We start from the raw sequence: 115343 nt of genomic DNA, 5'->3' as shown, positions 1-115343 counted from the left end.
GCTTGAACGCGGAGTAACGACCCGCGGAGGTGACGGTCAGAGCCAGGTCCATGTCGTAGGTTGCGGCGAGGTTCGCCTCGGTAATGGTGGACAGGATCGGGCCGGCAGCAACCACGCCACCGTCACGGACCAGCAGAGCGTGGGTGAAGCCCGCCGGGATTTCCTCGAGGTGGTGGGTGATGAGCACGGTAGCCGGTGCGTAGGGGTCAGCGGCAAGTGCGGTCAGACGCTCGACCAGGTCCTCACGGCCGGAGATGTCCATACCTGCGCCGGGCTCGTCCAGCAGCAGCATTTCGGGGTCGGTCATGAGGGCGCGGGCAATCAGTGCACGCTTGCGCTCGCCGTCGGAGAGGGAGCCGAAGGTGCGGTCAGCGAGGGTATCGACACCCCATTCAGCCAGTAGCTCGGTTGCACGCTCGTCGTCCATGACGTCGTATTCTTCCTTCCAGCGGCCGGACACAGCGTACGCTGCGGTCACGACAACGTCGGAAACCTTCTCGTTGGCGGGAATCTGGGTAGCCGAAGCACCGGAGGACAGACCAATGCGCGGGCGCAGGTCGAATACGTCAACAGCGCCGAGGGTCTCGTCAAGGATTTCAACCTCGCCGCTGGTCGGGTGCAGGCGGGCTGCCGCAATCGAAAGCAGAGTGGACTTACCGGCGCCGTTGGGGCCCAGAACGACCCAGCGTTCACCTTCGTTCACAGTCCACGAAACGTTGTTAAGGATGGGGCGGCCGCCGCGAATCACGGAGACATTCTGAAGGTTGAGTACGGTGCTCATGGTTCTTCTTCCAGTGAGTTAGATGGATGGGATGCGCCCCCACCCCGCAACCCGTGCCGGGTTATCGGAGTGGTTGGCGCATAGTGCGCGGGTACCCCACATTGGGTTCCTCGCGCGAAGCCTTAGGGCTATAGGTGCCGCCGCGTCAGGGGCGGCGCGCCTCATCAAATGTACCTTGTCAGAGGGGCGGGCGCATCCGCGACGGCACCTATAGCAGCTGAAGTTATTAGTCGATGAAGCCGCGTGCGCCGCCAACCAGCTCAACGTGGCCGGTTTCAACGTCTGCGGTGACCATCTTCGCGATTTCCTGCGCGAACTCGTTGACGGTGTAGAGCTTGCCGGCGGTCTCGCGGCGCTGCTCAATGGCGCCGGGGTGCAGGCGGTTCAGCAGGGTTGCGGTGACGGTGCCTTCAATCATGTCAGCGGACACGACGACCAGGGAGATACCCTTCTCGGAAAGTGCGGGGATCTCGGCGATCAGTGCGTCTTCGCCTGCGCGCTTGGACTCTGCGACGGGCTTGTACTCGTCCATGGTCTCAACCTCGCGGATGAAGTGCGCCTGGTGGCTGGTCACGAACACGATGCGTGCGCCTTCGGGCATCTTCTCTGCAGCCAGGCGTGCCAGGTTCAGCTGTGCGTCACGGTTCAGGCGCATTGCGTAGTCTTCGCCCATGCCGGATTCCATGCCGCCCGAAGCGTTCAGAATCAGGTAGTCCAGGGAGCCGAAGGTCTCCACGGCGGTGTTGACGAGGTTCTGCAGGTCCTCATTGTTGGTCACGTCAGCCTGTACTGCGATTGCCTTGCCGCCAGCCTCTTCAATAGCCTTGACGATCTTGTTCGCGCGCGGTGCCTTGGAGCGGTAGTTCACCACGATGTTCGCGCCCTCAGCGGCGAGAATCTGTGCGGTGTCTGCGCCAACGCCGCGGGAGGAGCCGGTAATGATGATGGTCTTGCCGGTCAGCTGTGCCATAGTTTTATGTCCTTAAAGTCTAGAAAGGGTGCGCCCACGCTCAGGCGCTTCGTGCAGTCCGTACGGGTGGGGTTAGTGACCCATACCCAGGCCGCCATCAACGGGGATGACAGCGCCAGAAATGTAGCTAGCCTCATCGGATGCGAGCCAGCGAATCACGCGAGCGACCTCTTCTGCCTCCGCGAAACGACCAGCCGGGATGGACGCGAGGTAGTTCTTCTTGGTCTCTTCGGGCAGAACCTCGGTCATTGCGGTGTTAATGAAGCCCGGTGCCACCACGTTAGCGGTGATGTTGCGGCCGCCCAGCTCACGGGTGATGGAGCGCGCCATACCGACCAGTGCAGCCTTAGATGCGGAGTAGTTGACCTGGCCGGGGGAACCGTACAGACCCACCACGGAGGAAACCAGGATGATGCGGCCGCGCTTGAGCTTCAGCATGCCCTTGATGGCGCGCTGAACCACGCGGAAAGAACCGGTGAGGTTGGTGTCGACCACGTCGGTGAAGTCGGATTCCTTCATGCGCATCAGCAGCATGTCGCGGGTGATACCTGCGTTGGCGACCAGCACCTCCACGGGGCCGAACTCTGCTTCAATTTCCTTGAATGCTTCGTTAATGCTGTCGGCATCGCGTACATCTGCCTTGACGGCGAAAAATTCTTCGGGGGCTTCACCGCTACGGTAGGTGATGCAGACATTGTGTCCTGCTGCCTGGAATTCCTTGGCAATTTCGTAGCCGATGCCTCGGTTGCCGCCGGTGACCAGCACGGTCTTGGGAGTGTTCTCGCTCATGAGCTTCCTTGATGAGTCGACCCCTCGCGATCGGAGCCGATGCAGCGGCTACGCGGTTGGGGTGTGGACGGATGGACAGACAAACCCTATTTTACCGCGTTTTAGCGCAAAGGTGCCGCAGGCTACACTCCGCTCTTGAACACTGAACACCCGCTCCCCTTCTTTTACATGCCTCATCGGGCGCGTACACTAGCTGAAGCGGAACAGCCCGCACCCCTTTTCTGCCCGGTCTCGCGGGCACGGAATAACACCGCACGTCGAGGCGCAATAGTAAGGATAAGAAGACATGGATCTGCTCGGTTCACTTTCTCAGGATGCACAGCCTGAGTACGCCAAGTGCTCCCGCAAGGGCTGCCCGCAGACGGCAGAATTTCAGCTGCTCTGGAACAACCCGAAGGTGCACACCCCCGAGCGCCGCAAGATTTGGTTGGCGTGCTCCGAGCACGTGGGCTGGCTGGAGAATTACCTGCGCGAGCGCGAATTCTGGAAGCAGACTCTTCCGTTTGAGAGGTAGTGCCGATTGAGAAGTGATGCCGCTTGAGGGGATAACCCCACCTATCGAAAGTAATTTCGATATATGCTATATTTGTTCTAATTAGTTCGAGTGAACATCCCGGAACCCAGGCAACCACACTCGCAGGGCAATCACATTCAAGGAGGCACCTCCCCATGATGGGCTATTCGCACACCGTCAGCGCCGCAGCTGGCTGGCTAGTGCTCGTCGAGACGGGAGTGGTGCAGGTTCCCGATACCCCCACCCTCATCGTGACCACCCTGGCGTGCGCCGGTGCGGGCATGCTCCCGGATATTGACCACCACAACGGCAGTATCGCCAACTCCATCCCACCCCTTTCACGCTGGGTAGCACGTATTGTCGGGGCGGTCAGCGGCGGACACCGCAAGGGAACGCACTCCATTTTGGGTCTGATAGCTTTCTGGGCGGTTGCCTATTTCAGTGCCAACCTGAGCTACAACGGAATCCCCTGGGCTTCACTGCTTCTTGCCGCATTCTCGGGCGGTCTAGCCTTGCGCGTGCTCGGCGCACCGGGTGGATGGATCGGTGCCGTCGCCCTCGGGTACGCCGCCTATACAACCGATTCGCTGGCGCTGCTCCCCTGGGCTATTTCAGTTGGCGCCACCATTCACCTGATTGGCGACCTGCTGACAACCCGCGGCCTGCTGCCCCTCTACCCCATTGTCATCAAGCCCCTGGTGGCATCCCCCCTATGGAAAAAGAGCGGCTACATGGCGCTGCCACTCCTGGGTGATGCCGGCAGCGTACGCGAGAAGGCACTCGTTCTAGCACTGACCGGGTACATCGCCTGGTACGCGGCAGCCATGATGGGCTTTACCGAATACCCCCTACAAATGTTCGGACTGGGTATTCACGCCGCATAACTAAATTCTCACTGAGGACAGCAAAGCGCCCCGTCACTTCCCTATGGAAGCGGCGGGGCGCTTTTCTAATCCTTATCCCGACCTATCGGGGTGAGAGATTAAGCGTCCTGGATGGGCCAGAAGACGTCAACCTCAACGTTCTCCTCACCGGAGGTGGGGTACTTCTCGAACTCAGTGTTGTGCATTGGCAGTTCTCCTTCGTGAGCGGGCGGGAATCTCTTCTCCCCCGCGCTAGCTCACCATCGGTAGTGAGCCCTAATGTTTCGCGTTTGCGTCCTCGCAGTGGCGGGAACAGTTACAAGTCTACGCCCCATGTATGTTGTGTTTCTACCATTTTTCCCACAATGTATGTAGAGACACATGAAAAATTCAAAAAGCCCACACAGACCCCCCGAAATATCGCCTGAGAGCTTTTCTTTCCCTCAGAAAAACCCACAAGGCAACATTATTTCCCGTCAAATACGCCGCAAGTTTCATGTGTCAGAACCCACAAATCACATGCACGGGAACGCAATTACACCACATATGATCAGAAAACAATACAACCCCACGGGTCAGGTCACATTTTTCCGCACTATTCGCGAGAAAAATACCGACAATATCTCCGCAACACATTTTCAGAACACAAAAAACACGCCCTGGACAATACACCCCGGCCAATACGCCACAAACAATACGCCCCGGACAATAAAACAACGCGCAATACACGTAAAGAGGCCCCGGCACCACACGGTACCGGAGCCTCCTCCATGCTTTGATGTCAGCGGATATTGCTTTAAGCCAGCGAAATCAGATCCTGGTAATCCTTCGACCATAGGTCCTCCACCGCATCCGGTAGAAGCAGCACACGCTCAGGATCCAGCGCCTCCACGGCACCCTCATCGTGAGAAACCATCACGATAGCGCCCTGGTACGCCTTCAACGCGTTCAGAATCTCCTCACGCGAGGCGGGGTCCAGGTTGTTGGTCGGCTCATCGAGCAGTAGCACATTCGCACTTGACGCCACCAGGGTCGCCAGGGACAGACGGGTCTTCTCACCGCCGGAAAGCACACCGGCAGGCTTATCCACGTCATCACCGGAGAACAGGAACGAACCCAGAATCGTGCGCACGCGGGTGTCATCCAGATCCGGCGCGGCAGACTTCATGTTCTCAAAGACAGTGCGGTCGCCATCAAGAATTTCGTGTTCCTGCGCAAAATAGCCCAGCTTCGCGCCGTGACCGTACACAACCTCACCCGTATCAGGCTCGGTGGAACCAGCCAGCATGCGCAGCAGAGTGGTCTTACCGGCACCGTTCAGGCCCAGCACCACCACTCGCGAACCGCGGTCAATCGCCAAATCAACGTCCGTGAAAATCTCCAGAGAGCCATAGGACTTCGACAGGCCCTGCGCAGAGAGCGGAGTCTTACCGCACGGCGCCGGATCCGGGAAGCGAATCGCCGCAACCTTATCGCTCTGACGCTCCTCCTCCAGGCCGCGCAGAAGCTTCTCAGCACGCTTAATCATCTGCTGAGCGGCAACAGCCTTCGTCGCCTTCGCGCGCATCTTATTCGCCTGCTCCATCAGAGCATTCGCCTTCTTCTGCGCATTCGCACGCTCACGCTTGCGGCGGTGCTCATCCTGCTCACGCTGAAGCAAGTAGTTCTTCCAGCCCATGTTGTACTGGTCAATCACGCAGCGGTTCGCGTCCAGGTAGAAGACGCGGTTGACGACCAGCTCCATCAGGTCAACATCGTGGCTAATGACCATCAGGCCGCCCGAGAAGTTCTTCAAGAAGTCACGCAGCCACATGATGGAGTCAGCATCCAGGTGGTTGGTCGGCTCGTCCAGCAGCATGGTGTCTGCATTGGAGAAGAGAATACGCGCCAGCTCCACGCGGCGACGCTGACCGCCCGACAGAGTGGACAGCGGTTGGGCGAGCACACGCTCCGGCAGGTCCAGGTTGGAGGTGATGACCGCCGCCTCCGACTCAGCCGCGTAGCCGCCGCCGGCAATGAACTCAGCCTCAAGACGGTCGTAGCGGCGCATACCCTTAGCGCGCACCGCCGGGTCCTCACTCGCCATATCGTCCTGCGCCTGACGCATCTTGCGCGCCACACCATCCAGGCCACGCGCCGAAAGGATGCGGTCACGCGCCAGCTGGCTCATGTCATCCACCTTCGGGTCCTGCGGAAGGTAGCCGATAGTGCCACTGCGGGTCACCGTGCCGTCAGCGGGCAGGGTCAGACCGGCAAGCACCTTAGTCATAGTGGTCTTACCAGCACCGTTGCGGCCCACCAGACCAATCTTGTCGCCCTTATCGATGCGGAAGGTGACCTCTTCCATGAGCAGGCGCGCGCCTGCACGCAATTCGAGGTTCTGTACAGCAATCATGGGTGCCTTTCCGGATGGCGGTCTGGTGTGTGGGTTGATAGTGCTCGGTAGGCGGGATTCGCTGGGTTAGAAGCGGCGAGCGCGCAGAGCACCTCATCAATTTTAGTGCAGGTGTGCCGAGTGCGCATGTGGGGCACCTTTTGTTTTTGTGGTGTGCGGTGTACTATACATACCGGACACCATTCATAGAACATTGTTCAAAACTGGGTTGTGACAAGCAGTCAACCACCGCCACCCTCAACTCTGTAGAAAAATCTGCAGAGCAATACGTATCAAAGGAGTACCACCCCAATGACCGATTCCGTGCGCGAATCAGCCCAGGAACCCCAGGCAACTCAGGCACCGCGCCGTAACGTAGCGGCAAAGACCTCCCTCGCCACCGATCTCTCCCTCATCGCAGTGTTCGCGGGCTTCATCGCCGCGCTCGCCATCATGCCCGCCGTCAGCTTGGGCGGCGTTGCGGTTCCCTTCACCTTCCAGACCCTCGGCATTTACATCACCGCACAGGTGCTCGGCGGCAAGCGTGCCACCGCCTCCGTGGCGCTGTACCTGCTGGTTGGTTTCGCTGGCCTGCCCATCTTCGCTAAGGGCGGCGCCGGTTTGGGTACGCTCGCCTCCCCGAGTGCCGGCTACCTGCTCGGCTTCCTGCCCTTCGCCGCTATTGCCGGTACCCTCGCATACCTGCTCACCCGCAACACCCGTTCGGTTGGCGCGACCTTCCTTATGGCTCTGGTCGCGAACTTCTGCGGTTTTGTGGTTCTGACCGCCTGCGGTATCGCCGGTATGATGGTGAACGCCCACATGACTTTTGACGCCGCGTTCAGCGCGGCAATGGTATTCGTTCCCTGGGATCTGGTGAAGTCCACAATCGCGGTTCTGGTTGGTTTGTCGGTACGCCGCGCCTTCCCGTCCCTGGCTTCTGCCCAGCGTTAAAAGCACACAATGTGCCACACGAGAGGATAGCTATGTTTTTTCGCCGCTCCACGCGCCAGCCTGCACCGCAGCAGGTGCAAGGCGAGCAGGCGGTGAGCGCCTCTACCAGCATGCCCGCCCTTGAGCTTGAATCGGTGAGTGTTTTCACCGAGCTGCCCGAAGGCGGGCATCGCCGTATCCTCAAGGATGTGAGCCTGCAGTTCACGGCGAAGCGCACCGCAGTGCTGGGTCTGAACGGTAGCGGCAAGTCCACCCTACTGGGGCTTTTCAATGGGCTCACCCACCCGGATGAAGGTATTGTGCGCGTGAACGGTGTCGACACTCTGGAGACACCGAGCCGCGGCTCGATGGGCGCTCGCGGTCATTCGCAGGGCGCTTTTGAGGGCGTGGGCATGCTCTTCGCCCAGCCGGAGGCGCAGCTGATTATGCCCACCGTTGCCGAAGATATTGACCTGAGTCTGCGCCGTGCCGCCACCGTTGAAGGTAGTGCCCTCAGCGGTGAGCAGCGCCTCGAACGAATTCGTGAACTGCTCCGCGAGCGCGGCCTCGAACATCTTGAAAACCAGAGCGTTTTCACCCTCTCAGGAGGCGAAAAGCAGCTGGTCGCTCTCACCAGCGTGCTGGCGGCGCGCCCGCAGATTCTTCTGCTCGATGAGCCGACCACCCTGCTGGATTTGCGCAATCGCGCGCGGCTACTCAAGCATTTGGAGTCGCTGGATCAGATGCTGGTGCTCAGCACGCACGACCTGGATTTGGCGGCGTCCTGCGATGAAGCCGTGATTATTCATGACGGGCATATGCTTGCTCAGGGGGATGCTGCGCAGCTGGTGCAGCAGTACCGCACGTGGTGTGCCGAGGGGTTCCCCAACGAGGGTGCGACCGAAGGTCTGGATTCGGCAGGAGGCGCGCATGGGCGCTAACACGCCGCGCGTGAATCCTCGCCCCGCCGGCCAGGGCTCGGATTTCATCCCCGGTACTCTGCTGGTGGGTTTCTACCAGCCGTTGAACACGCCGGTGCATCGGGCGCCGCTATGGTTCAAGGGCACGCTCTTCTTTGGGCTGTTTCTGCTGTTGGCGGTGACCGGCTGGCAGGTGGCGCTGGTGGCTTTGGTTGCCTCCACGTTCTGCGCGTTGTGGGCTGGTGTGCCCGCCTCCCAGCTGTGGCTGGTGGTTCGTACGCTGTCTCTGCTGCTACTGATTATGGTCGGCTATTACGTGTTTACGGGCCAGTACGCCTCCGGCGCGGATGCTATCGCGACTATGCTGACGGCTTTTTATGCGTCCCGCGCTCTGCTGGTGAGCACTCCCCTGCCGGTTCTGATTGATGGCTTTGTGAGGCTGTGTTCGCCGTTGCGTTTCGTGGGTCTTTCCCCAGAGCGTCTGGGTCTGCTGATTGCGTTGATGGTCCGGTCGATTCCGGCGCTCATGGACCGTTGGGGTGCGTTGCGCAGGGCGGCAGTGGCGCGTAACCTGCCCAAGCGCATGTATTGGCGGTTGCTGATTCCGTGGGTGGTGCAGGCGGTTGATTACGCGACGGCGACCGCTCGTGCTTTGCGGGCGCGACACGTGGACGAGCTGAAATAGCGCAGATACGCGAGAGGGGCGGAGTGAACCGTGTAGGTTCATCCCGCCCCTTCGTTTTAACTCGCCTAGCTAGGCTGGTTTAGGGCGTTTCAATGAGGAGCACCGCCGGGAGCTGCTCCCACCACAGGTACCAGTCGTGCTGACCGTAGAGCGCCTCCACGAGCTTGTCGAAGCCGCGGTAGACACGCACCGGCATCGCCGAGGAAACCATCGTGTGCTCGACCGCCAGGATTTCGGCGTCGCGGCGGGTTGTCACCGGCACCGGCGTGTAGAACTCGATAAAGTCTGAGGCGATAACAGCCGGGTAGGCGTCGTCGCGTTCAAACCAGTAGCGGGCAATGGACAGCATCGCCTCGGGGCTGGGACTGGAATCCCACCCGCCAAAGGGCAGGTAGGCGAACACCCCGGATGCGTCCCGCAGCGGCAGGTCCATGATGAGCAGTTCCGCGGCGCTGTCAATGTCGGTGGCCTTAACCTTCTCATTGATGATGCCGGCGGTCAGTTCGAAGGGGTACTCCGCTTTCAGGGGCGTGCCAATATCGTCTTCGCCGAGTTCGCCGTTCTCCATGAGGCGGCGGTAGGTCTGCAGGTAGGTGCTCTCGTTCAGGTGCCGGAACGCCTCGTGCGCGGCGACTTCTACACCGACTTGATCCAGGTAACGATGCTGGTCGGTGATGAGCTCGTGTGCGTACCGCTTGACGGTGTCGGCGGTGATGTCCTGCACTGGGGTTGAGGTACGCAGGGAGACGTTATTCTCAATGGTCCCGAGCAGGGTCGGGTCGAGGGCAACCACGATGGGGGTTGTTCCCCGGTTCTTGCCCTCGTAGAGGTGTTCGAGGTATCGCCGGTTAAGTTCGGCTCGTGGGGCGCCGTGGCGGATTCGCTCGTGTGGGTAGGGATACAAAGCGACGAAGCGCTCGTAGAGCTCTGCCATGGTGTTCTCCGATGTTTGGTTGCCCCCAGTTTATCGCGTATTTTCGCACAAAAATACGGGTTTTTGGATGTTTTATCAGGGCGCGGAGGGCGAGCATTTTTTTCGTTTGACGAGTGTGTATCGGTGTGTGCTAAACACGCTTAAACTGCCTTTGTGTTGGGCGGTTTGTGCACCTGTTTTCGCCAGAAAAAGTTAAGAAATTTTTCGCCACCATGTGAGATTTTGGGCGGGTTACGCCGGGCGGTACCAAAGGGTTCGGCGGACACTTTCGCGGAGGTGACGGGCGCCTCCAGCGAGGCTATCTTGAACCGCAGATACGAGGCAGAACGGGCACCAAACCCACCACTTCTTGGGGGAAAACACCCTGCATTCTTCTTCTGCGCGTCATATTTGACGTATTAAGGGTGTTTCGGGCGAGTTCCGCCACAGCCACCCCACAGCTGGCGTAGAGTGTTGGTACCAGCTACCACCCGTGCCGCGTTGGTGCGGAAAACGTCGCTGGGACCATCAACTCGCAGGAGTTCAAACCAACGGAGGTTCTCATGTCGAATAACTACTACAAAGAGATGGTTCGCCTGGCAGACAGCATCGCTGATAAGGCGCATGAGGGGCAGACTGACCGTAACGGCTGGCCCTATATCTCCCACCCTCGCCGTGTGGCTCTTGGGGTACGTAAGCTTGCGTGTGAGTTGGCTGCCGCCACTGACCCCGATGTGTCTTTGGAGGAGCTGAAGGCTGAAGCGCAGATCGTGGCGCTGCTGCATGACACGGTGGAGGATACCGGCGTTTCCCTCGCGTATCTGGCGCGTTATTTCTCGGCGCGTATTGTGGATGCGATTGATGCCTTGACCCGCCGCCCGGGTGAGTCGCGTGAGTCGTATCTGAGCCGGGTGCGTGTGAATGATTTGGCTCGTCTGGTGAAGCTTGCCGATATTGCGGATAATACTGACCCGCAGCGTTTGACGCTTCTGGAGGAGCCGACTCGTACCTGCCTCATGATCAAGTATGAGCACTCGCTGAAGCTGCTGCACCTGAACGATTAGGTTCAAGCTGACCATATAGAAGCCGCCCGGTATGGAATGTGTTCCATGCCGGGCGGCTTCTATGAATCATCTATTGAATTAGCTCAGGTGAGTGACTGCGTAGTCAGCCTCTTCCTCAGTGAAACCTTCAAAAGAAGAAGTCAGCTGAGAACGGATTGCTTCAGGAGACATGTTCATGGTCTTCTGGTAGCTCTTTGCCTTCTCCAGGGCGTTTGCGTTCCAGTCAGCCTTCATGTTGTCCACAGCGTACTGAGCAGCTTCAGGAGTGAACTTTTCAAATTCACTGGTGAGCTGGTTGTAGATACCCTGCTTGGACATGTGCATGGTGCGAGAATAAGACTCTGCCTTCTTCAAAGCAGACTTATATTCGCTGGGAACGCTGTTATCGTTCTGCTTTGAGTTGGACTCGCTCGTAGCCGCAGAGGAAGAATCACCGTTAGATTCCTGAGAAGCTTCAGCAACAGCAGAAGAATCAACAGCTGCAGAAGATGAAGAAGCGCTCGCACTCGTAGACTTGCTGGAGCCGCCGCCCATCATCGAAGCGCAACCGCCAAGAAGAACAAGAATAACGAGAGTGATAAACCACCAACGGAGGTAGAAAGGCTTCTTCTTAACGTAGACAGAACCGTCCGCGGCAATAATCTTTTGTGCCATGATTTCCTTTCGGCATCCTCAAGCAACCATTGCATAAGGAGCCTAAATATGATGTGAGTGTATGATTCACAAGGAAATATACTTGACCCCCCCCCATTGTCAAAGTGGCAAAAATTGGCGTTGCTCAGAACAAGCATTCACTGCTCGCATATCTGATATCGCATAAAAATACCCGCCCGGTGCCGAAGGCATACACCTTCCGCACCGGGCGGGTACTTTATTTGCGGTCAGGAGCTTAGATGTTGAAGCCCAGCGCGCGCATCATATCGCGGCCGTCCTCAGTAATACGCTCCGGGCCCCACGGCGGCATCCAAACCCAGTTCACACGCCAAGAATCAACCAGGTTCTCCAGGTTGCTCTGAACCTGCTCCTCAATAACCTCCTGCAGCGGGCATGCCGCGGTGGTCAGAGTCAGGTCCAGAATGAGGGTTCCATCCTCATCCCAGCGCAGACCGTAGAGCAGACCAAGGTCAACAATATTGACGCCGAGCTCCGGGTCAATGACCTCCTTGAGGGCTTCCTCAATTTCTTCCTGAGGAACACGAACCTGCACAGTCTCAGTCATAGTTCTATCTTTCTGTCAGAATCCGATAAGGAGAAGAAGCTTACTTCTTACCCACGTAAGAAACGTAGCCCTCTTCTTCCAGGCGGTCAGCCAGCTCGGGGCCGCCCTGGTCAACCATCTTGCCGTCCACGAACACGTGCACGAACTGCGGCTTGATGTAGCGCAGAATGCGGGTGTAGTGGGTAATTAGCATGACGCCCATGTCGTTCGCCTCGTGTGCACGGTTCACGCCCTCAGAAACGATCTTCAGTGCGTCAACGTCCAGACCGGAGTCGGTCTCGTCCAGGATGCCGAACTTGGGCTTGAGCAGCTCAAGCTGAAGAATCTCGTGGCGCTTCTTCTCACCACCGGAGAAGCCCTCATTCACGTTACGTGCGATGAAGTCGGGGTCAATCTCCAGGTTCTTCATGGCTTCCTTAACGTCCTTGGTCCAGGTACGCAGGGAGGGAGCCTTGCCGTCCACAGCGGTCTTTGCGGAGCGCAGGAAGTTCGACATGGTCACGCCGGGAATCTCAACCGGGTACTGCATTGCGAGGAAGAGGCCGGCGCGGGCACGCTCGTCAACGCTCATCTCGGTGATGTCCTGGCCGTCCAGCAGAATCTGGCCGGAATCAACCTGGTACTTGGGGTGGCCGGCGATGGTGGAAGCCAGGGTGGACTTACCGGAACCGTTGGGGCCCATGATGGCGTGAATCTCGCCCGAGTTGATGGTCAGGTTAACGCCCTTGAGGATGGGCTTGGTGGTTTCGTCATCGAGGATGACCGAGACGTGAAGGTCCTTGATTTCAAGAGTAGACATTGATTTCTCCTGGTAAAGCTTAGTTGTTGCTGAGGGCGAGCTCTGCCTCAAGGGCCTCGGTGAGCTGCTCTTCAAGTTCGGGAACACGAATCTGCTGAATGATCTCATTCAGGAAGCCGCGCACGACCAGACGGCGTGCCTCAGCCTCCGGGATACCGCGAGCCTGCAGGTACCACAGGTGCTGCTCATCGAGCTGGCCAGTGGTGGATGCGTGGCCGGCGCCCTCAATCAGGCCGGTCTCAATCTCCAGGTTCGGCACGGAGTCGGCGCGGGGGCCGACTTCCAGCAGCAGGTTACGGTTCAGCTCGTAGGTGTCGGTGCCTTCTGCATCCTTACCAATCAGAACGTCACCAACCCATACGGAGTGCGCACCCTTACCCTGCAGCGCGCCCTTGTAGGTCACGCGGGACTTGCAGTTGGGTACGGAGTGGTCCACGAACAGGCGGGACTCAATGTGCTGACCTGCGTCTACGAAGTACAGGCCGTACATTTCAGTCTCAGCGCCGGGAGCGGTGAACTTAGTGGAGGGGGTCACGCGCACCAGGTCGCCGCCGAGGGACACCACAACGTGCTTGAAGCGTGCGTTGCGGCCCAGCTTAGCGTAGTGTGCGGAGGCGTGGATTGCGTCGTCAGCCCACTGCTGCACGGAAACAACGTTCAGCTCAGCCTCGTCGTTCACCACGAACTCAACGTTCTGTGCCAGGACGGTGGAGCCGGTGTGGCGTAGAACCACGACAGCCTTCGAGAAGGGCTTAGCCTCAATCACGATGTGCTGCGCGGCTGCCTCGTTGCCGGTGCCGGTGATGTCGATTTCCACGTGCTCAGCCAGTTCAGCTTCGGCGGGGATGGTCACCACGGTTGCTTCGGTGAAGCTGGACCACGCGTTCGCTGCCACACGGTCCTCGGGGATACCTGCGGAGCCGATGCGTGCATCCTCACGGGAGACGGTCTCAACCTGAACCTGCTCGGGTGCAGTGATCTGCGGTGCCGGTGCGGTGCCGGTCAGCTTCTCCAGGTGCAGGCCACCCAGACGCTTCAGCGGGGTGAAGCGCCAGTCCTCTTCACGACCGGTCAGGGGCGCGAAGTCCTCCACGTTGTAGGAGGTCTTACGCTCTGCACGGGATGCTTCGAGTACCTTCTGGATGTTGTTCGGGTTGGAGCCCTGGTGGTGTGCCTCGGTGGCACGGTACAGGGTGTCATCGTGGGCGAACTCGGTGGCGAGCTTCTCGCCCTCCTGGTCCATGCCGGGGATGATCGGGGAGTGGTAACCCAGGGTTTCTTCGTTGGTCGGCATTAGCCCACAGATCCTTCCATCTGAAGTTCGATCAGGCGGTTCAGTTCGAGTGCGTACTCCATCGGCAGCTCGCGGGCGATAGGCTCAACGAAGCCGCGGACGATCATCGCCATTGCTTCTTCTTCGCTCAGGCCGCGCTGCATCAGGTAGAACAGCTGGTCCTCGGAGACGCGGGAAACGGTCGCCTCGTGACCCATGGTCACATCGTCCTCGCGGACATCCACGTAGGGGTAGGTGTCGGAGCGGGAGATGGTGTCCACCAGCAGTGCGTCACAGACCACGGAGGACTTGGAGTGCTTAGCACCCTCACGAACCTGAACCAGGCCACGGTACGCACTGCGGCCGCCGTTACGTGCCACGGACTTGGACACAATGGTCGAGGAGGTGTTCGGTGCAATGTGAACCATCTTCGAACCGGTGTCCTGGTGCTGACCCTCACCCGCGAATGCGATGGACAGGGTCTCACCCTTAGCGTGCTCGCCGACCATGTAAACAGCCGGGTACTTCTGGGTGACCTTCGAGCCGATGTTGCCGTCCACCCATTCCATGGTGGCGCCCTCGTGCGCAACCGCACGCTTGGTCACCAGGTTGTAGACGTTGTTCGACCAGTTCTGGATGGTGGTGTAGCGAACGCGTGCGTTCTTCTTCAGCACAATCTCAACCACTGCGGAGTGCAGGGAGTCGGACTTGTAGATGGGGGCGGTGCAGCCCTCAATGTAGTGAACGTAGGAGCCTTCGTCCGCGATGATCAGGGTGCGTTCGAACTGGCCCATGTTCTCGGTGTTAATGCGGAAGTACGCCTGCAGCGGGATCTCCACGTGGACTCCCGGGGGAACGTACACGAAGGAGCCACCGGACCATACGGCGGTGTTCAGCGCGGAGAACTTGTTGTCACCAATCGGGATGATGGAGCCGAAGTATTCCTTGAACAGTTCGGGGTATTCGCGCAGACCGGTGTCGGTGTCGACGAAGATCACGCCCTGCTGCTCCAGGTCCTCACGGATCTGGTGGTACACGACCTCAGACTCGTACTGTGCAGCCACACCCGCGACGAGGGAGTTACGCTCCGCCTCGGGAATGCCCAGGCGCTCGTAGGTGGTGCGGATGTCCTCGGGCAGTTCCTCCCAAGAGGTCGCCTGACCCTCGGTCGAACGCACGAAGTACTTGATGTTGTCGAAGTCAATTTCGGAAAGATCCGCGCCCCAGGTGGGCATGGGCTTACGCTCGAAGAACTTCAGCGCCTTCAGACGCATGTCCAGCATCCACTGGGGTTCGTTCTTCTTTGCAGAGATGTCGCGCACGACGTTCTCGTCCAGGCCGCGCTTTGCTACCTGGCCTGCTTCGTCGGAGTCTGCCCAACCGTACTCGTAGTTGCCAATGCCCTCGAGTTCGGGGTTCATCTCCAGGATCTCTGAAATGACGGTGTCGTTGGCGTTCTGCCCAACTTTCTCAGTCATTACGGCCTTTCTTCGATGGTTATTACATTTCTCGCCGCCACCTGCCGGTTGCAGGCGCGGTAGTTGAGGGGGCTGATGCCGCACTCAACCACAATGCGTGATGCGATGTGGTCGTGGGCGGGTTTCAGCGTGCGGGTTGCACCCTTGAGGGGTTCATCGGGGTGCGCCGCCGGGTACTGCGGTGATTGTTACGCGGAAGGTGCGGATTCTTCTGCGTTCTTCGCACTCTCGGCGGTGATACGGTTCAGGGGCACGTGTGTGGTACACACGTGAGCGCCCGAAGCCATGGTTGAAAGCCTACGGACATCAACGCCGAGCAGGTCAGAAATAATCCCGGTTTCCTGCTCGCAGAACACTTGGAAGTCTCCAGCAAGGTCGCGCACCGGGCAGTGACCCTGACAGAGCTGAATACTTGCAAGGAAATGCTCGGGAACGGTTCGTCCTGCAGGAGGTGCGGTGACCTGAGCGGTCGCCACGAAACCGTCCTTGCTCATTGCCTCTGCGAGCGCCTGCGCTCGGGCTGCCACATCGTCACCGGCGGCTTCTACGACGGGGCGGTAGCGGGCTTCCATGTCTGCGGCGCGGGCGGAGGCGAAAGCTTCGAGGGCTTCCTGGCCGACCGTGTCGCGGAGCATTTGCAGGGCATTGCGGGCAATGATTAGGTAGTCGTTGCCGAGGCGTTCGTGGCCCTGGGGGGCGATCACGTAGCGGCGGGCGGGTCGTCCAGCTCCGGCGCCGTGCTTTTTGATGGGTGCGACCTCGATCATGTTGTTGGATTCGAGGGCGTCGAGGTGGCGGCGTACCGCTGCGGGGGTGAGGCTGAGGAGCTCACCGAGGGTTGCTGCAGATACGGGGCCATTGTTAAGGACTTCGCGTAGGACGCGGTCCCTGGTGCGTTCTTCTGCCTCGGCTTTGCGCTTGGATGTGCGTGCCGCGGAGGACTTTGTACTGGAAGCACCAGTAGAGCCCGAGGCGGCAGTTCGGGTGCCGTTTCGGGTCTGCGCCTCGTTCATTGAGGCGCGCTGAGGGGTCTTATTCACGGAATACACAAATAAAGTATGTCCTAATTAGTTTTTCTTTGGCTAGTTAGGTACCCCTACTTGCTAGCTTTTCTACCTTAAAGCGAACTTTTGGGTCGTAACGAGCGTGCCTTAGACGTGAGTTAGGGCATAAGATGAAGGGGGCACACACACGCTCATCATCGAAAAAATCGAAAGTGACTGTCTATGGAGACCACCACCGCGGGCCAGCAGGACCACCCGGGGCGTGCATCCGCCGTGTCAACGGCACACGCTGAGCACCACACGGAGCCCAGCGCCTCCCCCACCGCACGACGACGCATCATCGCCGAAGAACCGGCGCTCAGCATTAAAGACCTCATCAAAGAGTTCAAGCCCTCACGCGCCTTCCGCACCAAATACCCCGAACGGCTCACCGCCAGCGGGCTCTACCGCGCCGTCAACAAGGTCAACCTGCGCGTCTTCCCCGGTGAAGTGGTCGTCCTGCTCGGTGCTAATGGCGCTGGCAAAACCACGACCCTCGCCTGCGCTCAGGGCCTGCTCAAGCCAACCCGCGGTACCGTGCGCCTGCTCGGAGAAAACCCGCTGCAGGCGGACCCGGAGCTACGCGCCAAGGTCGGCATTATGCTCCAGGACGGCGGCCTGCCCAACGCCATGCACCCCATCCCGCTGCTCGAGCATATTTCGACCATGTACACCGACCCGTACCCGGTCGAAGAGCTCGCAGAACGCCTGGGCATTGACGCTTTCAACGGCACCACGATTCGCCGCCTCTCGGGTGGTCAGAAGCAGCGCGTCTCTCTCGCCGCCGCCCTCATTGGCCGCCCGGACGTGCTCTTCCTCGACGAGCCCTCCGCAGGTCTGGATCCGCAATCCCGCAACGTTGTCTTCGACATTATTCGTGAACAGCGTGAACTCGGAACCGCAATCGTGCTCACCACGCACCTGATTGACGACGCGCAGAAGCTCGCCGACTACGTCTACATCATTGAAAACGGCACCACGGTTCAAGAAGGTACCGTCTCCGAGCTCATCGCCAGCGACGGCACGAACCGCCTGCAGTACACCCTGGATGCACCCACCCCCACCCGTGAGCAGCTGCTGCCCGCGCATCTGCGTGCCGGTGTGGAGCTCATCGAGAAGGTGCCCTACACCCCGGCTCGTGACGGTGCACCCTCCGTACCCGGCGCGTATGAGCTGGTCGGCGCACTGCGTCCCGAGCATCTGGCGGCATTCACCTCAGCGCTCGCCGAGCGTTACCTCATGCCGATTTCCCTCACCATGGAACCGAAGACTCTTGAGGATGTCTTCCTCGACATTTCAGGACGTGATATCCGATGAGCAACACCGCACGCACTAACAATAACCGGGCAGCAGAAAACCAAGTAAAAGAAAAGCCTGCAGAAGAGAGCCGAGCAAAAGAGAACCAAGCGGAAGGGAACCGAATGGAAGAACGCACCGCGAACACCCGCTCCGCCGTAGACACCCGCCCCAAGGTCTCTTCTATTGACGAAGATGAGGAGTACATTCCCCCGCGCGCGAACTACCCGCTCGTGCGTGTGATTGAGCAGGGCCGCTACGAGACGATGGCGATGCTCCGCAACGGCGAGCAGCTGATGCTCAACATTATTTTTCCCGTCATGGCGCTCATTGCGTTGCGGTTCACCGGTCTGATCGATGAGTACGCGAACTCGGTGGGGGTCTCCCGCATGGACGCGGCGGTCCCCGGCGTTCTGGCGCTCTGCGTGATTTCTACGGCGCTGTCCGGCCAGGGCATTGCCACCGGTTTTGATCGCCGCTACGGCGTGCTGCGGTTCCTGGCGACCACTCCCCTGGGCCGTAACGGCCTGATTATGGGCAAGTGCATTGCGGTGCTGGTGGTCGTAGCGATTCAGTTCACCCTGGTGGCGGTTCTGGGGTACGGCCTGGGGTGGCGCCCGGACGCTATCGCCGTCTCCCGCTCCATCATCACGATGATCATGGGTGCTGGCGCATTTACGGCGCTGGGCCTGCTCATCGCCGGTACGGTGCGTGCGGAGGCGACCCTCGCCATCGTGAATATCGCCTGGGTGATTCTTGCCGGTGCCGGCGGCGTGGTGTTCCCGCTGAAGTCCTTCCCTGACTGGTACGCCGGGGTTGTGGCGTGGTCGCCCTCGGCGGCTCTGGGCGACGCGCTGCGCGGCAACTTCATTCAGCATCAGTGGCTTGCCGAACCGCACTGGGTCCTCATTGTGTGGACCGTGGTCATTGGGTTTGTTGCCTCACGTAAGTTCAAGTGGTCCGACTAGAGGCAGCGCAAATACAGACAGCGCAAGCGCAGACAGTGCAAGAGCAGACAGAGCTTCTTCTCATCGCAAATTAAAAGACGGGCGCCGGATATGTTCCGATCATATCCGGCGCCCATACATATAACACAAACCTTTAGTCTCAACCACGCACAAAGTGCACGGTCCGAGACTAAAAGAAAGCACCCTCCTCCAGAACCTTTTATCTCACCACCACAGTAAGATAATCAACGGTTCTTACGCGGAGGAGGGGCTTCAATCACCGAGATGCAGACCGACCCAACCACTGTTTCGGTCTACAACCTTCCTGCTCAACCTTAACATGAGCTTCACCACTTACACAAAAATTGTTACGTTACTGAACAATATTCAGCGCATAGCTCAGAAACACAGCTCAAACGTGCACCGCGAAATCCGCGGAGCCCGCGTTGTAGCGTCGCTTTTTCTCCATCTCAGCCCCGTATCACCCTGTGAATGTCTGCATTCACACACCGGATACTTCCGCCCAGTGAACTATCCTGTTAAAACGAAAGGGTCGAAACAAACCTCCAGGCTCCCCGCACCTACCGGGTACTTACCAAGGCACCTACCCGGGTACCTACCGGCGCGGGAATAAGCACCCCCGAAGGCACGTTACACCCGATGAACAGCGCGCTAGCACAAGCCTGCTGGCGCATCCACTCACGTTGTGAAAGGACACCCACGTGGCAGAGAACTTCCAGTGGACAGAAACCGACCAGCGCGCCGTAGATACCGTACGTATCCTCGCCGCAGACGCCGTAGAAAAGGTCGGATCCGGCCACCCCGGCACCGCAATGAGCCTGGCGCCGGTCGCCTACCTGCTCTTCCAGAAGGTCATGAACCAGGATCCCTCCGACGACCGCTGGGAAGGCCGTGACCGCTTCATCCTCTCCCCCGGCCACACCTCCCTCACCCTGTACACTCAGCTGTTCCTCGGCGGCTACGGCCTGGAAATGAAGGACCTGGAAGCCCTGCGCACCTGGGGTGCCCTCACCCCCGGCCACCCCGAATACAAGCACACCAAGGGCGTAGAAATCACCACCGGCCCGCTCGGCCAGGGTCTGGCATCCGCCGTTGGCTTCGCCTACGCACAGCGTCGTATGCGCGGCATGTTCGACCCCGAGGCTGCCCCCGGCACCTCCCCCTTCGACCACCACGTCTACGTCATCGCCTCCGAGGGTGACGTGCAGGAAGGCGTCACCGCTGAGGCGTGCGCGCTCGCAGGTCACCAGGAGCTCGGCAACCTGATTGTCGTGTGGGACCGCAACCACATCTCCATTGAAGAAGACACCGACGTTGCCTTCACCGAAGACGTGGCAAAGCGCTACGAGTCCTACGGCTGGGACGTTCAGCGCGTGGACTGGACCCGCACCGGTGACTACGTTGAGGACGTCGCAGAACTCTACGCCGCTATTGAGCGTGCGAAGGCTGTCACCGACAAGCCTTCCTTCATTGAGCTGCGCACCATCATCGGCTACCCCGCCCCCACCAAGCAGAACACCGGCGCAGTGCACGGCTCCAAGCTCGGTGCCGAAGAGGTCGCCGCAACCAAGGAACTGCTCGGCTTCGACCCCGCCAAGAGCTTCTTCATCGAGGAGAACGTGCTAGCACACACCCGCCAGCTCGTCGAGCGCGGCGCTGCGGCACACAAGGCATGGGACGAGAAGTTCGAGGCATGGGCTAAGGCTAACCCCGAGCGCGCCGAACTGTACAAGCGCCTCGTTGCAGGCGAACTGCCCGCGGACTACAAGGCTGCTTTCCCCGTGTTCGAGGCTGGCACCTCCGTGGCAACCCGCGCGGCATCCGGCACCGTCATCAACGCTATTGCTGACACCTTCCCCGAACTGTGGGGCGGCTCCGCTGACCTCGCCGGCTCGAACCTGACCACCATCAAGGGGGCAGAGTCCTTCAACCCGGCATCGCGAACCACCGAAGACTGGACCGGTAACCCCTACGGCCGCGTGCTGCACTTCGGTATTCGTGAGCATGCTGCCGCAGCAATCGTTAACGGTATTGTGCTCTCCTCCCCGACCCGCGCATTCTCGGGCACCTTCTTCGTGTTCTCCGACTACCAGCGCCCGGCCGTTCGCCTCTCCGCACTGATGGGCGTTCCCTCAGTGTACGTGTGGACCCACGACTCCATCGGCGTGGGCGAAGACGGCCCCACCCACCAGCCGATCGAGCACCTCTCCGCCCTGCGCGCCATCCCCGGCTTCGACGTGGTTCGCCCCGCGGACGCTAACGAAACCGCCGTCGCATGGCGCACCATCCTGGAGAAGTCCGACCGCCCCGCAGGTATCGTGCTCTCCCGCCAGAACCTGCCCGTCTGGGCTCGTGAAGACGTGCACGCAGACGCTGAGGGCGAGAAGTTCGCTTCCGCTGAGGGCACCGCACGCGGCGGCTACATCATGGCTGACACCGAGGGCACCCCGGACGTCATCCTGATCGCTACCGGTTCCGAGGTTGAGCTCGCTGTTCAGGCTCGCGCAACCCTCGCAGAGCAGGGCATCGCGGCTCGCGTGGTTTCCATGCCTTCACGTGAGTGGTTCGCTGAGCAGGACGCAGAGTACCGCGAGTCGGTTCTGCCCTCCTCGGTTGCAGCCCGCGTCTCCATCGAAGCTGGCCTGGCAATGAGCTGGTACGACCTGCTCGGCACCGCCGGCCGCGCCGTATCCATCGAGCACTTCGGCGCATCCGCCGATGCGAAGACCCTGTACCGCGAATTCGGTATCACCGCGGAGGCTGTCGTGGCTGCCGCTAAGGAATCCATCGCCGCCGCTAAGTAGGCAATAACAACGCCGCGGTAACTGCCGCGCACACTGCGCTCCCCCTTGTACGTGTGGGGCGCGGACGCAACGGGGAGGCTCCGGCTGACCGCTCAGCCGGAGCCTCCCGCCGCCCAGAAGATTTCGCCGATATCTCAAATTTCAATTTCGACATTTTCAATTTCGACAAAGAATCGAAGGTTTTCACATGTCTGAGTCCACTCAGAAGCTTTCCGACGCCGGTGTCTCCATCTGGCTTGACGACCTCTCCCGTGAGCGTCTGACCAGCGGCAACCTCGCCGAACTCATCAAGACCCACAACGTCGTCGGTGTGACCACCAACCCCACCATCTTCGCTGGCGCGCTCTCCAAGGGTGCCGCATACGCTGAGCAGATGCGTGAACTTGCCGCCGCTGGCGCAAGCGTTGAAGAGGCAGTCTTCGCCGCAACCTGCGACGACGTACGCGCAGCCTGCGATGTGTTCGCACCCGTTTACAAGGCATCCAACGGTTTTGACGGCCGCGTCTCCATCGAGGTTGACCCCCGCCTGGCACGCGACGCCGAAGGCACCGCCAAGATGGCACGTGAACTCTACGAGCGTGTAGGCCGCGAAAACGTCATGATTAAGATCCCCGCAACCCAGGAAGGTCTGCGCCCTATCGCAGAGACCCTGGCTGCTGGCATCAGCGTGAACGTGACCCTGATCTTCTCCCTGACCCGCTACCGCGAGGTCATCAACGCCTACATGCTCGGCCTGGAGCAGGCGCTGGAGAACGGCAAGGACCTGTCCACCATCCACTCGGTCGCATCCTTCTTCGTCTCCCGCGTAGACACCGAAATCGATGCACGCCTCGAAGCTGCCGGCGGCGACGCTGTGCAGCTCAAGGGCAAGGCAGGCCTGGCAAACGCACGCCTCGCCTACGAGGTGTTCGAGGAAATGTTCTCCTCCCAGCGTTGGGCACGCCTGCAGGCACACGGCGCGAACGTACAGCGCCCGCTGTGGGCATCCACCGGCGTGAAGGATCCTTCGCTGCCGGATACCCTGTACGTCACCGGCCTGGTCGCACCCAATACCGTGAACACCATGCCCGAGGCAACCCTGAACGCTGTTGCTGACCACGGCGAAATCACCGGCAACACTATCGTTCCGAACTACTCCGAATCCAACAAGGTTCTGGACGCTATCGGTGCCGCAGGTGTCTCCTACACCGAGGTCGTGGAGAAGCTCGAGGTTGAGGGTCTGTCCAAGTTCGACGTCTCCTGGGAAGAGCTGCTGCAGACCGTCCGCGAGGCACTCGAGCAGGCCAAGTAGCCGCACCCCAGTAGCCATCGAAAATATAGCGTGGCACTAAACACTGTCGGTGTGCACCGCCCGATGCGCACCGCGGCACCGCATCCTAATCCGCCGGGGTTCCCGCCAGAGCTTCACCGTTCGGGGAATCTCGGTGAATTAGGGTGCCACTGAGACAATCCCGTCAAAACCGGTACAATACAGGGTACACACCTTCCAGAATGCGGCATCGCCTCCGCGCGACAAGGTACGAACCGCGCGCCGCACGAACCAACCAAGGCAATCAAAGGAATATATTGTGACTAACGGTCATGAAGCGAACCCCCTCAGGGACACTCGCGACCGCCGCATTACCCGCATTGCGGGGCCGTCCGCGCTCGTCTTCTTTGGCGTAACCGGTGACCTGGCCCGCAAGAAGCTGCTTCCGGCAGTGTATGACCTCATGAACCGCGGTTTGCTCCCGCCGAGCTTCGGCCTTGTCGGCTTCGGCCGCCGCCCCTGGAGCGATGACGACTTCCGCGCCTACGTGCGTGAATCTGTTGAGGCAAACGCCCGCACCCCCTTCCGCGAGGACGTATGGAACCAGTTCCAGCAGGGCATGCGATTCGTTGAAGGTGCCTTCAACGACGACGCAGCCTATGAACAACTCAAGAGCACCCTTGCCGAACTCGACGAGCGTGGCGCTCACGGCAACCACGCCTTCTACCTCTCCATCCCCCCGAAGGCATTCGAGCAGGTCCTCACCAAGCTCGCCGAACACGACCTCGCATCCCGCGATAACGACACCATCAACCCCGTCGACGGTTGGCGCCGCGTGGTCATTGAGAAGCCCTTCGGCCACAACCTTGAGAGCGCACGCGAGCTGAACTCCATCGTGGAGGCAGTCTTCCCGCCCGACGCCGTGTTCCGCATCGACCACTACCTGGGCAAGGAAACCGTTCAGAACATCCTGGCGATGCGTTTCTCCAACCAGATGTTCGAGCCCCTCTGGAACTCCCACTACGTGGATCACGTCCAGATCACCATGGCTGAAGACATCGGCATCGGCTCCCGCGCAGGCTACTACGACGGCGTGGGTGCGGCCCGCGACGTCATCCAGAACCACCTGCTGCAGCTGCTCGCTCTCACCGCCATGGAAGAGCCCCTCAGCCTCGACGCTAAGCACCTGCGCGCCGAGAAGGCGAAGGTCCTCGAAGCAGTCCGTATCGACGACCTGCCGAACTCCTTTGCACTCGGCCAGTACGCCGCAGGCTACCAGGGCGGCGAGCACGTCAACGGCTTCTTCGACGAGAACGACATCCCCGCAGACTCCCGCACCGAAACCTTCGCAGCGCTGAAGGTGTCCATCGCAAACCGCCGCTGGGAAGGCACCCCCTTCTACCTGCGCGCCGGCAAGCGCCTGGGCCGCCGAGTCACCGAAATCGCCGTGGTCTTGAAGAAGTCCTCCGACCGTCTCTTCGGCGAACGTGAAAACCCGCAGGTCGGCCAGAACGCCATCGTCATCCGCGTGCAGCCCGATGAAGGCATGACCATCCGATTCTCCGCGAAGGTGCCCGGCACCCAGATGGAAATCCGCGACGTCAACATGGACTTCGGCTACGGCCACTCCTTCACCGAAGAGTCCCCCGAAGCCTACGAACGCCTCATCCTGGACGTTCTGCTCGGCGAGCCGCCGCTGTTCCCCCGCCACGAAGAAGTTGAGCTCTCCTGGAAGATCCTCGACCCCTTCGAAGAGTACTGGGAAGAAAACCGCATTAAGCCTGAACCCTACGAGTCCGGTTCGTGGGGTCCGCGTTCAGCACACGAGATGCTTGAGCGTGACAACCGCGCTTGGAGGCGCCCGTGATCTCGCACCTGCATAACACCACCGTTTCCGCTATCAACAAGGAACTGAGCAACCTGGCTGCAGCCAACGGTAGCCTCAGCAGCGGACGAGTACTCACCCTCGTTGTCCTCGCGGAAAAGGGCCACTCCCGCGAAGCGATGCGCGCCGCAATTCGTGCCTCCCACGAACACCCGAGCCGCATTATCATGCACATCTCCCACGACCCGCTCGACCCTGACCAGCTGGATGCAGAAATCCACCTGGGCGGCGACACCGGCGCATCCGAGATGATTGTTCTGCGCGGCTGGGGTAGCGCATCCCGCCCGACTGAGGCACTGATTTCCGGTCTGCTACTGCCTGACTCCCCGATTGTGGTCTGGTGGCCGCACTCGGTTCCGGAGAACCCAGCACAGCACTCCATCGGTCGTATCGCTCAGCGTCGCATTACCGATTCTGCGCGCGCTGAGGACCCGAAAGAGGCTCTCAAGCACCTCGCCGAGGTGTACCGCGCCGGCGATACCGACCTGGCGTGGACCCGCCTCACCCTGTGGCGCACCCAACTGGCTGCGCTCCTGGAGCAGATGCCCTCCTCCCCCGTACGCCGCGTGGTTGTGTGGGGTTCGAGCAAGTCCCCGTCCGTGGTGCTGCTCGGTACGTGGCTCGGCTGGAAGCTTGAAGCGCCCGTACACCTCGCCACCATCGGCGCGGCAAACCGCGGCCTGTACCGCGTCAGCATTGAGCGTGAAGACGGTTCCGTGACGATGTTCCGCCCCGGCATTTCCGTGGCGACCATCTCCACCCCGTACGCACCCGACCAGCAGATTGCGTTGCCGGTGCGTACCCTTGCCGAGTGCATCTCTGAGGAGCTGCGCCGCCTCGACCCGGACGACACCTACGGTGACGTGCTGAAACAGGCGCTGTGCACCGTCACCCTCGTCGATGACACCTGCCAGCCTGAAGACATGCTGGATCTCGAAGAATACCCGGAGGTTTTCGATGCCTAAGATTCAGAACATGGGCGCATCCACCCCCACCCTGGTGGCGCACCCGACCCGCGACGCTCTCGCAGCGGACGCGGTGACTCGCATCCTCGACATCATTGAACACGTGCTCTCTGAGCGCACCATCGCCCACATTTCGCTGACCGGCGGCACGATGGGTATCGCCACCTTGAAGGCGTGGGCTGAGAACGAGCGCGTGAAGGATATCGACTGGTCCCGCGTGCACTTCTGGTTCTCCGATGAGCGTTACGTGCCCGAGCGTAGCCCCGAACGTAATGACGGTCAGGCTATTGAGGTGCTGCTCGCTCCCCTGCTGTCGCACGGCCTGGTTGTGGGCAATGTGCACCGCATGGGCCCGTCCGATATTTTCACCGGCCTTGAGGCTGCCGCCGAGCACTACGCTTTTGAGATGCGTGATTACGCCGGTTCTGCACCGGCTGTGAGCGTGCAGATGCCCGAGGGCGCAACCGAACTGCCGCTGGCTGGCGGTCACGGTGGCGGCGCGGGTCACGAACACGGCGGCTCCGGCGGCTGTGGTTGTGGTGGCGGCGGTTGCGGCTCTTCCGCACCCGAGCAGTCCATCGAAGAGACCACTCTCGAAGACTTTGACGCTGAGGCTACTGAGCCCGCAGGTGGTTGCGGATGCGGCGGCGGAGGCTGCGGTGGTGGTGGCGGCCAGTGGCCCGCACCGGTCTTTGACATCACCCTGTTGGGCATGGGCCCGGACGGTCATATTGCGTCCCTGTTCCCGGGCCGTAAGCAGGTTCTGTTGGGTACCGGTCTGCCGGAGGACCCGGTTGAGGGCGGTAAGGCTGTGACCGTGATGGTTTCTGATTCGCCGAAGCCGCCGGCTGAGCGCGTGTCGGTGACCCTGCCGATTATCAATAATTCGCGTCACGTGTTCTTCCTCATCACCGGTGAGGATAAGCAGGCTGCGACCAGCCGCCTTCTGGCTGGCGCGAAGCTGGACGCTGAGGACCTGAACGCGGAGTTGCTGTTGGAAACCCCGGCGGTGGGTGCACGCGGTAAGAAGCAGACCCTGATTTTTGCAACCGAGGAGTCGCTGGCTCCTGAGAACCGCCCGTAAGGTTCGGTTCTGAACTGCATCAACAAAAGAGTGGAGCCCCGGATAGACATCTATCCGGGGCTTTTCTCTATGGTTTTAAACCAGCCGAAATGGTACCAGAAGTGGTACTATAAAGTATGCCGAGTCACACTCTCCCCCGCCAAGAGCTCTACACCTACCGCGTCGAGTGGTCTGAAGACGACCAGGAATTCGTCGGAACCGTAGCCGAATTTCCCAGCCTCTCATACCTGGCCCCAACTTCTACCGAGGCATTCGCGGGTATTCGAGAAGTCGTCGCCGATACCCTTGAGATTCTTGAAGAAGATGGCCGCGAGGCACCCGAACCGTTCTCCCTGCGTTCCTTCTCAGGACGATTCAACTTGCGTGTTTCACCGCAATTGCATCGTCGTCTGGTTCAGCAGGCAGCGCTTTCTCACCAGAGCCTGAACCAGTACGTGAGCCAACAGCTCGAAGCAGTCGCCTAAGTAAGCCAGTACATCTTCATCATCCAACGAAGATTCCAAAATGTTATGACATGACAAAAGAGTGGAGCCCCGGATAGTTTCGACTATCCGGGGCTCCACTCTTGCTACGCCCGCCTACTGTTCAGCAGCGGCAGGATTCTACCCATCCTGTTCCTGCGGCTCCTGTTCCTGGGCCTCCTCCGCTTCGCTCTCAAAGCCCACGTACAGTGCCGCCAGCGACGGAACCGTCGCCTCCAGCACCTCCTGCGCCTCCTCAGCGGTCGAGGTGAGCTTCGCGCCGGTCAGCTGCAGGTACTCGCGCACCGTCATGGGCTGCGCCCAGTCGAAGTGCTCACGCACGGCGGTGATGTTCGCGCCGGACTGCAGCACGTTAATGCCGCGGGCAAGACCAATATCCGTCACCTTCACGATGGCGTCAGTCTCATCGGGAATGTCGTACGGGTCGCGGTTCTGCAGGTCCACGATGAACGGCAGCACGCCGCGGCTCTCAGCGCGCAGGGTGAACTTGGTGTGCACCTGGCTCACCTCGTGCACCTCACCCACGCCCACGGCGGGCACCACCATGAAGCCCGCCTGCAGGTCGTTCACCGCGGCCAGGGTGTGTGCCTCCCCGAAGCCGGAGTACAGCTGCACCACCGGCACGAGGTAGCACACCTCCGCCTTGAGCGCCTTGCGAGCCTCAATGTCGATGTACTCCCAGGCGCCGCCGGTACCGTCCGTAATGTCACCGGAATGGTGCGCGTAAATGGCGCCCTGACTGTTCTTCACGGTCTGCGACCAGTAGCTGATCTTGTCCATGTAGTTGCCTTCGGCATCGAACATCATCAGCGACAGGTCAATGTCCACGCCCTCATCCCAGAAGCAGAAGAGGCGAATCACGCCGGTGGGCGACAGGTGCACCGTGGAGGTGTTGTAGCGGCCCATGCCGTCCAGGGAGGGGCGGGCGCTGCGGGTGTTCAGCGGCATGATCGTATCGCCCACCTGCTCGGGCAGGTAGATGCTGGTCTCGGCAAGACGGCCGGACAGGCCAATCTCGACCAGGCGTTCCAGCAGGTCCAGCACCGCCGGGCTGTACTCGCGCGCCGGAATCATGGTCGCGATGCCGGTCTTGGACAGGTTCATGCGCTGCGGCGCGGCAGGCTGAGCCTTCTGGGCGGACGCCGCGCGGCGCTCCTCACGCTGACTCGTAGAGGGGTCGGAACCGACCGGAATGGAAGGTAGCGGGTTCTCCGGGCCGGAATTATCCCCGAAGAACGAACCCAGCGGGTTCGGGATGCCCGCATTCTGCATGATGTTCTGAACCCTGGCGATGCCCTCCGGGTTGCGGCGCGCGTAGTCAGCGAGCTCCCGGTCCTCCTGCGCCGCGACCGGGTTGGCGGGACGTTCCTTCGGCGGGTTCGCGAGCGCATTACGCTGCAGGGCCACCAGGTTACGAATCTGGACCAGAATGGGCGCGGAAACACGCGGCGCCACGGCGGCAAACGCGTCAAAGATGACCTGCTGGCCGGGGCTCGGCGTGGTATCAATGCCGTAGCGGGGCGCTTCGAAAGCATCCAGGGCGCGCACCAGCTGGCGTGCAAACACGCCGGGGCGGGTGGAGAGCAGACGTGCCACGTTCTGCGCATCCCGGGTTGCGTAGGCGCGGTCCACCAGCGATTCGAAGCTGTACACTTCACCGCGGTACAGGTCGTCAGCCCAGCGGCTCAGCGCGGTCAGCGACGGGTAGTCGCCGGGGTGAATTGCCTTGACGAGGCGCTTGTACATCTCTGCATTGGGCGCGCTGTCGTAGCGGGCACCGACCGGGTCGGCATCAATAATGCGGTTGAGCAGGTGTGCGATGCGGGTGCGTTCGCTGCGGCGCAGCTTCAGGCGCGGTGCGATGCTCAGGCTCAGGTCCCCCACCGTGCCGTTGAAACGCAGACGCGAGTAGGCGGCGGCGAGGGCGAGCGCCTCCTTCATGGTGCGCAGACGCTCGGCGTCTTCGGGGTGCAGGCAGGCGGCAATGAACACGCGGTTCTCGCGGCTGGTGTTCTCCGGACGGGCACCCGGCAGCGCGTCATGCTGGGCGAGGAAACGACGCAACGCCACGAGGTCGCGCTGGTCGGTCTGGCTGTACGCCTGCTGCTGACCGAGCAGCTGCTGGTAGAGGGCACCCGCCATGATCAGGGCGTTCTGCACGCCGCTGACCATCTGCAGGGGTCGGCGGTTGCGTTCCATGCTGGTGAAGTTGGAGCGGCTCATCGGCTGCTGCCACTCGTAGGGCACGTAGTTCTCGGGCAGGCCGCCAAGGATGCGCTCGGTACCGTCCGGGTTGTAGTACGGGTTGGAGAGGTAGTGCATAATCTGCTCGGTGTAGCGCTGCTCGTCGGTGAGCGTCAGGGCGCGCAGATCAAAGTCGCGGCGGAACACGCGGCCGGGGCGGTACCCGTATTCGTAGGACCAGATAGTTGCGAACAGGGCAAATTCGTTGGCGCTGGCGTTCAGCGCCTGGGCGAGGGACTCAGGGCTGAGGGTCAGACCGCAATTGCTCAGGAGGGACACTCGCCCCAGGTCGGTGTCGAATGCGCCGGAGTGGTGCAGCTCGTTAATGCGCGAGTAGTTCGAGCGGTAGTAGGGGCCGTACAGGTCGGTGAAGACGTACACGCCGTAGCGGCGCATCAGGATGAGGCGCACGAGGGGGCTGAGGCCCTCGGGCGCTTCGCCACGAAGGTAGGCGGATTCGTTGAAGTAGGGTGATTCCTGCAGGTAGGGGGATGCGTCGTAGGGAGTGGTCACGGGTCGTCCTTTCCGTTGGTCCCACCCGACTGTCACCGTCGGTGGTGTGTCTATGTTCTTATCGTAGCGGCGTGGGCGCGGGTTGTCGCTGGGTTTGGTCATCGGTGACCTGCGGGGTACATATTCGCGGGGCAACCGACCGCTACATGTTGCGGAGCTTGGGCGGCGCTTATCTGTTGCTTGTTGATCGGTCACTTGCTGATCTGTTAGCCGCTTATCTGTCAGACGCTCATCTGTTAACCGCGTGGGAACGGGGTTAAAAGAAAAATGGCGGGAAGCGAAGAATCCGATAAATATAAGAAAAGATATTTCAGAAAGTAGGACTCTTCATGATCCGCCATTACTTATAGAGTACTCCCGCCCCGCGACGGTGGTCAAGCCGTTTCGTCACGGGGCGGTGAGTACGGTTGGGTGCACGAGGTTGGGTACACAGGGTTGCGCGCGTAGGGGTGCAGATACGGCGGCGCAGTTACGGGGTGCTCCCCTATGACTCCCCTACCGTGAGCTACCCTTCAGCGCCTACCGATGAGGTGCCCCCACCCGAGGTGTCCCCGCTCGAGGTTTCTCCACCCAGCAGGGCGAGCGCGGCTTCGCGGGCAGCAAGCGCCTCCTCAGTCACGCGCGGGGTCACCGCAACCAGGGCGCGCAGGCTCTTCGCCAGCACGGTGGATCCCTTCATTTTCGGCTCCAGCTCGGCGGGAATTTCGACCGGCGTGCCGTACAGTTCGGCAAGCTCCACCGCCAGGCGCACATAGTCGCCGCCCTTCGTCAGCCCACCAACCATCGGCAGGAGCAGACGCAGAACCTGCAGCACACGCCAACCCGCCAGAACACCGATGCCCGACACCTCACGAAGGGTCGCCACCAGGCGGTTCGCAAGGACCATCCCGTCCTCCAGAGCCCACTTCAGGGTCTCAGCGAAGGTTGACGCATCCAGCAGGCCCGACTCAAAGAGCGCCGCGATAGCTTCTGCCGCCGCCAGACGGTACTCGGGGTTCTTCGCGCTCGCCACATAGCCGAGCAGGGTGCAGGTCGGGGCGCCCACCTGCACGGTGGATTCCCTCAGCGCGCGCATCAGCACGGGGACGGGGGTTACGGTCTTCTCCTCAATGCACTCCGAAGCGGCAAACAGGAAGTATGCCGAAAGCAGGTCCGGGTTGTTCTGAAGCAGCCAGGACGCCCACTCGGTGAGTGCCGGGAGGAAGTCACCCAGCCAGCTGTCAACCCTGTCGAGATTCAGCAGATATACGAAGGGAATCAAGGCGGTGTTAAGAGCCTCGTAGGCTATGACCTCCTCGGGGCTCATGCCAGCGGTTGCACGGCTCAGCGCCTCGCGCGCCTCATCTGCGGTATCCACGATGTCGCCCTTGACCTGCCACATGGGCTGGTACTTCACGAATTCCTCAACGTTAAAGTTTTCGAAGCCTGCCTCGCGGAGACGACCCGACCTGCTGGCCTCCTGGTATTCCCAGACCCGTTCATTGTCGAGACCACGGTTGAAGCCGCTCCAGGGCATATCCATGCCAGAAACAGTGCGATAAGTCCAGTCGCTGTAGGTCAGCTGACGGGCGGGTAGCGGGGCGCTCAGCAGACGCACCGTGCGTCCTTCCGTGTGGTACTCTCCCCCGGCGGCGACGGCACGCATCTGCTCACGGAAGATCTCATAGAGGTCGCGGTATCCCTTCAACGGCTTGTAGTCAGCATTCCAGAGATGGTGTTTATTCTGAATAGTCAGACGTATCATCTCTTCCTTGCTCAGGAGCGCGTTACTCGGGCGGGCTCGTGCAACCATCTCACTACGGTCGGAATACTGCAGGAGCGGCGTCAGCTCGGGTAGCTCCCACGACTCGTATCCCGCGGCCTCAGCGTTAGCCTCCAACACGGCGCACAGCGCAGGCATGTACGCGACGTTGTTGTAGTAATATTCGCTGGCAATCTTACGCAGGGTACGAAGCTGCTGCTGTTCCACCGGTGCAAGCTGACCGGTCGCGGCAAAGCAGTAAAGGCGCGCCAGGTTCTCTCCCCGAGTGCTGGGAGATTCGTCCCCGGTCATTCGACTGGAGTTTGTGTTCGACTCCTCCGTAATGAGGGTGCAGAACTCTTCCAAATTTGCCATGGATGCAACAGGTTCTCGGTGCTCAACGCCGGGCAATAGCACCGGCGGCACCTCTACGGAGGCGCCTGCCGCCTCCGCCTCTTCAGGCTGAGGTAGGCGGTCTTCAGGCAGGCAGGCTTCTGCGGCTCCACGCAGCTCCAGGGGTAGCACCTCGTAGGCTTCGAGGACGCGGTCAGCAACGTAGTTGGCGAGCGCCACCTGCTCGGCGGTTTGTGCCTTCTTGCGCTTGGCCTTGCTCACGCCGGCGTACTGGGTGGCAATGAGCTTGAGCAGGCGCAGGGCGCCGCGCTGAATCTTCTTTTCGGTGCGGTAGAGGTTCGCGCCGAGTGCGTCGATGAGCTGTTCCAGGTCGACCTGTTCGAGGGGCTGCAGGTCGGGGGTCTTCTGCAGTGCGGCGGGCGCGCAGGCCTTGAGGACGTTCTGTAGCATGGCCTGGGCAAACCCGACGGAGGCGCTGGGCTCTGCGGTGAGGACAGCCATGAGCTGCCCGAAGCGTGCCCGGTTTTCTGCGTCGGTGGGTTGCAGGTCGGTGTAGACGGAGTGGAACGCTGCCGAGTTGAAGGCACTGAAATCGCTGGTCAGGCCGCGCAGCAGGGCATCCAGAATCTCGTCACGAATATCGAAGTATTCGCCCATGAGGCGGCAGAGTTCCGCGCTTTCACCCATGTGGTTGCCGTAGCCCTTGAAGAGCACCCCTTCGGTGCGGAAGACCGCCCAGAACTCCTGGTCGAGCAGGGTCATGTCACGGGTGAAGAAGGTTTTGAGCTGGGCGTGGTTGCTGGCGCTGTCCTTCTTCACGCAGGGCAGGGCCTCGTGCAGGAAAAGGACCAGGTATTCGGGGGCATCGCAGCTCAGATTGCGGGCGCGAAGCAGCGTGTAGCAGGTTTCCCAAATTTTCTTCGAGCGCGCCCAAGAGTTCGGGAGGCCCTCAATAAAACGCAGAATCCACTCCTCGGGGCGTTCAGAAGCGCCGAGCAGGAACGCGTCAATCAGCCGCTGGTCGGGTTTACCTTCCCAGAGAAGGGTGCGCATGGTTCGTCCGGCGGAGCGGTGGTATTCCCACGGGTCACCGTCGGGGGTGCGCACGAGCGCCCCAGCAACGTAGGCGGCAAGCGGGGTGCGGTTAATGTGGTCGCTACCGATCACGCTCTTGGGGGTGAGGGTTCGGGCGAGGGAGGCGCGCTCCTCCTCGGTGGAGCCGCTGATGACGGCGTGGTATTCCTGCACGTCAGTTGATTCTGCCGCCATGAGTGCTTTGAGGGCGGCGCGGCGCTCTTCGAGGGTGCGCTCACCTGCGTTGTGCTCACCGGCGCTGCATTCGTTAGGGTTATGCGGCTGGGCGGTATCAGTCATTGGTACCTGCTTTCAGAGTTGATGGTGAATGGTTGTGAAGAGTTGAACGGAAGTGTTGAACGGGGACCGGTTGAACGGTTAGCCCTGCACCTGGTTGAGGATATTCCGGGCGTACCGCGCCTTCTGCGAAGAACCAGTCAGCGTACCCAACCAGGCACGCAGCGACTCATCCACGAGCTCCGCACGGGTGGCAGGGTCGAGAGTCGCCAGCGCCTGGCTGAAAGCACCCAGTAGCTTGCCGAGCGAGTTCGCCCCGGTATCCAGGTGCGGTATGAGGCGCGCGAAGAAGCGCACCGCCGCCCGTGCATCCAGCTGGGCGAAGTCGGTGAGGGCGAGCGCCCAACGGTTCAGCATCGCCAGCGGCACAAAGTTCACGAAGCCTGCGGTGGCATCCTCAAGGCTGAGCTGGTCGTCCAGCACGCGGTGCATGATTTCCACGGCGAGGGAACGAATCTCAACGCGCTGCTCCGAGAAGCCCGCGGCAAACACGAAGGCGCATGCGGGACCCCATGCGCCGGGGTGCGCCGCCAAAGCCAAATACAGGCTCCGGTCGAAGGCGCTGTGATCCAAGATGTACCAGTTGCTACTAGCGCAGTAGAAAGCCAGCGGTTCTGCCCGTGAGGGATAGAGCAGGGCGTACTGTCCTTCTTCGCTGTGGTGGGCGGTGGCGAGGCCGCGGAAAGCGTTCAGCTCGGGGGTGGATGCGCCGTGCGCCACCCCGTTCAGCTGAAGGCCCCAGCTTTTTTCCCGCTGGGCTACCGTGATGGATTCCAGGTAGGGGTTGATGCGCCCGGTGGCGAGGGTGCCGTCGAGGGCGGAGCGGAGCACGCGAATCTGTGTAGGAGCAGAGCGCGGAGCGTCCTCCTGAGCGTTCTTCACGTATTGCTCTTCGAGGCTTTCAAGCAGGGTCAGCGCCTCATCCCGGCAGTGCTCAGCATCCTGTCGCTGCTCGTCGGTAGCGTACGGAGGCAGCACCTCCGGCACGCGCACACGCAGTAGCGCCGCCGTGAAATCCTGACGCAGGATGGGGGCTCCATCAGCCAGGTTCTTGGCGTACCGGCGCACCAGGGTATCCGGATGCACCCACCCGCCGAACAGTTCGGAGGTGGCGAGCGGCGTGTAGCTCTGCCTGCTCTTCAGCGCGCCGAGGGCGTCCTTGAATCCGGTGCCGAAGAACGCGGCGTGGCGGGAGTACATGTAGTGCAGGTTCGGCACCGTACCGGGGTCTTCCCTCTGGGTCATCTCCGATGCTTTCGGGCGCTCACGTAGCTTCCCGGCGGCGGCTAGAACCGTTATGTGTGCGCGCATGTCGAACCATTCCAGACCCCAGTGGTTCAGCTTTTTCAGGCAGATAGGAACAAGCTGTTCGAGCAGGTTCGGACTCTGCGCGGTGCCGTCGGCGCTGAGCAGGTAGGCGGTGAGCAGTTCCAGTTCCAGCTCGCATCCGGCGTGCGTTTCGGGCTGGTCTGCTTCATTGAGCGTATCGAGGGTGGCGCAGGGCGCGACCTGGTGGTGCAGGAGCGCACGGGCGCGTTCTTGCACGTCAGATGCGGTCACGGGGCGCACGGGGGTGTCCCAGTACCGGTGGATTACGGCGCGGGAGGCGGCGAGCGCCTCCGCGGCGGCGGCCTCAATGTCAGCAGCTTCAGTGAGGGCTGCGTCTTCCGTGCCGCTCCCCCGGCTATTCTCCGGGCTGTACCCATCTTCGAGGAGCGGCGAGCCCTGAATCTGAGCCACAACGAGCGGATCCAGCTGGGAGCGGTAGTCGCGGTAGAGTTCGCGGGCACGCTCAGCGAACACAACAGCGTCGGCGCTCGCATTGTCTGCGGCACCCGCTTGCACCCATTCTTCAAGGTGTTTGAGGGCGGCTGCCTGCACCTGCGCGTGGGTGTGGCTGAGTGCCATAACTACCGCATCTTCGCAGGCGGCAGCGTCGAGGGTGCCCGCACGGTACAGCGCCTGGAGCATGGTTAGGATTTTGAGTGCGTTTGCCTTGGTTCCGGCGCATACGGCGGGTGCCGCGTAGGCGAAGGCGGTGGCATCCAGCGCCTGCGGGTTTTTGGTCCAGAGACGGTGAATATGCTGCACGCCGAGGGTTACGCTCGGGCCGATGGGCGAGGAGAAAAGCGTCAGAAATTCGCTCTGACGTGCCGCGATTTCTTCGGCGGTGAGTTTGAGTCCGGTGACCAGGCGTGAGAACCAGCCAACCCGGTACGCAGGGAAGTCGCTCATGAGGGAGCTCAGGAGCGCATCAATGAGACGGTCACGGCTAATCAGCCCGGTTTCGGTGGCTTCGATGAGGGCGCAGGACCAGCCGGGGCTGTTGACCTTCTGCGCGGGCTTGTAGGAGTCGCGCTGGGTGAGGGATACGTCCCGGTTGCCTTCAACGGCGAGCATGCCCCAGATGAGTTCTTCGCGGAGCTGCTTATCCTCGCGCAGCAACGGGAGGATCAGCTCGCGGTCGCAGTTGATGAGGGCGGTGTAGTATTCCTCGTTGTGTTCGAGGCGCGCCCCGCCGTAGAGCTCAGCTAGGCGCATCGCAACGCTTCCGGTGAACCAGCCGAACTCTGCGTAGGCTTTGACGCGGTCCTGTGTAACGGTTCCAGGCGTGTTTTTACCGAGCTGGGAGCCGTAGGGGGTGGTGACAATGTCGAAGTACTGCCAGCGGCGGTAAATCTGTTCGAGGGTGCCGCCGACCGCCAAAATGTTGGCGAGGTTGCGGTTGAAGTGCATGATGTCGCTCCAGGTTTTCTGTTGCCTGAGGAGCGGGTAAATGACTTCACCGGGGAGCGGCTCGGTGATAACACCTTCGGGGAAGGTGTGCGTTTCGGGGCGTTTGCTCATGGTGGTCTTTCGGAAGGAAGCTGAAAGGAACTCTCGCGGCAGAAATTGTGCGGCTCAGATTTTCGCCGCAAGAGTTTAGCGCGGTACGTGGTGTGTCTAGCCGGCGGCGTGTTCGCGGTAGAGAATACTGACCGCCAGTGCGTGCTTGCAGGGGCCGCGCGTACCGCGGTACTTCAACCACCAGGGGCAGGAGCAGAGGTACCCCTCCACGGCGTACGGGTCGGCGGGCAGCACCACGGTGTACGTGTTCGCGCCGCTGCGCACACTGTACTCGCCGGTGCCGTGCTCGCCCGCCCCGACCCGCTCAATAGCGCCGGAGTCGGCAAGCTTTTTCGCGCCGACCAGGCGCGGGTGCATGGCGGTCAGCGCCTCCGGATGCACAGGCAGCGGGCGGTGGAAATACTCACCAGCGTGCGCGTCAAAACCAACCTGACCGGAGGAAGCCAGCAGGGCGAGGGCGTCGCGGGTTGCCGCCTCATCCAGGCCGGCACGGGCAGACATGACGGGCACGTCAATGCGCGGCTCGAAGGAAAGCAGCACACTGAGCATGTCAGCATTCTGGGCGGTGTTCGGGTTAGACAGCGCCTGCAGCACGGATCCCTCACCGGAGAACCCGCGTGACTTTTCGGGGCTCAAACCAATGCTCAGGCGTGCACCGGGCAGGTGCGCCACCCACACGCTGGGCACGGGCGCGTTACCGGCGCTCACGGGCTCACTGTACGCGTCCAGGTGCTGAATGTGGCGGATGAGCGGTTCAAGCACGCGCAGACGCTCGGGGCCCGCCACGCATACGGATCCGGCGGTGGCGCGGGTGGCAAGTCGCAGGGAACGCACGGCGCGGGTTGCCCACAGGACCGCCTTGGTGCTGGAGTTACGCGGCAGGGAGTGGATGAAGGTTCGGGCGGCGGCAGCGTCCAGGCTGTGCACGGGGCTCATGCGGGATGAGAGCATCTGCGTTTCTGCAAAGCCCTTGAGCCAGCGGATGGGCAGCGGCACTTTTTCTTCCATGACGGAGCCGTCAAGGGTGGTGGTGAGCAGCCCGTCGTCGCCAACGTTCAGGTGGATGGGCTCCCCTGCCCTGAGGGAGGCGAGCGCGGCGCGCAGGGGCGGGTTGACGTCTACGTTGGTGACGCCTACGGCGCTGTGGCTGGCGTCGAGTGCGCTGGAGTCAACGTCGAGGCGCGCGTACACTCCGCAGCAGGCGCTGAAGGATTCGAAGCGTAGGCCTTCGGCGGTGCTGGTGACGACTGGGTCTGCGGCGCGTAGGGCTCCGGCGAGGGAGCTGGGCGGCACGTAGAAGCGGGTGCGGGCGACCCTGGCGACGACCAGTAGTGCGGTGGCGTAGACGTCTGCTCGTTCGAGGAACCCGGAGAAGAAGTACGGGTGGGAGGCGGCACCTTCGGGGGTGCTGCCGCCGCTGGTAGCGAGGCTGAGCGCGCGGGAGTCGGCGCCGTCGATGAGGGCTGACGGGGCGGTGTACGTGTAATCGAGGGTGTAGGCGCTCATGGCTTCTTTGCCTTTCGTATGTGGTGTATACGTCCTATCATGCCGTAAAGATTCGCGTCCCGCTACCGCTTTCGTCATTGCCGTTTGGTGCATAAAAAATCCCCGACATTCTCGGTTGAGAAGTGCCGGGGAGAAGCTCTATTTGGCTCACCCTCGATGGGGTGGGCGTGGGCTCTGATGAGAGGCTCAGGCTAGACGACGATCTGGCCGTTGAAGCGCAGGGCCAGGCCGTACAGGACCACTGCGATAACCCAGATGACAATCACGGTCACGGTCAGGCGAATCAGGTTCTTCGACGCCATACCGGAGGAGTTCAGGGAGTTGGTCATACCGCCGCCGAACATGTCGGAGAGGCCGCCGCCCTGACCGCGGTTGAGCAGCACAAGCATCACTGCGATCACGCTGGTGATGGCGATGATGACCATGAGTACGTTCATGATGACGTCCATGGGGACCTTCCTTCGTTGTCTTCTGGTGGGGTGCCTGGACTGCGGGGGTGCAGACAGACGGGTTTAACTATACGCTACAGCCGCCATTCGGTCACGTTGAGGCGGCTTTTACGCGGCGCGGTTGCTGCGGCGCTGGTATTCGCTGGGGGTCAGCTGCAGTGCTGCGGGGCGGTCGGTGAGCACACGCTGAGCGGTGAGTTCGTCGCCTTCGGTGTCGTAGGCGCGCACGTATCCGCCGTCGATGAGGTAGTAGGTGAACTGCTGCGCGGCTGCCCAGTAGGCGCCTCCTTCAGCGTAGAAGCCCTGGTCTACCCAGTCGCGCAGGGTGAGGGTGACGGGGATTTCCGGTGAGGAGGTGCGGCTGTAGAGCTGGTCGAGGAATGCTTCTCGGCGGCTCTCGAAGTACTGGTATTCGGGCGAGGGTTCCTGGTATTCTGCGCCGCCTGCGTAGCCGATGTTGCCGCCGTCGTTGCCGGGTAGGCGCGGGGCACTCACTTTGCGGTTGCGCAGGTAGCTGTAGAGGATCATGCCGACGAGGGCTGCGATGACCAGGGAAAAACCAAAGCTGAACATGCCGTTAAGTGTACGGGGCGAACCGCGGGGTCGGCGTATTCCGGGTGGGTTTTGCGGCGAGGGGCGAACGCGCCCGGCCCTTCTCCCCCGCCCCTTACGTCTGGCTCCTGCTCCCGGCTCTTACTCCCGCCTCGTACATCCACCGCTAACTCGGTGGCGGTTAAATGGTTCAGCGCCCGGTCGGGTGGGTACCCGCCGGGCGCTGTAACGCTATGAGACGCTGTGGTGCGTCGGGGTTTTATGCGTCGAAGCGTGCGATTGCTGCGAATTCGTCAGCCTGCAGGGATGCGCCGCCGACGAGCACGCCGTCCACGTCTTCCTTGCCCATGATGGAGGGTGCGGAGGAGGACTTGACGGAGCCGCCGTAGAGAACGCGGACCTTCTCTGCAACGTCTGCGGAGTAGAGCTTAGCGATTTCTGCGCGGATTGCTGCGGACATTTCCTGTGCGTCGTCTGCGGTTGCGACCTTGCCGGTGCCGATTGCCCAGACGGGCTCGTATGCGATGACGAGGGTTTCTGCCTGCTCTGCGGTCAGACCTGCGATGGAGCCGCGCAGCTGCTCGAGGGTGTACTCGACGTGGGTGCCTGCTTCGCGGATTTCGAGGGGCTCACCGACGCAGAGGACGGGGGTCAGGCCGTGCTTGTATGCTGCCTGAACCTTTGCTGCGCACAGCTCGTCGCTTTCGTGGTGGTAGGTGCGGCGCTCGGAGTGGCCGACGAGCACGAAGGTTGCGCCGAGCTTGGAGAGGAATGCGCCGGAGATTTCGCCGGTGTATGCGCCGGAGTCGTGGACGGAGAGGTCCTGGCCGCCGTAGAGGATGTCCAGCTTGTCGCCTTCGACGAGGGTCTGCACGGAGCGGATGTCGGTGAAGGGCGGGAAGACGGCTACTTCGGTTGCGGAGAAGTTGAAGTTTGCGTCGTCGAGGGTCCATGCGAGCTTCTGGACGAGGGTGACTGCCTCTGCGTGGTTGAGGTTCATCTTCCAGTTGCCTGCGATGAGGGGCTTACGCGACATAGTTCGCTCCTTAGCTTTCCCGCGCGGTATGCCGGGCGGGGTTGTTGTTCGGAATTTTCCTTTTCTATTTTAGAGGGTTGGCGGCATATTTTCACTGGTTCGGCGCGGTTTTATGCTGTGCCTTGACTATTCTCACCCCGCGTTCGCTGATTGCGCGGAACCCCGGATACGAAGTACCGGCAGGGTGGAGCTTAGGGGGCTCTACCCTGCCGGTATTCTGCCGGTGATGTTTGTCTACGGTGTGTTAGTAGCCGCCTCGGAGAAGGTACGAGGTGTAGCAGAAAAAGACAATCGTCAAAACAATCACAAGAAGCGCGGTAGCGCGCGCACTTATGGCGAGGGAACGACCCCAAGGCAGCTTTCGGGTAGCGATCTTCTCAACGATGAGCGCCGCAAGAGCACAGTAGGTGAAGCAGACACACAGCAAAACAACAAACGAAATGATGAGAGTAGCCGTTGCTACCGAGGAAGATTCCCAATAGGCGTAATACATCCAGAGGTAGGGACTATTTGCAATGAAGAAGGCCGTGAATCCGCCGGTGGGGAGGCAGATAAGCGAGTACAGGCCCATGCGCTTAGGCTCTGCGGGCGCGGGTGCTACCGCCTCGGCAGGAGCCGCGGATGCGGCACCATCTACGGCGGGGTCTTGCGCGGGACTCTGGAGGGCGGTTGCGGTAGGTACTGCAGTAGCTTCTACCGTGGTGCTTTCTGCAGCGTTGTTCTGCACGGTGTTTTCCTGTACAGCATTGCTCTGCGCCGTATTCTCCGGCAAGGGGCTGCCCTGCACGGCGCTCCCCTGTGCGGGTGCTCCGGGGTTCTGGGGCGACTGTTCCATATGTCTCCTAGGGTGGTTGGTCTGGTGTGGTTATCGGTGATGTCGTGCGGTTACCGGGAAGGTGGGTTCTTACACCTCTAGCCCTTCGAGGGAGAATCCCGGAGGGTATAGCGGCGTGGCGTCCTTATCGTCTTCCACCAGCACCCAGCGGCCGCGCAGGTGCTCCGCACAGAGGAAAGCGTATTCTTCCTCACCGGTCTTCAAGAACTTATCGATGGGTAGCTTCTCCCCCGTTTCGGGCACGTAGAAGACAGCCTCATCGCGAATACGTCGCCTTGCCTGGTATTCGCTGATATTACGGCTGTTCTTTTGGCGTCTACCGATACCGGGAATCGTAACCTGTACGCGGTACACGTCCTGATTAGCAATAAGCCAGCCGCGGTTTTCCCGGTACAGCCGAAGAAGCTCAGGGGAAATGATCTCTTCCGGATTGATCACTTCAGAGAGCGGTTTGGTATCTCCGGTGTAGTAGAAATAGTTCAGGGCGGCATAAAAGTACGCCTGAAAAATATAGAAACCACCGCGGTTGTACTCGTTCATTCCCGGCTGCAGAACGGGGTACGGCACATTCTGAGCGGCGTGCTCTTCGGTGGCGGGCACGTACCTGCCGTTGCGCTCGTAGGCGGTGTAGACAAGCAGACCGGTTGAATCACCCTGTTTGACAAGCTCATCGAACTTCTCAGTCGGCTCAAGGGAAGCCAGTACCTTATCTCGTTTGAAAAGACGTGCTTCTTGCTTTTCTTCATTGGTGGCGAGGATACCGGTCTGTCGACCGACGATGAGAGCGCCGAGGGTGCCCACGCCTGCTACAGCGAGGGCACGACGAGAAAAGCGGGGCTTCCGCGGTTCCTGCTGGTGAGCGAGTAGCTGACCAGAAGATACCGGATGGGCTTCCGGGGAGGAACCCAGCGTTCCGTTCGTCTCCTGTTCCTTGCGTTGGGGTCCCATGGTTAGGCCTCCTTTTCGGGGATGAAGTGGATGTCCCATCCGGGATTGAGGAAATGGGAGCGTAGGGTGCCGTGGATTGCTCCGTCGCGGAGGAGTCCGCGTGTGTCGAATTCGGTGATGGGCTGTAGCTGCCCGGTGTCTTTCCGGAAGACTTTTGCTTCGGGAAGGATGTCGAATTTGACGTTCCAGTCGAAGATTTTTTGTTCTTCGTTGTGGATGCGCGGTTGTGCTTCGAGAATGTGCATGGTCAAGATTTGTTGGTTGGGGGTAATAACCCACCCTTTTCCGTCGTCAAAGATATCTTGGATGGCGGGAAAGAATAGTTCTTCGGCGGTCATTGCATATTCGAGGCGGCGCGAATCGGATGCCAAAAGCATATAGTTTTGGCATTGATAATAGTAGCTATTATAGAATTTCAAATCAGCGGACGTTAGAAATTTAGTAAACGTATAGCTGTAGTCTGGCGGCGGCGCAGAATATGCAGGGTGCTGCTGGTCTGCTGGGGTATAAATTCCAATCATGTCAGTATCGACAAGATGGTATGCTCCCCTATAGTCCTCTTGGTTGAAGAATTTTTTAGTCCACTCCGGGTCGACAGTCATTTCCTCTCCTTCTAAAAATATGTCTCTGATCGCCAAATGCTATTTTGAATTCACGAATCTATTTCGTGTATCCGGCGACAGAAACACCCTTGGGCAACAAAAGATCCCCTTGTAGATTTTCGTCAACGCTTACCCAGCGTCCATCCAAAAACTCTCCGTAGAAATCTATAGTTGGGTGGCGGTCAGTATGAAACATATCCCGAAAATATTTCACTTCGCCGGTATCGCGATACACAAAATAGGCGTCTCCATATATCGACAATTCCGTCTGCAGCTTGTATATTTTTCGTCCCTGAATCTCTCGGCTACCGTATCCGTGAGTTTCCACCATATACGATTCAATTTCTTGATCCGAAACAATCCACCCCTGGTTATTGGCTATAAATTCGTACACATTGGGAAAGATAACTTTCTCGGGGTCAACAATCTTTGCTAGGGGTTCAAGATCACCGGTCAAATACCCGTAGTTCTTGGCAGCGTTATAGTAGGCGAAGAACAAGTACATACCTGAAATATCGTATGTATTCATCTTCTCGCGGATAACTGGGTAGGGTACATTCTGTGCGGGTGCCTCACGGGTTGCGGGAACGTAGAGACCGTCCTTGCGGTATGCGGTGTACACCAGCCGACCAGATAGACCTGCTGCAGTATTCTTGTAGCTTTCCTCTGCAATTGTTGTTGCAGGCTCGGCGGCGGCTAGTGCTTGGTTTCGCTTCCATGAGGCATCTTCTTGCGCGATTCGCTCGTTTAGCGAAGCTTTCCAGTTTGAGCCAGCCACATACAGACCCGATGCTGCGGCAGTGCCTACTACAGCAGATCCCAGTAACAGGGCACGACGAGAGATTTTGGGGTTCTTTTTCTGCTCTGATGGGTTATTGCCGGTTGAGGATTCCCGAAGAGCAGGAGTGTTATTGTTTTCCTTCACTGTTTTCCTTTCCTTTAGTTCCCCTGCACTGGGCCATATGTGGGGGTAAAGTTGACTTCCCACTTGGGGTCCAGGAATCGACACACCATAGTTCCGTAGATGGACCCACCTGTAACAATGTTGCGAGTGTCAAAATCAGTAATCGGGTAGAGCTTTTTCTCCCCCACGATAAAGACTTTCGCCTCTGGTTTCAGGTCGTATCGAACGTTAATTTCGCATACGTGATTTGCTTCATCCACAATACGGGGCTGAGGTTCAAGAATCGTGAAATTAAGAATTCGCTGGTTCGGGGTAATGACCCAGCCACTAGCGTTGTCGTAGAGCTCTTGGATGGTGGGGAAGAACAATCCGCCTAACATATTTTCAAGATGAAGTCGTCGCGACTCTCCGGATAGAAGCATATAGTTCTGATAATTTGCATAATAAGTGACCGCGATATTCATGGAAGAAGCCGTCATATTACGCTCATATGTGCTGTTGTAGTATGGCGGCGGCGCAGCGTATGCGGGATGTTCTTCCGTTGCCGGTTCATATATGCCGATATTAAATACATTTTTCGGATCATTGATTGCCTCGCGGTAATCATAATCGTCATGGAATGGTTTTGCGTAGGCATTGTGCTTCGGAGAAGCGCTAGCTGTTGCCGAAGGGGTTTCTTTTGATTTATTATCTTTGGTTTTTGGCGTGGATGAGCAGGCACTCAAAGTTAAGACGCTGCCAACGCCAAGCACGCCCTTCATAAAACCTCTACGAGAGCTACGAAAAATCATAGTCACAGCAATAATCCTTGGGGTTACATAAATTTTCTACATTTGTTGTGAGTTGAAATATCTAATGCATCAACTTATGAAGAACACTCATTGTTCAGATAACAAATGAGATCATTAAACGAATAAATACCTTTAGCGAATCAACATCTGACTCGTCTGAGTTAGGTATTTGAGATGAATCGTGAGAGCCTCAGCGCTCTCATCTTTAAAAGGCGCAGGGACGGCATGAGCCTGAAAAGTAACCATGTGTTTAGCTTCCGGAAGTTGAAGTTGATGTGACGGTGAACGAGCATCCTCGCCCACACCTCAAGGTAACACACGCACACTCTGCATACGAACTCAGCAAGACGGATTCCATCTCCCCTAGCCAACCACGAGGAGCCAACCTCAAAAGCCCAGCAAGAAACCCCCACCAGCACAGTACCGAAAGTACCGCACCGGCGGGGGTCCTAGAAAAGCACTACAGCTGCCCGAATCCTTGCGGGTAGATCGGCTCGTAGGTGTTGCGGTTACTGTAGCCGTCGCGGTCAACCACAATCACCCACTGCCCACGCAGATGCTCCACAGCCAGCGAGAAACGCCCCAGATACTTCAAATATTTGCGGATATCCTGCTTCTCCCCCGTCTCCTTAACATAAAACGCAAGGTCCTTAGCCTTAGTCGTGTACAGGGTGCTCACCAGGATTTTTCGGCTCGTATTTTTAGCCTTTTCACCCGCGATAAGATCATCAACAACGTTGGCGCTCAGCACGTTCTTGTCAGCCGAAATAACCCATCCGCGCTTCTCCCTGTACAGGCGAAGAATTTCGGGGTGCAGCACCTTTTCCGGGTCCGTGACCTTAGAAAGAGGCTCCGTATCGCCCGTGTGGTAGAAGTAATTCATCGACGCGAAGTAGTACGCCAAGAACGCGTACAGGCCAGCGCGGTCGTAGTTATCCATTCCGGGCTGTTGAATAGGGTACGGCACGTTCTGCGCCGCCTGCGCCTCGGTGGCAGGAATGAAGCGACCCTTACGCTCAAACGCCGTGTAAACCAACGGCCCGGAAGAGGTCCCCAAGGTACGGAGCTCATCGTACTTTTCCGTGGGTTCCAGGCGCACAAATTCCTGGTCACGCTTCTTATCGGCTTGAGACTCCGAACCCGTCCCGTTGAGCAGTTTAGTACCCCAACCAAAAGCCACCGCAACGAGGGCGGCACCAGCGAACACGCCAGCTCGTATAAACTTGGCGCGAGTAATCACAGACCTCATGAGCGCTCGTTGCTCGTTATATCCAGATCGGTTATATCCGGGTCCGCCAAAGTTATTCGTCATGCTTCTCTCCCCTCCTCTAGCTCAGGCTATTTTCTGGAATGAATTGGACGGGCCTCCACTCATTCGTGAATTGTGTGCGTAGAGTCCCGTGGATTGCGCCGTCACGGATCAGGCCGCGCGTATCAAAATCAGTGATGGGGTACACCTGGTTCGTGTCTTTGCGGTACACCTGAACTTCGGGAAGGATATCGAACCGCACGTTCCATTCCACAATTTTTAGCGTCTCGTCGATGAGGCGCGGCTGCCCCTCCAGCAGGTTCATGGTCAGAATCTGGGGGTTAGGGGTAATGACCCAGCCTTTACCTTCTTCGTAGAGGTCCTGAATGGCGGGGAAAAACATTTCTTCGCTGATATTGTCCATCCTCAGAACTGCCGGTTCCGAGGCGAGAATCATGTAGTTTTGGCAGGCGTAGTAGTAGCCCAGGTAGGGGCGCAGGTTCCTCGCCGCATAGTGCCTCGGCCTGTACCTCACGCCCGGGGCGGGTGCCGAGTAGGCGGGGTGGTCCCGGTTTGCGGGTGTGTAGGGTCCAATCACGCCATCGGCAACGTACGGGTATGTTCCGGTGTAGTCTTTTTCGTCAAAGAGCGCTTGAGTGTCTATGGGCATTCTTTCCCTCCCTGGATTCCATGTTCATGAGCTACTGAGTACACGAGCTGCTGAGTTTGCGAGCTGCCGAGGCGGTTCTGGGCTGCTCGGGGCGGCTGGGCTCAGCACCTGGGCGTCTTCGCCCGCCTGTATTTGCTTGTCGGTAGAGGTGCGTGTGCTCCCTGCTTCATCCCCCCCCCGCGGTAACCATATGGGTACCGTGGGGGAGCGCCGGGAACCTCTACATTTCCAGTCTATTAGAGGCACCTCTAACCCTCCCCAGCACAAGCCGCACACCCAGGGAATCCACAGCATATAGCCAGGAAACAGCCCCGTCCCTGCCCGCGCAGGATTATCCGGGCATGAGCGGGCATGCAGAAACCCCCGCCGGAACGGTACCGAAATACCGCCCCGACAGGGGTTTCTTACGCTAAAACTCTGCGCTACTGTACGTAGAGTCAGATGAGCCGCGCCAGATTAGGCGCCCAGTGCCTCCAGGCCGGGCAGGGTCTTACCCTCAATGTACTCGAGGGAAGCGCCACCACCGGTGGAGATGTGGCCGAACTGCTCATCCTTGAAGCCCAGGTTACGGACTGCAGATGCGGAGTCGCCACCACCAATGATGGAGAACGAGTCAGACTCGACGATAGCCTGAGCCACTGCGCGGGTACCCTCAGCGAAGGGAGCAATCTCGAACACGCCAACGGGGCCGTTCCAGAAGATGGTCTTTGCACCCTTGATCTTCTCAGCGAAAATCTCGCGGGTCTTGGGGCCAATGTCCAGACCCTCAGCCTCTGCGCCCAGCTTGCCGCCGGTCAGGTCCTCAATCGGGCGAATCTCGGTGTTAGCGTCAGCGGAGAATGCATCAGACCAAACAACGTCCACTGCGGTGATGATCTCGGTGCCCTTCTCGGGAGCTTCCTTCAGGTAACGCAGAACGTTCTCGACCTGGTCCTTCTCCAGCAGCGACTGGCCGACCTCGTAGCCCTGTGCGTATGCGAAGGTGTAGCCCATACCGCCACCAATGAGGATGGTGTCAGCCTTACCAATCAGGTTGTCAATCACGGCGAGCTTATCGGAAACCTTAGCGCCACCCATGACCACGACGAAGGGACGCTCGGGGTCGTTCAGGGTTTTAGCCAGAACGTCAACTTCCTTCTTCACCAGGTCACCCAGGTATGCGGGCAGACGCTTAGCAACGTCGTAGACAGAAGCGTGCTTGCGGTGAACTGCACCGAATGCGTCGTTCACGTATGCGCCGTTCTCGCCGGTCAGTGCGACCAGCTCGTCAGCGAATTCGCCGCGCTCTGCGTCATCCTTGGAGGTCTCGCGTGCGTCGTAGCGGACGTTCTCAACAACCAGAACTTCGCCGTCAGCCAGGGCTGCTGCCTTAGCCTTTGCGTCCTCGCCTACCAGGTCGGTTGCAACCTTCACGGGCACGGATGCCAGCTCAGCCAAGCGTGCAGCTGCCGGTGCGATGGAGTACTGGGGGTCAACCTTGCCCTTGGGGCGGCCCAGGTGTGCGGTCACGATAACGCGTGCGCCAGCCTTGGCAAGCTTCTCAATGACGGGCAGGGATGCGCGGACGCGGCCGTCGTCGGTGACAACGCCGTCCTTCAGGGGTACGTTCAGGTCGGAACGGACGAGAACGTGGCGGCCTGCGACGCCTTCTTCGAGCAGTTCGGACAGTGCCTTAGCCATAGGAATTCCTCCTGGATAGGTGGGTTTATATACCGTTTCCATCATACCGAATACTAGGGTGTTTGACAGCCTAAAAAATAGCTTTTACATGGTGTTTTTCCGCAGAATATCGCGGATATTGGCACTCTCTAAAACCTATTTTCTTACGGTATTTTTGACTCGAAAGGGTGACGGAAAACAGTATGTTTATACGTTATTGAGGGTTTTATTAAGACCTTTTACACAGAGCCTTGGTACAGCAAACCCCGACTCCCCCGCTTAATGCGGTGGTGCCGGGGTTCACTATGCGTTAGTTACGCGGGGTGACGCTTACACTCGGTGAGCGTCGTAAGCCTATTGGGGCTTAGAGGGATGCCACAACCTTGTTGGTGAACATCACGAGGCGTGCAACGTAGCCGTACTCGTTGTCGTACCAAGCGATAACCTTCACCTGGTCGCCGATGACCTTGGTCAGCGGTGCGTCGAAGACGGTGGAGATGGACTCACCCTCGATGTCCTTGGACACGATGGGATCCTCGTTGTACTTGATGATGCCCTTCATGGGGCCCTCAGCTGCTGCCTTGACTGCTGCGTTGACTTCCTCAACGGTGACCTCGCGCTCAGCGGTGAAGGTCAGGTCGGTGATGGAGCCGGTGATGGTGGGAACGCGGACTGCGAAGCCGTCCAGCTTACCCTTCAGTTCGGGCAGAACCAGGCCAACAGCTGCTGCTGCACCGGTGGAGGTGGGGACCATGTTCACAGCTGCTGCGCGTGCACGGCGCAGGTCGCGGTGGGGAGCATCCTGCAGACGCTGATCAGCGGTGTATGCGTGGATGGTGGTCATCAGACCCTGCTTGATGCCGAATGCGTCGTTCAGGACCTTAGCCATCGGAGCGAGGCAGTTGGTGGTGCAGGATGCGTTGGAGACGATGTGGTGGTTAGCTGCATCGTACTGGTCGTCGTTCACGCCCATGACGAAGGTGCCGTCGATGTTCTTACCGGGAGCGGAGAGGATAACCTTCTTAGCGCCAGCCTCGATGTGTGCCTTTGCCTTGGTGCCGTCGGTGAAGAAACCGGTGGACTCGAGGACTACGTCAACGCCCAGGTCCTTCCAGGGGAGGTTCTGGGGGTCACGCTCAGCGAGGATCTTGATTTCCTTGCCGTCAACAACCAGCGCGCCTTCCTTGACCTCAACCTCTGCGTTGAAGCGACCCATGATGGAGTCGTACTTCAGCAGGTGTGCCAGGGTCTCAACATCGGTGAGGTCGTTGATTGCGACGATCTCGAAGCCGACGCCCTCGGTCTGAGCTGCGCGGAAGAAGGTGCGGCCGATGCGGCCGAAGCCGTTGATTGCTACGCGTACAGTCACTGGAGTATCTCCTTGTCAGTGCGTTGGTGGCGGTGTACGAATCCGATGCCTTGTGGGCTCTGGTTTAGTCGGATTTGTCCGTGCTCTATGTTGCCCGGTGTGTTCCGCCGTTGTTGGTAATAATCCTACCCTAGTTTGTGTGTGTTTTGGTGTGTTCTATCAAGAAATTTTTGTGAGTTGCGCCATAAAAATCGGCAAAAACCCGTTGTTTTCTGTTGTTTTACGTTGTGTTCGCCCCTAGAAAATGTTGCGATACGGTCACGGCAACATAAACACACACGAAACACACATTTGCTAAAAACCGCGCCATATCAAGGCAAAATATGAGGGTAAAAAATACCCTTTCACCTGCGAATGGGTTTCAATGACACCCAATACGCTCGCACGCGGTGCAAATTCTCACTCAAAAACAGACGACCCCAAAGTAAGACACACCACAGCCTTAAAAGGGCTAAATACGCCCCCGGCACACAGTTTTCGTGTCGTGTTTCGTGTCGCCCGCGGCGCATTATACGGGAACACCGCGCAGGAACACCGCATGAGCACATCCGCGGACACACGGCACAAGCACACAGCACAAGCACACAGCGCAGGGTCAACACGGGCACGCTGGATAGGCGACTAGTACACGATCCTAATAAACGACCAGTGCCACAGCACCCAGCCCCGAATGAGCCGACAGCACCGGCGGCAGCGCACTCACCAAAAACTCCGGCGCCGAAGAAGCGGCGGCATCATGAACTAGGGAGCTCTCCCCCAGCATCTGCTGAACCTGCTCGTACAGCTGCACCGCCTGCGCCGCATTACCAACATGATGCACCGCAACCACCTCACCGCGCGGGGATGCGGCAAGCGAAGAACTGGCGGGGTCGGTGGCAGTAGAGCCCACGGAAGCAGAGCTGAGCGCCGCCGCATGCTGATGCTCACGGCAGGTTTGCACGGTCACCTCCACCAGGCGCTCCAGGGCGCGCGCCGCAGTGCGGGGGCGCTCCACATACGCCAGCTTGCCCTCGGTAATCGTGCCAATCGGCTTAATCTGGAACATCTGACCCACCATCGCCAACGCCGGGGAAACACGGCCACCTCGGCGCAACGCATCCAGGGTCGGGATATAGAAGTAGAGCGTGGACTGCTCGCAGACGGACTGAATGTAGTCCACCAGCTGCGCCACAGTCGGGTAGTCAGAGCTCGGGTAGTCAGGGCTCGGAACAAAATCAGAGGAAGCAGAGTTCAGCACCTCCAGGGCGCGCACCACCGCATGACCGTAGGCACCGGCGACCGTGCGGCTATCCACCACGCTCACGCCCTTAGAACCCAGGCGGCTCAGGCGGGCACCGGTGCGTGCCGCCTCCACCGTGCCCGAGAGCTCACCGGACAGATGCACCGATACCACATGCGTAAAACCTCGCGACGCCAACTCGTCATACACATCAGCAAACACGCCCGGCGCGGGCCCGGAAGTGCTCACCGTCTGACCCATCACGTGTGCAAGCATAATCGCCTCATCCACCTCGGCGGCGGTCAAATCCTGCAGCTGACGATCCGGTGAACCGGGCGTGCGAATAGTCACCGGCATCGGAACGAGCACAAAATTACCGCGAGCGCTCAGGCGCTGCACGAGCTCCGGGTCGAGGGCGGCGGCGCTATCGGTTACCACGGCAATGCGGGGCGCATTATCCTGCTCGTGTGCAGGATGTGCCCGCTCAGCATGTTTCTGCTGAGTATCCTTCTGGCTCATTAGTCCCTCTCCCCTGCTGGTTATATTCACGACACAACTATTGTGTCTGGCGTCTCATTGTGGGCTTCTACCACCATAGCCCCGGCAGAGCAGAACGTCCAGGTTCAACGCGCTAAAGGCCGCGTTAACGGCGCAAGCCCCGCCGCGCCTCCGGGTTCGTTCCATAAAACGAACCGAAGCCACAGCGGGGCTTGTGCTTTATCTAAGAAGCTTAGTTAGCTACAAAGCTTAGATTACGATGTTCACGAGCTTAGGCGCACGCACAATCACCTTGCGGATCTCGGCGTCACCAATCGAACGCTGAACAGTAGCATCCGCCAGAGCCAGCTCCTGAAGCTCCTGCTCAGAAATATCCTTTGCAACCTCCAGGCGAGCCTTGACCTTGCCCTTAATCTGCACGATAGCGGTGACGGTGTCATCCACCAGCAGAGCCGGGTCAACCTCGGGGAAGCCCGCGGTCAGAACCGGGGTGTCGTGGCCGAGAGCGTGCCACATGTCCTCAGCGGTGTACGGTGCGTACAGAGACAGCAGAATAGCGACAGTCTCAGCAGCCTTACGAACAGCCGGGTCAGCCTCACCAGCACCGGAGTCAATAGCCTTACGGGTAGCGTTCACAAGCTCCATGGTCTTAGCAACAACCACGTTGAACTTGCCGTTATCCAGCAGGCCCTGAACCTCGTGCACGGTGCGAGCAATCAGCTTCTGCAGCTCCAGGTCACCGGTGGTTGCGTCAACGCCGGGTTCGCTGGTGACGTCCTGAGCCACACGCCATGCGCGAGCCAGGAACTTCTGCGAACCGGACGGGGAAACATCCGCCCAGTCCACGTCATCCTCGGGCGGGGATGCGAAAATCATGGTGGTGCGGATAGCGTCCACACCGAACTTGTCGAGCTGCTCACCCAGGTTCACGCCGTTACCCAGCGACTTGGACATCGCCTTACCGCCGTTGAGCACCTGACCCTGGTTCATGAGCGCCTTGAACGGCTCATCGTGCTTAATCAGGCCCAGGTCGCGAACAACCTTGGTGAAGAAGCGTGCGTACAGCAGGTGCAGAATAGCGTGCTCCACACCACCAACGTACATGTCGACGGCACCCCACTCGCTCATAGCCTGCGGGTCGAAGGGGCCTTCATCGAAGTTCGGGGAAACGTAACGCAGGAAGTACCAGGAGGAATCCACGAAGGTGTCCATGGTGTCCGAGTCACGGCGAGCCTGCTTGCCACACTCGGGGCAAGGCACAATCGCCCAGTCATCGGCAGCAGCAAGAGGCGACTGGCCCTTAGGAGCCAGCTGCTCACCGCGCAGGTTATCGGGCAGCAGCACCGGCAGCTGATCCTCAGGAACCAGAACCTCGCCACAATCCTCACAGTGAATCACGGGGATGGGGGTGCCCCAGAAACGCTGGCGGGACAGCAGCCAGTCACGCAGACGGTAAATGACCTTGCCCTCACCGGTGCCGGCAGCCTCAACCAGCTCAATAGCCTTAGCGAGCGCCTCAGCCTTCGGCAGGCCGGTCAGCTCACCGGAGTTGATGAGCACGCCGTCACCAGCTGCGGCAACACCGCTGGTAGCCGGGTCCTCAGCACCCTCAACGTCCAGAACCTTCACGATGGGCAGGTCGAACTTCAGGGCGAACTCGAGGTCACGCTGGTCGTGCGCGGGCACAGCCATAATCGCGCCGGTACCGTAGTCGGCGAGCACGTAGTCAGAAGCCCAGACGGGCAGCTTCGCGCCGGTCAGCGGGTTAATCGCGTAGCGGCCGGTGAACACGCCGGTCTTCTCGCGGTCGGAGGACTGGCGGTCAATGTCGCTCAGTGCCTTAATGTCTTCGCGGTACTGCTCCAGGGCAGCCTTGTGCTCGGGTGCCACGATCTGCTCGGCGAACGCCGCATCCGCAGCAACCACGATGAAGGTTGCGCCGTACAGGGTGTCCGGGCGGGTGGTGAACACGGTGAAGGACTCAGCAGCCTGGTCCTCGGTCGCCTCAATCTCGAAGCGCACCTCAGCGCCCTCGGAGCGGCCAATCCAGTTGCGCTGCATGAGCAGAACACGGTCGGGCCACTTGCCCTCCAGCTGCTCCATGTCGTCCAGCAGCTGCTGCGCGTAATCAGTGATCTTGAAGTACCACTGGTTTAGCGACTTCTTAGTCACGGTAGTACCGCAACGCTCACACGCACCGTTCACAACCTGCTCGTTCGCGAGCACGGTCTGGTCCTTGGGGCACCAGTTGACCATGGAGTCCTTGCGGTACGCCAGGCCCTTCTTGTAGAACTGCTCGAACAGCCACTGAGTCCACTTGTAGTACTCGGGGTCCGAGGTGTGCAGGCGGCGGCTCCAGTCAGCGGCAATAGCGTAACGCTTGAAGGACTCAGCCTGAGTCTCAATGTTCTTGTACGTCCACTCCTTGGGGTGAGTGTCGTTCTTAATGGCTGCGTTCTCAGCGGGCAGGCCGAAGGAGTCCCAGCCAATCGGGTGCAGAACATCGTAGCCGCACTGCTTGAAGTAGCGGGCGTTCATGTCACCAATTGCGAATGCCTCCGCGTGACCCATGTGAAGGTCACCGGAGGGGTACGGGAACATATCCAGCACATACTTGCGGCCCTTGGGGGCGTCACCGGTGGGCTGGAAAACCTTCGTTTCGTCCCAGTAGGGGCGCCACTTGGCTTCCATAGCGCGGAAGTCGTACGCATTTTCGTTGCGTTCGGTCTCTACCTGAGCAGACACAGCGATTCCTTAAATAAAGACAGGTTGATAAAAACTTAACCCTCCAAGTGTAGCGCGAAACCCGCACCGCGCCAGAGTTGAGGCCGCCTCGACTACCAAATGGACGGCACCACCCGCGCGATTACCCGCGCGATTATCGATGCGGCGGGCGGGTTTCAGAGCCCTTTCAGGCTTCTCCCCTAGAATTAAGAACGGGACTTTGCCGTCCCAGTACCCAACCCGCGAAAGGTACCCATGACCTCCACCGTTACCCCGGACTCCCCCAACACCTCGATTCTTGAGGGTGTGCCCGGCCCGCTCATTCCCGGCACCCGCCACGACGCCCTCATCGGTGACGGCGCGCAGGCGGTCATGACCCGCTACTGGCAGTACGGCAAAGGCATGAACGACGGAGTCTTTCCCGAAGGCTCCTACCCCGTACTGCTCGTGCACGGCTTCCGCGGCGACCACCACGGTCTCGAAATCATCGCGAACTACCTGCTGAAGCTCATCCCGAACGTCAGCATCATCAGCCCCGATCTGCCCGGCTTCGGCCGCTCCGCAGACCTGCCCGAAAGCACCCTGGGTGAGGACAGCATCGACGCGTACGTGGCGTGGCTGAACGACTTCGTGGAACATATCAACCCCGCCCGCGAGGATGCACGCCCCCTGCCGCTGCACGTGGTCGGCCACTCCTTCGGTTCCATCGTCACCAGCGCCTTCGCCGCCGCACACCCGAACTCGCTCGCGTTGCTTTCCCTTATCAACCCCATTAGCGAACCCGCCCTTGAAGGTAGCCAGCGCGTCGCCTCGCGTCTTGCCTCCCTCTACTACCGCGCCGGCGCGGCACTGCCCGAAAAAATCGGCTACCCGCTACTGCGTTCGCAACTGATTACCCGCGCCTCCAGCGAAGTCATGATGCGCACCAAAGACAAGGCAATGCGCCGCTTCATCAACGGCCAGCACGCCGCCTACTTCGGCTCCTTCGGCTCCCGCCGCGGAGTGCTCAGCGCCTACGAAGCGTCCATTACGCACACCGCCGCCGAATACGCTGCCGCCATCCGGGTGCCGGTGCAGATGCTCGTCGCCGAAGACGACGACCTGGGCACCCCCGAAACAGCTCGCGCCATGTACGCGACGCTGACCTCCCGCGACCTGCCCGCTACTTCGACCGGCGCCCGCGAGCGCCTGGACATGATCCCCGAAGTCGGGCACCTCATCCACTACGAAACCCCTCGCCGCGCTGCGGAACTCATCGCCGATTTCGCCGCCGGCCACTCAGGGAACGAGAAGTAAGGAACCAACATGAAACTCATGGTTGACGCCCGATACACCCGTATCGGCTTCCACGACGGCATCAGCCGCTACACCGCGTCCCTGCTGGGCGCGCTCAAAACCCTCATCGACACCGGTGACGAAGCCGCCGCCGACCTCGACCTGACCATGATCATTAGCGACGAGCGTCAGCTAGACATGCTGCCGGATTTGCCGCACGTGAAGATCTGCTCGCCCACCGGCCCGCTCGAACCGACCGCAGCCCTGCAGCTGAACAAGTATGCGCCGGACGTGGTGTTTTCCCCCATGCAGACCATCGGCTCCACCGGACGCAAGTTCAAGCTGGTTCTCACCCTGCACGACCTGATTTACTACTCGCACCCGACCCCGCCCGGGTTCCTGCCCGCACCGGTGCGCGTGGGCTGGCGGCTCTTCCACAAGACCTACACTCCGCAGCGCTTCCTGCTCAACCACGGCGACGCGGTCGTGACGGTTTCTGAGTCGACAGCCTCGCTGATTCGTGAGCACGAGCTGACCACCAAGCCGTTGTTTGTGGTGCCCAACGCCCCGCAGCCCGGCAGCGTGGTCTCCCGCCAAACCGCGCTGGAACGCGCCGCCACCCGCGAAGAGCAGCCCGTCAAGCACCTGGTGTACATGGGTTCGTTCATGCCGTACAAGAATGTTGAAACCCTGCTGCTGGCGATGCGTTCCCTGCCGGATTACCGCCTGCACCTGCTGTCGAAGATGCCGCCGCAGCGTCTGGTGCAGCTCACCGACGAGCGCCTCATCGGTGAGAACGTGGAGGTGCATAACGGCGTGAGCGATGAGGAGTACCAGCAGCTGCTCCGCCAGGCGCACGCCCTGGTGACCGCCTCCCGCGAGGAGGGTTACGGACTGCCCGTGGTTGAGGCTCAGGCTGCCGGTTGCCCCGCGGTGATTAGTGACATCCCGATTTTCCGTGAGATTGCGCCGCACGCCGTGTTCGCGCCGGTTGACGGTGCCCCGGAGGCGCATGCCGCCGACTGGGTGAAGGCAATTCGTTCCCTGGAGGACACCGCCGTTCGCGAGCGCGTCATCATTGATGGACTCTCGGATGTGCGCCGCTACTCCTGGCGTGACTCTGCACTCAAGCTGCTGGAGGTCGTGCGCGGGCTCTAAAGCCTGCGTTGGGCAAAGAAATGCCGCCGCACTCCCCCAAAACTCGGGAGGGTGCGGCGGCATTCTCGTATTCAATTCATGCGCGCCGGGAAGCGTATGCGGTATGCAAGAACGGCTTGCGGCAATGATGTACAGCGGCGGTTCGCTACACACTTCCTCCGCGCCGACGCAGGGAACCCGCCCTCGCAGAGCTCGGGCACCCTGAGGGCGCATCCGGAAGGCGTAGCATCACCGCATCACACCGGAGCAGAAATCCTTAGACCGTAGCAAAGCTACCGGTACGAGCCGCTTCCTTCGCGGCCAGCTCATCCGCATGACCGTACGCGTAGAAAATCTTCGCGTCATCCAGCTCAGCAAATCGAGCCAGGTAGCGGCACACCGCGCCACGCTGAGCCTTCGTCATCGAGGACAGCAGAACAGGGTCCGGGTGAGTAATGCCGTTGTCGCGGCTCGGTGCCGAACTACCGAACTCGGGCTCGTAATCAGAGGTGATATTGGTGAAACTCATCGGTGAGTACCTTTCCTTAGGGCGTTTCTTAGGGCAGCGCCGCAACAATGCAGACGCTACCGGAGGCAACACCGCGAAAAGAACCTACGGAGATCATCGGAAGTCTCTTCGCAGTAGTGGTTGTGATACCTCTAAACTACCCAAGAGCTAATCAATGTTCAAGAACCGCCAGGGAACGCCCCCATAGTGGACACGTTCCCGGTTGTCAGGAAGAAATCAGGGGCATCATAGCGGCATGGGACCGCCGAGTCTCCAACCGAACTGAAACCTGCCCGAAAGCCAGCGTGAAAGCCAGCCCGAAAAGCAGAAATGCTGCCGCACCCATAAAGAGTGCAGCAGCATTTCTAAAAACTAATTGTGCAGGCTACGCCATAGTTGCGTAGAGACCGCGCTCGGCATCCTTACGAGCCAGCTCGTAAGCGTGACCGTACGCGTAGAAAATCTTTGCGTCATCCAGCTCAGCGAAGCGCGCCAAGTAGCGGTAAACAGCTCCTCGTTCTGCGCTGGTCATGTCGGAAAGCAACACGGGGTCCGGGTGCATGACGCCGTAATTGTGTACAGAAGCAGACCCGCCGCATGCAGGTTCGTATGCGGGGGCGATCATAGTCTGAGTCACCAGTATTCATCTTTCGTTGGTGCGCACGGTTGTGAAGCGTACGCGAAGTTGAGTGATAGATACTGCCAACACCACCTCGACAAGCGCCGAAATAGTATCCGCAGTGCTGAATATATTACCGTGGATACGGAGACTACGCCAATTAGAATCAGCCAAACCCCAACAAATCTTAGGTGCACACGAATGCATAAAAATTCTGGGGTGCCCTTCCAACGGCACCGCCTAAGCACCCTAAACTACAGCGCTCTGCCCTGCTTTACTCTCCTGCTTTTTCTCCCCTGCGAGGTTATGTTCCTCTGCATCCTCAGCGTCTTCATCCTCACCGTCAAGACCCAGAAGAGCCGTCACCATCGGCAAAGGATTGAACTCGCTCAGCTGACCCGTGCGGTCCACCTTGCGCATCATGAACGCACGCTGCAAACGCCGCTGAGTCCACGGCGAAAGCACCATCATCAGCAGCGCCTCCACCACAAAAATGCCGACCAGAATCCACAGCAGCAGATCCGAAGAACCCGCCTGCTCACGCAGCTGCTGAGCATCCGCCACCAGACGGTCAAAACCCTCCGAATGTAGGTGCGACGTATCAAGTCCCGTCAACGCGGACAGGCTCACCGGCGACGCCACATTCAGTAGCACCGACAGCATCAGCAGAAGCACCGCATACAGCCCGTAATGCATGGTGCGCATCCACTTCTTCACGCGCGCAAAACCGCGGTTCAGTTCCGCACCAATATCGGTGAAAGCCGCCGCTTTCTGCGCCTGCTCACCCGCCGGCATCATGTGCGGCACCAGACGGTGCGCAAGCATCAACGGCACCGGCGAGCACGCATCAAAATACTGCATGTGACTATTCACCGACGGGCCCGGCAGGGTCACAAAGCTGACGTCTACATCGGCGGGCTGAGTAATATTCGACCTACCAATACTGTCACCACGAGCGGAAATCTCGCACCGGTCAGCCACATCAAGATCCTGCAGCATCGGCGCGTAGGCGCGCACATACAGGTGGCAGGCGCTACGCACCGACATCATGAGCACCAGAATCAGCGCGCCCCAAAACGCCACGGAGGCGGCGGTCAGCTCAGGGACCACGCCCTCAACACGCAACTGAGCCAGCAGCAGCATGAACACCGCGTACAGCATGAAAACGCCGTGCACGAAAAGCAACGGAATCAGCCACTTCACGTAGGCGCGCGTGCCGTACGGGTTGACCAGACGCGCGTCTTCTGGGGTGTTTACCGAGGTTTTTGCGGATATATCTGCGGAGGCGCTTTCCCAGGCGCTCTTGCGGACAATACGCGCCCTACCCTTCAGGGTGCCCAGCATGCTCGCAACCAGCGGCGCAATGCTCAACACCAGAGGTACCGCGCTCAACGCCAGGGGTACCAGCATCGTATAGTGCAGCAGCGAACGGTGCGGACCAAACAGCAGGGACGCCTCCACCAGCCAGGAAAACGCCGCGACCGCGCTCACCCACAGCAGCATGGAGCGGTTACGGTAGCCGCCCGCAGCATCCAGGTGCCCCGGAATGTCGTTGCGGTCACTAGCGATAATGCTAATCGGGACCACGCCACTACCCAGGCCGTAGAAGAAACGAATCGGCTTCTTACCCGCCGCTGCACGACGGCGCAGAAGCTCATAGCTCAAATAGCCGCCCTGCGAATGGGCAATAATACCCACCGCGTCGCTACGGGAACTCAAATCGTCCAGCTGACGATCCAGACGCGCATAAATACGCTCCAAATCGCGCGAGTCCGGGCTGGTCGCCGTCTGAATCAGCTGAGTCGAAATAGCCTTCATCAGCTCCCACAGTTCGCGGGCACGACGAGCCAAAACCCAGCCCACAATACCCAGGCCGAGCGCCGCCGCCAGACCCGTAAATGCACCCTGCGGAGTACCCAGAGACGCCACAAAAGCATCACGGAACGTCATGAGCGCCATAGCCGCCAACACCAGCCACAGCGCCACGTTCACGAATCGAGCAGTAGAACGTAACAGGTGCCCGGCACGCTCACGCCAGGTCGCGCCGGGGCGCTCATAGTAGAAGCAGAACATCAAAAACAGCGGCAAAACCGACGCCAGCCAGGGCAAATGCTCCTTCAACGGGCGGTAATGCCGGGGCCGCCAGAAGCCCTCCTGAAAAAGGAGGCTGCGGCGAGCGACCGTGTGAACTGGGCGCGGCTTCGGCTGAGGCAGGTGCGGAAGCTCAAGGTTCGGCAGCTCGATATTCGGGAAATCGATGTTCGGGAGCTCTACCTTGGGAAGCTCAATTTTCGGCAGCTCAATCTTAGGGAGCTCCACTTTAGGCAGTTCCACCTTGGGTAACTCCACTTTGGGCAGCTCTACCTTGGGCAGCTCTACCTTCGGAAGTTCAACTTTCGGCAGACTGATTCTTGTAGATTCTTTGGGCTCGGAGGCTTCGGCGGGTTCTTCCTGCGCGGAGTTCTCCTCAACCTGCAGGCTTTCCTCAACCGGGTCGGCAGGGTACTCCGTGCGCTCAATCGTCAACGAATACGTCAACTCGCTATGGTGGCTCAGCGGGTTCACCTCAGCAGCAGGCGGGAGGGTATCACCGTCAGGAATCACCTCAACACGAACCCGCGCAGAAGCCTCCTCGGCGGGGTTCTCTTCGGAGAGCGCGACAGAATCCGTGTTCAGCGCCAGCAGAGTCTGCACACTGTGCGCCACCGGCTTGCCAAAATACGCGAGCGTCTCACCGTGATTCTGGTAGCCGATACCGTGAACCAGCAGCACCGCCGCATCATGGTGCTGTCCCTTGCGGTGCAGAGCACTCTTCGGATGCGCCGAAGCATAATCAGCCAACCGCCGCTGCTCACCATCAGGCAGCGCACTACCCTTCAGCAGATGAGGCACCTTCGACACGCCTCTCACCTCCTCGCATCTGCGCACAGCGCACCCGCAAACCCGCGTGCTCAACGCCCAACCCGGGGCAAAAACCGCCCCTCACCAGAACACTACAGCACGACTAGAAAATCACAGCACGTCCAAGCCGTCACAGCGAATCTGAACCGGCCGCTCCCCCACGTTCTTCTTCAACGCCGCAATCGTTGCACGCGTAGCACGCAACTCACGGGTCACCTGCTGCGCAATGCCGTACGAAAAGAACATCAGGGTACGCCAATCGCCCTGAACCGGCGCCTCCTCAGAATCCTCCTCAAGAGACTCCGACCAGGCAAAATACCCCTGATCCAGAGGAACCGGACCCACAATACGCAACTGCTCACGCACCCGCTCCGGCAACGCAGAAGAGCCCAAGAACTCCTCCATGAAGGCGCGAACGTCCGCCTCCGCACCGGTCACCGCAGCCGTACGAACCGCCGGAGGCAGACCCGTCTGAGCGCGCTCCTCCAGCTCCCGGCGAGCAAACCACGCCGGATCCCAACGCACCAGCGCCTGCTCCACCGGCGACGGCGAAGCAGTCGTCACCACCGTGCCCTCAAGAGCCGCCGGACGAACCAACGCCGCCGCGTTCAACCAGCGACGCAACGCCGCCTCCGGGGCACGCAACGAATCAAAACGAAGCATCTTATCAGCGTCCAAAAGAAGCGCCGCCGCATAGCCGCCAAAAGCCACCGGCTCAGCACCCGGAGTCGCCACCACCAACGCAGGCTCAGGACCAACCGACGCCCGCACATGGTCACCCGCCGAAGAAATCACCGGAACATTCGGGAACGCACGACCCAACTCCTCAGCAGTACGAGTCGCACCCGCCGCCGAATAACGCCAATGCGTAAAACCGCACTCAGAACAACGCCACTGCTGCGCCAAATGGCCGCACCACGAACACGACGGAACCGACGAACCCGAAGCCACCGACAAAGGTCCGCTACACTCGCCACAACGCGCCGGCATGCGGCAACGCTCACACGAAAACGACGGAATATAACCGCTACGCGCCACCTGCACCAACACGGGACCACGCGCCAACACCCGACGAGCATGCTCAAACGCCAGGTGAGGAATACGCGCCATCGCCGCCAACGGGTCACGCGCCAACTCAAACTCCGAACCCGTCGAAAAAATACGCGGCGAATAATCACGCACCAACGCACGCGGCGCACGCACATGAGATGCCCAACGGGTACGCACCAGACGCGCCGCCTCACTACTCATACTGAACCCGGCAAACAGCGCCGCAGTATTCTCAGCAGAAGCACGCAGAAGCAACACATCGCGGGCATGACAATACGGGGCGCGCTGCTCCACCAGCGAAGAATCGCCGTCATCCCAGCACACCACCAGGCCCAGGTTCGCCACCGGCGCGTAGGCCGCCGCGCGGGTACCAATCACCACCGGCACCTGCCCCAAACGCACCTTCACAAACCCGTGATAGCGAGTATGCGGAGTCGAATCAGAACTCAAACGCACAAACGAGTCAGCGGGCAGACGCTCGGCGAGCGCCGCCTCCAGAAGATCCAGGTTCTTAGCGGTCGGAACCACCGCAATAGCGCCGCGGCCACTCGCAGCAGCAGCCGCGAGTGCGGTCGCCAAAACATCCGCCCACGTGTGCTCCAGGTGGCCGGGAAGAACCGTCATCACGGCGCGAGTTGCGGCACCGGCGGCAACATCTTCAATGAACTCCGCGCCGTTCTCGTAATCGGAGAAGACGGAGGCGGCATCCGGCGCGTCCGGGTTCAGCGTCGGCGGGTCCAGCACGAAGGGTGCGGGCGCGCCGGGGGTGGCAAGCCAAGCGTACGGGTCGGCAGTGCTGGAGGCGGCGGAGACGGCATCAGGCTCAGATTCCGCACACTCAGGTTCCGCGATTTCGGGAGCGTTTTCCTGCGGCTTCTCCCCCGCGCTCGCCGGGGTGCTCCCGGAGACGTTCTCCGGGGTGCTCTCGGGGGTATTGGAAGTACTTACCGGGGCAGAATCGCCCAAATAATCCGACTCATAACCCGGCAGAAGGGGCGCATACTTCTTATCCAGCGCGGCAATACGCGGCGGCACCGCCAGACGTAGCACGTTTGCCACCGTGGAGGCGTAACGGTCAGCAAGCGCCTCGGCAAGCGCAAAAATTTCGGGCGCAACAGAGGGCACACGCGACAGCACCGACTTGAGCGGCAGCAGCGAGGTGCGCGTCCAATCAGTCGTGGCGGCGCGCTCCTCAATGTAACCGGTCAGCTCGTGGCCGTTGAACAGCACGCGCACGCGAGCGCCGGGCACCGCATCCTCACTCAGCTCGGCGGGCACGCGGTAATCAAACGTGCGGTCCACCTGCGGCAGGGTGCTATCCACGCGCACACGCGCAACAGGATTCGGCACGCCGCTCGCCTCCAGCTCGGCGGCAACGTTCACCGGCTCCGGGGCGGCCGGAATCAGGGCATCACGAAGAGCAGGAAATCCCTGCAACAGGTCAAGCTGTTGCAGGGATTCCTGCTGGGCACCCAACGGTGCCGAAGAGTTCGATTCAGAACTGCTCTGAGTCACCCGAATCAGCGTGCTCCTCTACCCTGACAGATATTAGGAGGAGGACACTGCCGAACGCAGTGCATCCACGCGGTTCAGACGCTCCCAGGTGAATTCCGGCTCGGTACGACCGAAGTGGCCGTGAGCTGCGGTCTTCTTGTAAATCGGGCGGCGCAGATCCAGTTCGTTAATGATTGCCAGCGGGCGCAGGTCGAAGACCTCACGCACAGCCTTCTCAATCTTGATCGGGTCGACCTTCTCGGTGCCGAAGGTTTCAACGTACAGACCGACCGGCGCTGCCTGGCCGATAGCGTACGCAACCTGAACCTCGGCGCGGTCAGCAAGACCGGCACCCACAATGTTCTTCGCAACCCAACGCATTGCGTACGCTGCGGAACGGTCCACCTTCGACGGGTCCTTACCGGAGAACGCGCCACCACCGTGACGAGCCGAACCGCCGTAGGTGTCCACAATAATCTTGCGGCCGGTCAGGCCCGCGTCACCCACGGGACCACCCTGAACGAAGCGGCCAGCGGGGTTCACAATGAACTTGGCGTTGGAGGAATCCAGCTCGACGCTGCCCAAAACCGGTGCGATAACGTGCTTCTCAATGTCCGCACGCAGGTCAGCCAGGTCGTAGCTTGCGGTGTGCTGGCTCGAAACAACCACGGTGTCCACGGAGACAGGCACGTTGTTCGAATCGTAGCCGAGGGTCACCTGAGTCTTGCCGTCGGGGCGCAGCTCGGTCAGCAGGCCGTCCTTACGGACCTTGGTCAGACGCTCAGAGAGGCGGTGCGCCAGCCAAATCGGGGCGGGCATCAGCACGTTCGTCTCGTTGGATGCGTAACCGAACATGATGCCCTGGTCTCCCGCACCCTGGCGGTCGTACTCGTCAGCAGCAATACCCTGACGAACCTCGAGGGACTCGTACACGCCGGCGTTAATGTCCGGGGACTGCTCACCAATGGACACGGACACGCCGCAGAACTCGCCGTCGAAGCCGCGGGTCGAGGAATCGTAGCCGATACCCAGAATGGTCTCGCGCACGATGGAGGGGATTTCGACGTAGCTGGAGGTGGTCACCTCACCAGCAACATGCACCTGACCGGTGGTTACCATGGTCTCCACAGCAACATTCGCTGCGGGGTCCTGGGCGATGATGCCGTCAAGGATGGCGTCAGAAATCTGGTCACAAATCTTATCGGGGTGGCCTTCAGTCACCGACTCGCTGGTGAATAGGCGCAGATGGTTATTACTCACGGTTTCCACTCTACTGGTTGAGGGCGCGCGAAGATAGCGCGCTCGTAATGATGACGGTTTCCTTCAATTATGACACGTTTGTTAAGCGCCATTACGAGGCGGAGTGCTGCGTTCACACCCCGGGCGGGCCTTCACTCAGCGCCAGCCAGAGGATTAGGTCAGCGCCAGCAGGCACTTAGGCCAGCGCCAGCCAGAGGATTAGGTCAGCGCCGCAAGAATCTTCTGAGCCAACGCCGGACCGATACCCGGCACCGCAGTCAGCTCCTCGGCGCTCGCCTGCTTAATCTGAGCCACCGACCCGAAATGCTTAATCAGCGCGGCACGCTTCACCTCGCCCAGACCGGGCACCTCATCCAGAGCGGAGGCTACCATCGCCTTACCGCGCTTAGAACGGTGGAAGGTGATAGCGAAACGGTGCGCCTCATCGCGGATGCGCTGCACCAGGTACAGCGCCTGCGAGGTGCGCGGCAGCACGACCGGGTAGTCGTCGTCCGGCAGCCACAGTTCCTCCAGGCGCTTAGCGATGCCGGCAACGTACACGTCCGTAATGCCCAGGTCGCTCAGCGCGGCGGAGGCGGCAGCCACCTGAGGCGGGCCGCCGTCCACGAGCACCAGGTTCGGCGGGTAGGCGAACTTCGCCGGCTCGGGCGTGGAGGCGTCAATCTCGCCGGAGTGCACGGGGGCTGCTTCGCGCTCCGCCTGCTGCGCCAGATGCCTCTTGAATCGGCGGGTGATGACGTCGTACATACTGGCGGTATCGTCACGCGCGGCGTCGCCGGTAATGCTGTAGGTGCGGTAGGCGTTCTTTGCGGGCATGCCGTCCTCAAAGACAACCATGGAGGCGACCACGTTCGTGCCCTGCACATGCGAAATGTCGTAGCACTCGATGCGCAGCAGCGGGTCCGGTAGTTCCAGCGCTTCCTGCAGCTCCACGAGGGAGGCGCTGCGGGTGGTCAAATCGCCGGCACGGCGGCTCTTGTGCAGGGTCAGCGACTGGCGCGCGTTCTCGGCGACCGTCTTCATGAGCTCTGCCTTGTCGCCGCGCTGCGGGACGCTAATCTCCACGGGACCGCCGCGCACCTCCGCCAGCCAGGACGCCAGCTGTTCCTTATTCTCGGGCTCCACCGGCACGAGCACGGAACGCGGAATATCGTAGCTGTTCAGGCTCTTCTCGGCGTCCTTCTGGGAGGCGAGGCTCGCCGCAATATCGCTGTACACCTGCGCAATCAGCTGCTCGATGAGCTGCGCGTCGGTGCTGTCGTTGACCTTCTCCACAATCCAGCCGCGCTGGCCACGAATCCTGCCGCCGCGCACGAAGAACACCTGAACGGACGCCTCCAGGTCGTCCTCCGCGTAGGCGAATAGGTCGGCATCCACGGTCGCGCCAAGCACCACGGCGTTACGCTCAAACGCCTTAGTCAGCGCGGCAATATCGTCACGAAGAATCGCGGCGCGCTCAAAGTCCATATCAGCTGCGGCGGCTTTCATTTCCGCGGTCAACTGGGCGATATGCTTCTCAGCGCCACCACCCATAAACCGGGTCAGCCCGCGCGCCAACTCGCGATGCTCCTCGGCGCTAATCTTGCCCACGCACGGCGCCGCGCACTTATCGATATAGCCGAGCAGGCAGGGCCGGCCACTATTCTTCGCGCGGTTGAACACGCCGTTCGTGCAGGTACGCACCGGGAAAACGCGCAGTAGCGCATCCAGGGTTTCACGAATCGCCCACGCCTGCGAGTACGGCCCAAAATAGCGCACGCCCTTACGGCGCTCGCCGCGAGTGACCATCGCGCGCGGGTACACGTCATTGACGGTAATCGCCAGGTACGGGTACGACTTATCGTCGCGGAACGCAATGTTGAAGCGCGGCGAAAACTCCTTAATCCAGGTGTATTCAAGCTGCAGCGATTCCATCTCGCTCGCCACCACGGTCCACTCCACGCTCGCCGCTGTATGCACCATCGCGTAGGTCTTCGGGCTCAGCGTCTGCGGGGACGCAAAATAGCTGTTGAGGCGGTTGCGCAGGTTCTTCGCCTTGCCCACGTAGATGACGCGGCCGTCGGCATCGCGGAAACGGTAAACGCCCGGGTCGGTGGGGATTTCGCCGGGGGCGGGGCGGTAGCTGGAAGGCTCTGCCATGGGTACTTTCTCCTCGCTCTACTGGGCTTTCTACTGGACTTTCTGCGGGGTTGCCGCTGCTGGGGCTACCGGGGGCATCCCAGGCTCGCGCATACGACAAACCGCGCATCCTACACCCATCTCCCCCATAACGCGGGGGTCGGTGCGTGAATGCGCGGTTTAAGTCTACGCGGTATAGGCGGCGAGTGCCCTAGCCTGCGTCACGTGCGGCTGAGGGCGAAACGTTGTACTCGTGCTTTCGCGCCTGACCGGACAGCTGAGCAATCTCATCCATGATCGTGTCGGTGGTGACGCGGCGCTGCTTGCCGGTCATCTTCTCACCGGTCTTCTCAAAGTAAAGCGGCTTGCCCACACGAATCGTGAAGCGGCGCGGGTAAATCATGTTCGAGCCGGGCTTCTGCAGGCGGTCGGTGCCAATCAGACCAACCGGAACCACGGGCGCGCCGGTCATGTGCGCCAGCCACGCCACACCAATCTTGCCGCGGTACAGGTAGCCGTCGCGGGAGCGGGTGCCCTCGGGGTAAATGCCGAAGACCTTACCCTCCTGTAGCTTCTCCAGGGCAATGTCGAGCGCCTTGAGCGATTCGGAACGGTCGGAGCGGTTCACGGGAATAATATCCACGGCTTCGAAGAATGCCTTCATCATCTTGCCGCGCGGGCCGGGGGTGTTCACGTACTCAGCCTTGGCGAGGAACGCCACGCGGCGCGGCATCATGGCAGAAATAATGATGGAGTCCAGGAAGGACAGGTGGTTGGAGGCGACAATCACCGGGCCGGTGGCGGGGAAGTTTTCGAGTCCGGTCACGCGGGCGCGGAAGACGGTGCGCAGGATTCCGGTGACTGCTTTCTGGGTGGATTTGTAGAGAAGCACGTGAACTCTCCTGAGGTGCCGATAGATTGCGGGCTGTGGTGGCGGGCTGCCGTGGGTGCGGGGTGAGCGACCCCTTCGGACGGTGTGCCATTCGGGTGTACAGAATCTGTACTGAAAAAAATTTGTACTGTGTTTAGTAGTACCGGGTTTTATTATTCCACACCCGAGTGTAGGAACGTGAGGGGTGCCGCATTCCCCTTCCACATGCTGGGATGCGCCTCCCACCAATAATTCCGGCAAGATTTCCGGTAGAAGCTCAAGTAGAAGCCCGAGTAGGAACCCGAGTAAGAGTCCTGATTGAGGGAGCCTGCATAGCTTCCGCCCTATGTCCCCCCGTTACAGGCGGAAAAGCGGCACGGAAGCTAAGGATTCAACCTCAACGTAACATTCGAACTTTTTTGCCTTGTAACTGTGGCTTTTATGCCTGAATACGCCTGTCATATTGTGACGATACGTCAGCAAAGTTTCGTAAATACGCATTTAATATGCAAAAATGAGAGCAGGGTGGGCTGTCGCACCTCCCTCAAGGACGATTCACCCTGAACATAGTGAGCCGCCCCTCCAGCGGATGTGCGTCGGAACCACTCCACCTACACAATCCACGCACACTGGAGACATACACTATGGCTACAAAACCCGTCTCGCGTGCGCAGGCAGCAAAGATTGCCCGCCGCTCAGACACGGTCGGTGCCTATGCCGGAAAAGGCTGGGTACAGGCTGTTGCGTTTGTGATGCTCCTGGGCTTCACCATCATGGCAGTCCTTGCAATGCGCACCTACGCACTCTCCATGCCGCTCCCCGACAAAATCGTCGGCAACGACGGCAAAACTATCGCAACCCAAGAACAGATTCTGCACGGTCAGGAACTGTTCCAGGGACGCGGCCTGCAGCAGTACGGATCCGTTCTGGGTCACGGTGCTTACCTCGGCCCCGACTACACTGCAGAATACCTGCGCCTGACCACAGATGCTGCCGTCAAGGAGTACCGTGAACAGGGCAAGCAGGACCCCCGCGAGCTCGTCAAGAACGAGTGGCGCAAGGAGAACAAGTACGACGAGCAGACTAAGACCATCACCTGGTCCGCTGGTGAGACCAAGGGCTACCAGCTCATGCTCAAGCACTACCGCGAAACCCTGATGAAGGGTGACACCTCGCAGGGCCTGTTCCCCAACGCCATTAAGAACGACGAAGAACTGCACGACATCGTCGCATTCTTCGGCTGGACCGCATGGGCATCGGCGGCAGACCGCCCCGACCAGCCCTACTCCTACACCAACAACTGGCCCTCCGAACCCAACGTGGACAACAAGCCCACCGCGGATCTGATGGTCTGGTCGGCACTCTCCCTGATTGCCCTCATCGGTGGTACCGGTCTGATGTTCGCTATCTACGGCCGCTGGTCCCGCGCTATCGGCTGGCACGCGGAAGAGGCACCCGTCCTCGACTTCCGTCAGCCCGACGAAGTTCGCCTGACCCCCTCGCAGAAGGCAGCCTGCCTGCTCTTCGCAACGATCCTGGTGCTGTTCCTGCTGCAGGCTCTGGTGGGTGCGCTCACCGAGCACTACCGTGAAGAACTCACCGGATTCTTCGGTATCGACATGGGCCAGTTGCTGCCCTACACGGTATCTCGCACCTGGCACCTTCAGCTCTCCCTCTTCTGGACCGCAGGCGCGTTCCTGGCGGGCGGTATCTTCATCGCCCCGCTGATTACCCGCCGCGAACCCAAGAAGCAGGGCCTGCTCACCTACGTTCTCATCGGCGCCGTGGTCTTCGTGGTCCTCGGCTCGCTGCTGAACGAATGGTTCTCCCAGAAGGGCCTCATCCCCAAGGAATTCACCGGCTTCTTCTCGCAGCAGTGGGAGTTCCTGGACCTGCCGCGATTCTTCCAGATCCTGCTCACCGCGGGTATGTTCATCTGGATCGTCATCGTCTGGCGTACCCTCTCCGCTCGCCTGAAGGGCTCGAAGAAGACCTCCCTGCCGTGGCTGTTCCTCTTCTCCGGCCTCGCCATCCCCATGTTCTACGCGGTCGGCTTGCTCGCAGGTCAGCGCACTCACGTGACCGTCGCCGAATTCTGGCGATTCTGGGTGGTTCACCTCTGGGTGGAGGACTTCCTCGAACTGTTCACCACCGTGATGGTGGCGTACATCTTCGTGCTGCTCGGCGTGGTCCGCGAGCGCATCGCAATCTCCATCATCATGATGGACGCTGTGCTCTACTCCGCCGGTGGTGTGATCGGTACTCTGCACCACACCTACTTCGTCGGTACCCCCTCCGAGCAGATGGCATTCGGTGCGTTCTTCTCGGCTGCTGAGGTTATCCCGCTGACCTTCCTGACCGTTGAGGCGTGGGGCTTCATGCAGCTGGGTGCCCGCCAGTACTCCAACCGCACCAAGCCTTTCCCGCACCGTTGGGCTGTTATGTTCCTGATTGCTGTGGGCTTCTGGAACTTCCTCGGCGCAGGTGTGTTCGGCTTCCTGATTAACCTGCCGATCGTGTCCTACTTCGAGATTGGTACGGCACTGACCGCAAACCACGCACACGCATCCATGATGGGTGTGTACGGTATGCTCGCAATCGCGTTCGCGGTATTTGGTCTGCGCTACCTGATCCCTGAGGACAAGTGGCCTGAGAAGGGTCTGAAGTTCTCCTTCTGGACCCTGAACATTGGTCTGCTGTGGATGTCCTTCATCTCGCTGCTGCCGCTGGGTATTGCTCAGCTGTACAAGTCCGTGGGTGAGGGCTACTACGAGGCTCGTTCCTTCGCGTTCATTCACGACGGTGCTTCCGCCGTGATGGGTTGGATGCGTATGCCCGGTGACGTGATCTTCCTGGTCGGCATTATCCCGCTGATTAAGCTGGCGCTGCTGGGTATCAAGGAGATCTTCTCCAAGAACGCTAAGGAAACCGTCCTGGAGCTGCCCGAACCGCCGCTGTACGAGGTGGTTGAGGACGCTCGCATCGCAGAGTTCGCCGGCGCTAAGGCTGCCGAGGAGCTGCCCGAGCAGACCAGCCCCTACCGTAGCGATCGTCGAGGCTAACCATGCCTGAGCAGATTGCTGGAGTTTCTTTCCTCGTGTGGCTGGCCTGCGTGTACGCGTTCGGCCTGGTCGCCGTGGGTTGGGGCTTCGATATTCTCGCCAAGCGCACCAGCCAGCGCATGGTGGCGGCGCGAACCTTCGGGTTCACCTACCACGAAGAGAGCGACGCGTGGCTCTGCCCCGAAGACCAGTGGCTGTGGGCGACCGCATTCGACTCGGATAACCGAGTGATGCGTTACCGCGCCAAGCCCAGCGTGTGCAACACCTGCCCGATTAAGGACAGCTGCACCGTCTCGGCGAACGGCCGCGAGCTCACCCGTGAAGTGGACGAATGGCCCTACTCCGAGTCGGGTCGTTTCCACCGCGGGCTGGCGGTTGCTGTCTCGTTGCTGGGTGTGGTCATCCTGATTGGTGCCGCCATCGTCTGGCACTCCCCGCTGGAGCTTCTGGTGGAGGGTGCCGCCGCGGTGGTCTGCCTGTCGCTGACCTACCCGCTGGCTGTGAAGCTCATGCGTTCCCCCGCGAACTTCGAGAACGATCCGAAGCATATTCACGCATCCACCGCTGACGAATCGGTGAACGTGAAGATGGACCGTTTCGCGGCGAAGTGGGGTGGCGTGTCGAATGAGCGTAAGCGCCGTACCGAGCAGACCCGCAAGCAGATGATTGCGGATGCAACCCTGCCGGTTCGTACCTCTGCCCTCGACCCGGACCGCCCCGCATGGAGCGGTACCGGCACCTCGGTTCCGCGTCTGCATAAGACCACGAACGAGGTCCTGCAGGAGCAGAACCTGGCTGAGGTTGAGGCGGCTGAAAAGCTGGCTGCAGAGAAGATGGCGAAGAAGTAGCGCTGCACAAGTTTTTCCGTTCCGGCGGCTGACCGGTCGGTTGGGTCCGTCTGTTAGCTTCGGCGGCTGCCCTGCATGGATTTCTCTTTTATTCCTCTTTTGAGTTTTCCATGTGGGGTGCCGCTAAAGCACCGACCGCCGCGATGTACGCCGGGACGGGAAATTCCCCTCCCAAACTCCCCACACAGCCCGGTACCGGGCAACACCCACTACCTACACCCCTACTACCTGAACCGTACGAGGCGCGGGCAGGTGGGCACACATACCGTCCTCCCCCAATACTTGTGAAGGAAAACCATGGATCCCGTCACTTTGGCAACTATCCTCATCCCAGTTGCCGTCATTGTTCTTTTTATTCTGATTCGTATGTTCCGCGTCATCCCCGAATACGAGCGTGGCATCTCTTTCCGCTTCGGTCACCTGCGCTCGGAACTGAAGCCCGGCCTGAACATCGTCTTCCCCCTCGTCGACTCCCTGCAGCGCGTTGATATGCGTGTCATCACCCTGACCATTCCCCCGCAGGAAGTCATCACCAAGGACAACGTTCCCGCCCGCGTGAACGCCGTGGTCCTCTTCCGCGTTACCAACGCCAAGAACGCGGTGCTTGAGGTTGAGAACTACCCGATTGCCACCAGCCAGATCGCGCAGACCACCCTGCGTTCCCTGCTCGGTCGCGTTGACCTGGACACCCTGCTCGCACACCGCGAGGACCTGAACGAGGACCTGCGTTCCATCATCGGTTCGCGCACCGAGCCGTGGGGTATTCAGGTGGAGCTCGTCGAAATTAAGGACGTTGAGATTCCCGAGGCTATGCAGCGCGCCATGGCCCGTGAGGCTGAGGCCGAGCGTGAGCGTCGCGCAAAGATCATTTCGGCACGCGGTGAGCTGGAGGCTTCGAGCGAGCTGAAGGAAGCGTCCGATATTCTGAGCCAGTCCCCCGCCTCCCTGCAGCTACGTTACCTGCAGACCCTGCTGGAGCTGGGTGCCGACCAGAACTCGACCGTGGTCTTCCCGCTACCCATGGACGTTATTGGCCCCCTCATGGGTGCGCTCAAGGGCGAGAGCAAGTAGGCGCTTCTCCCCTTCCCTGACGCACTAGCCTGATGCACTAGCCGCAGCGGCTGATTCGCAATGGTTAGACATATAGAAATATCCCGTGCAGATGAGAGTATCTGCACGGGATATTTCTATGCCGAACATTCTTCGCGAACGCTAGAAGGAAGGCGTTTGGCCCGCCGCGGGGGTTGGATGAGGTGGTTGCGACGGGCCAAACTGGTCGGTTACACGCCGTAGAGGTGCGGGCGCGGCAGGTACATCAGCCAGTTGGGTGAGGGCCGGAATCCTGCCGCTAACGGTTTTCACCGACGCCTTAAGCATAACCGGCACAACCCCCGAACCGGCGGCAGTTTGAGTGAAGCATCAATCACCCATCTCACGCCATGCCGGGGCGGTATTCAGCCCAAAAACGGCACCTAACGCACCGGCGAACCGAACCCCGCGCGAGCCTCTAGCGCAGCGCCCGGTGAGCCTGATCAAAGAACTCACGCTCATACACGCACGCCGACAGGTACGCCCGCGCCGCACGCACACGCTGAGCCGGTGAAGCCGTCTCAAACGCACGCTCCACCTCCGCGAGGCTACGCGCCACCTCCGCGGCAAACTCTTCGCCACCGTACATGCTCAACCACTCCGCGTACGGGTGGTCCGCGTGATTCTGCGAGGAGAGCACAGCACCCACCTCTTCGTACAACCAGTAGCAGGGCAAGATAGCGGCGGCACCGACCACGTAATCATCACCGGCGGCGGAGGCACGCAGGAAATTCGTGTACCCCATCGTAATAGGCGAGGGCCCGCCCAGACGCGCACGATTCGCCAGCCAGCCCTCGTGCAGCTGCGATTCGGCGGCAATCGCCTCATGAGCGCCAGCCGCCCAGTGCACCTGCGCCTCAGCGGTATCAGCACGCGCCGAGAGAGTCGCGAGCGCACGCGAATAATCACGCAGGTAGAGGGCGTCCTGGTCCAGGTAGAAGGAGAACAGGTCCTCATCGAGGGTGCCGTCACCGAGAGCACGCACGAAGGGAAGGTCCAGAATCTGACGCCAAGTTTCGCCGCCCGCAGCCCAGAGAGCGGCGGTCCAGGGACCGGCGGGCTTGACGACGGCTTCACCGGCGGGCACGGGGCTGACCGGCAGCAGACGCTCCGGGCTGGTGCCGTCCAGGGCATTGCCCTCAGAGTCGGTGGTGGCGAGCAGGTGATGCCACGGGTACGCGGAGGCGGCAGCCTCCAGGCGGCGAGCACGGGCGGCGTGGTCCACCGGGCCGTGGCCCTCACCGGAGCCAACCTGCAGACCGGCACCTGCGGCAATGGATTCGTGGAGCCAGCGGGTGCTCCACTGCAGGGCGCGGTGGGTGTCTTCGCTGGTCAGCTGCTGGTCTGCAGCGTGCTCTGGGGCTTCGGTGTGTCCTGGGGCTTCGGCATGCTGCAGCAGTTCCACGCCCAGGCGGGTTGCCAGCGAGGAGGACAGGGAGCATCCGGTGCCATGCGTATTGCGGCTCTCCAGGCGCGGGGTACGCACATGCGCGCAGGTGCCATCCGGGAAGACCGCGGTGTTACCGGCGTCCTGACCGCACAGGTGGCCGCCCTTCACAATCACGGTGGTTCCGGTCGCCGCAGCAAGGTTCGCCGCCTGTTCGTGCGCCTCATCAAAAGTCTGGGCGGGCTCCTTCTCACAGAGCACAGCAAGCTCCGGAATGTTCGGGGTAATCACATCCACGAGCGGCACGAGGTCGCGCAGCGCCTGCTCCGCCTCCGCCTGCAACAGACGGTCACCGCTAGAAGCAATCATGACCGGGTCGAGCACGACCACGGGCACCGGGTGCTCGCTCAGCCAGGTGCGGACGGTACGGATCGTGTCCGCGTCGCCGAGCATGCCGATTTTCACGGCGTCAACCGTGACGTCATCAAAAACGGCGGCAAGCTGCGCGGTCAAAAATTCCAGGGGCGGGGTGAATACTTCGCGCACTCCGCAGGTGTTCTGGGCGACCAGTGAGGTGGTCACGCACATGCCGTAACCGCCGGATGCGGTAATGGACTTGAGGTCCGCTTGAATGCCCGCACCGCCGGAGGGGTCGGTTCCCGCAATGGAGAGAACCCTCGGCACCCTAGAGGTCTGAGGTGCCCCGTGAGTTCCGCAAGTGCTCGCGCCGGGTACAGGGTTGGTGGGGGTGGTGGGTGCGCACGCGGGCGCAGTAGGCTGCTCTGCCATTATCGATAATCCCTTCGCTAGTTCGAACTAGAGCAGGTTCAATGGGTGATTCTCTCAGCCTTGAGTTTTCTTACGCCGTTTCGTGCGCCCCCTGTGCCGTATGCCCTTCGTTGGGCGGGTGTTGGGCGGGTCAGCGGGTCGCGGGCGTCTCAAGGCACCCCATATCGCTCTGCCAGGTTATCACAACGATTCTCAGTAGCTGAAAGTTTTGCGGGTGACAAGTGAATCTCTCCGAAATTTTCGTTTGAGCATTGCGGTACTGCACCACCATTCCGGCTCAGGTTTCCAGCGCAGGCTTCAGCACCCCCCCCCAGAACTCGCCCGTTAAAAGGCAATGCCCGGCACCGCTTTAGACGGTACCGGGCACTATCAGCCGGACATATCGCCGGGCATATCCACCGGGCTAGGCCAGAGCTTAGGTGAGGGCGAAAATCTCTGCCGGTGAACCCTCCGCAATGATCCTACCCTCGTGTAGCAGGACCGCACGGTCAGCCAGCGAGGCGATACGCGCATCGTGCGAAATGATCAGCACCGCACGGTTCGCCAGCACGGCGCGCAGGGACTCGGTTGCGTCCGCAAGCTCCAGCTGGGTGGTGGACTCGTCCAGAATCACGGCGTGCGGGTCGGCAAGCACAATACGTGCCAGCGCCAGCTGCTGAATCTGGTCGCGAGTCAGCGGCGAATCCGCGCCACTGACAACGGTGTCCATGCCCTGCGGCAGGTCGCGCCACCAGCGTGCACCGACAGCGTCCAGGGCCTCACCCATCTGCTCGGCGGTCGCGTCCGGCACGACCACCGTAAAGTTATCGGCGAGAGTACCGAAGAAGACGTGCGCTTCCTGGGTGCAGACCAGCAGGCGCGGGCGGCCGTCGGCGGCGGCATCGGTCGGGAAGTCGCCGTGACCGACCGGGCGACCCATCACGGTGATGGTGCCGTCCAGGGCGGTCAGCGAACCACCAATCAGACGAGCCAGGGTGGTCTTACCCGAACCGGAACGGCCCACCAGGGCGAGCGCCTCACCGCGGCGAATCTTCAGGTTGATACCTTCCAGAACGAGGGCGTCGGGCGAGTAGCCGTAGGAGACGTCGGTGCAGTCAATGGCGTACTGCGGGTCCTTCACGGCTTCATCCGAGACGGCGGCGAACGCTTCGGCACGGTGCTGTGCACGCGCCTCACGCTGCTTCTTCGCCAGGGAGACCACACCGAACACGCGGCCCATGTTCACGAGCATGATGCGCAGGCTGCTGACGTGGTGGTTCAGCATGTCGGCGAGGATTCGCAGGCTGAAAACCATGACCGAGGCGGTCGCTACGGCGCCCCAGGAAGCCCAGCCGAGAGCCACGCAGGCGGCGCCCCAGAGCATGCACAGAACCGTCGGGATCCAGGCGTTAATAGCGTCCACGGTGAAGTACAGCTGGCGGATGCGCACCATGCCCAGCTGCGCGGCGAACTGGCGCTTGTTCTCACCGGCGAAGGCGTCTTCGCGGGCGGTGTGAACGCCCAGCTCACGGATCGTGGAGGTGCCGCGGATATTCTCGGTCAGCACGCTGTTGAGGTCACTCACGCGCTCCTGGGCGGTCTGGTTGCGTGCCGCCATGAGCGGCAGCATCTTCGACATGATGAGGGCAAGACCGGCAATCATGGGCAGCATGATCAGGCCCATTGCCGGGCTCACGAACGCCAGGGAGATCGTGGAGATAATGAAGTACAGCACCACGTAAATCGCGCCGAGCAGGTCCTCGCTGACGGACTTGGCCGCCGAGGAGAGGTCGTCGGTTACGCGGGTGAGCAGGTCGCCGCTGCCGGCTTCTTCCACGGTGCGTGCATCCAGGTCGAGGGTACCATCGAGGGTGTCCTGGTTGGCGTCACGGGTGACGAGTGCACCCAGTCGTGCCGCACTGTACGAGGAGACCATGAGGGTTATCGCCTGCACGATGAACGCCGCCAGAATAATCAGAATCGGCTGCCACGGGTAGCTGGAGAACTTGCCCGCCACCACGTCGTCCACGGTAGCACCAATCTGCAGGGGCACCACCGCACCCATGAGGGTGCTGACCATGTAGATGACGAAGGTGTAGAGGGCTCGCCCCTTATGCGCCGCGAGGTAGTTCCACATGCGGCGTGCCACGTAGGCGGGGCTTTCGATGGGGAGCTGCTTTGCCATGCTAGTTCACCTCCTGATTCTGAGTGGTTTCAGGCTGAGCAGTTTCAGACTGAGCGGTTTCCGGGTAGCCGTCGCGTTCCATGCGGCGGGTCGTCTCCGCGGTCGTAGAGACAACGTAGACCTGCTCCAAATCCTGCAGCAGGCCGGGGTAGCCGACGGGCAGGCGGTCGCTACCAATCTGGGTTTCCATCGCATCGTAGATGTAGCGCTGGCTGGGTTCGTCCACGGAGTTCAGCGGCTCGGTCAGTATGAGCACCTGCGCGTCCTGTGCGAGTGCGCGGGCGAGCGCCAGACGCTGACGCTGACCACCGGAGAGGTTCGCGCCTTCGCTGGTGATGCGGGCGGCGAAGTAGTCTTCGGGGTTGCGTCCGCCCAGCCGGTAGGCGATTTCGCGGGAGTCGGTAATCTTCAGCAGTTCCTCATCCTTCGCCTGTGCCAGCTCCTCGTCGGGGTTCGGCACGGTGCCCAGGCGCAGGTGCTCCTGCAGGGTTCCCGCAAAAATCATGGGGTTGGGTTCGCTCAGCAGCACGCGGCGGCCGGAGGCGTCCTTGAGGTCCTCTCCCCCGCGGCGTAGGGTGCGGGCGAGCGCCTCGGCGTAGTCTTGCGCGGTGAGGTTGTAGTCGCGCGGATTGACGTACACGATGCGCGGGTTGCTTGCACCGGCGGGGGCAACGGGTACGGGCACCTCGAGGGTGCTCGCCTCGACTGCCTGTTCGGCACGTGCCAGCTGCGCCATTTCTTCGTCGGTGCGCGGGCTCTTCAGCACGCCTTGGCGTACGCCGGCGTGACCTTCGAGGCGGGCGACCTTGGCGAGCGCAATCTTGGCGTATCGCCATGCGGTGAGGAAGTTCTGGGTAATCCAGATGGGGCCGCCCATCATCGCGATAATGGAGGCGACGGTCACCAGGGACGCGGCGGGCGTGTCGGATACCCAGCGGCCGTTTTCGACGTGGCCGGTGAGGGCGAAGCCGATGCCGAGCAGGGTCACGGCACCACCGAGCAGCGCGCGGATGAGGAACATCCAGCGGTGCGTCTTTTCGTAGCGCATGTAGCTGTCGAAAACTTCGTCGGTGCCGCGGTGGTAGCGTTCACGCATCTGTTCTTCGGCGCCGAGGCCGGCGATGGTGCGCAGACCGGTGGCGATGTCGGAGGCGCGTGAGGAGGCTTCGCCGTCCTTTTCGCGGTATTCGCCGATCTTGGATTCGAGGAAGGTCGAGTACCAGGCGATCACACCGACCACGATGAGCGTGCCGATGAGGGTCACGATCGCGGTGACGGGGTTGATGAGCCAGAGCTGCACGGCACCGAGGGTCGCGATGATCATGGCGTTGACGAATAGCGGCAGTGAGAAGTAGACGTCCGTAATGCGGCGTACGTCTTTGTTCATGACGGTGACCGCTTCGCCGGAGTCTACGCCAGCGCGGGTGCGCCCCATGAGCCGGTTGATGTAGATGCGCCAGTCGCGGCTAAGTTCCGCGCTGAGGGTCATGGAGGTGCCCCAGCCGAAGAACTCGTTGATCACGATGAAGGTGATGGCTGCGACGACCACCCAGAACATGGGCCAGGCGTCGGGGGCTTTGCCGGCGATGTGCTGGTTGATGAATTGACCCACCATGACGGGGATAAGAATCGCACCGGTACCCGCGGTGGTTTCACCCGCGACGGGGATTGCCCAGCGGTGCCAGGGGTATTTGTGTCCGGGCGCGGTGACTCGCAGGGCGAGGCGCTTTTTGAGGGCTTCTTCTTCGGCCTTGCGCAGTTCGCTGCCGGTTATTTCCGGTGCAGATTTTTTCTGAGCGGCTTTTTCCTGCGTGGTTTTGTTATGCATGGATTCTTCATGCGTAGCTTCTTCACGCGCAGCGTTTTCTTGTGCCTTGTCAGCGTTGTATTCAGTCATTCAACGTCTCTCCTTTCTCTTACCCTATTCCTTTATCAATGTGGCACGCAACACTAAGAGTGTATTAGGTGGGGCGTGTCGTTATTTTGTGCAACGTATTTTGGGGCGTGTATCGACCGCACAGTATGGTCCGGCATCAATCGGCGGACTTGAACCTAGGCGGTAATTTATGCGGCATGGAACCCTGCGGTGTGAGGCTCTGCAGTGTGGAGCCCTGTGCCTTTGACCTTCTGAGCGCCAGGTTGTGCATCACTGCATCTAAAACGCTTTATTCCACCCTACCTGAACTTTAGGTTTTCCCGCATTAGAGCACGCGACTTTGCGCCTATGCCGAGTTGTTCCCTCGTAACGATAACGCCCCCGCGCCCGCGCTATTCCCGATAGACTGGAATCCTCATGAGTATTTTGAATTTTCTTTCTCCCGGGCTGGGCGAGAACCCCGGCGACTACAATCGACGCGATTTTAAGGGCAACCCCCTCACCGCCGAAGAAATCTATGAATCCTTCACCGAGTGGATTTCGACCCGCGGTATGACCCTGTACCCCGCCCAGGACGAGGCTGTTCTGAGCATTGCCGCCGGACATAACGTGGTGCTGGCAACCCCGACCGGTTCGGGTAAGTCCACTGTGGCTGTTGCCGCGCATTTTACGGGCCTGGCGACCGGTCAGCGTTCCTACTACACCGCCCCCATTAAGGCGCTGGTGTCTGAGAAGTTCTTTGACCTGATCAATATTTTTGGTGCCGAGAACGTGGGCATGATTACCGGCGACTCCGCCATTAATACGGAGGCACCCATTATCTGCTGCACCGCGGAAATTCTCGCCAATATTGCCCTGCGCGAGGGTAAGGATGCGGACCTCTGCCAGGTCATTATGGACGAGTTCCATTTCTACTCTGACCCGCAACGCGGCTGGGCGTGGCAGCTTCCCCTGCTGGAGCTTCCGCAGGCGCAGTTCCTGCTGATGAGCGCGACCCTGGGCGATACGACTCGCTTCCAGGAGGAGATGACGGCGCTGACCGGCCGCGAGAGTGACCTGGTGGCGCATTCTGAGCGCCCTATTCCGCTGCATTTCTACTACTCCACCACCCCGGTTCAGGAGACCGTGCAGGAGCTCGTGCAGACCAAGCAGACTCCGGTCTACATTGTGCACTTCTCGCAGAAGGCGGCACTGGAGCAGGCGAACGCGCTGCTGTCGGTGGCTATTGCCTCGAAGGAAGATAAGGAACGCATCGCCGAGCTGATTGCTAAGTTCCGTTTCGGTCCGGGCTTCGGTAAGGCACTGAATAAGCTGGTGCGTGCCGGCATCGGTATTCACCACGCGGGCATGCTGCCCAAGTACCGCCGCCTCGTGGAGCAGCTGGCTCAGGAGGGTCTGCTCAAGGTGATTTGCGGTACCGACACCCTGGGTGTGGGTATTAACGTGCCCATCCGTACCGTACTGATTACGGCGCTGTCGAAGTTTGATGGTGCCCGCAGCCGCCGTCTGCGTGCCCGCGAGTTCCACCAGATTGCTGGACGCGCAGGCCGCGCCGGTTTTGATACCGCCGGCACCGTGGTGGTTCAGGCACCCGAGCACGATATTGAGAACGCTCGCCTGCTGGCTAAAGCTCAGGCGAAGTTCGGTGACGACACCAAGCGCATTAACCAGTCGCTGTCCTCCAAGCGTAAGAAGGCGCCGGAAAGCTTCGTTGGCTGGTCCGAGAAGACTTTCGACCAGCTAGTAGAAGCCGCCCCGGAGCCGCTGACCTCCTCCTTCGACATCACCCACTCGATGCTGCTGAACCTGATGCACCGCCCGGAAAACCCGGTCATTGCCGCATACCGCATCATTCAGGAGAACCATGAGAGCCCTGCGCGCCGCCGCGAGCTGCTGCGCAAGGCAATCGGCATCTACAAGGAGCTGCTGACCGGCGGCGTGATTGAGCGAACCAACACCCCGGACGAGCACGGCTCCTACCTGCGCCTGACCGAGGATTTGCAGGATAACTTTGCCTTGAACCAGCCGCTGTCCGCTTTTGCGGTCGCTGCGCTGGAACTGCTCGACCCCGAATCCCCCAGCTACGCGCTGGACGCGCTCTCCCTCATTGAGGCGACCCTGGAATCGCCGAACCAGGTGCTGTACGCGCAGGAACGCAAGGCGAAGAACGAGCTGTCGGCACAGCTGAAGGCGGATGGTGTGGACTACACCGAACGCATGAACGAGCTGGACAAGGTCACCTACCCGCAGCCTCTGGCGGAGCTCATCGATCAGGCGTACACGACCTACAAGCAGTCCGCGCCGTGGGTTGCACGTTTTGAGCCGCGCCCCAAGTCGATTGTGCGTGACATGTACGAACGCGCGATGGGCTTCAACGACTTTGTGCAGTACTACTCGCTCGAACGTGCCGAGGGCGTGCTTCTGCGCTACCTCTCTGACGCGTACAAGGCAATGCGCCACACTATCCCCGATTCTGCCGTAACCGACGAGCTCGACGACATTATCGAGTGGCTCGGCGAGCTCGTGCGCCAGACCGACTCCTCCCTGGTGGACGAGTGGGAGAAGCTGGCTGCCGGCGAAGACACCGCAACCATTGCAGCCGAGCACGCCTCCATCGAGGAGGAAGAGCCTCCCGCCGTGACGAAGAACCTGCGCGCCTTCCGCGTGATGGTACGCAACGCCCTCTTCCGCCGTGTGGAGCTCTTCGCTGACGAGCGTGACCGTGCCCTGGGCGCCCTGGACGAGTGGTGCGGCTGGGATGCCGACCGCTGGGCGGACGCCATGGACGACTACTTCGACACCTACGACGACATCTACACGGACGCCGACGCGCGCTCGCCTCGCCTGGTCAGCATGGATGAGGACACCGCCGCTCACCCGGGCGTGTGGAAGGTTCAGCAGAGCTTCGCCGACCCCGAAGATAACTTTGACTTCGGTATTCGTGCCGAGGTTGATTTGGCGGCCTCCGATGAGGCGGGGTACCCGGTGCTGAAGATTCTGAGCGTGGGCGAGTTCTAAGGCTCCGATTGAGACTCGAATGAGACTCCGCCCGAGGCTCTGCCACGATGTTGCCCGTAGTGGGCTAGAATACAGAGTATCTATCTATTTAAATGAAAGAAGGTTCACCGTTGACCGTTTCTTCGCTTCCCAAGGTTGAGTACCGCAAGGGTTCGGTCGTCAAGCACGACGGCTACGAGATTACCGACCACTGGTTCCAGGTTCCCCTGACCCACGGTCTGATTTTCTCCAAGGGCAAGGATGCCGCTCTCTCCTCCCGTTTCGCGGACCAGACCATCACCGTGTTCGCCCGCGAGGTCGTGAACACCAACGAGACTCTGACCGTTTCGGCTGATAAGCGTCCTTACATTGTGTACCTGCAGGGCGGCCCCGGTTTCGGTTCGCCCAAGACCGGCTCCATTGGCGGCTGGATTGCTGAGCTGGCGAAGACTCACCGCGTGATTCTTCTGGATCAGCGCGGTACCGGCATGTCTTCCCCGCTGTCTGCTCGCAACATCACCGCTGTGGGTGACCCGCAGGTTCAGGCTGAGTACACTGAGCTGTTCCGTGCGGACTCCATCATCGCTGACGCGGAGGCTGTCCGCGAGGTGCTGCTGGCTGACCGTGCCGACAAACGCTGGTCCACCATTGGTCAGTCCTTCGGTGGCTTCCTGACCCTGTCGTACCTGTCGTTCGCGCCTCAGTCGCTGCGTGACTGCCGCCTCACCGCGGGTCTGGCACCGATTCGTACCTCCGTGGATAACGTCTACCAGCACACCTTCGACCGCATGAAGGAACGTGTTGAGGAATACTACAGCTGGTTCCCCGAGGACGCTGAGCTCGCTACCCGCATTGCTGAGCACCTGCGCACCCACAAGGAGTACCTGCCCACCGGTGAGCGTCTGACCGATCACCGCTTCCAGATGGCCGGCCATTTCCTGGGTGGCCGCTGGCGCGAGCGCGGTCTGCACTACTTCCTGGAGACTGCTTTCGCTGAGGGTAACGACCACCTCTCCGATCAGTTCCTGACCGCTATGGGTGCTGAGGTGACCTTCCAGGCGAACCCGCTGTACGCCCTGATGCATGAGACCATTTATGCTGACGGCCCCGCTGACGGCGTTCTGCCCGGCATCCCCGGCTACGAGCTGTCCCCCTCCCCCGCACCGACCAACTGGTCTGCTGCTCGCGTGGCGGCTTCCCGCCCCGAGTTCGCGCCGGATGCAGATCGTCTGCTCTTCACCGGCGAGCACATCTTCCCCTGGTACTACGAGGAGGATCCCTCGCTGCGTCCGCTGGCTGAGGTTGCGAACCTGCTGGCTGAAAAGAAGGACTGGGGTCGCCTGTACGACCACGCACAGCTGCACAAGAACGAGGTTCCCGTGGTGGCTGCGGCGTACAACCCGGACGTGTACGTGGACTTTGAGCACTCCATGGAGACCGCTCGCTGGGTCGGCAACACCCACGTGTGGACTTCGAAGACCCACCACCACGACGGTTTCGGTTCTGACTCGCTGACCATTCTGGGTCACCTGAAGAACATGCTGGCTGAGGTTCACAATCAGTAATTCTTCTGAAATATCTCTGATATAGCTAAAGCCCCTCACCCCGGTTGATCCGGTGTGAGGGGCTTTCGTGTGAGCGCTTAGCCTGGTGAGGCCGCAGGCTCAGTAACTCAAACTACTTCGAGGAGGAAGAATGCGCATCCTGTGCGGTGCGGGCACGCATCACGAGGGCGTGGTATTCGTCTTCCTTCTCGATCAGCTCGTCACGCAGCTTGGCGGGAATGGCGTTGAGCTTCTCGGTTTCCTTCTGCCAGCGGGCGGTGATGTCCGCACGCTCGGCGGCGGATGCATCCTCGGGCAGTGCCAGGTACTTCTCGGAGAGCGCCTGAACACGCTGAATGGTCTGCAGCGCGCGGCCCTTGGGGCTGAGCAGCGAGGCAAGCACGGTAATGATCAGGACGCCCACGATGACCATCAGCGACATTTCGGTGCTGATTTCGACCACGTGCACGGGCTCGCCGTGGTTGATGAACGGCAGGTTATTCTCGTGCATTGCGTGCAGGATGAGCTTCACACCAATGAACGCGAGGATGGTCGCCAGGCCGTAGGAGAGGTAGACGAGGCGGTCCAGCAGGCCGTCAATAAGGAAGTACAGCTGGCGCAGACCCATGAGGGAGAACGCGGTCGCGGTGAACACAATGTAGACGGACTGGGTGAGGCCGAAGATCGCGGGGATCGAGTCGAGCGCGAAGAGCAGGTCGGAACCAGCGATAGCGACCATGACGAGCATCATGGGGGTCATGACGCGCTTGCCGTTTTCGATGGTGAAGAGCTTGTCACCGTCGAAGTGGTCGCTGGTCTTCAGGTACTTCTTGGCGAGGCGGACCATGATGTTGTCGGCTTCGTCATCGCCGTCACCTTCGGTGATTTCGTCCTTGAGCAGGTTACCTGCGGTCATGAGCAGGACCAGGCCGAAGATGTAGAACACCCAAGCGAAGGAGTTGATGATCGCTGCGCCGGCGAAGATGAAGGAGCCGCGCGCCAGGATCGCGAAGACAATACCGAAGAGCAGAACCTTCTGCTGATTCTCACGGGCGACACGGAAGGTGCCCATAATAATCATGAAAACGAAGAGGTTATCGACCGAGAGAGCTTCTTCGGTGATGTAGCCTGCATAGAATTCGGTGGCAGCGGAGGGGCCGTTCGTCACGAAAATATACAGACCGAACAGCATCGCGATGCCGATGTAAATACTCGACCAGATGGCCGCTTCCTTGACGGAAGGTTCGTGCGCCTTACGAACGTGGAACACGAAATCGAAGGCCAACAGACCCGCGATGATGAGAATAGTAACCAACCATTGCAACCCGGTAACTTCCATGGGGAGCCTTTCTTGTGGTGTGCGTACAGGACCACAAGTCTCTCCCGCCGACCTGAATGGAGGTCGGCTCGATTCACCGGTTAGGCGCCTTCGGCTAACGTGCTGACGATGAGTCGATTGGTGGGATACTCCCTTGCTCGGTGAACGATTATACAGCAGGTTGGGGTTTTCGCACAGGAGCCCCTCCGGGAGAACTTTCAGGAGCTAGGTGCACCGAAACGCCGCATCCGGCGGGGTTGACCTGTCGGATGCGGCGTTCTGCGTGACGAATACACGCTGTCTAGCCCTCCCCGTGAACTATTACGGGGAGGGCTACTTTTCATTCAGTTAGGAGACCATGTTGAAGGTCGGCGGGGTGAACGCAATCGCATTGACCTGCTTGTTCGTATCAAGCGTGCCGTTCTCCTGAATCGTCGGGACGGTAATAACCACCTCGAACTGGTACATGCCTTCCATGAGCGTATTACCACGCAACGCAAAACGCGCGGAGATGCCGGTCGCCTTATCATTCACGCTCGACGCAAACGGAATGACCTGACCCTGAACAGTCTGAGTCTTGCCGTTGCGGGTCATAACGGTTGCCTTGCCGGTCGGGTCAGTCGTGAAAATCTGGCGGTCAATGATTTTACCCTCGGGCGAGAAGAGGTAAATGTCCATGGACGGGTGCAGGTGCGTGGTGCCGGTCGTCGCCTCCAGGGCGGATACGTTGTAGGTCATCACGAACTCACCGCAGTTCAGGTTGAGGTCACCCTCGGGGCCGTGAGTCGCCTCGTACACGGACATGAGGCGAATCGTCGCGGGGTTCGGTGAGGTTGCATTCTCCATGGACCACCACGCCTGACCGGTCTCCGGCGCAGTCACGGGCTTGTTCTTGGTGCGCGACTGCAGGGCGCCACTGGCGGGATTGGTAATCATCCAGCCGCCGACCTGGGTGAAGTCCGGGCCGTGTACCGTCTTGCAATCATCAGCCGATGCAGCGAATGCGGGCACCGTCGTGGAGGCGGCAATAGCGGGCACAGCCCAAAGCGCGCCGCGGGTGAGGTTGCGGCGGGTAACGGAACGAGCTCCCGTGGTGTGTGCGTCTGAAGAGTTATGAGAAATAGTCACAGATTTTTCTTTATCGTTCGGAAGCATCAAGGTTTTATTTGACACGTAAAACACCTTGATAGTGTACAGCATGTATCTGCACTCAGTAGAACTTCATGAACAATGAGTTACCTCATGGCGAAAAACCCACGTCGGCCCCTAAACGCCGGGCTTAGAACACCGGGTTTAGGCGTGACCCGCCTCCTTCATCAGGCGCAGCTCCTTCTTCAAATCGGCAAGCTCATCACGCAGACGCGCCGCCAACTCAAACTGCAGGTTCTCCGCCGCCACGCGCATCTGCTCGTTCATCTGCTCAATCAAATCCAGCAGATCCTCGGCGGGGGCCGCAGCCAGACCGTCGGCGCGAACGCGCGCCTCCGCACGGGCGAGAAGCTCCTCCGACTCCGGGGTGCTCGTGGCAATTTTCGACGAGGTCGCAGAACCGGTCTTCGCACCCGCACTCACCGTACGGGCACCCTTCTTGCCGCTCTTACGCAGCTGCAGAAGCTCGCGGGTGTCCTCTTCCTCGCGGGCGAGAACATCCGTAATATCGGCAATCTTCTTCCGCAGAGGCTGCGGGTCAATGCCGTGTTCACGGTTGTACGCCTGCTGAATCTCGCGGCGGCGGTTCGTCTCATCAATCGCCACGCGCATAGAATCCGTAATCTTATCGGCGTACATGTGCACCTGACCGGACACATTACGCGCCGCACGACCAATGGTCTGAATCAGCGAAGTGGTCGAACGCAGGAAGCCTTCCTTATCGGCATCCAGAATCGCAACCAGGGACACCTCGGGCAGATCCAGGCCCTCACGCAGCAGGTTAATACCAACCAGCACATCAAAGGTACCCAGGCGCAGCTCACGCAGAAGCTCCACACGGCGCAACGTGTCAACGTCAGAGTGCAGATACTGCACCTTCACGCCATGCTGCAGCAGGTACTCGGTCAAATCCTCCGCCATGCGCTTGGTGAGGGTCGTGACCAGCACACGCTCATCACGCTCAACGCGCACGCGAATCTCCTCGAGCAAATCATCAATCTGCCCCTTGGTCGGCTTGACCACAATCTCCGGGTCAATCAGGCCGGTCGGGCGAATAATCTGCTCCACATAACCATCAGCCTGCGACAGCTCATACTTACCCGGGGTTGCCGAAAGGTAAATCGTCTGACCGATACGCTTCAGGAACTCCTCCCACTTCAGCGGGCGGTTATCCATCGCCGACGGCAGACGGAAACCGTGCTCCACCAGGGTGCGCTTACGGGACATATCACCCTCGTACATGGCACCAATCTGCGGGACCGTCACGTGCGACTCGTCAATAATCAGCAGGAAATCATCCGGGAAATAATCCAGCAGACAGTTCGGGGCGCTGCCGGGGGCACGACCATCAATATGACGCGAGTAGTTCTCAATGCCGTTGCAGAAGCCCATCTGCTCCATCATTTCCAGGTCGTAGGTGGTGCGCATACGCAGACGCTGCGCCTCCAGCAGCTTGCCCTGAGATTCGAGGGTCTGCAGGCGCTCGCGCAGCTCATCCTCAATGGAGGTAATGGCCTTCGCCATACGCTCGGCACCGGCGATGTAGTGGCTTGCGGGGAAGACATACATTTCTTCTTCCTCGCGAATCACCTCGCCGGTCAGCGGGTGCAGGGTGTAAATCGCCTCAATCTCATCGCCGAAGAACTCAATGCGGATCGCGTTCTCCTCGTACATGGGGATGATTTCGACGGTATCGCCGCGCACACGGAACGTGCCACGGTGAAAGTCCATATCGTTACGCGCGTACTGCATCGCCACGAACTGGCGCAACAGCTCGTCGCGGTCAACCTCCTCACCGCGACGCAAAGTCACCATCTGCGCAACGTACTCCTCGGGCGTGCCCAGACCGTAAATGCAGGACACGGTCGCAACCACCACCACGTCACGGCGAGTCAGCAGGGAGTTCGTCGCCGAGTGGCGCAGACGCTCCACCTCCTCATTGATGGAGGAGTCCTTCTCGATGAAGGTATCGGTCTGCGGCACGTACGCCTCGGGCTGGTAGTAGTCGTAGTACGAGACGAAGTACTCGACCGCGTTATTCGGCAGCAGCTCGCGCAGCTCATTCGCCAGCTGCGCCGCCAGCGTCTTGTTCTGCACGAGCACCAGGGTCGGACGCTGCACCGCCTCAATCAGCCAGGCGGCCGTCGCGGACTTACCGGTACCGGTGGCACCCATCAGCACAATGTCTTTCTCGCCGTTCTGCACGCGCTCGGTGAGCTCGGCAATAGCCTTGGGCTGGTCGCCGGCAGGCTGGAAGGGGCTGACTACCTCAAAGGGGGCAACAACACGGTTAATCTGGGGTGCATAACTCATGTATCCATCCTAGGGGAAAGCCGCCCGACGCGCCCCCGGATTGGTCACCCTTTTCTGCTGGCGCAATATAATCACGCGCAATAGTACAGACACGACAGGTAACAAGCCATCACCATGAAAGTGCCCAAGTTCATAAAAGAAAGGACGCAAAAGATAAGAGGTATTCGACTGGTTCATCTGCGCTACCGGGCAGGAGGCGAGCGGGAGCATTTTCCGCACGATGACGGTGCTCTTAGGAACAGCGCTCTTAGGGGTGGCCGCCCTCCCCCACAGCCGCCGCCACTCACGGGTGCCGCACCGCAGAAGATAAGCGGCAACACATAAAGACTTATGACGGGCGCTCCGCACCCGCACCCTTTGCCTCCTTGATGTGGCTCACATATGTTTAGAGCGCACACGCAGACAGAACGGGACCACAAGAGCGCACGGAAGGACTCCATGAGCACGACCACGGAGACAGCTTCACAGGCAACCCCGAACGAATCCACAGAAGCGAACCCGGAGGCGAACCCCACCGGCACACCGGCTGCCACCTTAGTTGCCAAAACCGAGCATCGCCGTACCCTCTTGGCGTCCTCACTCTTCGCGTCCTCGTACCCGCTGATTCTGCTCATCGCCCTCGCCATTCTGCTGGGCGTCACCTACCTCTCACTCATCACCGGCAGGTACCCGGTCGAACTGGACGAGCTCTTCCGCATCCTCGGCAAGAACTGGTTCGGCATGGATTTGAAGGTCTACAAGCCCGCCGAAAACATGCTGCTGACCGTGCGCATTCCGCGCCTGCTCGCCGCCGGGCTCATCGGTGCCGCCCTCGCCATTGCGGGCGCCACCTTCCAGGCAGTTTTCCGTAACCCGTTGGTTTCCCCCTACCTGCTGGGTGTTTCGCAGGGCGCGTCGGTGGGTGCCGCCTCCGCCATTCTGCTGGGTGTGGGCACGAGCCTCGCGATTCAGGGTTCCGCCCTCGCCGGTGGTCTCGCCGCCGTGCTGCTGACCGTGAGTATTCCTCACCTGTTGAAGAATCAGTCCACGCTCATGCTGGTGCTCTCGGGCGTGATTGTGGGTGGCTTCGGCACCGCCGCACTCGGTGCGTTGAAGTTCATTGCGAACCCCGAAACTCAGCTGGCGCAGATCGTGTTCTGGCAGATGGGCTCCCTGCAGGACGTACGCGCAGAAGCACTCACCCAGTTTGCGCTGGTGGCGGCGCCCTGCATCCTGCTGCTCTTGGCGATGCGTTGGCGCATCAATATCCTCTCGCTCGGTGACGATGAGGCGCGCACCCTCGGCATTAACCTGACTCGCACCCGCGGTATCACCATTCTGCTGGCAACCCTGGTGACCGCGACGAGCGTATGCATTGGCGGCCCGATTTCTTGGGTAGGTTTGGTCATTCCGCACCTGTGCCGCCTGCTGGTTGGTAGCGACACGACCAAGCTCATGCCGCTGTCCGTGCTGATGGGTGCTTCGTTCATGATGTTCGTCGATACCCTGGCGCGTAGCCTCACCAGCGCGGAGGTTCCTCTGAGCGTGCTGACCGGCTTCATTGGCACGCCCCTGTACGTGGCGCTACTGCTGTTTGGAAAGGTTCGGGTGAAGTAATGTCGTCTTCCACTCCCTATACTCAGCACCGCACGGATGCGAGCGCCGAGGTTCTGCTGCACCTGGACGATGCGGGCTTCCGTTACGGCCACCGGGGCGGGCACATCAAGCGCCGCCGAACGGATCACCGCGCTGGTCTGCACCGTTCCGGGCACCGCTTCAGCCGCTGGATTTTCCGCAACGTGAACCTGCAGGTGCGACGCGGTGAGGTCCTCGCCATTCTGGGTCGCAACGGTGTGGGTAAGTCCACCCTGTTGAACTGCCTGATTGGTTTAAATTCGCTCACCGAGGGCAGCATTCACCTGGGCGGTGAGCCGCTGGATTCTTTGACCGCGACTGAGCGTGCCCGCCGCATCGCCTACCTTCCGCAGATGGAGGGTCGCGGCATCTCCTACACCGTGACCGAGTACCTGCTGATGGGTCGCGCACCCTATATTGGGTTGTTCTCTTCACCCTCGCGCCGTGACCGTGAGCAGGTGCATACCGTGATGGAGGAGCTGGGGCTGCTCGACCTGGCGCACTCCCCGCTGGATGAGCTGTCCGGCGGTCAGCGTCAGCAGGTAGGTATTGCCCGAACCCTGGTGCAAGACGCCCCGCTCATCGTTCTGGACGAGCCGACGAGTGCACTGGACGTGGCGAATCAGGCGAAGGTGTTGCGCAAGATTCGGCAGCTGCGCGATGCCGGGTACGGGGTTATTTTTACGACCCACAATCCGGATCACGCGCTCCTGTTGGATGCGACCGTCGCCCTGCTTGGCGTACACGATATGCCCGATACCATGCCAAACGCAACGCCGCAGGTATCTGCACATGCGCCGGCTTAGCTGCTCACGGGCCGCGCCTCCAAGGTGCTCACCAGCGAGGTTCTCTCACGCACCTTCGCTACAGATTTGTCGGTGGTGTATTCACCACAGCTGGGTCGTTCCAGCGTGCACATGACGAGCCTCGATATGAGGCTCCACAGCTTTTAGTTTTCCGGTGGCGGTTTGAACCAGATACAGAAGATGCGGTAGAGGTGCCGCATCCGCTGTGGTGGCGCGCCCCTAGAGCGCCGCTTCCCCGAACCGCCTCCGGGTTATTCACCCACCCTGTCGACACAGAAAGACACATCATGAAGATTACGAAGTTCCACACCGGCATTGCCCTGACCACTTCCCTCCTGTTGGCTGCGCTGACCGGTTGCGGCGCAGCGAACACCGCCTCCTCCTCGGGTTCCGCATCGAGCTCAACCTCAGTCTCGACTTCGAGCAATTCCGCAAAGAAGCACACCAGCTTCTTCGTGAAGGATAACGGTGACGGCACCAAGGTCATTAAGGACATTGACGGCAAGGAGGTCACTGTCCCGACCAACCCCGAGCGCATCGCTGACCTGTGGCACGCAAACAACCAGGTGGTTCTGTTGCTCGGCGGCGCTGAGAAGCTGGTGTCCACCACGACTGCCGTGAAGTCTCTGGCGTGGTTTAAGCAGGTGTACCCCGGTATTGAGAAGGTTGACGCGCCGGTGAAGGGCACCGACGTGAACATGGAGCAGCTGCTTGCCGATAAGCCGGAGGTGCTACTCGCCTCCTCGAAGGATCAGATTTCGAAGGCTACTGAGGCAGGCATCCCGGCGGTGCACGTGGAATTCCAGAACTTCGCTGATTTGAAGCGCACCGTTGAGCTGACCGCCGAGGTCATCGGTACCGATGAGGCGATTGAGCGTGCCGAGAAGTACCTGGCATATCTGGAGAAGAACGAGAACCTCATCAAGGAGCGCCTGCAGGGCGTCACCGAGTCCCCGAAGGTGCTACACATTGCGGGCGGTTCTGACCTGACGAAGGTGGACGGCTCGAACTCCCTAATTGGTGAATGGATGAAGCTTTCGGGTGCGAAGAACTCCCTGGACGGCGTGGAGAACCTGAAGAACATTTCTCTGGAGCAGATCATTGCCTCGCAGCCGGAGTACATCATCATTGGCGGCGCGGATGCCCAGAAGGGCGTGGACGCGATTAAGGCTGACGCCGCGTGGGCTGACGTTCCGGCGGTGAAGAACGGCAAGATTATTAAGAACCCGGTCGGCACCTTCAACTGGGACCGCTACTCCGCCGAGGAGGCTCTGCAGATTCTGTGGGCGGCGAAGCTGTTCCACCCCGAGAAGTTCTCCGACATTGACCTGGTGAAGGAGACCCGCGAGTTCTACTCGACCTTCTACGGATACCAGCTGACCGAGGATGAAGCGCAGCGCATCATCAATGGTCAGGGCCCCGCAGCTAACTAATCCGAAACTAGCTAATCCGGCGACTAACTCGCCTGGCGGTAGCTCACTTGGCGACCGGCTAGTTCGTTGAACACGTACCGCCCGGAACCGTGCTCACAGCATGGTTCCGGGCGGTATTTTATTGGTTTGTAGCCGTGGGGTGCCACTGTATTAGTCGAGTTCAGCGTTAGTTAACCGCAGCGTTAGCGCACCTCCACGGTGGCTCCGGCGAGGCTCATCAGCGCCCGGTTCGTCAGCGGAAGGTACCCGTTCAGGGCGCTCAAAATCAGCTGCATGGTGCGCTCTTCATCCTCCACGCTCAGCCCGCGCGGAATACCCACGCCGGGCACGCAGATACGCTGCTTGTACAGGTCAATCACGGCGCACACGGTGCGGTTCGGCACACCCAGCACGGGCAGCATGCCGCGGTGATTGACGGTGCGCAGGCCCTTACCGACCACGGCGGCGGTGCGGATATCCGGGCGAGCGCTGCCCTCAAACCGGGAGGCACCCGCACCATTCGCAAAAGCGGCAGGGTCGGGAATACTATTCGGCACCGCGCTCTTCTCGTTCAGCACAGACAACAGCGGCTCCCCCACAGCGGCGGTGACCGCCACGTAGCGTACCTGCCGGTCCATGGCGTTGAGGAAGTCCAGTTCCGCGTATTCCTCCACGCGGTAGTTCTCAACCAGACCGGCCTCACCCGACCCGGTTTCTTCCACGGTTCGGGTGATGACTTCTTCATCGTAGAAGCTTGCCACGCACACCTGCGGGGCGCCTCGCTCAATGCGGGCGCGGCACTGATAGTCGTCATCGAGCAGCCAGAGGGACAGCTCATAGCCGTCGGGTACATCGCGCACACCGGTCGCGAGCAGCACTTCGCTGCCATCCAGGGGGAACGGCTCCCAGCCTGCCGGTTCAAAAGCATTGAGGGCACCGTCCAGGGCGGGGTTGCAGGATCCGAGGCTCGGCGCCTGCTCAGCCGGGGTGAATGCCTCGGTGGCGGGCATGGCGATGGTGAGCCCGCGCATCCTGCCGGCGAGGCAGAGTTCAATCGCCATGAGCAGGTGGCCCGCACCTTCACGGCTCAGTGCTGGGCTCTGAACCATGTGCGCCACACCGGAGTTGTCCAGGCTGAGGTGTTCGCCAACTCCGCGGGCGGCGTTAGAGTAGCGGTTGTGCAGGCGCACCAGCTCGTCAATGGGCAGGGCACGACCCACGGCGCCGAACGCCTGGGCGATAGCGTGAACATGTTCGGGGAAGACGCGGCAGAGCCTGCCAAGCTGGCGAGCAAATTCTGCCGGACGCTGCGTGAGCACGCTCAGTAGGGTGCCGAGGTTCTGCTGGCGATAGGCGTTAAGCAGCTGGGCGACGGTGGCGGGTTCAAGCTGCTCGACGGTGCCCCTCGTGGGGAGGCGCGCTCCCTGGCGGTTGAGAGTTGCGGTGCCGCCGCGGCTGCCCGCGGACTGCTCTGATGAGTTTTTGCCTGCTTGTTCTCGGTAGGTTCCCGGCTGCGTCACGTTTTCACGACCTCAGATATTGGATAAGCCTTTTGGCACTCCTTCTACCCTAGCAACAAAAACAGTCAATTACTAGGGTTCAAGTAACTATTAACTAAGGTTGGACTATCTTTTAGGCTTTGAGAGCTTTACGCAGGCGCTTTAGCTAGGAAACCTAGGAGGAATTCTGGGAACGGAAATCAAAGACCGGGAATCTAGAGGCCGGTAACCTAGACCGGCAAATCCACCCACTGCGTGTCCCCCCAGGTCACGCTCGCCGCACCGGAACTCAAGCTCACCACCAGCTCCTCGGCACGCGCCAGCTCCTCCGGGCGGTCAAACACACCCAGGGAAATCGTGGCGCCCTCCGCACCATACTCGGTACCCAGAACGTTCAGACCGGCGGCACGAATCTCATTCTCCAGGCGGCCAGCATCCGCATGCGAACTGGGCACCTTACCCACGCGCAGACGCTCACGCGAATCGAATAGCGCGCCATCCAGGGTCTGCACCACCGAATCAGTGTAGGCACGCACCAGACCGCCCGCGCCGAGCTTAATGCCACCGAAATAGCGCACGACCACCGCAACCACATCCGACAGGTCGGTGGTGCCGTCCTCGCGGGTCTGACGCGCCAGCAGCGCCTGCATCATCGGCACACCGGCGGTACCGGCGGGCTCACCATCATCGGAGGAACGCTGAATATCGCGGTCAGCACCAATAATGAACGCTGAACACACGTGGCGGGCATCGTGGTAGGTCTTGCGCACTGACTCAATGTAGGCGCGCGCCTCCTCAACGGTGCTCACGCGTTTGATGTGACCAATAAATTCGCTACGCTTAATTTCGAGGAGGCTCTCATAGGGCTCATCGCCGCGCGGCACAAGGTATCGGTTGGCGCGAGTTTCTTCCTGCATGTGTCCTCCTCTAATCAGTACCTATCTATTGTGGCACAGCCCGTCAGGAGCACCGTCCATGTCCCAGCCTTCTTCCCCCGCTTCTACCACGCTGCACCGTTACGCCCTCACCGGCGGTATCGGCAGTGGCAAGAGCACCATCGCCGCCCTCTTCGTGGAGCAGGGCGCATTCCTGGTGGATGCGGACGCTATCTCCCGATCCCTCATGGAGCCCGGCGAGGCGGTGCTCGCCCGCACGGTCGCGGAGTTCGGCGAGCATCTGCTCGATGAGGACGGCCGCCTCAACCGCCCCGCCCTGGCGCGTATCGTGTTCAATGATGAGCAGGCGCGCCTGCGTCTGAACGCGATTGTGCATCCCGCTATTCGTGAGCGTGCCGCGCAACTGGTGGAGCAGGCGCAGTCCGAACCCGGGTTCAGCGGCGTGGTGCTGGAGGATATTCCCCTGCTCGTGGAGACCGGCGACCCGTCCGCTTTTGAGGGCGTGGTCGTGGTGCGCACTCCCCTGGCAACTCGCCTGCAGCGCCTCGTATCGTCGCGCGGCATGAGTGAGGAGGATGCGCGCGCCCGCATCGCCGCGCAGGCAACCGACGAGCAGCGTGAGGCGGTCGCAACCTGGATTATCGATAACGGCGGCTCGCTGGAGGAAACCGCCGAGCAGGTGCGCGCCGTCTGGGAGCAGATGACCGCCGCCTAAGATCCTCCCCAGCAACACGGGGCACAGCAACAGCGGGCATAGCAACACCGGGCGCGTACTCCGGATCCCAACGCCCCCAACCCTGACTCACCTAAACCCCCAATAACGCAAAGAACCCCCTCCCCTCCCAAACGGGAGATGAGGGGGTTCCTCTGCTCTAGGCACCCCACGCGGGGTTACCTATCGGCTATTACGCCTGATGAGTGCTCATCTGAGCGGCAGATTAGTTGCCGGTCAGCTTCTTGCGGAGCTCAGCCAGTGCCTCATCCGATGCGAGGGTACCTGCGGAAGCGGGCTCCTCGGAGAAGTAAGAGGTCGGTGCGGGCTCAGCTGCTGCGGGAGCTGCTGCTGCAGCCTCTGCGTCAGCCTCGAGAGCCTTAGCAACCTGAACCTTGTGAGCCTCGAAGCGAGCCTGTGCCTCTGCGTACTGTGCTTCCCAAGCCTCGCGCTGTGCGTCGAAGCCTTCCAGCCACTCGTTAGCCTCGGGGTCGAAGCCCTCGGGGTACTTGTAGTTGCCAGCCTCGTCGTACTCTGCAGCCATGCCGTACAGAGCGGGGTCAAACTCGGTAGCGTTGGGGTCAACGCCCTCGTTTGCCTGCTTGAGGGACAGGGAGATGCGGCGGCGGTCCATGTCGATGTCGATGATCTTAACGAAGACCTCTTCACCAACGGAGACGACCTGCTCAGCCAGGTCAACGTGGCGGGTTGCCAGCTCGGAGATGTGGACGAGGCCCTCGATGCCGTCCTCAACGCGCACGAATGCACCGAAGGGAACGAGCTTGGTGACCTTGCCGGGAACGATCTGACCCAGAGCGTGGGTGCGAGCAAATGCCTGCCACGGATCTTCCTGGGTTGCCTTGAGGGACAGGGACACGCGCTCGCGGTCCAGGTCCACCTCGAGAACCTCGACGGTAACGGGCTGGCCAACCTCGACAACCTCGGACGGGTGGTCGATGTGCTTCCAGGACAGCTCGGAAACGTGAACCAGACCGTCCACGCCACCCAGGTCCACGAATGCACCGAAGTTGACGATGGAGGAGACAACGCCCTCGCGGACCTGACCCTTCTCCAGCTCGTTGAGGAAGGAGGAGCGAACAGCGGACTGAGTCTCTTCCAGGTATGCACGGCGGGACAGAACAACGTTGTTGCGGTTCTTGTCCAGCTCGATGATCTTAGCTTCGATCTGCTGACCGATGTAAGGTGCGAGGTCGCGGACGCGGCGCATCTCAACGAGGGATGCGGGCAGGAAGCCACGCAGACCGATGTCGAGGATAAGGCCGCCCTTGACAACCTCGATAACGGTACCGGTAACGACGCCGTCGTTTTCCTTGACCTTCTCGATGTCGCCCCATGCACGCTCGTACTGTGCGCGCTTCTTGGAGAGGATCAGGCGACCTTCCTTGTCCTCCTTGGTGAGGACGAGTGCCTCAACCTCGGAGCCGAGCTCGACAACCTCAGAGGGGTCGATGTCGTGCTTGATGGACAGCTCGCGGGAGGGGATGACGCCTTCGGTCTTGTAACCGATGTCGAGCAGAACCTCATCGTGGTCGATCTTAACGACCTGGCCGGAGACGAGATCGCCGTCGTTGAAGACCTTAATGGTCTGCTCGACAGCCTCGAGGAATGCCTGCTCGTCGCCGATGTCGTTGATTGCGACCTGAGGGATGTTGGTGCTCATGTAGTGAGGGCTCCAATTGGATTTCTAATAGGTCGACGCTGCCGGTTCACCGTTCAACACCCCCGGGTGGAGGCGCCGACTGGCTTACTTTTTCACCCCGGCGCGCACGGCATAGGGCCGCTAACGCCTTTGAACGAGGTGAGGAAACGTCGAGCTGACGGATACTTACAATGTGTACCGCCCACCGGAAGCAGATGCTTCAAGCAGGGTGCACGAGCGGTCTGTGCCCGTTTTCTCCCCGTTTTCTTAAGGAGAAAAAAGAGCATAGAAAACCCGTACGTTGGTACACGCGATTAATAGTGTACGGGAATCCCGGGCGTGTCGTCAATGGTTACGCGCCCGGGATTCCCGTACTTATTTGCGGTTTTGGAGTTGTGGTTCACGGAGCGGGTTGCAGTGGGGTTTTGCGGAGGGTCGATGCTCGTCCTCGTTCCTACAGGGGCACCCGCCCTCGCTTCGCTTCGGGCACCCTGATGTCACTACGGACGACACCGCCCCTCCGCGTAAAGCACCAAGCCTACCCGGAGCGGGGTAGCTATACCCTCCGGAAGCGACATCAGGGTACCCTCTCGGGTGCTCTCCGCAGCGAAGCAAGGAGAGGGCGGAGCGCCCGAGAGGGTGGGTTCCCCTGCAGGAGCGGAGGAAGGGTATAGCGTACCCACCCACCCCTGCCTGTAGGAACGAGGACGATAACTGCCTTTCCGTGCGGAAATCAATACAAGGTAGTGAGCCTAGTGGCCCGCCTCCTGCCAGGACTTACCCCAGCCGACCTGCACATCCAGAGGAACACGCAGGGAGGCGGCACCGCTCATCTCCTCGACGAGCACGCGTTCGGCGGCTTCACGCTCACCGGTGGCGACTTCGAGGATGATTTCGTCGTGCACCTGCAGCAGCATGCGGGTCTTCAGGCCCTCTTCGCGCAGGCGGCGGTGAATGTTAATCATGGCGATCTTGATGATGTCCGCGGCGGTGCCCTGAATCGGGGCGTTGAGGGCGGCGCGTTCGGCGGCTTCTCGGCGTACACGGTTGGGCGAGTCCAGGTCGGGCAGCACGCGGCGGCGACCGAAAATGGTTTCGGTGTAGCCGTCCTGGTGTGCCTGCTTGAGCACGCCGCGCAGGAAGCGGCCCACGCGTCCGAATCGCTTGAAGTAGTTGGTGCGCAGTTCGCCCGCTTCGTCGGAGCTGATGTTCAGCTGCTTGGCGAGGCCGAAGCGGGACAGGCCGTACGCCAAACCGTAGGACATGGCCTTGACCTTGGAGCGCTGCTCGGGGGTGACGTCCTCGGGGGCTACGCCGAAGACTTCGGAACCGACATAACGGTGCAGGTCCTCCCCCGCCTCGTAGGCGGCGATGAGCTTCTCGTCAGCGGCGAGGTGCACCATGATGCGCATTTCGATCTGCGAGTAGTCTGCGGTGAGCAGACCCTCGTACTCCACGCCGTCGACGGGTGCGGGCGCGACGATAAAGGCGCCACGGATGCGGCGACCCTCCTCGGTGCGAATCGGGATGTTCTGCAGGTTCGGCGCGGTCGAGGAGAGTCGACCGGTGGATGCGGCGCCCTGCTGGAAGGTGGTGTGCACGCGTCCGTCCTCGGTGGCGGCCTTCTGCAGGCCCTCGACGGTCTGGGCGAGCTTGATGTTGTCGCGGTAGGCGATGAGCGCCCCCAGGAACGCTGCGCCGTCGGATTCGGGCGAGATCTTGGAGAGCAGCTCGGTGACGGATTCGGCGTCGGTCGAGTAGCCGGACTTAATCTTGCGGGTGTGCGGCAGGCCGAGGGTCTCGAAGAGCACGGTCTGCAGCTGCTTGACGGAGGCGAGGTTGAGGGGTTCTTCGCCGTCCTCGGTGGCGACCTCCCCGCCGATGATGGCTCGGGCGGATTCCTGCGCCTGGTTGGCGCGTGCCGAGAAGGTGTCGTGCAGCTCGGTCAGGAGCGCATCGGAGACGGCGATGCCGGCCTGCTCCATGTCTGCGAGCACGTACAGTAGCGGCAGCTCGATTTCTTCGTAGACCTTCAGCTGGCCGTGCTCTTCCATTTCGTAGTGCAACAGGCGCGCAAGCTCGTGGATGATGCGGCTAATCTGCGTGAAGTAGCGCAGGTTCTCGACCGGTTCGGTTTCGCCGGGCAGGCTGAACAGGGAGGGTTCTTCGCGCGTCTCGGGCTGGAAGACCAGCTGCGCGTAGGGTTCCTTGGGAATCCACAGGTAGCGTTCGGCGAGATCTTCCATGCGTTCGGAAAAGAGCTTGCGGGTTGCGGTGGGGATGAAGCCGCACATGTACGAGGACAGCGCGGGGTCCTCGACGGCGCCGGCGAGTTCGTAGCCGTAGGCGCGCAGGAGTTTGCGCTGAACCTTGAGGTCCATGACGATTTTGCGGGCTGCTTCGTCGGAGAGCCAGGCGGCGAGGGCGGCGTCGAGTTCCGGGTCGATGGTGCGGGTGTCGATCCAGAGGCTGGTGTTCTTGCTGGTGAGGAGCACGCCGAGCAGTTCGGGGTTTTCTTCGGCGGCGCGGATCTTGGTTTTGGTGACCTTGACGGCGGGTGCGTCGCCGATGGCGGGGCGCGCTACGGGCAGGTTGGTGACCGGGTAGAGGGTCACAGCGCCTTCGAGGCGTTCGGGTACGGCGATGGGCGCGCCCTGTTCGTCGGTGCCGTAGTTTTCTTCGGCTGCGGCGGCACAGAAGGCGCGGAATGCTGCTGCGTCTGCGTTTTTGGTGGGTGCGCTGGTGGCAATGGGTGCGTAGACGGGGCCGGTGGGCGCCTTCTTGATGGCACCCTCCTCCCCTGCTTCTGCGGCGGAGCTTGCAGAGCCTGCGGATCCAGCGGCGCGCACGATGGGGCCGAGGGTGTCGGCGGCACGCTTGCGGATGGTGCGGAACTCCACCTCGTCGAAGAAGGTGTTGAGTGCATCCAGGTCGGGGGTGAATTCGGTGTCTTCGAGGGTGACGTTCAGGTCGAGGTCGTTGACGAGCTGGTTGAGGCGACGGTTGCGTACGACGTTGTCGATGTTTTCGCGTAGTGCTTCGCCCTTCTTGCCGCCGATCTTGTCGCTGTTTTCGATGACGGCGTCGAGGGAGCCGTATTCGCCGAGCCATTTGGCGGCGAAGCCGGGGCCCACGCCGGGTACGCCGGGCAGGTTGTCCGCCTGTTCGCCGGTGAGGGCGGCGAGGTCGGGGTACATGTGCGGGGGTACTTTGGTTTTCTTTTCGACGGCGGCGGGGTCCATGCGCTGAATACCCTTGGAGGGGCCGGTGGTGACCGGGTAGAGCAGGGTGACGTCGTCGGTGACGAGCTGGAAGATGTCGCGGTCGCCGGAGAGGATGAGGACCTTGTAGCCGGCTTCGGTGCCGCGGCGGGTGAGGGTTGCGACGATGTCGTCGGCTTCGTAGTTTTCGTAGGTGAGCGCGGGGATGTTGAGCGCGCCGAGCATCTTTTTGATGAGGTCAATCTGGCCGTTGAAGGCTTCGGGGATGGCGTTGCGACCACCCTTGTATTCGCCGTATTCGGCGGTGCGGAAGGTGCCGCCGGGTAGGTCAAAGGCTACGGCGATGTGGCTGGGCTGGTTGTCTTTGATGATGCTCAGCAGGGTGGAGAGGAAGGCATGGACGGCTTCGGTGTGCTGGCCGTCGCTGCGCACGAAGATGTGCTGTCCGGTCTTTTCGGCCATGGTGTAGATGCCGAAGAAGGAGCGTAGGGCGAGGGAGTGTCCGTCAATGAGCAGGAGGGTTTTGTTCTCTGTAGTCACTCCTCTAGTGTATCGAGTCTGAGTTTTCTTGGTGGTTGGCTTCGTGGCTGCGGGTTTTGTGGTGGCTGCCGGTTAGGACTGTGGGGAGGCGCCCGCGCCGTGTTGGGTGCCGGTGCTGTGCCATATAGCGGAATAACGGGGTGTGTGGAAAGAGTTTTACCTCATATGTAGGTGCCGGTGGGGTGCGTTTGGTGAGTTTTCCCCCAAAAAATGTGCCCCAAGCCACTATGTAAGGTGGATAATAATACGGTTTCCAGATAATATATAACCTTATTATCGCCTCCAGCGTAGGAACCCCCACACCCCGTGTATTCATAGGCAGAACTCTACCCAGAATTCACCGGCAGGATCCACCGGACCGTGAGGGCACCTCCCGCGCTTAACACACAACGAACCCTCATTTAGGAAACTATGAAGGCACTCAAAAAACTTCCCCTTCTCGCGTGGATTATCATCGCGATTGCATCGGGTGTGCTCATCGGCATGCTGACCCCGGGAATGATTAGCGGCATCAATGACGCAACCGGCGCAGCCATCCCCACCGACCTCATTGTGCAGCTCTTCGTCTCCTTCTCGACCGTATTCAGCGCCTTCCTGAGCTTCGCGATTCCGCTGATTATTATCGGCTTCATCGTGCCCGGCATTGGTTCCCTCGCGCAGGGTGCGGGCAAGATGCTCGGCATCACCGTGGGTCTGGCGTACATCTCCAGCATCCTTGCTGGTTTCCTGGCACTGACCTGCGCACTGCTGCTCTACCCCATCATCCTGAAGGGTCAGCAGCTCGCCTCCTTCGATAACCCCGAGAACGCACTGTCCAAGGGCTACATCTCCTTCGAGCTAACCCCGATTATGGGCGTGCTGAGCGCACTGATTCTCTCCTTCATCCTGGGCCTGGGCATTACCGCACTGAAGACCCGTGCGATGCTGAACCTCTTCGAGGACTTCCAGGTCATCGTTGAGAAGATGCTCGGCTACGTGATTATCCCCCTGCTGCCGGTGCACATTGTGGGCGTGTTCGCAAACATGACCCTCGCCGGTCAGGTGGCGAAGATCCTCTCCGTCTTCGGTCTTGTGTTCGTCATGGTGATTATTCTGCACTGGGTCACCCTGGCGCTGCAGTACTCGGTGGCTGGCGCGATTTCTCGCCGCAACCCCATCCAGATGCTCAAGACCATGCTCCCGGCATACTTCACCGCAATCGGTACCCAGTCTTCGGCTGCGACCATCCCGGTGACCGTGCGTTCGGCGAAGAAGGCTGGCATCTCCCCCCGCGTGGTGGACTTCGCGATTCCGCTGTGCGCGACCATTCACCTCTCCGGCTCCATGATTACCATTACCTCCTGCTCGGTGGCAGTGCTGTTCATGACCGGTCAGCACCCCGACTTCGGTAGCCTGATTCCCATGATTCTGGTGCTCGGCGTGATGATGGTTGCCGCTCCCGGCGTTCCCGGCGGTGGCGTGATGACCGCAATCGGTCTGCTGCAGTCCATGCTCGGTTTCGATGCCTCCATGATTGCCCTGATGATTGCCCTGTACCTGGCTCAGGACTCCTTCGGCACCGCAACCAACGTGACCGGTGACGCGACCATCGCAGCCCTGACCGAGCGTATCTCCAAGGCAATCGGAGCGAACCCCGATAAGGAAATCCGCGACGAGGACATCGAAAAGGCAGAAGCTATTTCCGCCTAATCCTCATCCGCTTCCATAACGTTTTTCAGCCCCGCCTCCTGAGTTCAGGAGGCGGGGCTGATCCGTACCCGGAAGCACTCGCGAAAAGCTATCCCACCCAAAGCAACAAAAACCAAGGAGTACACTGGAAGTCATGACTGAAAACAACACACAGCACGCACCCGTCCGCGCGGCAGCGCCCACCACCCTCACCGCAGAAGAAATCAAGGCGCAGCTGACCGAAAGCGGCATCCCCGAGCACCTGCACCCCTACTTCCCCCGCGGCCTAGGCGAGCTCATCCCCGCTATGGGCATTAAGTTCCAGGAACTCACCGCAGAACGCACCGTTGCGACCATGCCCGTCGCCGGTAACACCCAGCCCATCGGTCTGCTGCACGGCGGTGCCAACGTGGTTCTCGCCGAGACCCTCGGCTCGCTCTCCGCGGGCGTGCACGGCGGCGAAAACCTCGTAGCAGTCGGTGTGGACATCAACGCAACCCACGTGCGCCCGGCAGTCTCCGGTGTGGTTACCGCAACCTGCACCGCTGTCAAGCTCGGACGCACCCTGTGCATCCACTCCATCGACATTGTGGATGAGCGCGGTCGCACCACCTGCACCGCACGCATCACCAACATGCTGATCCCCCGCCCCACTGCCTAACGTCCTACAACTTCAGCAAGTAGCCTAAAATCGTAGAAGCACGGGGTACACGGCACCCCGCCAACACCCCACCAGAAGGTACGACCAGAAGGAGCACCATGGCCCGCGAGCGCACCCCCTATTTCAAGCGTTACCCGAAGATTGTGCGCGCCAAGCGCATTGTCCTGCCCATCGCAATCGGCGTGATGCTGGTGTGCCTGGTGACCGCTATCAACAACCCCGGCAGCTTCTGGTGGCTGGGCGTGATGCTCGGCACCGGCGGCATGCTCTGGGCTGGCTCCCCGACGGACCGCCCCATCAGCGGCCCGAATAATGACGAAGACGATTTGAACCGCTACCTGCGCTAAGTTCCGTGTGGCGTTGGGTTCCCGCCCGCGCTAAGCGCCGGTTTACAACGCACACACGCGAACCGTTAAACACGAACGCCCCGTCCCTCAGCTTCATTGTGAGGGGTGGGGCGTTTGTGTGTCATGAATAAAGGCGCTGGTTCATCACTGCACCAGCCGTGTGTGCTCATCGGCGATTCCTAGTCTTCGCCGTAGCGTGCATTCGTACCTGTACTGTCATGTACTTTGCACGTCTTGTGCTTAGGAGAGCTGCTTGATGATGGTGTCAGAAACTTCGCGCATGGACAGGCGGCGGTCCATGGAGGTCTTCTGAATCCAGCGGAATGCTTCCGGCTCGGTCAGGTTCATCTTGGTGATGAGCAGCGACTTTGCGCGGTCAACGAGCTTGCGGGTCTCGAACTGGTCGCGGATAGTGCCGACTTCCTTCTCGAGAGCACGAATCTGCTCGTAGCGGCTAATTGCCACCTCAATGGCGGGAACCAGATCGTTCGGGGAGAACGGCTTGACGACGTACGCCATAGCGCCTGCCTCAACGGCACGGTCAACGAGTTCCTTCTGGCTGAATGCGGTCAGCAGAACGACGGGAGCAATCTGCTCCTTAGTGATTTCTTCGGCTGCGGTGATGCCGTCCATAATCGGCATCTTCACATCCATGAGGACGAGGTCGGGGCGGTGCTTCTGCGCTAGCTCGACAGCGGTCTTGCCGTTATCGGTTTCTGCAACAACATCGAAACCCTGGTCCTTCAGAATTTCGACGATGTCGAGGCGAATCAATGCCTCATCTTCAGCCACGACGACGGTGCGAGCGGGACCCTGCTCCTCCGCCTGGTTTTGAGTGGTCAGCTCTGACATTACTCTTCTCCTTTATCAAATTTGAATCACTTAAAGTCTACAGGAGGGAATAAATGTTCATCTACTTTCTCGCCTTGTCCCGGGTGTGTTATATGCGTCCTATGTGCATGTGGGAGGAGTTTTCTTTCGTCATTTTTGAGCCACCACGCAGATTTTGCATCTTAATGCATGTTTTTGTTCTATACTGCTCATAACTGTGAAAACAAACCCGCACGACATAGAGATACGCGGCGAAATTCACACCTAAAACATAGACCCGAAAATGACTCTGACATGCAATAACGCGTCATCGGGTTAGATACGAACGTAATAAACAAAATATTTATACCGAAACTCCATCACCTGCCAAAGAAGGCCGATACACTGAAATAGGTATTCTCCTCGACTTCTCCGGCACTCGCATTTGACCGACCATACTCGATACCCGGAGGGGATTCATGTCAATCACCCGTCAAGCACGCACCCTGTACTCAGACTTCGTCGAGTACAAGGAACTCGATCGCGCCCCGCTGACTTCCATTCACCCCGGAATTCTCGTCGCCTTCGACTCCACCGCGCTTGCATGCCTCTACAACTACCCAACCCACATCAGCGACGAAATCCTCCGCGTCTACTCACAGCTGCGCGGACACGCCTTCCTCCCCCACCAGGCACTCAAAGAATTCTGGGCAGCACTCGACGGCGCCTCCCCCGTACCCGCCGCCGCAGACCGCGTCCGCTCAGCGCTCGCGTCCTTCAAAGAAACCCTTCCCGAAGAACGCAACTCCCCCTGGAGCGCGCTGCGTTCAGTCACGCACCAGCTAGACCACTCCATCGCGCAGATCATGAGGATTCTCGAGCCCACCACCGAGACCGGATCCATCAACATGGCACGCCGCGAAGACGACACGATTCTGCCGCGACTGAACCGCATCTTCACCGGACACGTAGGTGCGGCGCCCAGCCCCGAACGCCACGAACAGCAGTGCCGCGAAGCCCTCGAACAGGGCCACCCGCTACTCGCTAACGCCAGCTTTGACGCCGACTTCGCGCTCTGGAACCAGTGCGTTACCGAAGCAACCACTCGTGTGAAGGGCACCGACTGCGTCTTCGTCACCGGCGGTGTGCGCGACACCTGGCTACGCAACGGTCAGCAGGTACGCGCCGCATCGGGCGGCGAACCCGTACGTCAGCTCGCGAACCGTCAGCTACTGCGTGAATACGCTAAGGCAACCGGAGGCGGCGTATTCCGCATCTACACGGTTGAGGAGATTCTGCGGCTCGCCTCCGAGCAGTACGGTGTGACCGTCAGCGACGCTACCTATAATGCGATTCGCGCGGAACAGCCCGTAGCTGTGTAAATCGCCGTGCACAGTCACCGTTGAGAATAATCCCACCACACCACACCCACCACCATTAACCGCGAGAAGCCACATGTGTTTCGAACACATGTGGCTTCTTAGCGTCTGCGGGCAAGGTGTCTACAGAATCAAAGTAGGGCGCGAAAACCTAGTTCTCACGGCTGGCGCGGTACAGCTCAGCGGCGCGCCCCTCCAAAGACTCGTCATCACCGAGCATCAGGTAGCACAAGTACAGGGTGAAAGCGGCGCGGCGGTCGGCGGCGAGCGTCTCCGTGTTATCACCCTCAGGGGTGCTGAAAGCAATAACGTCATGCGCCTGAGGCAGGGCGGCGATCAAGTGCGCGGCGGTTTCGTAGCCGTCCTGGTCACCAGGCAGGGTGACGTAGTGCGGCTCCGGGTTGTCGGTAGTGTTTGCACCCGCACGAGCGGCGGAAAAGTTAGCCTTGAGGACGTCCTCAACACGGCTCATCAGCTCAGCATCGGGCAGGGTGAGGTCATCCGCATCGAACGCAACGTGGATGCCGTTCAGAGTCTCGTAGGGGTGCTCACCCGCGTAGTATCCGGCGGCAAGAACGTAGCCGGTGAGTAGCTGCGCCTCGGCGGCGGTGAAGGTGCCGCGCGCCTCACGCAGGGCGGGCAGCAGAAGCTCGGCCAGGAGCGGGTGCAGGGACTCGGGGGCGTTCGCGATAGCCTCCTGCAGGGACTCTTCCGCCTCCGCGGTGGGCTCGGCGTTGAGCAGGGTCAGGAAAGCCTCATCGGTGCCCTCCCAGTAGCGGGCAATCAGCACAAGGGTTGCAACGAGTGCGAGAAGTTCACGGTAGTCGCCGGAACGGTCAGCGGCGAAAGTGTTAGCAACAACGCGGGCGAGCATGCGCGCGGCAATGTTCTCGAGGATGTACTCGTCGTAGGCGTTATCGCCGGGCCAGTTTGCGGGGTCGGGAAGGTAGGTTTCGTCCAGGTACCACAGCACAGGTTCCAGGGGTACGGGAGCGTCCGCCGCAAGGTCGGGGCAGCACTGCTCAACCCAGCTGTTCACGGTAGCCTCGTCAGCGATGCCGGTAGCCTCAGCCAGCTGGGTGCGCGACAGGCTGTACGGCGCAACAAGCTGGGCGAGGTCATCGCACGCACCGTTGGAGCGGTAGGTAGGCCGGTAGTTGGGGTCGGGAAGAGTTCCGGGGAGGTTGGTGGCTGCCATGGTAGCTCCTTCGCTGAGGTTCGGGGTGAATTGGGTTGTATGGTGTGCGATGCGCGGGGCCGCCTGAGGGGTCGGCACATCTTCTAGTTTCAGAATATCCCAGAGCCCCGCATCGTGTGCTGCCCGTCGTCATTACCCGCCCACTAACCGCGAAAAGCCACATGTGTTTCGAGAAGCCACGTCTTTGGTGGCTTTTCGAAACACATGTGGCTTCTCGGCGATTAATTAGAAGTTCAGATCTCCTAGGTGGCCGGCAACCTCATCCACAACATCCGTAAACACAGCGCCGACGCGCTCAATCACCGGGCGGAAACGCAACAGCTTACCGCGAATCTGCACCTTCAGCTTAGCCTTGCCGGTGTTATCCGCCGCATCCAGAGCCGCAGCATCCGCAACGGAGTCCTTCAGCTGGCGAGCCAACATGACAAGCTCCTCCTCAGTGAGTACCTGAGTCAGAATGTCGATTGCGCACAGCTCGTCGTAGACTCGCACCTCGCGAGCAGACAGGCCCAGGCGGCGGCCACGTTCGGCGTCATTCTCAGCCTCGGTAGCCAGCGAGCGAACAGCGAGCAGTAGCTCTTCAAGCTCCTTGCTGCTCTTATTCTCAAAGGCGTTGTAGCGCTTGAGCAGCTCTTCCAGACGCTTCATGAAGTAGACGACTCGTGCCTGCTGGCCTTCCAGGGAGTTCTGAATCTGCATGGTCACCAGGTCGGCGGCGTTCTGAGCTACCAGAGCGGCCGCATCCGTGCCGGACAGCTGCTCGATTGCCGAATCGGTCAGCTGACGCAGGTCGATAGCGCTCTCACCGTTGGCATTCACCGTGATGATGTTGGTGCCACCGGTCTCCACGGCCTCGTTGAACAGGCGTTCCATCTGCTTCTTGATTTCTTCAGCGCTGATGGTCTGTTCGAAGGCTCGGTTGGTCAGGCGGCGGTTCTTCACGCCCTTGTGTACTTCACGCAGGAATTCGAGTCGCGCAATCATGGCCGGGGTCAGGGCCTTAGATACTTCCTCCTTGTCCTTGAGGGGAATGAGCTGTCGGTACAGGTCGATGATGTGGCTCAGGAGCTTAGAGACCTGCGGTGCATCACCATGAGGTGCGCGTTCCGCGTCCTGCTCGTAACCCAGGATCTTGCTCTGTACCAGGGTCAGCATGCGTTCGTATTCCCGCGGGTCTACGCCATTTCCGCGGCTTTCAGCCATGGCGTACCAGTCGATGCCCAGGTATTCGGTGAGCTGCGCGTAGGAGGTCTTGAAGTCTTCCAGCAGCTTCTCGCCGCGGGTTACGGGGTTGAAGTTGACCTCTTCACCACCGGTGGCGTACTGCTTCAGGGCCTTGCGCAGGTTGGTGTGCAAGGGCAGGAAGCCAACAATCAGACCGGACTGCTTTTCCTTGTAGGTGCGGTTGATGCGGGCGATGGTCTGCATCAGGTTGTGTTCCTTCTGCAGACGGTCCATGTACATGGTGTGCAGTACGGGGGCGTCAAAGCCGGTGAGCAGACGATCGGCCACCACAATGATTTCCAACTGGTTTTCGGGATCCTTGATGCGACGCTCAACCGCACGGGAATCGGCCTTGTTGCGGCGGAAGGGTGCGAGCTCCTCCGTGTCGCTCGTGGTACCGGAAATCAGCACCTGCACGCGGCCACCGTTGATGTCTTCGGGGCCTTCGGGGGCCCAGTCGGGACGCTTCTCGATGATTTTGTGGAAGAGTCGCACGGCGTGCTCACGACCGGAGGTAACCACCATGGCCTTGCCGATGCCGCCGCTCATTTCTTCACGCATGAGCTCGCGGCGTTCTTCCCAGTGCTCGACAATGTTCTTCGCGACCTCGTCCAGACGCTCGTCAGAGGCCAGCAGCTTCATAATCTGGGTCTGCTCAAGCTTGGTCTTATTGGCCATTTCGAGTTCCAGCGCATCAGTCAGCTCCTCAATGGACTGGCCGATTTCTTCGCTGCCTTCAGTGGTTGCCATCTTAATGTGGCGCGGCTGGTAGAGCAGCGGGACAGTTGCGCCTTCTTCAATGGCGCGGTCGAAGCCGTAGGTGTGAATGTAGTCGCCGAAGACTGCGGTGGTGTTACCGGTCTTGTTGTCGATGGGGGTGCCGGTGAACGCGATGTACTTGGCGTTGGGCAGGGCGGTGTTGAGGTTGTGTGCGTATCCTTCCAGGGTGTCGTAGTGGGAGCGGTGTGCCTCGTCCACCATGACGATGATGTTCGAGCGGTCGGAGAGCTGCGGGAACTTCTCGTCGGGGTCTTCCATGCCGAACTTCTGCAAGGTTGTGAAGAAGATACCTCCGGACTGGATGTCGTTCAGGCGGTTCTTCAGTTCACGGCGCGAATCGAACTGGACGGGTTCCTCGGGGAGCATGTCCTTGGCGTTCAGGAAGGTCGTGTAGAGCTGGCTGTCCAGGTCGGTGCGGTCGGTGACCACGACGATGGTGGGGTTGTGCAGCGCCTTTTCACGCATGGCGGCGCGGGCGAAGAACAGCATGGAGTAGGACTTGCCGGAGCCCTGGGTGTGCCAGACGACGCCTACCTGTCCCCTGCCGGTGTGGGTCTTCACGGTGCGGTCGAGTGCCTCGCGGACGGCGTAGTACTGGTGTGCCTTGGCGAGGATCTTGACGTAGGACTTGCTGCCTTCTTCGCTGCCGGTGCCTACGAAGAGGGTGAAGTGGCGCATCATGTCGAGCAGAATTTCGGGGGTTCCGAAGGCCTGGATGATGCGGTTGAGCGGGGTGCTGTGCTGGCCGTTATCGTCGTGGTAGGTACCGTTGGGGGTTTCTGCACCTTCGGCGTTGTAGTTCCACTGGGCGGTGTGCGAGAGCGGGGTGCCGATGGTGCCGTAGCGTGCGTGGTCGGCCTGCCCCATGATGGTGACGATGTTGTAGATGAATGCCTGCGGGATTTCACGCTGGTAGGTGTTCATCTGGTTGTAGGCTTCGGTGAGCTTCTTGTCCTGATCTTTGAGCTCGATGATGCCTACGGGCAGGCCGTTGCAGTAGAGCACCACGTCCAGGCGGTAGGTGCGTCCGCTGGAGAAGACGGTGACCTGCTGCGCCGCCAGGTAGGTGTTCTGGGCGGGGTCTGCGGATATGACCTGCAGGTTGCGGGTGCGCAGGGTGCCGTCGGGTGCCTTCATTTCCACGGGGATGCCGGCGCTCATGTAGCCGAGAGCTTCTTTGTTCTCAGCCATAATGTTGGCGCTGCGGCGGCGAGTCAGGGTGGTGTAGGCCTTCTGCACGTGGTCTTCGGTGGCGTCCGGGTTGAGGCGGCGCAGGGCTTCCTTGACCTCGCCGGGGATGATGAGGGATTCACGGGATTCACGGCCGTGACGGAACGCCTTGTAGTTGGGCAGAATCGAGTCCGGAACGCGGGTTGCCCGTACGCGCTCTTCGTAGGTGGTGTCTGCCTGAATACCGGATCCGTTGGTTAGCTCCCAGCCCTTATCTGCGAGTTCAGAGAGGACGCTCAGTTCCCAGTTCTTTTCAGCCACGGTGGCTCCTTTCGTTGCTGGTGTCTTGCACCTTGCATGTTGTGTGAATACTTTGCCTGTGTGCCGGTTGCTCATTTTCTGTGGTGAGCTGTGCGGCGTTGTATATCTCTAGAATGCCTGATGACGAGGGGGAATGTCGTTATTGTGTTTTACCCCGGGGTAAGCGAACGCGCTGAGGTGCTGGGTTGATTACCCCGGGGCGCACTGTTGAGGGGAGTATCCGGGCAGTTAGTGGGGCTGTTCCTCGTCGGATTCTCCTGGAGTGGATTCTTCTGAAGTGGCCATTTCAGCCGCCAGAGCTTTCAGGGCTTGTCGGATTCGCGCAGCTTCTTCTGCCTCAAGGCGTTTCCGCTCAGCATCGGCCTCCCAGGTGGAGCGAAGGTCTAGGCGATTAGCCATGAGGTCCCGTTCGTAACGTCCACGGACGGCACGCACATGCTGCAAGGCTTCAGCCAGGGCGGCTTCCACCTCGTCGAAGGCGTTGAGTTCCTGGGTGAGGTAGCGTGCGACGGGGTGGGTGACGTATGCATCCGCGTTTTCGGGTGCGTCACCTGTAGCCTCGGAGTTTTCGGCTTCAGCAACATCAGGCTTTTCGCTGAACCATTCAAGGTCATTGTTGTTCCACGCCAGACCGTCAATATGGGGCAGCGGTTGCTTCTCCCAGCCCTTGATATCTGTGCTGGTCTTGCGCTTTTCGGGGGCAAGGTGGGTGCTGATCCTGAGGGCGGTTCCTTCGGCTAGGCCGTTGAGGAGCGCTCGCAGAAGGTGCGCGAGTAGCTGGGCGCGCTGAACGTATTCGCTGGTGGCGTGCAGGCTGGAGCGGCTGGGGGTGTAGTGGCGGAATCGGAGCACGGTCATGCCCGGGCCGATGGCCTCTCCCCCGTGTTCGCTCAGGTAGACGGCAGGACCGCCGTAGGCCTGGTCATAGGCGGGGTAGATGACAATGTCGTTGGCTTGGGTGAGCTGCGTGCCTTCGGTCAGGTCGAGCGCACGCAGGTAGTGGCTCTCAGCGGGCAGCACACCGTAGCGTGCGTAGTGGCCAAGGGCGTGCGCATCGAGAACACGGATGCGTTTCTTGTTGTTTTCGACGTCGCCGTAGCGTGTGCCGGTGATCTGGCGGCCGGTGATTTTGGTGAGTACTTTCTCGGTTTTGATGAGCTGGTTGATGGTGATGTCGTATTCTTCGCCGTGCGGAATGGACCGTTCGTCTTCGGGGGTGCGAAGGTGCGGCACGCTTACGGGCAGGCCGGTGGGGAGAGTTTCGAGGAGGGCGGGTAGGTCTCGAGTGAGGCTGGTGAGTAGGCTGAGGCTTTCTTCGGGGGTGTTGTTGGAGACCGGGTTAATGTGCAGCTCGTCGAAAGAGGCATTTTTAAGCGCGTCAGAGGCTACGATGACGCCGCGAATGATGTCTTCGGAGCCGATTTCTCCGCGTTCGAGGTAGCCGCGGGCGGTGTTTGCGACGAGTTCGGCGGTGGGAGTTAGCACCGGAGTATTGGAGGGTTCGGTGAGGGTGTAGAGTTTCTCGTCGTCGAGGGAGCCGAGGTAGACGGATCCCTGGGGTTTGCTTCCGGGCGCGAAGATGCTGAAGAGGCCCAGGCCGAGGCGGGTTTTGGTGTTGACTTTGAGGTGTTCGGGGCCGAGGTCGATGACGGCGCGTAGGCGCATGCCGTGGTTGCCGGGCTGCACGGTGATGGCGGTGAGGAAGTCGTCGACGAGCTTGTCTTGGCGGGTTTCTTCGCCGCGGTGTGCGGCTTTGAGGTGGCGGCCGAAGCCTGCGAGTACGTCCAGGGGTGCGAGGACGGCAAGATATTCGCCGGCGCGCACCGGGTAGGTAATGGCCCCCTCTGTACCGATGCCTTCGTCAACGGTGTAGGCGAGGTTCTCGAGGGCGGCCCAGGCTTCCTCTTGCTGTTCGGCAAGGTTGTCGGGGGTGCCCGAGGGGGTGTCGAGCGGCAGGATGATGAGGTGGTTGGCAGGCGCCTCGGGCAGGGTTGCTGCGGGGTTGGGGGGCCTTTTCCGGCACCGTGCTGCTGGTGGTTTTCCTGCCGGTGGCGCGGCTCTGTTGTTCGGCCCAGCGTTCGGCGTGGTAGAGGTCTGCGGCCTGCTGTTCGGCGGAGTCCTCGTCGGTAAGAAGCAGGTAGCAGAGGTAGAGGGTGAAGTCGGGTCGGCGTTCGTCCGTCAGCGCGCCGGTACCGTTGCCGCCGGTGGCGCTGAATGCGATAGCCTGGTGGGCCTGGGGCAGGTAGGCGACGAGGTGCGCGGCAGTTTCGTAGCTACCGTACCCTCCGTGCAGGATGAGGTTACGCCGGTCGGGTTCGCTACCGCCGAAGGCGAGGTCGTGGTGGGTGGTGTAGGAGCCGGCGTTGAGGAAGTCGGCTACGTAGCGGATGAGCTCGGCGTCGGGCAGGGCGTTGGTGCGGTCTGCGGCGGCGAGTGATGTGTGGATGCTGTTGAGGGTTTCGTGCGGGTGGGCGCCTGCGTAGTATCCGGCGGCGAGCGCGTAGCTGGTGAGGAGCTGCGCTTCGTTCGCGGTGAAGGTGCCTCGGGCGGCGCGGAGTGCGGGTACGAGCAGTTCGGTGAGGATGGGGCGCAGGGCTTCGGATGCAGATTCGATGGACTGCTGCAGTTCTTCTTCGGTGTCTGCGGTGGGCTCGGGGTTGAGCAGGGTGAGGAAGGTTTCTTCGGACCCTTCCCAGGAGCGTGCGAGGAGCACGAGGGTTGCGATGAGTGCGAGGAGTTCGCGGTAGTTGCTGCTGTACGGGTGATCGGTGCTGAAAGTGGCGGCTACGACGCGGGCAAGCATGCGCGCGGTGATGTTTTCGAGGATGTACCGGTCGTAGGGGTAGCTGCCGGGCCACTTTTTGGGGTCGGGAAGGTGCGTCTCGTGCAGGTAGCGCAGGATGGGCGCGAGGGGCACGGGGGCGCCCTGCGGGAGGTTGGGGCAGCACTGTTTGACCCAGGTGTTGACGGTGGGTTTGGTGGCGATACCGACGGCTTCGGTGAGCTGGATGCGTGAGAGGCTGTAGGGTGCGACGAGTTCAGCTAGGGCGCTGTAGGTGGAGTTGTTGGGCCGGTAGACGGGGCGGTTGGTGGTTGCCATGGTAGCTCCTTTGCTGAGGCGGTCGTGAAGTAGGTGATTGCGTGGTAGCGGGATGGCACGCCCTGCCCGGTCGGTGTGAACCAACCGGGCAGGGCGGATGCGACGCTCCCCTAGCGTCTAGCCAATGAGGCGCTTAATGAGAGCGTCACGGGTTTCAGCAAGCTGAAGGTTCTCTTGTTCAAGAGAGAAAATCTCTTGTTCAACACTTGTTAGAAAATCTTCTACGCCGTTAGAAATAGCAGTCTCACTGAACGGTATATCCAGCTCGGAGAGACCCTTTTTATTAATGGCACTAAAAATTGTTCCTTCACCCTCGAATTTCTCCCAGAGATTAGGATTAGTTTTCAGAGTGTAGAAAAGAGTATTTTCCTGGCCACACGATGAGCGAATAGCTGCCAGACCTCGCCCAACACAACATGCTTCAACCGAACGATTAAGAGCACCAATCGGAGCACGAACACTGAACAGAATATCCAGCGGTTCTGCCATTCGAGTTGCAGCAGTTGTATATGTGCGCGGTGTGGGGTACCTGAATCCAAAATCTTTTTTACCTTGGAAAAAGAGAACTCCAGAACCCTCAGTGTTTAGAGTCTCTCCCTTCGGAGATTGACCCATAACTATATGAGCAATGTCATTAAGTTTCTGAGTTTTTTGAACTGACTTTAGATACATACGGGTTGCTGCCTCCCCCAAGGAATCTAGTGTCTGGATGAGGCGGGTGTTTGCTTCGATTTTGTCGTCGAGCGAGCCCAAAATCCCGGCAATCCGCTCCTGCTCCTTCAAAGGGGGAAGCGGAATCTCAAAACTCTCAATAATTCCCTTAGTCAAGGCATCACGAGTCGAACCATAACTAAGCCCCAGAAGCTCATCCTTAAATGCAAAAATTGATTTTTGCAGAAATATTTCATTCACCAGGGATTTGTTAGGGCGAATAATGCATACATGCTGATTAACGTATGCCTCCCCCAAATCTTCATTAACTAAAGCCGAACGACCGATAGTAGTATTGCCACTACCAGTGATATTCAAAAGAGTATCTCCCTTTTGAACGAGAACGCTCTTTAGCTTTGCTGTCAATTCTTCCGGCACATGCGCAACGTCAGACAGGTCCAGTTCATTATCAAGAACATTCTGCGAACGAATAACCATGGGGCCTTCATCAACATACGATGATTTACCGCCTCTTGGAGTAGAACCAGATCCAATCTTTGTCGTTATATCCCCCAGCTTAGCGATAGTCCACCCCGCATCACGCTGAGCATCCGACAGTACAGCCACTACAGCTCACCGCCCTCAAGGTCCAGCGAGGCCAGCTGCTCACGCACGACCGCGCCCAAACGCTCCGACTCAGCGAACTGATCCAGCAGCTGCTCACGCAAACCGGCAATACGCGCATCCAGCTCCTGGGCGCTCTCACCCTCAGACACAGCGCTACCCACGTAGCGGCCCGGAGTCAGCACAAAATCCTGCTCCCGCACATCCTCAAGCGACGCCGAGAAGCAGAACCCCGCCTCATCCTCATACACGCCAGCAGTCGGCTCCTCGCCAGCCTTCACCAGCGAACCATCCGCATGATACATCGACGGCATACCGCGCCACGCACACCACGTATTCGCAATCTTCGCGATATCCTCCTCAGAGAACACACGCTCAGTACGAGACACCATATGGCCCATCGAACGGGCATCCATAAACAAGATCTGGCCCGAACGGTCCACAGAACCATTCACACCGGCAGACTTATCCTTCGACAACAACCACACACACGCCGGGGAGCTCGTCGTCGTAAACATATTCGGCGGCAACACCAACACAGCAGCCACCGCATCGCCCTCAACCATGGCGCGACGAATACCGCCCTGACCACCCGTATCAGCAGTCAACGAGCCATTCGCCATCACCACAGCAGCCGAACCCTTAACATCCAGCTTCGACCACACATGCTGCATCCACGCAAAATTCGCGTTATTCTTCGGGGGAACGCCAAACACCCAGCGCGGGTCATCCTCAACCCGATGCCACTCCTTAATGTTGAACGGCGGGTTCGTCAACACATAATCAAAACGCTCACCCGGGTGCGAATCCTCAACGAACGTATCCCGCCAGCGGTCACCCACCGAACCATCAATACCGTGAATCGCCAGATTCAGGCGCGCCAAACGCCAGGTCGCCTGGTTACGCTCCTGACCATAAGCGAGCACACGCTGGTCACCCTTGCTGCGGTCATCAAACGCGCCGCCGGCACGGTGCACAAAATTATTCGACTGCACAAACATGCCACCCGAACCACAGCACGGATCATACACGCGGCCACTCGTCGGCTGAATCATACCCACCAGAGTATTCACCACGGTCGTCGGGGTGTAGAACTCGCCGCCCTTCTGACCCTGAGCACGAGCAAACTTACCCAAGAAATACTCATACACGAAGCCCAGAACATCCTTCGATGAAGAATGCTCACCGTCACGCACCGCCGCAAAATTTGCGTTCGACAGCAAGTCAATCACCTGCGCCAAGGTGCGCTGTTCCACCTTCTCACTCGCATACATGGGCTCCAGCGCACCACGCAGCGGAGGGTTCTGAGCCATAATCTCGTCCATAGCTTCATCAACCAACTCACCCACACGGTCACCCTTTGCCTGCTGCACCAGGTCAGACCAGCGGGCGCCGACCGGCACATAGAACGCATGACGAGCATGGTAGTAAGGCGGGTACTCCAACTCCTCCGCCAGGTCCTCGCCACTCAGACCATCCTCCACAGTCAGCATGCGGTAAACATCCTCACGGGCCTTATCGAAGGTGTCACCAATGTACTTCAAGAAGATCAGGCCCAGCATGAAGTCGCGGTAACCACCAGGCTCCATCGAACCGCGCAGAATGTCCGCGGACTTCCACAGCATCTCCGCCAACTCAGCCGGAGTAGTAGGGGCACCCGACCCCTGAGATACAGGCGCTTTCGCCATTATTGTGCCTTTCAACGTCACCGGGGGTGGACCCCAGATGTCCTCAATGTAAGTGTCTAACTATCTATTATCCCTGCTGGCCGGAGGTGAGGTGGCCGGGGTGGTCATCTCCCCCTCCTCCCCTTTCTTTCCGCCGAGAAGCCACATGTGTTTCGAAAAGC

The 115343-nt window shown here is 60.4% G+C and carries 82 protein-coding genes and 1 riboswitch (1 of these 83 cut by a window edge); of the genes, 29 read left to right on the top strand and 53 right to left on the bottom strand.

Translation table 11 applies throughout. The features are described from left to right. From HMPREF2971_RS04385 to HMPREF2971_RS04375, 3 genes are all read right to left on the bottom strand, one after another. Window positions 1–781 carry the 5' portion of an ABC transporter ATP-binding protein gene (locus HMPREF2971_RS04385; protein WP_005506071.1) on the bottom strand. It extends 8 nt beyond the left edge of the window, so only the first 781 of its 789 coding nucleotides appear in the window; the start codon lies at window positions 779–781; the stop codon falls past the left edge of the window. 226 nt (window positions 782–1007) lie between these two features. Then, window positions 1008–1751, bottom strand: a complete 744-nt coding sequence (locus HMPREF2971_RS04380) for an SDR family oxidoreductase (protein WP_012903562.1) — start codon at window positions 1749–1751, stop codon at window positions 1008–1010. Window positions 1752–1823: 72 nt separating this feature from the next. After that, entirely contained in the window at window positions 1824–2540 is a 717-nt protein-coding gene (locus HMPREF2971_RS04375) for a beta-ketoacyl-ACP reductase (RefSeq protein WP_005509097.1), read from the bottom strand. A gap of 286 nt (window positions 2541–2826) precedes the next feature. On the opposite strand from HMPREF2971_RS04375, the gene HMPREF2971_RS04370 reads away from it, so the two are divergent. After that, a complete protein-coding gene (locus tag HMPREF2971_RS04370; protein WP_070691573.1) occupies window positions 2827–3054 on the top strand; it encodes an acetone carboxylase in 228 nt (75 codons plus the stop codon). 155 nt (window positions 3055–3209) lie between these two features. Beyond that, window positions 3210–3938 carry a metal-dependent hydrolase gene (locus HMPREF2971_RS04365; protein ID WP_012903565.1) on the top strand — a complete coding sequence of 243 codons (729 nt, stop codon included), beginning with the start codon at window positions 3210–3212 and terminating at the stop codon, window positions 3936–3938. A 775-nt stretch (window positions 3939–4713) separates the two neighbouring features. Here HMPREF2971_RS04365 and abc-f read toward each other — a convergent pair. Further along, the gene (gene abc-f / locus HMPREF2971_RS04360; protein WP_070543479.1) at window positions 4714–6312 is read right to left on the bottom strand and encodes a ribosomal protection-like ABC-F family protein; all 1599 of its coding nucleotides are present in this window, start codon (window positions 6310–6312) and stop codon (window positions 4714–4716) included. A 291-nt stretch (window positions 6313–6603) separates the two neighbouring features. Between abc-f and HMPREF2971_RS04355 the strand changes: the two genes are divergently transcribed. Genes HMPREF2971_RS04355 through HMPREF2971_RS04345 form a run of 3 tightly spaced genes read left to right on the top strand, consistent with a single transcriptional unit; the run spans window position 6604 to window position 8829 of the window. Next, window positions 6604–7245, top strand: coding sequence for a biotin transporter BioY (locus tag HMPREF2971_RS04355; protein WP_049347599.1), 642 nt, complete (start codon window positions 6604–6606; stop codon window positions 7243–7245). A 32-nt stretch (window positions 7246–7277) separates the two neighbouring features. Beyond that, window positions 7278–8165 carry an energy-coupling factor ABC transporter ATP-binding protein gene (locus HMPREF2971_RS04350; RefSeq protein ID WP_070543477.1) on the top strand — a complete coding sequence of 296 codons (888 nt, stop codon included), beginning with the start codon at window positions 7278–7280 and terminating at the stop codon, window positions 8163–8165. Then, entirely contained in the window at window positions 8155–8829 is a 675-nt protein-coding gene (locus HMPREF2971_RS04345; RefSeq protein ID WP_070543475.1) for an energy-coupling factor transporter transmembrane component T family protein, read from the top strand. Before HMPREF2971_RS04350 ends, HMPREF2971_RS04345 begins: the two co-directional genes overlap by 11 nt. 79 nt (window positions 8830–8908) lie before the next feature. On the opposite strand, the gene HMPREF2971_RS04340 is transcribed toward HMPREF2971_RS04345, so the two are convergent. After that, a complete protein-coding gene (locus HMPREF2971_RS04340; RefSeq protein WP_049341268.1) occupies window positions 8909–9763 on the bottom strand; it encodes a DUF4253 domain-containing protein in 855 nt (284 codons plus the stop codon). 542 nt (window positions 9764–10305) lie between these two features. Between HMPREF2971_RS04340 and HMPREF2971_RS04335 the strand changes: the two genes are divergently transcribed. Next, complete coding sequence (locus HMPREF2971_RS04335) at window positions 10306–10806, top strand: HD domain-containing protein (protein ID WP_049358341.1); 501 nt, start codon at window positions 10306–10308, stop codon at window positions 10804–10806. Between the two features lie 78 nt (window positions 10807–10884). Here HMPREF2971_RS04335 and HMPREF2971_RS04330 read toward each other — a convergent pair whose 3' ends face one another. The 6 genes from HMPREF2971_RS04330 to HMPREF2971_RS04305 all read right to left on the bottom strand — a co-directional run bounded on the left by HMPREF2971_RS04330 (window position 10885) and on the right by HMPREF2971_RS04305 (window position 16624). Next, window positions 10885–11460 (bottom strand): Ltp family lipoprotein, encoded by a 576-nt coding sequence (locus HMPREF2971_RS04330; RefSeq protein WP_070691571.1) that lies wholly within the window; start codon window positions 11458–11460, stop codon window positions 10885–10887. A gap of 235 nt (window positions 11461–11695) precedes the next feature. Then, entirely contained in the window at window positions 11696–12025 is a 330-nt protein-coding gene (locus HMPREF2971_RS04325) for a metal-sulfur cluster assembly factor (protein WP_012903572.1), read from the bottom strand. A gap of 40 nt (window positions 12026–12065) precedes the next feature. Continuing rightward, the gene (sufC, locus tag HMPREF2971_RS04320; protein ID WP_049347000.1) at window positions 12066–12824 is read right to left on the bottom strand and encodes a Fe-S cluster assembly ATPase SufC; all 759 of its coding nucleotides are present in this window, start codon (window positions 12822–12824) and stop codon (window positions 12066–12068) included. Window positions 12825–12843: 19 nt separating this feature from the next. Beyond that, complete coding sequence (gene sufD, locus HMPREF2971_RS04315) at window positions 12844–14118, bottom strand: Fe-S cluster assembly protein SufD (protein ID WP_049337646.1); 1275 nt, start codon at window positions 14116–14118, stop codon at window positions 12844–12846. Continuing rightward, the gene (sufB, locus tag HMPREF2971_RS04310) at window positions 14118–15575 is read right to left on the bottom strand and encodes a Fe-S cluster assembly protein SufB (RefSeq protein WP_049337647.1); all 1458 of its coding nucleotides are present in this window, start codon (window positions 15573–15575) and stop codon (window positions 14118–14120) included. Before sufB ends, sufD begins: the two co-directional genes overlap by 1 nt. A gap of 188 nt (window positions 15576–15763) precedes the next feature. Further along, window positions 15764–16624, bottom strand: a complete 861-nt coding sequence (locus HMPREF2971_RS04305; RefSeq protein ID WP_070691569.1) for a helix-turn-helix transcriptional regulator — start codon at window positions 16622–16624, stop codon at window positions 15764–15766. Window positions 16625–16801: 177 nt separating this feature from the next. Between HMPREF2971_RS04305 and HMPREF2971_RS04300 the strand changes: the two genes are divergently transcribed. The 8 genes from HMPREF2971_RS04300 (at window position 16802) to HMPREF2971_RS04265 (ending at window position 27333) form a co-directional block, all read left to right on the top strand. Next, on the top strand, window positions 16802–17935 hold the full coding sequence (locus HMPREF2971_RS04300; RefSeq protein ID WP_070543471.1) for an ABC transporter ATP-binding protein: 1134 nt from the start codon (window positions 16802–16804) through the stop codon (window positions 17933–17935). Beyond that, window positions 17932–18882, top strand: coding sequence for an ABC transporter permease (locus HMPREF2971_RS04295; protein WP_070691567.1), 951 nt, complete (start codon window positions 17932–17934; stop codon window positions 18880–18882). The genes HMPREF2971_RS04300 and HMPREF2971_RS04295 overlap by 4 nt, the downstream gene beginning before the upstream one ends. Window positions 18883–19583: 701 nt before the next feature. Next, window positions 19584–21686: a transketolase gene (gene tkt / locus HMPREF2971_RS04290; protein WP_070691565.1), complete on the top strand. Its 2103-nt coding sequence runs from the start codon at window positions 19584–19586 to the stop codon at window positions 21684–21686. Between the two features lie 187 nt (window positions 21687–21873). Further along, window positions 21874–22977, top strand: coding sequence for a transaldolase (gene tal, locus HMPREF2971_RS04285; protein ID WP_070543464.1), 1104 nt, complete (start codon window positions 21874–21876; stop codon window positions 22975–22977). Window positions 22978–23254: 277 nt separating this feature from the next. After that, the gene (gene zwf, locus HMPREF2971_RS04280; RefSeq protein ID WP_070506339.1) at window positions 23255–24802 is read left to right on the top strand and encodes a glucose-6-phosphate dehydrogenase; all 1548 of its coding nucleotides are present in this window, start codon (window positions 23255–23257) and stop codon (window positions 24800–24802) included. Next, window positions 24799–25785 carry a glucose-6-phosphate dehydrogenase assembly protein OpcA gene (locus tag HMPREF2971_RS04275; RefSeq protein WP_070506340.1) on the top strand — a complete coding sequence of 329 codons (987 nt, stop codon included), beginning with the start codon at window positions 24799–24801 and terminating at the stop codon, window positions 25783–25785. The genes zwf and HMPREF2971_RS04275 overlap by 4 nt, the downstream gene beginning before the upstream one ends. Then, window positions 25778–26869: a 6-phosphogluconolactonase gene (locus HMPREF2971_RS04270; RefSeq protein WP_070691563.1), complete on the top strand. Its 1092-nt coding sequence runs from the start codon at window positions 25778–25780 to the stop codon at window positions 26867–26869. The genes HMPREF2971_RS04275 and HMPREF2971_RS04270 overlap by 8 nt, the downstream gene beginning before the upstream one ends. A gap of 116 nt (window positions 26870–26985) precedes the next feature. Continuing rightward, a complete protein-coding gene (locus HMPREF2971_RS04265; protein ID WP_012903584.1) occupies window positions 26986–27333 on the top strand; it encodes a type II toxin-antitoxin system HicB family antitoxin in 348 nt (115 codons plus the stop codon). 138 nt (window positions 27334–27471) lie between these two features. Here HMPREF2971_RS04265 and HMPREF2971_RS04260 read toward each other — a convergent pair whose 3' ends face one another. From HMPREF2971_RS04260 to leuS, 18 genes are all read right to left on the bottom strand, one after another. After that, window positions 27472–30108 carry a TerD family protein gene (locus HMPREF2971_RS04260; RefSeq protein WP_070691561.1) on the bottom strand — a complete coding sequence of 879 codons (2637 nt, stop codon included), beginning with the start codon at window positions 30106–30108 and terminating at the stop codon, window positions 27472–27474. A 505-nt stretch (window positions 30109–30613) separates the two neighbouring features. Continuing rightward, on the bottom strand, window positions 30614–33577 hold the full coding sequence (locus tag HMPREF2971_RS04255) for an endonuclease (protein WP_070691559.1): 2964 nt from the start codon (window positions 33575–33577) through the stop codon (window positions 30614–30616). 78 nt (window positions 33578–33655) lie between these two features. Continuing rightward, window positions 33656–36421 carry a DUF6493 family protein gene (locus tag HMPREF2971_RS04250; RefSeq protein WP_070691557.1) on the bottom strand — a complete coding sequence of 922 codons (2766 nt, stop codon included), beginning with the start codon at window positions 36419–36421 and terminating at the stop codon, window positions 33656–33658. Between the two features lie 96 nt (window positions 36422–36517). Further along, window positions 36518–37927, bottom strand: a complete 1410-nt coding sequence (locus HMPREF2971_RS04245) for an SWIM zinc finger family protein (RefSeq protein WP_070691555.1) — start codon at window positions 37925–37927, stop codon at window positions 36518–36520. Between the two features lie 191 nt (window positions 37928–38118). Then, window positions 38119–38376, bottom strand: a complete 258-nt coding sequence (secG, locus tag HMPREF2971_RS04240; RefSeq protein ID WP_012903590.1) for a preprotein translocase subunit SecG — start codon at window positions 38374–38376, stop codon at window positions 38119–38121. A 108-nt stretch (window positions 38377–38484) separates the two neighbouring features. After that, complete coding sequence (locus HMPREF2971_RS04235) at window positions 38485–38949, bottom strand: hypothetical protein (protein WP_044143857.1); 465 nt, start codon at window positions 38947–38949, stop codon at window positions 38485–38487. 238 nt (window positions 38950–39187) lie between these two features. Beyond that, the gene (gene tpiA, locus HMPREF2971_RS04230; RefSeq protein WP_005509126.1) at window positions 39188–39964 is read right to left on the bottom strand and encodes a triose-phosphate isomerase; all 777 of its coding nucleotides are present in this window, start codon (window positions 39962–39964) and stop codon (window positions 39188–39190) included. Window positions 39965–40208: 244 nt separating this feature from the next. Continuing rightward, window positions 40209–40799 (bottom strand): hypothetical protein, encoded by a 591-nt coding sequence (locus HMPREF2971_RS04225; RefSeq protein ID WP_049345376.1) that lies wholly within the window; start codon window positions 40797–40799, stop codon window positions 40209–40211. 69 nt (window positions 40800–40868) lie between these two features. Then, window positions 40869–41747 (bottom strand): DUF6318 family protein, encoded by an 879-nt coding sequence (locus tag HMPREF2971_RS04220; protein WP_070691553.1) that lies wholly within the window; start codon window positions 41745–41747, stop codon window positions 40869–40871. Window positions 41748–41749: 2 nt separating this feature from the next. Continuing rightward, on the bottom strand, window positions 41750–42349 hold the full coding sequence (locus HMPREF2971_RS04215; protein WP_070691551.1) for a DUF6318 family protein: 600 nt from the start codon (window positions 42347–42349) through the stop codon (window positions 41750–41752). Between the two features lie 58 nt (window positions 42350–42407). Next, on the bottom strand, window positions 42408–43274 hold the full coding sequence (locus tag HMPREF2971_RS04210) for a DUF6318 family protein (protein ID WP_049341304.1): 867 nt from the start codon (window positions 43272–43274) through the stop codon (window positions 42408–42410). A gap of 14 nt (window positions 43275–43288) precedes the next feature. After that, window positions 43289–44044, bottom strand: coding sequence for a DUF6318 family protein (locus tag HMPREF2971_RS09220; RefSeq protein WP_246825049.1), 756 nt, complete (start codon window positions 44042–44044; stop codon window positions 43289–43291). A 460-nt stretch (window positions 44045–44504) separates the two neighbouring features. Continuing rightward, window positions 44505–45293, bottom strand: coding sequence for a DUF6318 family protein (locus HMPREF2971_RS04200; RefSeq protein ID WP_246825037.1), 789 nt, complete (start codon window positions 45291–45293; stop codon window positions 44505–44507). A gap of 79 nt (window positions 45294–45372) precedes the next feature. Next, window positions 45373–45963: a DUF6318 family protein gene (locus HMPREF2971_RS04195; protein ID WP_070616322.1), complete on the bottom strand. Its 591-nt coding sequence runs from the start codon at window positions 45961–45963 to the stop codon at window positions 45373–45375. A 456-nt stretch (window positions 45964–46419) separates the two neighbouring features. Next, on the bottom strand, window positions 46420–47643 hold the full coding sequence (pgk, locus tag HMPREF2971_RS04190) for a phosphoglycerate kinase (protein WP_070691543.1): 1224 nt from the start codon (window positions 47641–47643) through the stop codon (window positions 46420–46422). Window positions 47644–47986: 343 nt separating this feature from the next. Then, the gene (gap, locus tag HMPREF2971_RS04185) at window positions 47987–48991 is read right to left on the bottom strand and encodes a type I glyceraldehyde-3-phosphate dehydrogenase (protein ID WP_070691540.1); all 1005 of its coding nucleotides are present in this window, start codon (window positions 48989–48991) and stop codon (window positions 47987–47989) included. 634 nt (window positions 48992–49625) lie between these two features. After that, window positions 49626–50729, bottom strand: coding sequence for a DegV family protein (locus HMPREF2971_RS04180; protein WP_210398872.1), 1104 nt, complete (start codon window positions 50727–50729; stop codon window positions 49626–49628). Window positions 50730–50957: 228 nt separating this feature from the next. Then, complete coding sequence (gene leuS / locus HMPREF2971_RS04175) at window positions 50958–53459, bottom strand: leucine--tRNA ligase (protein WP_371440848.1); 2502 nt, start codon at window positions 53457–53459, stop codon at window positions 50958–50960. Window positions 53460–53687: 228 nt separating this feature from the next. On the opposite strand from leuS, the gene HMPREF2971_RS04170 reads away from it, so the two are divergent. Both HMPREF2971_RS04170 and HMPREF2971_RS04165 read left to right on the top strand, forming a co-directional pair. After that, the gene (locus HMPREF2971_RS04170) at window positions 53688–54728 is read left to right on the top strand and encodes an alpha/beta fold hydrolase (RefSeq protein WP_049349712.1); all 1041 of its coding nucleotides are present in this window, start codon (window positions 53688–53690) and stop codon (window positions 54726–54728) included. Window positions 54729–54737: 9 nt separating this feature from the next. Next, window positions 54738–55865, top strand: a complete 1128-nt coding sequence (locus tag HMPREF2971_RS04165; RefSeq protein WP_070691533.1) for a glycosyltransferase family 4 protein — start codon at window positions 54738–54740, stop codon at window positions 55863–55865. Between the two features lie 256 nt (window positions 55866–56121). Here HMPREF2971_RS04165 and HMPREF2971_RS04160 read toward each other — a convergent pair whose 3' ends face one another. The 7 genes from HMPREF2971_RS04160 to HMPREF2971_RS04130 all read right to left on the bottom strand — a co-directional run bounded on the left by HMPREF2971_RS04160 (window position 56122) and on the right by HMPREF2971_RS04130 (window position 66686). Next, window positions 56122–56373: a hypothetical protein gene (locus HMPREF2971_RS04160; protein ID WP_049346313.1), complete on the bottom strand. Its 252-nt coding sequence runs from the start codon at window positions 56371–56373 to the stop codon at window positions 56122–56124. 364 nt (window positions 56374–56737) lie between these two features. Further along, a complete protein-coding gene (locus HMPREF2971_RS04155) occupies window positions 56738–56989 on the bottom strand; it encodes a hypothetical protein (RefSeq protein WP_049327135.1) in 252 nt (83 codons plus the stop codon). 231 nt (window positions 56990–57220) lie between these two features. Then, window positions 57221–59872: an aconitase gene (locus HMPREF2971_RS04150; protein ID WP_246825035.1), complete on the bottom strand. Its 2652-nt coding sequence runs from the start codon at window positions 59870–59872 to the stop codon at window positions 57221–57223. 111 nt (window positions 59873–59983) lie between these two features. Beyond that, window positions 59984–62437: a primosomal protein N' family DNA-binding protein gene (locus tag HMPREF2971_RS04145; RefSeq protein ID WP_070691530.1), complete on the bottom strand. Its 2454-nt coding sequence runs from the start codon at window positions 62435–62437 to the stop codon at window positions 59984–59986. Window positions 62438–62470: 33 nt separating this feature from the next. Then, the gene (metK, locus tag HMPREF2971_RS04140) at window positions 62471–63676 is read right to left on the bottom strand and encodes a methionine adenosyltransferase (protein ID WP_005506182.1); all 1206 of its coding nucleotides are present in this window, start codon (window positions 63674–63676) and stop codon (window positions 62471–62473) included. A 198-nt stretch (window positions 63677–63874) separates the two neighbouring features. Next, a complete protein-coding gene (gene uvrC, locus HMPREF2971_RS04135; protein WP_049353131.1) occupies window positions 63875–65815 on the bottom strand; it encodes an excinuclease ABC subunit UvrC in 1941 nt (646 codons plus the stop codon). Window positions 65816–66005: 190 nt separating this feature from the next. Next, window positions 66006–66686 (bottom strand): lysophospholipid acyltransferase family protein, encoded by a 681-nt coding sequence (locus HMPREF2971_RS04130; protein WP_044150489.1) that lies wholly within the window; start codon window positions 66684–66686, stop codon window positions 66006–66008. 623 nt (window positions 66687–67309) lie between these two features. Here HMPREF2971_RS04130 and HMPREF2971_RS04125 point away from each other — a divergent pair. The 3 genes from HMPREF2971_RS04125 (at window position 67310) to HMPREF2971_RS04115 (ending at window position 71646) form a co-directional block, all read left to right on the top strand. Further along, complete coding sequence (locus tag HMPREF2971_RS04125) at window positions 67310–69727, top strand: nitric-oxide reductase large subunit (RefSeq protein ID WP_005509139.1); 2418 nt, start codon at window positions 67310–67312, stop codon at window positions 69725–69727. A gap of 2 nt (window positions 69728–69729) precedes the next feature. Further along, entirely contained in the window at window positions 69730–70575 is an 846-nt protein-coding gene (locus HMPREF2971_RS04120; protein WP_012903614.1) for a transposase, read from the top strand. A gap of 297 nt (window positions 70576–70872) precedes the next feature. Continuing rightward, window positions 70873–71646 carry a slipin family protein gene (locus HMPREF2971_RS04115; RefSeq protein WP_070691528.1) on the top strand — a complete coding sequence of 258 codons (774 nt, stop codon included), beginning with the start codon at window positions 70873–70875 and terminating at the stop codon, window positions 71644–71646. A gap of 436 nt (window positions 71647–72082) precedes the next feature. Here the strand turns inward: HMPREF2971_RS04115 and HMPREF2971_RS04110 are convergent, their stop codons facing one another. From HMPREF2971_RS04110 to HMPREF2971_RS04100, 3 genes are all read right to left on the bottom strand, one after another. Beyond that, window positions 72083–73840, bottom strand: coding sequence for a bifunctional hydroxymethylpyrimidine kinase/phosphomethylpyrimidine kinase (locus HMPREF2971_RS04110; protein WP_246825034.1), 1758 nt, complete (start codon window positions 73838–73840; stop codon window positions 72083–72085). Further along, window positions 73832–74012, bottom strand: a riboswitch (TPP riboswitch). (Overlaps the previous gene by 9 nt.) A 243-nt stretch (window positions 74013–74255) precedes the next feature. Next, on the bottom strand, window positions 74256–76004 hold the full coding sequence (locus HMPREF2971_RS04105) for an ABC transporter ATP-binding protein (RefSeq protein WP_070691525.1): 1749 nt from the start codon (window positions 76002–76004) through the stop codon (window positions 74256–74258). A 1-nt stretch (window position 76005) separates the two neighbouring features. After that, window positions 76006–77901, bottom strand: coding sequence for an ABC transporter transmembrane domain-containing protein (locus tag HMPREF2971_RS04100; protein ID WP_070691522.1), 1896 nt, complete (start codon window positions 77899–77901; stop codon window positions 76006–76008). Between the two features lie 396 nt (window positions 77902–78297). Between HMPREF2971_RS04100 and HMPREF2971_RS04095 the strand changes: the two genes are divergently transcribed. Continuing rightward, window positions 78298–80898 carry a DEAD/DEAH box helicase gene (locus HMPREF2971_RS04095; RefSeq protein WP_070691520.1) on the top strand — a complete coding sequence of 867 codons (2601 nt, stop codon included), beginning with the start codon at window positions 78298–78300 and terminating at the stop codon, window positions 80896–80898. A gap of 92 nt (window positions 80899–80990) precedes the next feature. Further along, window positions 80991–82442 carry an alpha/beta fold hydrolase gene (locus tag HMPREF2971_RS04090; RefSeq protein WP_070691516.1) on the top strand — a complete coding sequence of 484 codons (1452 nt, stop codon included), beginning with the start codon at window positions 80991–80993 and terminating at the stop codon, window positions 82440–82442. Between the two features lie 112 nt (window positions 82443–82554). Here the strand turns inward: HMPREF2971_RS04090 and HMPREF2971_RS04085 are convergent, their stop codons facing one another. From HMPREF2971_RS04085 to uvrB, 3 genes are all read right to left on the bottom strand, one after another. Then, the gene (locus tag HMPREF2971_RS04085; RefSeq protein ID WP_070506435.1) at window positions 82555–83760 is read right to left on the bottom strand and encodes a TerC family protein; all 1206 of its coding nucleotides are present in this window, start codon (window positions 83758–83760) and stop codon (window positions 82555–82557) included. A 327-nt stretch (window positions 83761–84087) separates the two neighbouring features. Further along, a complete protein-coding gene (locus HMPREF2971_RS04080; protein WP_246824763.1) occupies window positions 84088–84867 on the bottom strand; it encodes an ornithinee aminotransferase in 780 nt (259 codons plus the stop codon). 165 nt (window positions 84868–85032) lie between these two features. Continuing rightward, window positions 85033–87201 carry an excinuclease ABC subunit UvrB gene (gene uvrB / locus HMPREF2971_RS04075; protein ID WP_070600225.1) on the bottom strand — a complete coding sequence of 723 codons (2169 nt, stop codon included), beginning with the start codon at window positions 87199–87201 and terminating at the stop codon, window positions 85033–85035. Window positions 87202–87639: 438 nt separating this feature from the next. On the opposite strand from uvrB, the gene HMPREF2971_RS04070 reads away from it, so the two are divergent. The 3 genes from HMPREF2971_RS04070 (at window position 87640) to HMPREF2971_RS04060 (ending at window position 91054) form a co-directional block, all read left to right on the top strand. Further along, complete coding sequence (locus tag HMPREF2971_RS04070) at window positions 87640–88797, top strand: FecCD family ABC transporter permease (protein ID WP_080973370.1); 1158 nt, start codon at window positions 87640–87642, stop codon at window positions 88795–88797. Then, a complete protein-coding gene (locus HMPREF2971_RS04065) occupies window positions 88797–89621 on the top strand; it encodes an ABC transporter ATP-binding protein (RefSeq protein ID WP_083314077.1) in 825 nt (274 codons plus the stop codon). The genes HMPREF2971_RS04070 and HMPREF2971_RS04065 overlap by 1 nt, the downstream gene beginning before the upstream one ends. Window positions 89622–89908: 287 nt before the next feature. Further along, window positions 89909–91054 (top strand): ABC transporter substrate-binding protein, encoded by a 1146-nt coding sequence (locus HMPREF2971_RS04060; protein WP_239669183.1) that lies wholly within the window; start codon window positions 89909–89911, stop codon window positions 91052–91054. 182 nt (window positions 91055–91236) lie between these two features. Here HMPREF2971_RS04060 and HMPREF2971_RS04055 read toward each other — a convergent pair whose 3' ends face one another. Both HMPREF2971_RS04055 and HMPREF2971_RS04050 read right to left on the bottom strand, forming a co-directional pair. Next, window positions 91237–92553 carry a hypothetical protein gene (locus HMPREF2971_RS04055; protein ID WP_049353141.1) on the bottom strand — a complete coding sequence of 439 codons (1317 nt, stop codon included), beginning with the start codon at window positions 92551–92553 and terminating at the stop codon, window positions 91237–91239. Between the two features lie 209 nt (window positions 92554–92762). Then, window positions 92763–93449, bottom strand: coding sequence for an IMPACT family protein (locus HMPREF2971_RS04050; RefSeq protein WP_012903629.1), 687 nt, complete (start codon window positions 93447–93449; stop codon window positions 92763–92765). A gap of 58 nt (window positions 93450–93507) precedes the next feature. Between HMPREF2971_RS04050 and coaE the strand changes: the two genes are divergently transcribed. Beyond that, complete coding sequence (gene coaE, locus HMPREF2971_RS04045; RefSeq protein WP_049362280.1) at window positions 93508–94143, top strand: dephospho-CoA kinase; 636 nt, start codon at window positions 93508–93510, stop codon at window positions 94141–94143. 223 nt (window positions 94144–94366) lie between these two features. On the opposite strand, the gene rpsA is transcribed toward coaE, so the two are convergent. Next, entirely contained in the window at window positions 94367–95821 is a 1455-nt protein-coding gene (gene rpsA / locus HMPREF2971_RS04040; protein ID WP_070691513.1) for a 30S ribosomal protein S1, read from the bottom strand. 731 nt (window positions 95822–96552) lie between these two features. After that, a complete protein-coding gene (gene polA / locus HMPREF2971_RS04035; protein WP_070691509.1) occupies window positions 96553–99561 on the bottom strand; it encodes a DNA polymerase I in 3009 nt (1002 codons plus the stop codon). Window positions 99562–99972: 411 nt separating this feature from the next. Between polA and HMPREF2971_RS04030 the strand changes: the two genes are divergently transcribed. The 3 genes from HMPREF2971_RS04030 (at window position 99973) to HMPREF2971_RS04020 (ending at window position 102237) form a co-directional block, all read left to right on the top strand. Then, window positions 99973–101250 (top strand): dicarboxylate/amino acid:cation symporter, encoded by a 1278-nt coding sequence (locus HMPREF2971_RS04030; protein WP_005506227.1) that lies wholly within the window; start codon window positions 99973–99975, stop codon window positions 101248–101250. Between the two features lie 133 nt (window positions 101251–101383). Next, window positions 101384–101890 carry a PaaI family thioesterase gene (locus tag HMPREF2971_RS04025; protein ID WP_049341349.1) on the top strand — a complete coding sequence of 169 codons (507 nt, stop codon included), beginning with the start codon at window positions 101384–101386 and terminating at the stop codon, window positions 101888–101890. Window positions 101891–101988: 98 nt separating this feature from the next. After that, on the top strand, window positions 101989–102237 hold the full coding sequence (locus tag HMPREF2971_RS04020; RefSeq protein WP_005506231.1) for a hypothetical protein: 249 nt from the start codon (window positions 101989–101991) through the stop codon (window positions 102235–102237). 240 nt (window positions 102238–102477) lie between these two features. Here HMPREF2971_RS04020 and HMPREF2971_RS04015 read toward each other — a convergent pair whose 3' ends face one another. After that, window positions 102478–103089: an ANTAR domain-containing response regulator gene (locus HMPREF2971_RS04015; protein ID WP_049353145.1), complete on the bottom strand. Its 612-nt coding sequence runs from the start codon at window positions 103087–103089 to the stop codon at window positions 102478–102480. A 437-nt stretch (window positions 103090–103526) separates the two neighbouring features. Between HMPREF2971_RS04015 and HMPREF2971_RS04010 the strand changes: the two genes are divergently transcribed. Beyond that, the gene (locus HMPREF2971_RS04010; protein ID WP_049361962.1) at window positions 103527–104429 is read left to right on the top strand and encodes a PIN-like domain-containing protein; all 903 of its coding nucleotides are present in this window, start codon (window positions 103527–103529) and stop codon (window positions 104427–104429) included. A 148-nt stretch (window positions 104430–104577) separates the two neighbouring features. Here the strand turns inward: HMPREF2971_RS04010 and HMPREF2971_RS04005 are convergent, their stop codons facing one another. The 6 genes from HMPREF2971_RS04005 to HMPREF2971_RS03980 all read right to left on the bottom strand — a co-directional run bounded on the left by HMPREF2971_RS04005 (window position 104578) and on the right by HMPREF2971_RS03980 (window position 115182). After that, window positions 104578–105624, bottom strand: coding sequence for a glycosyltransferase (locus HMPREF2971_RS04005; protein WP_070691506.1), 1047 nt, complete (start codon window positions 105622–105624; stop codon window positions 104578–104580). 225 nt (window positions 105625–105849) lie between these two features. After that, window positions 105850–109119, bottom strand: coding sequence for a type I restriction endonuclease subunit R (locus tag HMPREF2971_RS04000; protein WP_070691502.1), 3270 nt, complete (start codon window positions 109117–109119; stop codon window positions 105850–105852). A 228-nt stretch (window positions 109120–109347) separates the two neighbouring features. After that, window positions 109348–110943, bottom strand: a complete 1596-nt coding sequence (locus HMPREF2971_RS03995; RefSeq protein ID WP_070691499.1) for a hypothetical protein — start codon at window positions 110941–110943, stop codon at window positions 109348–109350. Between the two features lie 37 nt (window positions 110944–110980). Then, window positions 110981–112219: a hypothetical protein gene (locus tag HMPREF2971_RS03990; RefSeq protein WP_070691497.1), complete on the bottom strand. Its 1239-nt coding sequence runs from the start codon at window positions 112217–112219 to the stop codon at window positions 110981–110983. 117 nt (window positions 112220–112336) lie between these two features. After that, window positions 112337–113497, bottom strand: a complete 1161-nt coding sequence (locus tag HMPREF2971_RS03985) for a restriction endonuclease subunit S (protein WP_083314075.1) — start codon at window positions 113495–113497, stop codon at window positions 112337–112339. Continuing rightward, the gene (locus tag HMPREF2971_RS03980) at window positions 113497–115182 is read right to left on the bottom strand and encodes a type I restriction-modification system subunit M (protein ID WP_070635293.1); all 1686 of its coding nucleotides are present in this window, start codon (window positions 115180–115182) and stop codon (window positions 113497–113499) included. Before HMPREF2971_RS03980 ends, HMPREF2971_RS03985 begins: the two co-directional genes overlap by 1 nt. Window positions 115183–115343: the final 161 nt, after the last annotated feature.

The sequence above is a fragment of the Rothia sp. HMSC066G07 genome, from assembly GCF_001814485.1.
In the GTDB taxonomy this organism is placed as follows: domain Bacteria; phylum Actinomycetota; class Actinomycetes; order Actinomycetales; family Micrococcaceae; genus Rothia.
Note: the sequence above shows the minus strand (reverse complement) of the source record. Positions and strands in the feature narration are given on the sequence as shown.

What these genes read in the sequence shown, in the direction of transcription:
- HMPREF2971_RS04380 (WP_012903562.1), bottom strand. Translation starts at nt 1,751, where the DNA reads ATGGCACAGCTGACCGGCAAGACCATCATCATTACCGGCTCCTCCCGC.
- HMPREF2971_RS04375 (WP_005509097.1), bottom strand. Translation starts at nt 2,540, where the DNA reads ATGAGCGAGAACACTCCCAAGACCGTGCTGGTCACCGGCGGCAACCGA.
- HMPREF2971_RS04370 (WP_070691573.1), top strand. Translation starts at nt 2,827, where the DNA reads ATGGATCTGCTCGGTTCACTTTCTCAGGATGCACAGCCTGAGTACGCC.
- HMPREF2971_RS04365 (WP_012903565.1), top strand. Translation starts at nt 3,210, where the DNA reads ATGATGGGCTATTCGCACACCGTCAGCGCCGCAGCTGGCTGGCTAGTG.
- abc-f (WP_070543479.1), bottom strand. Translation starts at nt 6,312, where the DNA reads ATGATTGCTGTACAGAACCTCGAATTGCGTGCAGGCGCGCGCCTGCTC.
- HMPREF2971_RS04355 (WP_049347599.1), top strand. Translation starts at nt 6,604, where the DNA reads ATGACCGATTCCGTGCGCGAATCAGCCCAGGAACCCCAGGCAACTCAG.
- HMPREF2971_RS04350 (WP_070543477.1), top strand. Translation starts at nt 7,278, where the DNA reads ATGTTTTTTCGCCGCTCCACGCGCCAGCCTGCACCGCAGCAGGTGCAA.
- HMPREF2971_RS04345 (WP_070543475.1), top strand. Translation starts at nt 8,155, where the DNA reads ATGGGCGCTAACACGCCGCGCGTGAATCCTCGCCCCGCCGGCCAGGGC.
- HMPREF2971_RS04340 (WP_049341268.1), bottom strand. Translation starts at nt 9,763, where the DNA reads ATGGCAGAGCTCTACGAGCGCTTCGTCGCTTTGTATCCCTACCCACAC.
- HMPREF2971_RS04335 (WP_049358341.1), top strand. Translation starts at nt 10,306, where the DNA reads ATGTCGAATAACTACTACAAAGAGATGGTTCGCCTGGCAGACAGCATC.
- HMPREF2971_RS04330 (WP_070691571.1), bottom strand. Translation starts at nt 11,460, where the DNA reads ATGGCACAAAAGATTATTGCCGCGGACGGTTCTGTCTACGTTAAGAAG.
- HMPREF2971_RS04325 (WP_012903572.1), bottom strand. Translation starts at nt 12,025, where the DNA reads ATGACTGAGACTGTGCAGGTTCGTGTTCCTCAGGAAGAAATTGAGGAA.
- sufC (WP_049347000.1), bottom strand. Translation starts at nt 12,824, where the DNA reads ATGTCTACTCTTGAAATCAAGGACCTTCACGTCTCGGTCATCCTCGAT.
- sufD (WP_049337646.1), bottom strand. Translation starts at nt 14,118, where the DNA reads ATGCCGACCAACGAAGAAACCCTGGGTTACCACTCCCCGATCATCCCC.
- sufB (WP_049337647.1), bottom strand. Translation starts at nt 15,575, where the DNA reads ATGACTGAGAAAGTTGGGCAGAACGCCAACGACACCGTCATTTCAGAG.
- HMPREF2971_RS04300 (WP_070543471.1), top strand. Translation starts at nt 16,802, where the DNA reads ATGGAGACCACCACCGCGGGCCAGCAGGACCACCCGGGGCGTGCATCC.
- HMPREF2971_RS04295 (WP_070691567.1), top strand. Translation starts at nt 17,932, where the DNA reads ATGAGCAACACCGCACGCACTAACAATAACCGGGCAGCAGAAAACCAA.
- tal (WP_070543464.1), top strand. Translation starts at nt 21,874, where the DNA reads ATGTCTGAGTCCACTCAGAAGCTTTCCGACGCCGGTGTCTCCATCTGG.
- HMPREF2971_RS04270 (WP_070691563.1), top strand. Translation starts at nt 25,778, where the DNA reads ATGCCTAAGATTCAGAACATGGGCGCATCCACCCCCACCCTGGTGGCG.
- HMPREF2971_RS04265 (WP_012903584.1), top strand. Translation starts at nt 26,986, where the DNA reads ATGCCGAGTCACACTCTCCCCCGCCAAGAGCTCTACACCTACCGCGTC.
- HMPREF2971_RS04255 (WP_070691559.1), bottom strand. Translation starts at nt 33,577, where the DNA reads ATGACTGATACCGCCCAGCCGCATAACCCTAACGAATGCAGCGCCGGT.
- HMPREF2971_RS04250 (WP_070691557.1), bottom strand. Translation starts at nt 36,421, where the DNA reads ATGAGCAAACGCCCCGAAACGCACACCTTCCCCGAAGGTGTTATCACC.
- HMPREF2971_RS04245 (WP_070691555.1), bottom strand. Translation starts at nt 37,927, where the DNA reads ATGAGCGCCTACACCCTCGATTACACGTACACCGCCCCGTCAGCCCTC.
- secG (WP_012903590.1), bottom strand. Translation starts at nt 38,376, where the DNA reads ATGGACGTCATCATGAACGTACTCATGGTCATCATCGCCATCACCAGC.
- HMPREF2971_RS04235 (WP_044143857.1), bottom strand. Translation starts at nt 38,949, where the DNA reads ATGTTCAGCTTTGGTTTTTCCCTGGTCATCGCAGCCCTCGTCGGCATG.
- tpiA (WP_005509126.1), bottom strand. Translation starts at nt 39,964, where the DNA reads ATGTCGCGTAAGCCCCTCATCGCAGGCAACTGGAAGATGAACCTCAAC.
- HMPREF2971_RS04225 (WP_049345376.1), bottom strand. Translation starts at nt 40,799, where the DNA reads ATGGAACAGTCGCCCCAGAACCCCGGAGCACCCGCACAGGGGAGCGCC.
- HMPREF2971_RS04220 (WP_070691553.1), bottom strand. Translation starts at nt 41,747, where the DNA reads ATGGGACCCCAACGCAAGGAACAGGAGACGAACGGAACGCTGGGTTCC.
- HMPREF2971_RS04215 (WP_070691551.1), bottom strand. Translation starts at nt 42,349, where the DNA reads ATGACTGTCGACCCGGAGTGGACTAAAAAATTCTTCAACCAAGAGGAC.
- HMPREF2971_RS09220 (WP_246825049.1), bottom strand. Translation starts at nt 44,044, where the DNA reads ATGATTTTTCGTAGCTCTCGTAGAGGTTTTATGAAGGGCGTGCTTGGC.
- HMPREF2971_RS04200 (WP_246825037.1), bottom strand. Translation starts at nt 45,293, where the DNA reads ATGAGGTCTGTGATTACTCGCGCCAAGTTTATACGAGCTGGCGTGTTC.
- HMPREF2971_RS04195 (WP_070616322.1), bottom strand. Translation starts at nt 45,963, where the DNA reads ATGCCCATAGACACTCAAGCGCTCTTTGACGAAAAAGACTACACCGGA.
- pgk (WP_070691543.1), bottom strand. Translation starts at nt 47,643, where the DNA reads ATGGCTAAGGCACTGTCCGAACTGCTCGAAGAAGGCGTCGCAGGCCGC.
- HMPREF2971_RS04180 (WP_210398872.1), bottom strand. Translation starts at nt 50,729, where the DNA reads ATGAGCCAGAAGGATACTCAGCAGAAACATGCTGAGCGGGCACATCCT.
- HMPREF2971_RS04170 (WP_049349712.1), top strand. Translation starts at nt 53,688, where the DNA reads ATGACCTCCACCGTTACCCCGGACTCCCCCAACACCTCGATTCTTGAG.
- HMPREF2971_RS04165 (WP_070691533.1), top strand. Translation starts at nt 54,738, where the DNA reads ATGAAACTCATGGTTGACGCCCGATACACCCGTATCGGCTTCCACGAC.
- HMPREF2971_RS04160 (WP_049346313.1), bottom strand. Translation starts at nt 56,373, where the DNA reads ATGAGTTTCACCAATATCACCTCTGATTACGAGCCCGAGTTCGGTAGT.
- uvrC (WP_049353131.1), bottom strand. Translation starts at nt 65,815, where the DNA reads ATGGCAGAGCCTTCCAGCTACCGCCCCGCCCCCGGCGAAATCCCCACC.
- HMPREF2971_RS04125 (WP_005509139.1), top strand. Translation starts at nt 67,310, where the DNA reads ATGGCTACAAAACCCGTCTCGCGTGCGCAGGCAGCAAAGATTGCCCGC.
- HMPREF2971_RS04120 (WP_012903614.1), top strand. Translation starts at nt 69,730, where the DNA reads ATGCCTGAGCAGATTGCTGGAGTTTCTTTCCTCGTGTGGCTGGCCTGC.
- HMPREF2971_RS04115 (WP_070691528.1), top strand. Translation starts at nt 70,873, where the DNA reads ATGGATCCCGTCACTTTGGCAACTATCCTCATCCCAGTTGCCGTCATT.
- HMPREF2971_RS04110 (WP_246825034.1), bottom strand. Translation starts at nt 73,840, where the DNA reads ATGGCAGAGCAGCCTACTGCGCCCGCGTGCGCACCCACCACCCCCACC.
- HMPREF2971_RS04105 (WP_070691525.1), bottom strand. Translation starts at nt 76,004, where the DNA reads ATGGCAAAGCAGCTCCCCATCGAAAGCCCCGCCTACGTGGCACGCCGC.
- HMPREF2971_RS04100 (WP_070691522.1), bottom strand. Translation starts at nt 77,901, where the DNA reads ATGACTGAATACAACGCTGACAAGGCACAAGAAAACGCTGCGCGTGAA.
- HMPREF2971_RS04095 (WP_070691520.1), top strand. Translation starts at nt 78,298, where the DNA reads ATGAGTATTTTGAATTTTCTTTCTCCCGGGCTGGGCGAGAACCCCGGC.
- HMPREF2971_RS04090 (WP_070691516.1), top strand. Translation starts at nt 80,991, where the DNA reads ATGAAAGAAGGTTCACCGTTGACCGTTTCTTCGCTTCCCAAGGTTGAG.
- HMPREF2971_RS04085 (WP_070506435.1), bottom strand. Translation starts at nt 83,760, where the DNA reads ATGGAAGTTACCGGGTTGCAATGGTTGGTTACTATTCTCATCATCGCG.
- uvrB (WP_070600225.1), bottom strand. Translation starts at nt 87,201, where the DNA reads ATGAGTTATGCACCCCAGATTAACCGTGTTGTTGCCCCCTTTGAGGTA.
- HMPREF2971_RS04070 (WP_080973370.1), top strand. Translation starts at nt 87,640, where the DNA reads ATGAGCACGACCACGGAGACAGCTTCACAGGCAACCCCGAACGAATCC.
- HMPREF2971_RS04065 (WP_083314077.1), top strand. Translation starts at nt 88,797, where the DNA reads ATGTCGTCTTCCACTCCCTATACTCAGCACCGCACGGATGCGAGCGCC.
- HMPREF2971_RS04060 (WP_239669183.1), top strand. Translation starts at nt 89,909, where the DNA reads ATGAAGATTACGAAGTTCCACACCGGCATTGCCCTGACCACTTCCCTC.
- HMPREF2971_RS04050 (WP_012903629.1), bottom strand. Translation starts at nt 93,449, where the DNA reads ATGCAGGAAGAAACTCGCGCCAACCGATACCTTGTGCCGCGCGGCGAT.
- coaE (WP_049362280.1), top strand. Translation starts at nt 93,508, where the DNA reads ATGTCCCAGCCTTCTTCCCCCGCTTCTACCACGCTGCACCGTTACGCC.
- rpsA (WP_070691513.1), bottom strand. Translation starts at nt 95,821, where the DNA reads ATGAGCACCAACATCCCTCAGGTCGCAATCAACGACATCGGCGACGAG.
- HMPREF2971_RS04030 (WP_005506227.1), top strand. Translation starts at nt 99,973, where the DNA reads ATGAAGGCACTCAAAAAACTTCCCCTTCTCGCGTGGATTATCATCGCG.
- HMPREF2971_RS04025 (WP_049341349.1), top strand. Translation starts at nt 101,384, where the DNA reads ATGACTGAAAACAACACACAGCACGCACCCGTCCGCGCGGCAGCGCCC.
- HMPREF2971_RS04020 (WP_005506231.1), top strand. Translation starts at nt 101,989, where the DNA reads ATGGCCCGCGAGCGCACCCCCTATTTCAAGCGTTACCCGAAGATTGTG.
- HMPREF2971_RS04015 (WP_049353145.1), bottom strand. Translation starts at nt 103,089, where the DNA reads ATGTCAGAGCTGACCACTCAAAACCAGGCGGAGGAGCAGGGTCCCGCT.
- HMPREF2971_RS04010 (WP_049361962.1), top strand. Translation starts at nt 103,527, where the DNA reads ATGTCAATCACCCGTCAAGCACGCACCCTGTACTCAGACTTCGTCGAG.
- HMPREF2971_RS04005 (WP_070691506.1), bottom strand. Translation starts at nt 105,624, where the DNA reads ATGGCAGCCACCAACCTCCCCGGAACTCTTCCCGACCCCAACTACCGG.
- HMPREF2971_RS03990 (WP_070691497.1), bottom strand. Translation starts at nt 112,219, where the DNA reads ATGGCAACCACCAACCGCCCCGTCTACCGGCCCAACAACTCCACCTAC.
- HMPREF2971_RS03980 (WP_070635293.1), bottom strand. Translation starts at nt 115,182, where the DNA reads ATGGCGAAAGCGCCTGTATCTCAGGGGTCGGGTGCCCCTACTACTCCG.